69 protein-coding genes, 1 tRNA gene, 2 pseudogenes and 1 riboswitch are annotated in these 83,855 nt (G+C 39.5%); of the genes and pseudogenes, 57 read left to right on the forward strand and 15 right to left on the reverse strand.

Annotated elements, in window-relative coordinates; all coding sequences use genetic code 11:
• Positions 1-122 precede the first annotated feature (122 nt).
• Positions 123-196, forward strand: a tRNA-Pro gene (locus HMPREF2810_RS04025).
• 45 nt (positions 197-241) lie between these two features.
• Here the strand turns inward: HMPREF2810_RS04025 and HMPREF2810_RS04030 are convergent.
• Entirely contained in the window at positions 242-1,099 is an 858-nt protein-coding gene (locus HMPREF2810_RS04030) for a MurR/RpiR family transcriptional regulator (RefSeq protein ID WP_002354705.1), read from the reverse strand.
• Between the two features lie 145 nt (positions 1,100-1,244).
• Here HMPREF2810_RS04030 and HMPREF2810_RS04035 point away from each other — a divergent pair, with 145 nt between their 5' ends.
• The 22 genes from HMPREF2810_RS04035 to HMPREF2810_RS04145 all read left to right on the forward strand — a co-directional run bounded on the left by HMPREF2810_RS04035 (position 1,245) and on the right by HMPREF2810_RS04145 (position 27,823).
• The gene (locus HMPREF2810_RS04035) at positions 1,245-2,552 is read left to right on the forward strand and encodes a PTS sugar transporter subunit IIC (protein WP_010715490.1); all 1,308 of its coding nucleotides are present in this window, start codon (positions 1,245-1,247) and stop codon (positions 2,550-2,552) included.
• Positions 2,530-3,759, forward strand: a complete 1,230-nt coding sequence (locus tag HMPREF2810_RS04040; protein WP_002416015.1) for an aminotransferase class I/II-fold pyridoxal phosphate-dependent enzyme — start codon at positions 2,530-2,532, stop codon at positions 3,757-3,759. The genes HMPREF2810_RS04035 and HMPREF2810_RS04040 overlap by 23 nt, the downstream gene beginning before the upstream one ends.
• Positions 3,760-4,167: 408 nt before the next feature.
• Positions 4,168-4,635 carry a CtsR family transcriptional regulator gene (locus HMPREF2810_RS04045; RefSeq protein ID WP_002354715.1) on the forward strand — a complete coding sequence of 156 codons (468 nt, stop codon included), beginning with the start codon at positions 4,168-4,170 and terminating at the stop codon, positions 4,633-4,635.
• 2 nt (positions 4,636-4,637) lie between these two features.
• Entirely contained in the window at positions 4,638-7,133 is a 2,496-nt protein-coding gene (locus tag HMPREF2810_RS04050) for an ATP-dependent Clp protease ATP-binding subunit (RefSeq protein WP_048942207.1), read from the forward strand.
• A gap of 217 nt (positions 7,134-7,350) precedes the next feature.
• Complete coding sequence (locus HMPREF2810_RS04055) at positions 7,351-8,385, forward strand: FUSC family protein (RefSeq protein ID WP_002354721.1); 1,035 nt, start codon at positions 7,351-7,353, stop codon at positions 8,383-8,385.
• A 180-nt stretch (positions 8,386-8,565) separates the two neighbouring features.
• On the forward strand, positions 8,566-9,486 hold the full coding sequence (locus HMPREF2810_RS04060) for a peptidase U32 family protein (protein ID WP_002354722.1): 921 nt from the start codon (positions 8,566-8,568) through the stop codon (positions 9,484-9,486).
• Positions 9,487-9,513: 27 nt separating this feature from the next.
• Positions 9,514-10,761: a peptidase U32 family protein gene (locus tag HMPREF2810_RS04065; RefSeq protein ID WP_002368523.1), complete on the forward strand. Its 1,248-nt coding sequence runs from the start codon at positions 9,514-9,516 to the stop codon at positions 10,759-10,761.
• A gap of 23 nt (positions 10,762-10,784) precedes the next feature.
• Entirely contained in the window at positions 10,785-12,347 is a 1,563-nt protein-coding gene (locus tag HMPREF2810_RS04070; protein WP_002383145.1) for a PucR family transcriptional regulator, read from the forward strand.
• 287 nt (positions 12,348-12,634) lie between these two features.
• Positions 12,635-13,909, forward strand: coding sequence for a cytosine permease (locus tag HMPREF2810_RS04080; protein WP_002358943.1), 1,275 nt, complete (start codon positions 12,635-12,637; stop codon positions 13,907-13,909).
• A 19-nt stretch (positions 13,910-13,928) separates the two neighbouring features.
• Positions 13,929-15,023: a DUF917 domain-containing protein gene (locus HMPREF2810_RS04085; RefSeq protein WP_002354727.1), complete on the forward strand. Its 1,095-nt coding sequence runs from the start codon at positions 13,929-13,931 to the stop codon at positions 15,021-15,023.
• A complete protein-coding gene (locus tag HMPREF2810_RS04090) occupies positions 15,024-16,577 on the forward strand; it encodes a hydantoinase/oxoprolinase N-terminal domain-containing protein (RefSeq protein WP_002358944.1) in 1,554 nt (517 codons plus the stop codon).
• Positions 16,578-16,650: 73 nt separating this feature from the next.
• Positions 16,651-17,049 carry a hypothetical protein gene (locus HMPREF2810_RS04095; RefSeq protein ID WP_010715488.1) on the forward strand — a complete coding sequence of 133 codons (399 nt, stop codon included), beginning with the start codon at positions 16,651-16,653 and terminating at the stop codon, positions 17,047-17,049.
• Positions 17,050-17,135: 86 nt separating this feature from the next.
• Complete coding sequence (gene gor, locus HMPREF2810_RS04100) at positions 17,136-18,485, forward strand: glutathione-disulfide reductase (RefSeq protein WP_002354732.1); 1,350 nt, start codon at positions 17,136-17,138, stop codon at positions 18,483-18,485.
• A 198-nt stretch (positions 18,486-18,683) separates the two neighbouring features.
• Positions 18,684-19,046, forward strand: coding sequence for a dihydroneopterin aldolase (folB, locus tag HMPREF2810_RS04105; protein WP_002372599.1), 363 nt, complete (start codon positions 18,684-18,686; stop codon positions 19,044-19,046).
• Entirely contained in the window at positions 19,047-19,532 is a 486-nt protein-coding gene (gene folK, locus HMPREF2810_RS04110; RefSeq protein ID WP_002367511.1) for a 2-amino-4-hydroxy-6-hydroxymethyldihydropteridine diphosphokinase, read from the forward strand.
• Positions 19,526-20,095 (forward strand): GTP cyclohydrolase I FolE, encoded by a 570-nt coding sequence (folE, locus tag HMPREF2810_RS04115; RefSeq protein ID WP_002383148.1) that lies wholly within the window; start codon positions 19,526-19,528, stop codon positions 20,093-20,095. The genes folK and folE overlap by 7 nt, the downstream gene beginning before the upstream one ends.
• A 3-nt stretch (positions 20,096-20,098) precedes the next feature.
• Positions 20,099-20,692, forward strand: a complete 594-nt coding sequence (locus HMPREF2810_RS04120) for a non-canonical purine NTP pyrophosphatase (RefSeq protein ID WP_002383149.1) — start codon at positions 20,099-20,101, stop codon at positions 20,690-20,692.
• The gene (gene folP / locus HMPREF2810_RS04125) at positions 20,685-21,476 is read left to right on the forward strand and encodes a dihydropteroate synthase (RefSeq protein WP_002418388.1); all 792 of its coding nucleotides are present in this window, start codon (positions 20,685-20,687) and stop codon (positions 21,474-21,476) included. The genes HMPREF2810_RS04120 and folP overlap by 8 nt, the downstream gene beginning before the upstream one ends.
• A gap of 452 nt (positions 21,477-21,928) precedes the next feature.
• The gene (locus HMPREF2810_RS04130; protein WP_002383151.1) at positions 21,929-23,977 is read left to right on the forward strand and encodes a hypothetical protein; all 2,049 of its coding nucleotides are present in this window, start codon (positions 21,929-21,931) and stop codon (positions 23,975-23,977) included.
• A gap of 876 nt (positions 23,978-24,853) precedes the next feature.
• Positions 24,854-25,054, forward strand: a complete 201-nt coding sequence (locus tag HMPREF2810_RS04135; protein WP_002383152.1) for a hypothetical protein — start codon at positions 24,854-24,856, stop codon at positions 25,052-25,054.
• A gap of 531 nt (positions 25,055-25,585) precedes the next feature.
• On the forward strand, positions 25,586-27,391 hold the full coding sequence (locus HMPREF2810_RS04140; RefSeq protein WP_002419663.1) for a DUF5978 domain-containing protein: 1,806 nt from the start codon (positions 25,586-25,588) through the stop codon (positions 27,389-27,391).
• Positions 27,392-27,478: 87 nt separating this feature from the next.
• Complete coding sequence (locus tag HMPREF2810_RS04145) at positions 27,479-27,823, forward strand: hypothetical protein (RefSeq protein ID WP_002383155.1); 345 nt, start codon at positions 27,479-27,481, stop codon at positions 27,821-27,823.
• A gap of 61 nt (positions 27,824-27,884) precedes the next feature.
• On the opposite strand, the gene HMPREF2810_RS04150 is transcribed toward HMPREF2810_RS04145, so the two are convergent.
• From HMPREF2810_RS04150 to HMPREF2810_RS04165, 4 genes are all read right to left on the reverse strand, one after another.
• Positions 27,885-28,871: a polyprenyl synthetase family protein gene (locus HMPREF2810_RS04150; protein ID WP_002383156.1), complete on the reverse strand. Its 987-nt coding sequence runs from the start codon at positions 28,869-28,871 to the stop codon at positions 27,885-27,887.
• A gap of 37 nt (positions 28,872-28,908) precedes the next feature.
• The gene (locus HMPREF2810_RS04155; protein WP_002354743.1) at positions 28,909-29,466 is read right to left on the reverse strand and encodes a Gx transporter family protein; all 558 of its coding nucleotides are present in this window, start codon (positions 29,464-29,466) and stop codon (positions 28,909-28,911) included.
• Between the two features lie 11 nt (positions 29,467-29,477).
• Positions 29,478-29,900 (reverse strand): NusG domain II-containing protein, encoded by a 423-nt coding sequence (locus HMPREF2810_RS04160; protein ID WP_002354745.1) that lies wholly within the window; start codon positions 29,898-29,900, stop codon positions 29,478-29,480.
• Between the two features lie 215 nt (positions 29,901-30,115).
• The gene (locus tag HMPREF2810_RS04165) at positions 30,116-32,062 is read right to left on the reverse strand and encodes an NAD(P)/FAD-dependent oxidoreductase (protein ID WP_002354747.1); all 1,947 of its coding nucleotides are present in this window, start codon (positions 32,060-32,062) and stop codon (positions 30,116-30,118) included.
• A gap of 277 nt (positions 32,063-32,339) precedes the next feature.
• Here HMPREF2810_RS04165 and pplA point away from each other — a divergent pair, with 277 nt between their 5' ends.
• The 5 genes from pplA (at position 32,340) to HMPREF2810_RS04190 (ending at position 39,289) form a co-directional block, all read left to right on the forward strand.
• A complete protein-coding gene (pplA, locus tag HMPREF2810_RS04170; protein WP_002367507.1) occupies positions 32,340-33,269 on the forward strand; it encodes an extracellular electron transfer flavoprotein PplA in 930 nt (309 codons plus the stop codon).
• Positions 33,270-33,523: 254 nt separating this feature from the next.
• Entirely contained in the window at positions 33,524-34,591 is a 1,068-nt protein-coding gene (locus HMPREF2810_RS04175; RefSeq protein ID WP_002354751.1) for an FAD:protein FMN transferase, read from the forward strand.
• 13 nt (positions 34,592-34,604) lie between these two features.
• Positions 34,605-35,552, forward strand: a complete 948-nt coding sequence (gene menA / locus HMPREF2810_RS04180; RefSeq protein ID WP_002383158.1) for a 1,4-dihydroxy-2-naphthoate polyprenyltransferase — start codon at positions 34,605-34,607, stop codon at positions 35,550-35,552.
• Between the two features lie 385 nt (positions 35,553-35,937).
• Entirely contained in the window at positions 35,938-36,300 is a 363-nt protein-coding gene (locus HMPREF2810_RS04185; protein ID WP_002383160.1) for an LPXTG cell wall anchor domain-containing protein, read from the forward strand.
• The gene (locus tag HMPREF2810_RS04190) at positions 36,287-39,289 is read left to right on the forward strand and encodes a WxL domain-containing protein (protein WP_002383161.1); all 3,003 of its coding nucleotides are present in this window, start codon (positions 36,287-36,289) and stop codon (positions 39,287-39,289) included. The genes HMPREF2810_RS04185 and HMPREF2810_RS04190 overlap by 14 nt, the downstream gene beginning before the upstream one ends.
• A gap of 248 nt (positions 39,290-39,537) precedes the next feature.
• On the opposite strand, the gene HMPREF2810_RS04195 is transcribed toward HMPREF2810_RS04190, so the two are convergent.
• Positions 39,538-41,154, reverse strand: coding sequence for a phosphatase PAP2/LCP family protein (locus HMPREF2810_RS04195; RefSeq protein ID WP_010715485.1), 1,617 nt, complete (start codon positions 41,152-41,154; stop codon positions 39,538-39,540).
• Positions 41,155-41,245: 91 nt separating this feature from the next.
• Positions 41,246-41,412: riboswitch (M-box (ykoK) riboswitch) on the reverse strand.
• Positions 41,413-41,455: 43 nt separating this feature from the next.
• Here HMPREF2810_RS04195 and HMPREF2810_RS15990 point away from each other — a divergent pair.
• The 3 genes from HMPREF2810_RS15990 to HMPREF2810_RS04210 are packed head-to-tail and all read left to right on the forward strand — an operon-like array spanning position 41,456 to position 43,360.
• On the forward strand, positions 41,456-41,590 hold the full coding sequence (locus HMPREF2810_RS15990) for a hypothetical protein (protein WP_002383163.1): 135 nt from the start codon (positions 41,456-41,458) through the stop codon (positions 41,588-41,590).
• Positions 41,591-41,615: 25 nt separating this feature from the next.
• Positions 41,616-42,911: an AAA family ATPase gene (locus HMPREF2810_RS04205; protein WP_002383164.1), complete on the forward strand. Its 1,296-nt coding sequence runs from the start codon at positions 41,616-41,618 to the stop codon at positions 42,909-42,911.
• Positions 42,912-42,919: 8 nt separating this feature from the next.
• Positions 42,920-43,360 carry an RloB family protein gene (locus HMPREF2810_RS04210; RefSeq protein ID WP_002383165.1) on the forward strand — a complete coding sequence of 147 codons (441 nt, stop codon included), beginning with the start codon at positions 42,920-42,922 and terminating at the stop codon, positions 43,358-43,360.
• A 225-nt stretch (positions 43,361-43,585) separates the two neighbouring features.
• On the opposite strand, the gene HMPREF2810_RS04215 is transcribed toward HMPREF2810_RS04210, so the two are convergent.
• Positions 43,586-44,578: a biotin--[acetyl-CoA-carboxylase] ligase gene (locus HMPREF2810_RS04215; RefSeq protein WP_002383166.1), complete on the reverse strand. Its 993-nt coding sequence runs from the start codon at positions 44,576-44,578 to the stop codon at positions 43,586-43,588.
• A gap of 138 nt (positions 44,579-44,716) precedes the next feature.
• Between HMPREF2810_RS04215 and HMPREF2810_RS04220 the strand changes: the two genes are divergently transcribed.
• The 3 genes from HMPREF2810_RS04220 (at position 44,717) to rpoC (ending at position 52,786) form a co-directional block, all read left to right on the forward strand.
• Positions 44,717-44,932: a zinc ribbon domain-containing protein gene (locus HMPREF2810_RS04220; RefSeq protein ID WP_002354768.1), complete on the forward strand. Its 216-nt coding sequence runs from the start codon at positions 44,717-44,719 to the stop codon at positions 44,930-44,932.
• A gap of 419 nt (positions 44,933-45,351) precedes the next feature.
• A complete protein-coding gene (rpoB, locus tag HMPREF2810_RS04225; RefSeq protein WP_010712913.1) occupies positions 45,352-48,966 on the forward strand; it encodes a DNA-directed RNA polymerase subunit beta in 3,615 nt (1,204 codons plus the stop codon).
• Positions 48,967-49,132: 166 nt separating this feature from the next.
• Complete coding sequence (gene rpoC, locus HMPREF2810_RS04230; protein WP_002354777.1) at positions 49,133-52,786, forward strand: DNA-directed RNA polymerase subunit beta'; 3,654 nt, start codon at positions 49,133-49,135, stop codon at positions 52,784-52,786.
• Between the two features lie 48 nt (positions 52,787-52,834).
• Here the strand turns inward: rpoC and HMPREF2810_RS04235 are convergent, their stop codons facing one another.
• The gene (locus HMPREF2810_RS04235; RefSeq protein WP_002383169.1) at positions 52,835-53,527 is read right to left on the reverse strand and encodes a prepilin peptidase; all 693 of its coding nucleotides are present in this window, start codon (positions 53,525-53,527) and stop codon (positions 52,835-52,837) included.
• A gap of 108 nt (positions 53,528-53,635) precedes the next feature.
• Between HMPREF2810_RS04235 and HMPREF2810_RS04240 the strand changes: the two genes are divergently transcribed.
• From HMPREF2810_RS04240 to rpsI, 5 genes and pseudogenes are all read left to right on the forward strand, one after another.
• Positions 53,636-55,156, forward strand: coding sequence for a gluconokinase (locus HMPREF2810_RS04240; RefSeq protein WP_002383170.1), 1,521 nt, complete (start codon positions 53,636-53,638; stop codon positions 55,154-55,156).
• 83 nt (positions 55,157-55,239) lie between these two features.
• A pseudogene (locus HMPREF2810_RS04245) lies at positions 55,240-55,960 on the forward strand (DUF5105 domain-containing protein).
• Positions 55,961-56,087: 127 nt separating this feature from the next.
• Positions 56,088-56,555, forward strand: coding sequence for a Dps family protein (locus HMPREF2810_RS04250; RefSeq protein ID WP_002354782.1), 468 nt, complete (start codon positions 56,088-56,090; stop codon positions 56,553-56,555).
• Between the two features lie 236 nt (positions 56,556-56,791).
• Positions 56,792-57,220 (forward strand): 50S ribosomal protein L13, encoded by a 429-nt coding sequence (gene rplM, locus HMPREF2810_RS04255; RefSeq protein ID WP_048670019.1) that lies wholly within the window; start codon positions 56,792-56,794, stop codon positions 57,218-57,220.
• A gap of 13 nt (positions 57,221-57,233) precedes the next feature.
• Positions 57,234-57,626 (forward strand): 30S ribosomal protein S9, encoded by a 393-nt coding sequence (gene rpsI, locus HMPREF2810_RS04260; RefSeq protein ID WP_002354786.1) that lies wholly within the window; start codon positions 57,234-57,236, stop codon positions 57,624-57,626.
• Between the two features lie 56 nt (positions 57,627-57,682).
• Here rpsI and HMPREF2810_RS15995 read toward each other — a convergent pair.
• Positions 57,683-57,826 (reverse strand): annotated as a pseudogene (locus tag HMPREF2810_RS15995) (site-specific integrase); the annotation flags it as partial.
• 462 nt (positions 57,827-58,288) lie between these two features.
• Here HMPREF2810_RS15995 and HMPREF2810_RS04265 point away from each other — a divergent pair.
• The 8 genes from HMPREF2810_RS04265 (at position 58,289) to HMPREF2810_RS04300 (ending at position 67,529) form a co-directional block, all read left to right on the forward strand.
• Positions 58,289-58,777, forward strand: coding sequence for a hypothetical protein (locus HMPREF2810_RS04265; RefSeq protein WP_002383173.1), 489 nt, complete (start codon positions 58,289-58,291; stop codon positions 58,775-58,777).
• The gene (locus tag HMPREF2810_RS04270; RefSeq protein WP_002383174.1) at positions 58,767-59,393 is read left to right on the forward strand and encodes a hypothetical protein; all 627 of its coding nucleotides are present in this window, start codon (positions 58,767-58,769) and stop codon (positions 59,391-59,393) included. The genes HMPREF2810_RS04265 and HMPREF2810_RS04270 overlap by 11 nt, the downstream gene beginning before the upstream one ends.
• A 15-nt stretch (positions 59,394-59,408) precedes the next feature.
• Positions 59,409-60,326 carry a hypothetical protein gene (locus HMPREF2810_RS04275; RefSeq protein ID WP_002383175.1) on the forward strand — a complete coding sequence of 306 codons (918 nt, stop codon included), beginning with the start codon at positions 59,409-59,411 and terminating at the stop codon, positions 60,324-60,326.
• Positions 60,327-61,074: 748 nt separating this feature from the next.
• A complete protein-coding gene (locus HMPREF2810_RS04280; RefSeq protein ID WP_002381045.1) occupies positions 61,075-61,491 on the forward strand; it encodes a (deoxy)nucleoside triphosphate pyrophosphohydrolase in 417 nt (138 codons plus the stop codon).
• Positions 61,484-64,369: a DEAD/DEAH box helicase gene (locus HMPREF2810_RS04285; protein WP_002383177.1), complete on the forward strand. Its 2,886-nt coding sequence runs from the start codon at positions 61,484-61,486 to the stop codon at positions 64,367-64,369. The genes HMPREF2810_RS04280 and HMPREF2810_RS04285 overlap by 8 nt, the downstream gene beginning before the upstream one ends.
• A gap of 298 nt (positions 64,370-64,667) precedes the next feature.
• Positions 64,668-65,603: an ABC transporter ATP-binding protein gene (locus HMPREF2810_RS04290; protein ID WP_002383178.1), complete on the forward strand. Its 936-nt coding sequence runs from the start codon at positions 64,668-64,670 to the stop codon at positions 65,601-65,603.
• Positions 65,596-66,366 carry an ABC transporter permease gene (locus HMPREF2810_RS04295; protein ID WP_002354811.1) on the forward strand — a complete coding sequence of 257 codons (771 nt, stop codon included), beginning with the start codon at positions 65,596-65,598 and terminating at the stop codon, positions 66,364-66,366. Before HMPREF2810_RS04290 ends, HMPREF2810_RS04295 begins: the two co-directional genes overlap by 8 nt.
• A gap of 188 nt (positions 66,367-66,554) precedes the next feature.
• Positions 66,555-67,529: a tRNA dihydrouridine synthase gene (locus tag HMPREF2810_RS04300; protein WP_010715483.1), complete on the forward strand. Its 975-nt coding sequence runs from the start codon at positions 66,555-66,557 to the stop codon at positions 67,527-67,529.
• 199 nt (positions 67,530-67,728) lie between these two features.
• On the opposite strand, the gene HMPREF2810_RS04305 is transcribed toward HMPREF2810_RS04300, so the two are convergent.
• From HMPREF2810_RS04305 to rpsN, 5 genes are all read right to left on the reverse strand, one after another.
• Positions 67,729-69,264 carry a metal ABC transporter solute-binding protein, Zn/Mn family gene (locus HMPREF2810_RS04305; RefSeq protein ID WP_002383180.1) on the reverse strand — a complete coding sequence of 512 codons (1,536 nt, stop codon included), beginning with the start codon at positions 69,262-69,264 and terminating at the stop codon, positions 67,729-67,731.
• Between the two features lie 20 nt (positions 69,265-69,284).
• Positions 69,285-69,407 (reverse strand): putative metal homeostasis protein, encoded by a 123-nt coding sequence (locus tag HMPREF2810_RS04310; RefSeq protein WP_002383181.1) that lies wholly within the window; start codon positions 69,405-69,407, stop codon positions 69,285-69,287.
• Positions 69,408-69,441: 34 nt separating this feature from the next.
• Positions 69,442-70,416, reverse strand: coding sequence for a CobW family GTP-binding protein (locus HMPREF2810_RS04315; protein ID WP_002383182.1), 975 nt, complete (start codon positions 70,414-70,416; stop codon positions 69,442-69,444).
• 15 nt (positions 70,417-70,431) lie between these two features.
• Positions 70,432-70,581, reverse strand: coding sequence for a 50S ribosomal protein L33 (rpmG, locus tag HMPREF2810_RS04320; protein WP_002354818.1), 150 nt, complete (start codon positions 70,579-70,581; stop codon positions 70,432-70,434).
• 110 nt (positions 70,582-70,691) lie between these two features.
• The gene (rpsN, locus tag HMPREF2810_RS04325; RefSeq protein ID WP_002354822.1) at positions 70,692-70,961 is read right to left on the reverse strand and encodes a 30S ribosomal protein S14; all 270 of its coding nucleotides are present in this window, start codon (positions 70,959-70,961) and stop codon (positions 70,692-70,694) included.
• 200 nt (positions 70,962-71,161) lie between these two features.
• On the opposite strand from rpsN, the gene HMPREF2810_RS04330 reads away from it, so the two are divergent.
• The 8 genes from HMPREF2810_RS04330 to lrgB all read left to right on the forward strand — a co-directional run bounded on the left by HMPREF2810_RS04330 (position 71,162) and on the right by lrgB (position 77,965).
• On the forward strand, positions 71,162-71,560 hold the full coding sequence (locus tag HMPREF2810_RS04330; RefSeq protein ID WP_002383183.1) for an OsmC family protein: 399 nt from the start codon (positions 71,162-71,164) through the stop codon (positions 71,558-71,560).
• 362 nt (positions 71,561-71,922) lie between these two features.
• Complete coding sequence (locus tag HMPREF2810_RS04335; protein WP_002354824.1) at positions 71,923-72,645, forward strand: metal ABC transporter ATP-binding protein EmtA; 723 nt, start codon at positions 71,923-71,925, stop codon at positions 72,643-72,645.
• Positions 72,642-73,313, forward strand: coding sequence for a metal ABC transporter permease EmtB (locus HMPREF2810_RS04340; RefSeq protein ID WP_002368484.1), 672 nt, complete (start codon positions 72,642-72,644; stop codon positions 73,311-73,313). Before HMPREF2810_RS04335 ends, HMPREF2810_RS04340 begins: the two co-directional genes overlap by 4 nt.
• Positions 73,314-73,325: 12 nt before the next feature.
• Positions 73,326-74,144, forward strand: coding sequence for a metal family ABC transporter substrate-binding protein EmtC (locus HMPREF2810_RS04345; protein ID WP_002383186.1), 819 nt, complete (start codon positions 73,326-73,328; stop codon positions 74,142-74,144).
• Between the two features lie 91 nt (positions 74,145-74,235).
• Positions 74,236-76,005: a sensor histidine kinase gene (locus HMPREF2810_RS04350; RefSeq protein ID WP_010715482.1), complete on the forward strand. Its 1,770-nt coding sequence runs from the start codon at positions 74,236-74,238 to the stop codon at positions 76,003-76,005.
• Positions 75,986-76,714, forward strand: a complete 729-nt coding sequence (locus HMPREF2810_RS04355; protein WP_002383188.1) for a LytR/AlgR family response regulator transcription factor — start codon at positions 75,986-75,988, stop codon at positions 76,712-76,714. Before HMPREF2810_RS04350 ends, HMPREF2810_RS04355 begins: the two co-directional genes overlap by 20 nt.
• A 151-nt stretch (positions 76,715-76,865) precedes the next feature.
• Entirely contained in the window at positions 76,866-77,285 is a 420-nt protein-coding gene (gene lrgA / locus HMPREF2810_RS04360) for an antiholin-like murein hydrolase modulator LrgA (RefSeq protein ID WP_002354829.1), read from the forward strand.
• Positions 77,282-77,965, forward strand: a complete 684-nt coding sequence (gene lrgB, locus HMPREF2810_RS04365) for an antiholin-like protein LrgB (protein WP_002354830.1) — start codon at positions 77,282-77,284, stop codon at positions 77,963-77,965. Before lrgA ends, lrgB begins: the two co-directional genes overlap by 4 nt.
• Positions 77,966-78,176: 211 nt before the next feature.
• Here lrgB and HMPREF2810_RS04370 read toward each other — a convergent pair whose 3' ends face one another.
• The gene (locus tag HMPREF2810_RS04370) at positions 78,177-78,722 is read right to left on the reverse strand and encodes a cysteine hydrolase family protein (protein WP_002383189.1); all 546 of its coding nucleotides are present in this window, start codon (positions 78,720-78,722) and stop codon (positions 78,177-78,179) included.
• A gap of 165 nt (positions 78,723-78,887) precedes the next feature.
• Here HMPREF2810_RS04370 and HMPREF2810_RS04375 point away from each other — a divergent pair, with 165 nt between their 5' ends.
• Both HMPREF2810_RS04375 and HMPREF2810_RS04380 read left to right on the forward strand, forming a co-directional pair.
• Entirely contained in the window at positions 78,888-79,901 is a 1,014-nt protein-coding gene (locus HMPREF2810_RS04375) for an alpha/beta hydrolase (RefSeq protein WP_002383190.1), read from the forward strand.
• Between the two features lie 367 nt (positions 79,902-80,268).
• Positions 80,269-83,855: beta strand repeat-containing protein (locus tag HMPREF2810_RS04380; RefSeq protein WP_256278730.1), on the forward strand; the 3,587-nt coding region annotated here is incomplete at its 3' end.

Raw genomic sequence — 83,855 nt, forward strand, 5'->3', positions numbered from 1 at the left:
AAAAGGTTAGGGGTTCGACTCCCTTTGGGTGCATAGTTGAGTGATTGACTAAGTTTTAAAAAGGTGTACGTGAGTTTCTTTTTAATTCGATAGTCTTTTTTTATTACTTTAACTTCATAGCCCGGGAAGTAGCTCAGCTTGGTAGAGCACTTGGTTTGGGACCAAGGGGTCGCAGGTTCGAATCCTGTCTTCCCGATTGTGAAAAACAGTACTGATCATCAGTACTGTTTTTTTGTTTTGTTTAAAATTTAAGTATCGAAGTAGGTGTATTTTTTTGTGATGTGTAATTCTTATCGAAATTGCGACTAAAAATACAGGAATAAAGGACATTGAGAATATATTCGATGGCTAGTTGAGAGGAAAAAGTCGAGACTTTGAAATCTGCATGTTCAACGTTAGGAATGGGCAAAATCACTGTAGCGTATTTAGCTAATTGGCTGTTCAAGTCTGAAGTAATGGCAATAATCGGGGTGCCTCCTTCTGCAAAAATCCGTGCTTCATTAACGATTTCTGCAGTGTTACCACTGTAAGAGACGAGGATGGCTACGTCATTTTTGGTGGCATTGATGGCTAAATAAAATTGTTCAGCTTGATAAGGGATTAAATGGATAAATAGCTGAATGCGTAATAACTTTGTTTGAAAATCCGTTAAGCGAATGTAGGAGTTACTGACACCCACAGCTAAAATATTTTCAGCGGTTAAAAGTAAATCAATGCTTTTATTTAACATGGCCTCGGTTAATAACTGTTGAGTGGATTGAACAGTTTCGGTCGTTAACTGCGCAATTTTCTTGGCAATTAGTAAATCAGAATCTTGCGCTAAAAAAGGCATATTCGCATCAACATTCCGGATTGCTTGGTAGTGAATTTCTAAGTCGCGGGACAAGCGGATTTTAAATTCTTTGAAACCGCTAGTTTCTGTTTTTTTACACAAACGAACAATCGTGGAAGTTGAAGAGTTGGTGGCTTCTGCTAGTTCATAAATCGACATATGCAGGACTCGTTCAGTATGAGATAAAATAAAATCAATAATTAGCCCTTCGTTATATGTATAGCGTTCTTTTTGTTCTAAACATTCGATTAGATTCAATGGGTTCACCTCTCTGTGGTACTTTGTTTCGCTTTCAGTATACCTTAAGCGTATGAATTATGAAACATAGTTACAGAATCAGTTAGTCGTATTTACATCAGAAATCGGTTTCTTTATGATGAGGATATCACAAAGGATTAAGGAGAGAAGTGAAATGGATAAGTTAACAAACTGGGTGGAGCAAACCGTAGTGCCTAAAGTTTCAAGGATTACAAGTTTACGTTATTTTCAAGCCTTAAGAAATGGTTTTTTTGCAATTATGCCGTTAACAATTATTGGGTCGATTTTTATGTTGATTACAGATTTTCCAGTAGCAGGGTATGGCGATTTTATGGCTAGAATTTTCGGTGCAGGTTGGGCGGATATGATTTCACCAGCTTATCGAGCAACTTTCAATATGATGGGAATTATTTTTGCTGGGACGATGTCCTATAAATTGGCGGAAAGTTACGAAATGGACCGTTTAACTTCATTAATTTTAGGAATTGTTGCTTACGTAGTCGTTTTACCGAAAACGGTGACCACTGAATCAGGCGAAGTTGTGACGAAAGTTTTATCGTTTGATTGGTTAGGAACGCAAGGGGTGATTACGGCCATTATTATGTCAATTCTTTCGGTTGAGTTGACTCGTTTCTGTATTAAGAAAAAATTAGTCATCAAAATGCCTGACAGCGTGCCTTCTATGGTGAGCCAAGCTTTTAGTGCATTGATTCCTGGGATTTTTGTGGTAGCGGTGGCTTTATTGATTAATGGGATTGGGCTTTCGTTTGCGGATTCCTTCCCGCAATTAATTTATGCGGTGATTCAAGCGCCACTGCAAGGTTTAATCGGAACCCCTTTTGCAATTATTATTGTGGCTGGCTTAAATGGATTGTTCTGGTGGTTTGGGATTCATCCAACTGTCATCAATTCCATGCTATATCCTATTTTATATGCGAATGCAGACAAAAACCAAAGCTTAGCGGAATTAGGACAATTAACTGCTCAAAATGGAAACTTTGGCACGGTCCAAATGCTCGATCAATTTGCTACAATTGGAGGCGCTGGTTGTACGATTGGCTTGGCTATTGCAATGGCCATCGTCGGACATTCGTCTAGAATGAAAGCCATGTCGAAAATTTCGTTTGTTCCAGCATTTTTCAATATTAATGAACCCTTGATTTTTGGACTCCCAGTTATTTTTAACCCTTTATTATTGATTCCGATTGCGGTCGCGCCGATTGTATCTGTCTTGATTGCCTTTCTGTCAATGAAAATTGGGTTCATGTCAATGTTTACAAACATTCAAGCACCATGGGCTACGCCCTTTCTGTTTTCGGGTTTTTTAGTGGGAAAATGGCAAGGTGCAGTGACGCAAGTTTTAGCTGTTGCGGCTAGTGTCGTTATTTATTATCCATTTGTAAAAGCCTTAGATCGACAATATCAAAAAGAAGAAGCCCATGAAGTACCAGAAACATTGTAGAGAAAGAGGAGTGAAGGAAATGCATGTTGAGAATGATGAAAATATTTGCTGTGAAGTGGAAAAAGGAATGGAAAAAATGTATCATCCGATGGTGCCCGAGTTGGTTCAAACCTCTTCCTTTTATTTTCCAACTTACGAAGAATTTATGGCAGCGAGTATAGATGAAAAAAATAATTATGTTTACACACGTGGCACCAACCCCACAACAGAAATTTTAGAGAAAAAAATTGCTCGTTTGGAACGTGGAGAAAAATGTAAAGTTTTTGCCTCAGGAATGGGCGCTATTTCGGCAACGCTGTTTACGTTGCTCCAACAAGGCGATCATGTTTTAATGGTCAATACAATTTATGGAGAATCTGTTTCGTTTGTGCAATATTTAGAGAAATTTGGCGTATCCTTGACCAAAGTAGACGTTACAGAAACAGAAGAACTTTTTCAATTTGTTCAGGAAAACACCAAAGTCATTTACTTTGAAAGTCCGTCCTCACAAAAGTTTGAACTGCTAGATTTAGAAAAAATAACTGCGTTAGCACAAAAAATCGGCGCATACACTGTCATTGATAACACGTGGGCGTCACCGTTATTTCAGCATCCTTTATGCCATAATGTGGACCTGGTGATTCATTCTTGTTCCAAATATATTGGTGGTCATTCGGATATTGTAGCAGGGGCTGTCATTGGCAAAGCAGCGCTTGTAGATCAAATTTTTGAACATGGTCATCAAGCATTAGGCGCAGTCAATAGTCCCTTCAATTCTTGGTTAGCGTTACGTGGTATTCGTACCATGCCTGTTCGGTTGGCGCATCAGTCTCAAGCCATCCAAACGGTACTGTCGGCTTTGCAAAAAGATCCGCGAATCAGTCGCTTATATCATCCTTTTGTAGGAAATCAACAACAACAAGCGTTAGCAGAAAAATATTTAACAGGTTATGGCTCATTGTTTGCGATTGATTTAAAAGATACCGATTTTGAACGTTTGAAAACATTTGTGAATGCATTGACGTTGGTCACAATTGGGGTCAGTTGGGGTGGTTTTGAAAGTTTGGCCTTGCCTGTATTCAAAGGCAATAACTTGGCGGCTGTTCAGAAAAGAGGTTTGTCGCCAGCGCACATTCGCATGTACGTTGGTTTGGAAGAGCCAACATCTATTATCGAAGATATTCAACAAGCCTTGGATCAAGCCTACGGCGAAGAATCGTTTTTGTGAGACATTAAGATAATCAGCTGAACAAAAGCAACTCCTTCGGAAATAAGCCGAAATTCTCCAAAAATTATAGAACACCAGGTAGGTATCATGCAACATCAACTCGTACTTCGTTGTGTTTTATGACAATTTTCGGAAATTCCTTCTTATTGCTGAGAAACACTATTTGCAAAGCAAATAGATGTTGAACAGTACCTACTTGGTTCTTGGAGCTAAACACTTTTGTCTCAGCCTCTGTGATTCAATAACATATTTTCAATTTTAGGAGGGGAACTTAAGTCAGTTTGACTGAGGTTGCTCCTCCTGTTTTGCATTTTTTTATTAAAGTCAAAGCGTTCCTCTTTATTTAATAGGCAAAGTTCGATATAATAATGGTCAATATTAGTCAAGAGAGAAGAAGGATGGAAGACTATGAGTAATCAAAATACGTCAGATTTAATCGAGGCTTATTTAAAAAAGATTTTAGAAGAAAGTAATAAAATTGAAATCCGTCGGGCGGAAATGGCTAATTTATTTAATTGCGTTCCTTCACAAATTAACTATGTAATTAATACACGTTTTACCATCCAACGAGGCTACGCAGTTGAAAGTAAACGTGGTGGAGGCGGCTATATTCGCATTGTCAAAGTACAAATTTCAGATAACGATCAATTACTAAAACAAATGGATCAATTGATTGGCGCAACCTTAACAGAAAAAGATGCGCTAACATTTATTCAAACATTGTATGAAGAAGAAGTGATTACGAAAAAGGAAGGCAATTTAATGCTAGCTGCTTTAAGTAAAAGCACATTGAATGGCCTGGGGAATCACGAAGATTTTCTAAGAGCTCAAATAATGCGTTCATTTTTAGAGCGCTTGAGCTATGAGGAGGAATAACTATGGATGAACTATTTACAGAAAGTGCGAAAGCCGTACTGGCGATTGCCCAAGAAGAAGCGAAGTATTTTCGTCATCAATCCGTCGGTTCTGAGCATTTATTATTAGCACTCGTTTTAGAACCGAATGGGATTGCCGGAAAAACATTACGACAATTGAATACTGACACAGAAGACATCCGTGAAGAAATTGAGCATTTAAGTGGCTATGGCACCATGCAAAGTCCAATGGGGAATAACAACTTATACTTACCTTATTCACCAAGAGCCAAACAAATCTTTGCCTATGCGGGAGATGAAGCGAAGCGCTTAGGGGCTCAAAAGATTGGTACCGAGCATTTATTATTAGGCTTGTTAAGAGACGAAGAAATTTTAGCGTCTAGAATTTTAGTGAATTTAGGATTAAGTCTATCCAAAATGCGTCAATTATTATTGAAAAAAATGGGCGTTTCCGAACCCAATGGTGCACAACGTCGTCGGAATGGTCAAAATAAAAATGCGCCACAAGGGACGCCAACATTGGATTCTTTAGCGAGGGATTTAACCAAGTTAGCACGAGAACAAAGCTTGGATCCAGTAGTTGGTCGCGGGACCGAAGTTCGTCGTTTGATCCAAATTTTGAGTCGCCGTACCAAAAACAATCCTGTCCTAGTCGGTGAACCAGGTGTTGGGAAAACAGCGATAGCAGAAGGCTTAGCTCAGAAAATTGTCAACCGGGAAGTCCCTGAAGATATGCAAGGCAAACGTTTAATGATGCTAGACATGGGTGCCTTGGTTGCTGGAACCAAATATCGAGGTGAGTTCGAAGATCGCTTGAAAAAAGTTGTCGATGAAATCTATCAAGATGGACAAGTCATTTTATTTATCGACGAATTGCATACCTTGATCGGTGCTGGCGGTGCAGAAGGGGCGATCGATGCTTCAAATATTTTAAAACCTGCTTTAGCACGTGGTGAGTTGCAAACCATTGGTGCGACAACTCTGGATGAATACCAAAAATATATTGAAAAAGATGCCGCTTTGGAACGTCGTTTTGCCCGTATTCAAGTAGGAGAACCAACGCCAGAAGAAGCAGAAGAAATTCTAAAAGGCTTGCGTTCACGCTATGAAAAACATCATGGCGTAGAAATTACAGATGAAGCTCTACATGCGGCGGTTCAATTGTCGATTCGCTATTTAAATGACCGCCAATTACCAGATAAAGCAATTGATTTAATGGACGAATCTGCAGCAAAAGTTCGTTTAGATAAGGCAGATCAACCTTCAGAAATTAATGAATTGCGTACCGAAATTTCTCAATTAATTACGGAAAAAGAAGAGGCCATTCAAAATCAATCATTTGAAAGTGCTGCTCGGATTCGTCAAAAAGAAAAACAAGTGATGGAAAAACTAGAAGAATTGATTGCAGTGAAAGAAAAAAGTCTGTCTGGTTACAGTACACAAGTAACAGAAGAAGACGTGGCTGGAGTCGTTTCACAATGGACAGGCGTTCCTTTGCAGCAGCTAGAGAAGAAAGAAAGCGAACGATTGATGGAATTAGAAACCATTTTACATCAACGGGTCGTTGGCCAAAATGAAGCAGTTGAAGCTGTTTCACGCGCTATCCGTCGTGCGCGTAGTGGCTTGAAAGACCCAGCAAGACCGATTGGTTCCTTCATGTTCTTAGGACCAACAGGGGTTGGGAAAACAGAACTTGCCAAAGCCTTAGCCGAAGCGATGTTTGGCAGCGAAGAAGCGTTGATTCGCGTGGATATGTCTGAGTTTATGGAAAAATACAGTACTAGCCGTTTAATCGGTTCTCCTCCAGGTTATGTCGGCTACGAAGAAGGCGGCCAACTAACTGAAAAAATTCGTCAACGTCCTTATTCCGTTATTTTGCTAGATGAAGTAGAAAAAGCCCATCCAGATGTCTTTAATATTTTATTACAAGTCTTAGATGATGGCCATTTAACGGATGCCAAAGGACGAAAAGTCGATTTCCGTAACACGATTTTAATCATGACCTCCAACTTAGGGGCAACAGCGATTCGTGAAGAAAAACATGTCGGCTTCAATGTGAAAGACATTTCTAAAAATCATGAATTAATGCAAAAACGAATCATGGAAGAATTGAAAAAAGCTTTCCGTCCAGAGTTCTTAAACCGAATTGACGAAACGGTTGTCTTCCATTCCTTGAAACAAGAGGAAATTCATGAAATCGTGAAAATTATGAGTCAATCTGTCGTGAAACGGATGGCCGAACAAGAGGTTAAAGTGAAAATCACACCAGCTGCAATTGAAGTTATTGGTAAAGTTGGGTTTGATCCAGAATATGGCGCACGTCCAATTCGTCGGGCCTTGCAAAAAGAAGTGGAAGATCGTTTAAGTGAAGCCCTTCTTTCCGGTCAAATTCAGTTAGGGGATAAAGTAACCTTAGGTGCTAGCAAAGGCAAAATTACGTTAAATGTGCGGGCACCAAAAGCACCAAAGACAGAAGCGAAAGAATTACAAACTGTATAGATGAGATGCAAAGGAGGTCGGGACAGAAGTGTTTAACTCCGAGAAATAAGCCGAAGGGGTTGCTTCTGTTCTCGCCGTGTATCAGTTTTTGAGCGTGGAGCAAAAATCCAAAGTGATTTTTGCTCCACGCTCCTTTTTCTATTTTCCAGTGGCGATTTCTTTTTGAGAATTGCCAGATTGATTTTTCTGTGCTACGTTAATAAGGAGGGGTGATGGAATGGAACAATCTTTTTTTCGAGAATTACTACATTATCAACGTCCAAAGGATAATCCTTTTCGACTAGTGTTTGCTGGCTTGGTTATGTTCAGCATTCTTTTTTTGGGCTATATCAATCATCAATTATTGATTTCAAGCTTTGGCTCGTTAGGTATTTTTACTTTTTTATATTATCAGCCGCTACCATTAAAACAGTTAATGACTCGTTTATCTGTGGTCGGTAGTTACCTTTTTTTAGGAAATTTGTTAGGCATGTTATCGACCCATATTGCATGGCTCATTCCCATTGTTGTTGCACTGGTCGGTTTTGGTGGCCGCTTTTTCTTTGAAGTTTACGATATTTCAAAACCAGGAGCCTTCTTTGGTGTGATGGTGACAGCGATGGGTGCCAGTACGAGCATTCCGTTAGCAAAAATTCCGTTCATGAGTGGCTGTATGTTATTAGGCATTGGCTTTTCCATTTTGTTTGCACTAGTGTTGCATTTTACAGAGAAGGAAATCAGTGCCCCGCTAGCTAAGCGATCATTACGGGAACGAATTTATCGGCATCCAGAAGCGCCATTAGATAGCATATATTATAGCTTTGTCTTATTTTTTGCTGTATATATCAGCGAAAGTTTACATTTACAGAATCCGTATTGGTTAGTCGTTTCCTGTGCATCCATTTTACAAGGAGACAATTTACGTGCGATTAAGCAGCGAAATATTCAGCGAATTTTTGGCACAACGATTGGATTGGTTATTTCCGCTTTTCTGCTTAATTTAGCTTTGACAACTTTTGAATCGATTGTCGTGATTACAATCTTATTTGTGACCGTTGAGTATTTTATTCGTCGTAATTATGGATTGGCGCAATTTTTCACAACGCCTATGGCTCTGATGCTGTCATTGCTCGTTCGTCAGCAGTACGTGATAACGTTGATTCAATTCCGCTTTTTGGGGATTGTTTTAGGCAGCTTGTTAGGCTTAGCGGCAGCGTGGTTATTCACCGTTGTAGTAACGTTTTATGAACGAAAATACCACTTGAATGAGTGACCAAAGAACAGATGATCAGTAATTAAAAAAGAACATTTGGTAGGTAAGCGGATGGTGCTTCTCTACCAAAATTTTTTTCGGAAACATTGTGAAAAAATGTACGTTTAATACAGATAAGCTCTTTTAAAGTTTGTGAACGTATGATACTATTAAACGGTCATAAAGAAGGAGGCTATATTTATGATTGAACTGATTGCAACTGCAGAATCTGTTGAGCAGGCTGTAGAATTACTCGCAACAGGTGTGGATACATTATATATTGGAGAAGAAACATTCGGGTTGCGTTTGCCCGTATCTTTTACACGAGATGAACAACGCGAGATTGTGAAACGTGCACATGAAATGGGCAAACAAGTGCTAGTTGCAGTAAATGGCATTATGCACCCTGAAAAAATGAAATTAGTCCCAGAGTATCTGACATTTTTAAAAGAAATCAACGTCGATAAAATTACTTTGGGTGATCCAGGTATTGTGTTTATTATGCAACGAGATGGATTAGAAATTCCTTACGTTTATGATGGTGAAACCTTAGTAACGAGCTCACGTCAAATCAATTTTTGGAGTAAACGAGGAGCCATCGGAGCTGTTCTAGCTCGGGAAGTACCTTTTGAAGAAATGGTAGCAATGGAAGAAAACTTAGCAGTTCCAGCTGAAATTCTTGTCTATGGGGCGACGTGTATTCATCAATCGAAACGCCCATTAATTCAAAATTACTACAATTACACAAAGAACGACAAAGGGGTTACGAAAGACGAAGGGCTGTTTATTTCTGAACCCAAAAAACCAGAAACCCACTATTCCATTTATGAAGATAGTCATGGTACGCATATTTTTGCCAATAACGATGTGAACTTGATGAATGAGTTAACAAACTTGTATGACCATCACTATCGCACATGGAAGCTCGATGGCCTTTACACGCCAGGTGAAAATTTTGTCGCGATTGCTCGCTTATTTGCTGAAGCGAAAGCAGCACTTGAAGCGGGAACTTGGTCAGAAGATCAAGCAGCTCATGCAACAGCTGAAATTGAAAAATTACATCCAACAGGTCGTGGCTTAGACAATGGTTTCTTTGATTTAAGTGCCGACGCAATAAAATAAATTGATTCATTTAAGGGGAAGAAGAACATGAAAGTAATGACAGAACGAACATTGAAGCGTCCCGAGGTGTTGGCTCCAGCCGGGACGCTAGAAAAACTAAAAGTCGCAATTCGTTACGGTGCCGATGCCGTTTATATCGGAGGGAATGCCTACGGTCTGCGTAGCCGCGCAGGAAATTTCACGCCAGAAGAAATGGCGGAAGGCGTAGCCTTTGCCCGCGAACATAATGCGAAAGTTTATGTTGCTGCCAATATGGTCACTCATGAAGGAAACCAGGAAGGGGCAGGAGCGTTTTTCAGAGAATTGCGAGACATCGGAATTTCAGCTGTGATTGTTTCCGATCCAGCTTTAATCGAAATTTGTGCGACAGAAGCACCAGGTTTACCCATCCATTTATCGACACAAGCTTCAGCAACCAACTATGAAACATTAGAATTTTGGAAAAATGAAGGCTTAGAACGTGTGGTTTTAGCGCGCGAAGTTTCAATGGAGGAAGTTGCAGCGATTCGTGAAAATACGGACATTGAAATTGAAGCCTTTATTCATGGAGCAATGTGTATTTCTTATTCAGGTCGTTGTACTTTATCCAACCATATGTCGATGCGGGATGCCAATCGTGGCGGTTGCTCTCAATCTTGTCGTTGGAAATACGAGTTATTTGATATGCCTTTTGGGACAGAACGTCGGAGCAAAACCAGTGAAGGGGAAGTTGAAGAAGAGTTTTCAATGAGCGCCGTAGATATGTCTATGATTGAACATATTCCAGAGTTAATTGAAAATGGTGTCGATAGTTTTAAAATTGAAGGCCGTATGAAATCCATTCACTATGTTTCGACAGTCGCTAATGTGTATAAAAAAGCCGTCGATTCTTACATGGAAGATCCTGAAAACTATGTCTGCCAACAAGAGTGGATTGATGAATTATGGAAAGTAGCACAACGTGAGTTAGCAACTGGTTTTTATTACAATACACCAAGTGAAAATGAACAATTATTCGGCGAACGTCGTAAAATTCCACAATATAAATTTGTTGGCGAAGTGATTGCGTACAACGAAAAGACGCAAGTCGCGACAATTCGTCAACGGAACCTTTTCAGTGTCGGCGATGAAATTGAATTTTATGGTCCCGGGTTTACCCATTTCCACCAAACCGTCAAAGAGATGTATAATGAAGACGGTGAAGCGATCGATCGGGCACCTAATCCCATGATGTTATTAACAATGGAAGTGACGCAACCTGTTGCAGTCGGCGATATGATTCGTAAGAAAAAATAAACCAGCCAAAAGGAGGAGTAAATATGAGTGTCCGTGTGAATGATTTATTAAAATTACCGTCTTTGCGAGAAGCAACGGTACTTTCTGGTAAAAACCAATTGGACACATCTGTTGCTTCTCTTTCTTTTTTAGAAGTCTCTGATATGTCTTTGTTTTCGGAAAAACTTCACAAAACAAATGAATACCATGCTGGTGAAATTTTGATTGGTTCATTTTGTGCCATTCGTCATGATGTGGTGAAGCAATGCGAAACGATTCGGCATCTACATGAATTAGGCGAGGTAGGCCTAATCTTGTACTACGTCGGGATTATCGTACCGAAAGTTGCAGAGGAAGTGATTCAATTAGCGGATTCTTTAGGTTTTATTTTAATCCAAATGCCTAAAAACGATCCCACATTACGCTATAACGAAGTCATTTATGAAGTCATGAAATTGTTAGTCAATAAAAATAAAATGACTTCTTTTGCAACGGACCTCTTGGAAAAAGTTTCCCTTTTGCCTGAACAAAACCGCAGTGTGGAAATGACCTTGAAAATCCTATCCGATTTTTTAAAAGTCAACATTGCGTTAACCACCTATACCAATGAAATCATCAGCACCATCAATTGGCCGCGAAGCACGAAATTACCCTTAACCAAGTTACTTTATCAATCACAAGAGAAAGTAGCGTTGGGAGAAACGACCTACTTCATTACCTCGCAAAAACTTCCTCAGAAAGATGGACAAACATTGAAGCTTTACTTCATTCGAGAAGAAGAGCAGTTAACCTCTTTTGAGATGAATCAAGCGGTGGAAGTCGTTCAGATGGCTCTGAATTTATGGGGGAAAAACTATGACGAAGTCAGTGAGTATGCCTTAGTCCAAGCAATCATTAACGATGAAAGTGATAAGATGTACCAATTAGCCAAAAAATTAATGATTGATATTTCTTCTGTCGAAACGATGTGGCTTTTGCCTATTTGGCAACAAGGACAAGAAATCCACGCTATTCAGCAAGATTTGAAAGATTTCCTACGTTACTATTACCAAACAACGATTGTCCAGCAAACAGAAAATTACCTGATTGTTCTCTTAGGTAATTATTTACACAAACAGCCTGAAGCCACGATTAGTAAAGAATACTTGCAAGCCACAGACTATCAGGTCTATTTAGGTGAAATCATCCTTTGTCCGAAAGTTCGTAACACGACTGAAGTGCGTGTCAGCTACCAAACTGTTAATCAAGTCGCGCCGTTTTTAAAGCGTGTCTATCCACAAAGAAAAGTGTTATCAATCGCGGAAATTCGTACAGTTCAACAAATGATGACGTGTCTCCAAGCAGGAGAAGAAGCAATCCAACAACGCTTAGCAGTTATCCAACCTCTCTTAAAAGAATCAGAACAGTTAATGACATTAGGGACGTTTTTACTAGATGCAAGTAGTGATTTTAAAGAATGCGGAGAACGCCTATTTGTTCATAAAAATACGGTCAAATATCGTATCAGTAAAATTAATGAAGCGCTCGGCTATGATATGACCAACGCCGCCGAAGCCTATGAAGTCTATTTGGCGATGATCTTATATCGCTTGGTCACGAATGAATGAAAAAAGCAGACAGAGGTCGGGGCAGAAGTGTTTAACTCCGAGGAATAAGAAGGAATTTCCGAAAATTGTTCTTTAATTTTTGGAGAATTTCGGCTTATTTCCGAAGGAGTTGCTTCTGTTTCCGCCGTTTATCAATTTTTAAGCCTGGGACAAAAATCCAAAGTGATTTTTGTCCCAGGCTCTTGTCTGCTTTTTATTTTAAGCCAAAACTTCCTTGATATTTTTTTCAATTTGAAAAAGACCTATGACTGATTTTTCGTTATAATTGAAAAAATAATTAAGGAGGAATGAGAATGAAATTAAAAAACGAGCAACAACAATCGTGGCTTAGCTTAGCATTTGTTTGGGCGGGCGCAATGATTAGCGTGCCAGGATTAATTATTGGAGGAACGTTAGTTGCAGGTATGCCTTTATGGGAAGCTTTGTTAACAGGATTTATTGGTTACGGTATTATTGTTATTTTAATGATTTTACAAGGAATTCAAAGTTCCGACTTACAAGAACCTTCTGTCAAAGTCGCTTCTCAAGTGTTTGGCATTCAAGGTTCGCAAAAGATTATTTCCATTATTCTAGCGATTGCTTGCTTAGGTTGGTTTGGTTTGCAAGCCAATGTCAGCGGTGGCGCCTTCACAAACTTTTTAAAAATTTACGGCATTGATTTACCTGTGTCGCTTTCTTCCTTAATCTGGGGAGTTATCATGCTTATTTCGGCTCTTTATGGCATAAAAATATTGAAAATTCTGAATTATTTTGCGGTTCCTGTGTTAGTTCTGGTTTGTCTTTATGGCTTGGTGGCTTCGTTAAGAAACAACGGTTGGGAAGCTGTTAGTCAATATACCCCTCAAACAGCAGGAAGCTTTATGTCAGGTCTTTCAATGACTGTCGGTTCTTTTGCATTAGGTGCAGTAATTGCTGGAGATTACTCTCAATATGTTTCTTCTCGTAAAGATGTGGTTAAAGCGGCCACCTTAGGGATTTTACCGACAGGCTTGTTGATGATTGGCGTTGGTGCGGTCTTGACCATTGCTTCGAACACCGCAGATATCACGGAAGTTTTTATGAATCTCGGTTTTCCAGTTTTAGGAATTATTGCGCTAATTTTAGCAACTTGGACCACGAATGCCGTGAATGCTTTTTCTGGCGGACTGGCCTTGATTAATGTCTTTGATATTCCAAAAGAAAAAGAAAAAGTCGCTGTCGGTGCGGCCGGCGCCATTGGGACCTTATTAGCAGTTGTGGGGATTTTAAATTACTTTACGCCGATTATGTCCGTCCTTTCTGCGATGGTTCCACCAGTGGCTGGTGTAATGATTGCTGCCTATTGGTTGATTAACAAAGGCGATCGAACCAAATGGCAGCCAACGCCTGGCGTGAATAAATTAGGTGTTTTTTCATGGCTAATTGGTGCTGCAGTGGGGGGCATTCCGGTGATTATGAGTTTCTTTCCCAATGCCCCTCAATTGCCTAACCAACCGCTAATTGGCATTGTTTTATCGTTTGTTATTTATTATTTCGGTGCAAAACGTCAACAGACGAACACCGAATCATTAGAAATGGAATGAAGAAGAGGAGTGTCGGAGAATGCGTTATTTAGATGCAGAAGCAATTGAGAATATAGCCACAGGAGCAGCTTTTTTAGGGACAGGAGGTGGCGGTGATCCCTACATTGGTAAAATGATGGCTTTGTCCGCCATCGAAGAAAACGGACCTGTCAAACTGGTTTCTCCAGAAGAAATTGCCGCGGAGGATTTTTTCCTACCCGCCGCAATGATGGGTGCCCCATCTGTCGCAATTGAAAAATTTCCCAAAGGCGACGAATTTGTCCGTGTCTTTGAGAAGTTAGGAAAATATTTAGACCAAGAAACGATTGCGGGGACCTTTCCAATGGAAGCAGGGGGCGTCAATTCAATGATTCCAATTGTTGTTGCAGCGAAGCTAGGCATTCCCTTGGTGGATTGTGATGGTATGGGTCGGGCCTTTCCAGAATTGCCTATGGTAACGTTCCATTTGAATGGGATGTCAGCGACCCCTATGGCAATTACCGATGAAAAAGGAAATATTGGCATTATGGAAACGATTGATAATACTTGGACAGAACGTCTTGCTCGTGTTCAAACGGTTGAAATGGGCGCCAGTGCTTTAGTGAGCATTTATCCCGCGACAGGCAAACAATTACAAGACTATGGTATTCACAACATCGTGACATTATCAGAAGAAATTGGCAAAGTGATTCGAGGTACCTATGCAGATGAACAAGAAAAACGCCAAGCATTAGTAGAAGTTACGGATGGCTTTGAATTGTTCCAAGGAAAAATTCTAGATGTAGAACGAGAAGTAAAAGGTGGCTTCAATTTGGGACGTGTCAAATTGAGTGGCTTAAACAGTGATGCTGGTTCAGAAGCAGTTGTCCATTTTCAAAATGAAAATTTAATTGCCGAGAAAGATGGCCAGGTGATTGCGATGACGCCTGATTTGATTTGTATGGTAGATTTGGAAACTTTAACGCCTGTGACAACAGAAAGCTTGAAATACGGCAAACGTGTCCAAGTAATGGGCTTGAAAGCGAATGCCGCTTGGCGAACGAAAAAAGGTATCGAAACAGTGGGTCCTCGGTATTTCGGCTACGAAATGGATTATCAACCACTAGAAAACTTAGTAGCGAAGGAGGACAAATAAATGTATAAAATCGGTATCGATGTCGGCGGCACAAATACAGATGCTGTTATTTTAGATCATCAATTAAACTTGATTCATTCAGTGAAAGTTCCAACAACCGATGATATTCAAACAGGGATTGCCGGTGCCTTAAATAAAGTCTTGGCAGAATCAGCAGTGGACCCAACCAAAGTCACACATGCAATGTTGGGCACGACCCAATGTACGAATGCCATTGTTGAACGAAAAAAATTAGCAAAAGTTGGGGTCCTTCGTTTGGGCTATCCAGCAACCGCTTCGGTCTTGCCTTACACAGCTTGGCCCAAGGACTTAGTGGCTACTCTTTCAGAAACGTATGCTTTAGCACATGGTGGCTACGAATATGATGGACAACCATTGACTGCACTGGACGAAGAAGAATTACGTGGGATTTTGGCCTCTTGGCGAGGAGAAGTAGAGGCAATCGCAGTAATTGGCGTTTTTTCTTCTTTAAAAAATGACCAAGAATTGTTTGTTCAAGCGCTTGCGAAGGAAGTGTTAGGGGCAGATGTTCCTGTATCTTGCTCCTCAATGATTGGGTCTGTCGGTTTAATTGAACGGGAAAATGCGACAATTTTGAATGCTGCGTTGCACAAAGTAATTAAAGTGACCAGCGAAGGCTTTGAACAAGCCTTAGAACAAGAAAAAATTCATCACGCCCAAGTGTACTTATGTCAAAATGATGGTACGTTAATGTCGTTAACGTATGCCAAACAGTTTCCTATTTTAACCATTGCTTGTGGACCAACAAATAGTATTCGTGGCGCTTCTTACTTAGCTGGTTTGAAAGATGCGGTTGTTTTAGATGTTGGTGGCACAACGTCAGACATTGGCGTGTTAGTGGATGGCTTTCCAAGAGAATCTTCACTGGCCGTTGATGTTGGCGGAGTACGGACCAATTTTAGAATGCCAGATATCGTGTCAATCGGTGTCGGCGGCGGCAGTCTAGTGCGTGAACAACCAGATGGTTCTGTGACAGTTGGCCCCGACAGTGTCGGCTACCGTATTACACAAGAGGCCCTTGTTTTTGGCGGCACACAATTAACGACCACTGATATTGCGGTTCGCTTAGGCCATGCCCAAGTCGGTGATCCTAGCAAAGTGGCTCATTTAGACCAAACGTTTGCGGAAAAAGTGTACCAAAAAATTGGCGAATTGGTCAGTGAAGCGATTGATCGCATGAAAACCAGTTCTGCAGACGTGACGGTCGTTTTAGTTGGTGGTGGAAGTATTATCATCCCCGAAGAATTGACAGGTGTTAAAGCGCTAATTCGCAACGAAAACGGGGCAGTGGCGAATGCCATCGGTGCCTCTATCGCTCAGATTAGCGGACAATACGAACAAATTTATGTCTATTCAAAAATCCAACGAGACGCGGCGTTGGCCGATGCCCAAGAAAAAGCCGTCCAACAAGCTGAACTTGCGGGTGCAGTTCCTGGCACAATCGAGTTAGTCGAGGTGGAAGAAACACCACTCGCCTATCATCCAGAAAATGCAACACGCTTACGAGTAAAAGTGGTTGGGAACATGTACTAAAAGAAAGGAAATCCTCTGGCATATGAGGGTTTCCTTTTTGTGCTATAGTAAAAAAAAAGAAGGAGGAATAACTATGGCCAAATTATTCGCCTACCAAATTGGTCAAAACCCTCGTATTCAAACGGACCTTTTGGTAGATCCTCAGCTGTTTGAAGATGAGCATGGCTGTGCGGGGGGTGTGGGCTTCGGTTTAGCAGATTGTGTTCAAACCGGAATGTTTACAGATATTGAAGTGATAAAACGGTATCTTCACGAAGCAACCTACGTTTTTATTAATGGTGACTTTGACCGACTAAGTTATTTAGAAATTGGGATTGCACTTTCCTTAGGCAAAACACTTTACGTCATTACAATGAATCCAAACGTAACGAAAGAAGATTTAGGAATTCCCTTCGACAATGCTACGATTGAATTCCTTTCCCCCAGTTCTTTTACGGAACGAATCAATGAAACAGAAGCAGCAGAAAACTAAACAAAAGTAAGTAATTCGACTGTCTTTTTTTGCTATTTTTTGCGATAATAAGGGAGAAAGTTCAAATTGAAAGGGAGCCAGAATAAATGAAAACCTATGATTATATTGTTATTGGTGGCGGTAGTGGCGGGATTGCTTCTGCTAACCGCGCAGGAATGCACGGAGCCAACGTCCTTTTAATTGAGGGTAATGAAATTGGTGGGACCTGTGTCAACGTTGGTTGTGTGCCTAAAAAAGTCATGTGGCAAGCCAGCAGCATGATGGAAATGATGGAAAGAGACACAGCAGGCTATGGGTTTGATGTTGAAATCAAAAATTTTAGCTTTAAACAATTAGTTGAAAATCGTGAAAAATATATCGACTTCTTACATGGTGCGTATAATCGTGGTTTAGACAGTAACAACATTGAACGTATCCATGGTTACGCTACGTTTACTGGGGAGCAAACAATTGAAGTCAATGGGACAGAATATACGGCGCCGCACATTTTAATTGCGACAGGTGGTCGTCCGAAAAAACTAGGTATTCCAGGAGAAGAATATGCCTTAGATTCAAACGGCTTCTTTGCATTAGAAGAAATGCCAAAACGTGTGGTCTTTGTGGGTGCAGGGTACATCGCAGCCGAATTAGCAGGAACCTTACATGGCTTAGGCGCAGAAACACATTGGGCCTTCCGTCATGAACGACCATTACGAAGCTTTGATGACATGCTTTCTGAAAAAGTCGTAGAACGCTATCAAGAAATGGGCATGCAAATTCATCCGAATGCAACACCAGCTAAAATTGAAAAAACGGCGCAGAATGAGTATGTTATTACATTTGAAAATGGTGAATCAATTACGACAGATGCCGTGATTTTCGGGACAGGCCGTCAGCCGAACACGGATCAATTAGGCTTAGAAAATACGAAAGTAGCCCTTGATGAAAAAGGCTACGTCAAAGTAGATAAATTCCAAAATACCACGCAAAATGGTATCTACGCAGTCGGTGATGTCATTGGTAAAATCGACTTAACACCAGTCGCGATTGCCGCTGGTCGGCGCCTGTCCGAACGCTTATTTAACGGACAAACCGATTTATATCTGGATTATAACTTGGTACCAACGGTGGTCTTTACCCATCCACCAGTTGCGACAATTGGTTTGACGGAAAAAGCAGCGCTTGAAGAATATGGTGAAGACCAAGTGAAAATCTATCGCTCTAGCTTTACACCAATGTATTTTGCTTTAGGAGAATACCGTCAAAAATGCGACATGAAATTAATTTGTGTCGGCAAAGAAGAAAAAATTGTCGGTTTGCACGGCATCGGCATCGGTGTTGACGAAATGCTACAAGGCTTTGCAGTCGCTATTAAAATGGGCGCGACCAAAGCAGATTTTGATAATACTGTTGCGATTCATCCAACAGGCTCAGAAGAATTTGTAACAATGCGATAAAAGGCGAATAAACCCAAAAAAAGAGCGTTGCATCAGCAACGCTCTTTTTTTGAATACACGAGTTATACTATTTGATTGGTAAAAAGTAATTTTTTATATCATGCCAATAACCACTTTTCCATCTTTTAACTACTGACTTTTCCAAGAAATATGCTATGATTAAAAAAATCAGCAAAACAGAGGGTAGGGAGTTAGAAGATGGATAAAATTAGAATTAACAACTTGAAATTTTTCACAAAAAATGGTGTTTTGGCAGAAGAAAAACGTCTAGGACAGCAAGTAGAAATCGACCTTGAAATGCAGTTGTCGCTAGCCGAGGCAGGGCGAACAGATGATGTCACCCAAACTGTCAATTATGCCGAAGTGAATGAATTGATTGCCCAACGAGTAAACAATCACTCGTACGATTTAATTGAAGGTTTAGCGAGTGCTATTTTAGATGATATTTCCGCAGATTATCAAGAACAATTGGACAAAATTATCATTAAAATTAGAAAATATAGTGTGCCGATGCCCGGCCTTTTTGACAATATTGAAATTGAAATGGAGCGAGAAGTATAGATGATTGGCTATGTAGCATTAGGTAGTAACGTCGGCGATCCGTACACAAATTTAGTGAAAGCCCGCAATTATTTAAACGAAGACCCGCAGATTCAGGTCGTGGCTTCTTCAAAACTTTATGAAACGGATCCTTACGGCTATACAGACCAAGATGATTTTTTGAACGCCGTATTGAAAATTGATACTAGCTATACCGCTGAAGAATTACTGGCTGTTACCCAAGGGATTGAGCAAGCAATGAAACGTAAAAAATTAATTCACTGGGGTCCGCGGATTATTGATATTGATATTTTATTATTAGGGGAACAGTCAGTCACGTTGCCCCACTTACAAGTTCCTCATCAAGAATTAACAAAACGGTCATTTGTTTTGATTCCCTTAAGTGATGTTTACGCAGAGGAACAACTATTGGGCGCGCCAATAGCTACGTGGATTCAGCGCAGTGGCAATCAAGAAGAAGTGCGAGTAAGCGAAAAGGAATGGTAGAGATGGAGCAGGAAAAACAAGCGCAAATTGAGCAGGCAGTTACCACAATCTTAGAAGCAGTGGGGGAAGATACTCAACGGGCAGGACTCATTGATACACCCAAACGCGTAGCTAAAATGTATGCAGAAGTTTTTAGTGGATTAACCGAACCTGAATTTGACGATTATAAATTATTTGATAGCTTAAATGAAGGCGAAATGGTTCTAGTAAAAGATATTGCCTTTTATTCAATGTGTGAACACCATTTATTGCCATTTTATGGAAAAGTACATGTCGCTTATCTGCCAGAAGGTGGCAAAGTATTGGGACTAAGCAAGTTACCAAGATTAGTAGAACATTGTGCCAAACGTCCCACGGTTCAAGAAGATTTAACAGTGACAATTGCCCGCAAACTCCAAGAAAATATTCCCGTCAAAGGCATTGCAGTAGCCATTGAAGCGGAACATATGTGTATGACGATGCGCGGCGTGAAAACACCACAAAGTAGCACCAAAACATTTCAATTTACCGGACTATTTAAAGAACAAGAGTGGAAAAATCAATTTTTAATGGAGATACGTTAGAAAATGGAAATCATTGTCGGCACGAATAACCAAGGTAAGTTAAAAGAAATGCAATCAGGACTTAAGGACCCAGCTATTCAACTTGTCTCTTATCGAAAGTATACAACCAGTCAAGAGCAACCGGCAGAAACTGGCACTACGTATGCTGAAAATGCTTATCTAAAAGCACGCTTTTTCCAACAATTAATTGGACGCCCAGTGTTAGGTGATGATGGCGGCTTAACATTAACTGCTTTTCCTGATTTATTAGGTATTTATACAAGCCGCTTTTTCCATTCAGCTAATCCAGAAGAACAGAACCGCGAACTGTTGCACTTATTTGAAGGGCAACAGTCGACTCGCGAGTTAACCTTATCAGCCACGTTGGTCTATACACTCGATGACGACAAACTGTTGCAAACGGAAGCCGCTTTGACTGGTGAATTAGTTGAACCGCGCGGTACAGGCGGTTATGGCTTTGATCCGATTATTTATTTACCAGACCGAGGCAAAACCTTAGCGGAGTTGTCCATGAGTGAACGAATGAAGATAAGTCCTAGGATGCAGGCTTTACGAAAGATGATTCAGCAGATAAAGGAGCAATATGACAATGATTGATTTAAAAAAGAATTACCAAATTATGGGGATTGTCAACACGACCCCCGACTCTTTTTCTGATGGCGGTAGCTACACAACGGTCGACGTGGCCTATCAACATGCGCTTCATCTACTAGAAGCGGGGGCCGATATTTTAGACATTGGCGGCCAATCCACACGTCCTGGCTACGAAGAAGTTTCTCCACAAGTTGAGGCAGACCGAGTATTACCGTTAATTAAAAAAATACGTGAGACTTCTCTAGCGCCGATTTCTGTGGACACCTACTATCCCGAAGTAGCAGAAGCCGCGATCCAAGCTGGCGCCACAATGATTAATGACATTAAAGGATTAGACACTCCGGGGATGGCAGAAGTCCTCGCACAATATCCTGAAGTCCAAGTTGTGATTATGCATTCTAGAAAACGCCAATCGCTTTCTTTAAAAGAAGAGTTGCACCTATTTTATACAGAAAAAATTGAACAATGCCAAAAATATGGGCTTTCCTTAGAAAAAATTTGTTTCGATCCAGGGATTGGCTTTCATAAAACTGTCGCAGAAAACCTTCAACTGTTAAAAGATCCTAACGCCTTTCGCTACCAAGATTATCCGTTACTATACGGCGTTTCTCGCAAACGAACCATCGGCGCTTTAACGAACGAACCAGAACCAGCCAACCGTGATTTTGGTTCAGCCGCTGCTTCCTTGTATGCAGCACAACAAGGCGTAGAAATTTTACGTGTTCATAATGTCCAAGGCTTAAAACAAACATTTGATGTCTGGCGAGTATTGTCGGAGAAGGAGTAAAGGTAGACCAATAGACTAAACAGACCGACCATCTTTTTTGATGGTCGGTCTGTTTAGTCTATTGCTAAAATCAGTAATAAAAAATAAACCTGTCATAACTTTTACCGAAGGTTGATTATAATTAAAGATGACGTCTTAAACGTTCGCAACCTAATAAACGGCAGAAACAGAACCAACGCCTTCAGAACTAATTGGTTCTGTCCTGATCTCTTCATGTTTATCGTGTTTATTATGCTAAGTTGAAACGGGAAAGTCGATTGTTAAATAAGCTTTCGTTTTTTAGGTATTTTTAAGAAATATTTTAGAGTAGATACAGCATAGAAATTCTATTACAATTGTCTTTGGATCTTCAAATAATATCAATTGTTATTTAATATTTATTTTATTTTTTACAAGTAAAAGTAAGGAGGTTGTAATCTCAATTGAAAAAACATAACTATTTATTGATTTTATTGTGGATAGTTGGAGGGATCTTTTTAGGAGTTGAAAAAGTAGAGGCTGCTCCTAGACCATTAACAGAACTGGGCTATTTCCATTGGGCAAATCAATCGATTACACCAGCGGCAAACACATTTATTATGCATTACGGCGAAAATACATCCGTCGAACCAATTGAAGGCGAAGTGTATTCAAACTACATGGCAGTTAGTCGAACGACAAATAAAAGTAAAGCATTAGTAAAAAATGTGGGGTTCTATGAAGGAAAAGCAGTTAATTTATTAGTTACATTACAACGGAATAAAAGTAATTTGGATGGAGGATCAATTAGTTTTACTGAAAGCTATTTTTTAGGAATTACGATTAAAGGCGAAATGCTGGTTACCTATGATTTTGTTGATAATTATGGTCAGCCCTTAACGATAAAAACAGCGTTTAATTACTATGGGTTAAATTCAAACAAATATGTTGGCTATAAAAACCCTGGAACGATAATTGATGCCTTATATGCGGAAAATCCTACACATATTCTTTACGATACGTGGGATGGCGGAGACGATGATTATTGGTTATATCTAAAAAACGTTACTGCAGGGGTACCTTGGCGGGACCCTCGCCAGCGTTTTGAAATGACGACCAAAAGTATTTCTACTGTTACGTTTGTAGTCCACAACAATGACACAACGCCGTCATCCATTGTTTACTTTACAGATTTTTTGGCAAAACCAGAATTTCCACCAGCGTACGCAATGGATACTTATTTTGAAAATGCAGAGACGGCTGTTTGTTTAAATGTGCAACAGACCATTCCAAATATTGATCAGTGGACAAAACCTAGTCAAATGGCTATAAACGTTAACCTGAACCAAGTAAATCAAACAAAGCAATATCAATTTGACAAAGTCTTAGTTACAGACTTTAAAGGAGAAGATTTAACGGATTTATTTACTAGCCAAACAGATGGTGAAAATGTCCAAATTATGACAAAAAATCTGTCAGATAGTCGTCTCTACGATACCGTATTACAATATAAAGTTTACTTGAAATGGCAAGGGACTCAAAATCCAGTCGATACGGCGCTCATTTCAAGTGGAAAATTAGACTTGCCGTTTAGTGCAAGAACTCTTTTAGATGGAGAAAATTTAGAGGAAACGACTGCTACATCCAGTGTGAATTATGTGGGGAAAGCAACGACTGTGTTTTTAAATGAACAAGATAATGCTATTCATGAACCAGTCACAAAAGAAGGGATTTTAACCACGCCTTTTGACTTGTCTAATCAGTATCCCCAAATAGCTGGCTATGAACCAATTAAGACCCAACAAGATCAAGGAATGTTTCTTCCAGAGGAGCAAACAATTATTCATCGTTATCGTGAAAAGAAGTTATTACAATTCAAATTGATGGATGAAGAAAATCCGCTATTGGTCTCACGTTTTACAAATCAGCGAGAAGTTACTTTTTCATTTTGCCATGATCCATCAACCAATATAACTTTAATAGCGAAGTGTGGCACGGAAGAAAAAGAATTAAAAAAATATGTAGATGCGCCAGAATCGGTTGTTGATAAAGTTACGTATACTTTTCCTGAACATTGGTTGAATCGAGAGGTTTTCTTTTATATAAAAGATGAGAACAATCAAGAGTCAGAAAAAGACAGTCGGACTCTTCAAAAAGAAGCTGGGCCCAAGCTCATTTTACCTGATACAATCAATTTTGGTGTGAATGAAATTCCCGCAACAGAGACAATGATTTCTTCTATTACAAATAAAGAAATCCGCATTGAAGATACAAGCAAACTTGATAAAAGTCGGTGGACAATTAAAGTAAAAGAAGAACAACCGTTAAAGAACGAAAACGGTGAGTTACTCGACAAAAGAATAAGTTATGGTGAGAAGAATCAGCGTGTTCTAATTAATGCAGATAGCCAACCTATTTTGCAAGGAAGCGGCAACGCTACCGCTAATTTGACCAAACAACTTCAGTTGACGATTTTTCCTTCTGATCCAGTCGGAAGGTATAGTGGAGTATTGCGATGGTCTCTGGAAGATGCGCCAGAATAACCCCTTTGTTTAATAAGAAAAAAGTGTCCAAAGATCTATCAATAGATAATTGGACACTTTTTTATAGATCTCTCTGGGGCTCCTACTTTTTTAAAGAGAGCGCCTTCTAACAAAGTGCAAATGTGTTATACTACACAAGTAGGAAGTTTATGACGGTGGCAATTTCTCAAAAAAGGGGGACTGCCAATGTTTTTGCTTGTTTGCTCTTTCCCTAGAAAGGAATAGCAGTGACTGTCTTTGAAGCATTGATGCTTGCGATCGCTTTCGCAACGTTAATTGTCAAAATCAGTAATAAAAACGACAAAAAATAAACCCGTCATAATCTTTAGCAAGGATTGACGGGTTTATTAACCAATAAATTAAAGCTACCGTCTTAAACGGTCTACCCGAGAGCGTATGTCTAGTACGCTCTCTTCGTGTTTATTATAGCAAGTTGAAACGGAAAAGTCGAATAGTAAATAAAAAAAGTAAGCGTATTCCAGTAAGGGATAAATGTGTTATACTACACAAGTAGGAAGTTTATGACGGTGGCAATTTCTCAAAAAAGGGGGACTGCCAATGTTTTTGCTTGTTTGCTCTTTCCCTAGAAAGGAATAGCAGTGACTGTCTTTGAAGCATTGATGCTTGCGATCGCTTTCGCAACGTTAATTGTCAAAATCAGTAATAAAAACAACAAAAAATAAACCCGTCATAACCTTTAGCGAAGATTGACGGGTTTATTTCCGTATCAAAATCAAGCTACCGTCTTAAACGGTCTACCCGAGAGCGTATGTCTAGTACGCTCTCTTCGTGTTTATTATAGCAAGTTGAAACGGAAAAGTCGAATAGTAAATAAATTGAGATAAGACAGAGCGGGGAAAGTAGGGAGAGTTAAAAATGGCATTTGCACATATAAATATAGAAAATATGGTTGTTTTTGGAGGAATCTCATTAAGTATTTATATATTATACACTGTTCTGAATATTATAGAATTTAAGTATTATGACAAGGTATCTTTTGATGAAGAAGAACTTGACAGAATAGATACACAGGAATATGCAAGGTACTTTTCAGAACTATTAACGGAAAACCAATAATTTAAAGCCACCGTCGTAAATGGTCTACCCGAGAGCGTATGTCTAGTACGCTCTCTTCGTGTTTATTATAGCAAGTTGGAACGGAAAAATTCGAATAGTATCTAGATAAAAAAACAGTGTAGAAACGAAAGCTATGTTGAATGCTGCAGCAGATACTGCTTTTGTGATAATTAATTAAAGACTTCTGTCTCAACTTAAATCAACCAACAAAAGGGAACTTTTTATACAAAGTGTGTACACACTATTGAATAGACTTGAATCAGCGTGATTTTATTTGAATTTTTCAACAGTAGCTACAAAAAAAGTGTTAATTTATGCTTATAAAAGTAACAATTTTATTTTTGGACGACAATCAATAACTGGTTCAAACATTGGCTTTTATTTCATTTAATAATTTACATTATTTTATTATTTCTTTTTTTAGGAATAAATAAAATAAAATTTTAAATTTATTTCGTGTATGCTAAATGATATACAGGGGAATAATTTTATATATTCTTGGTTAATTTTTATTTAAAGGAAGGAATTTGTATGAAGAAAATTACTAAGGCTCTTATCATTAGCACGTTAGGAATTCAAGTGTGTCTACCCATCGTGAGTTATGCAACGTCTGAAGAGCAACCGAGCGAAGTCAGTCAGCAACTTAGCGCCAGTCTGAAGGTAGCTGGTGTACCAGAATCTGAAAATTATAAAACACAGTTTTCTGTGAAACCATCTGAAAACTTATACAAAGGTTCTATGACATTTAGGCCAGCGAATCAAAACGAGTTGTTAATTGATGGCTTTGTCAACAATAACAACATACAAATTGCGATTACTGTTGACCGTACCAAACCGCGAACACTCTATATTTATGAACTTAGTCCCAACAATTCCACTCGACAAAAATACACACTAACAGAGGGGAGTACGGTGAATTCAAAAGAGTTTCCAGGACATCGTTATGTCTACCCTGGAGGGAAATATGACAATATTATTTTGGAACGTTACAACACTAGAGCGGCAATTTGGAATTTAAAACGAACGCTTTTACAAAATGATACGAAAACAGTGAATAAAGTAATTGTCCCAATTATTGATCAATTAGAACAAGAAACACATTATATTATCGCTGGTACAACAAAAGAAGAACCTGAAAATCAGCTATTAGAGAGTGTTAAACAATCTGGTTTCAAAGGAGATGCTTATACAACTGGTGCGCCGGAAACGATTGTTAAAGATGGCGTGACCTATGCGTTAACTGACCCATTACCGACCAACGCAAATGGTTACTTATCTAAATATTATAATGGTTGGTCACACTTGTATAATTATGGAAATTACGATCTTCGTCGTACGCAAATTGATGATAGCGGCACACAATTGATTGAGTTACTAAGAAAAAACGGTACAGTTGAGCAGAGCGCCAAGGTAGCTGCGGGCCAAAGCCACACATTTCCTAATAAAGGCACTGCAGGTGGACCTGTGACAGCTGTTAATTTTTACAATGGGATTCCAGAAACGACGTATCATGTGGTTTATCAATATATTGCTGTTGAAACAGAATACCGTGGTCAAATCGTGGATCAAGATGGCAATAAAATTTCTAAAGAGGGGCTCGAACTGCCATCTTTTGAAGGAAAACGTGGTGAAACAATTCAGGTGAACCCAGAGGACCTACCAGAGATTCCTGGGTATATTAAACCGAGTGCACCATTAGAGCTAGTTATTCCAGAAACAGGTTCAGTCATTGAAATTCCTTATGAACGTTATATACCATACGATCCAGACAATGGCTATCAACCTATTGAAATCACAGAAGGCAAAAGTAATAATAAAGATTATAATTGGTATTTCGATCATCAAGATACAGGCGGCCAGCTATTAGTCAATGCGGCAGTGATGGCAGAACATTGGTATCATCCAGGTTCAACAAAAACGGTTGGAGAAGCAGAAAAAAGCCAGCCTGTCAAATGGGATTCCTCGGCATTAGCCTTTTATATGTTTAGAAATAAAGTTCCCTTCCATTATTACCGAGAACCAACACTGGAGTTTATGAAAAATGAAATTGATGAAGGCCGCATTTTTATTACTTACGTAGAAACAAGTGAGTTATTTTATAATCCTACACCTGACTCCACTTGGGGGCGCTTCTATGAAGAAACAGGTCGGAACAATATAATCGTGAAAGGCTACAAATATATTAATAATCGTTTGTATTTTGAAACCTATGATCCATTATCTGGAGGTCGTAAACACAAAAATGGTGAGCCTTTAGGAAAAGATCGCCTATATGATGCAGAAGAGTTTATGCGAGCAATGGAAAAAGGTGTGCCAATTATTCAAGTCATTGGTTAAGTAAACCTAGAAATAAGTTATAACATATTTGTTTTCAAATATATTATATAAATGCTTTAAAAATACTAAGTAGAGGAGTTTTTTAAGATGAAGAAAGCTATCAAAAAAGTTTCAATGTGTTTAGGGGTAACCGCATTTTTAGGGGCAGGAGCGTTGGCTACAACAACTTCAGCTTTTGCAACAGAACAACCAGAAGTGGCATCAGAAGCCATCTCAACCTATGCGGCGACTGGTTTTTATCGTGTTCTTTACGATACAACGTTGTTATTCAGTGATAACGCCGACATTATTCATATACCAGCAGGATTTATGATTTACCATACAGGAAATGAGATGGAGTGGGGGGGCATGAAATTTTATGAAATGAATGTCATGCAAGGAACAGAAGTATACCGTGGTTATGTTCAAGATACAGCGTTAGTTAAAGCGTAAAAAAAGACAGCTCTTCTGCGTTCAGAAGAGCTGTCTTTTTACTAAATAACCAAAAGTTTTTTTAATTCTCTCTTGTCAAAATCGTTTGTGTAATTTCATACAATTGTTCTTTCGCTTGGACCTTTGTTTCAGGAAGTTTGCTGATTTCTTTCAGCGCTTTTTCTGTGTAATGAGTGGCTAATTGTTGAGCCTTTTCTACGCCACCTAGTTCATGGACAAGACGATAAATTTCCTGTGTTTCTTCATCAGTCAAGGCTTCTTTTTTCATTAAAAGTGGCAACAAGACTTCACGATTGGCTTCAAGTGCATAAATCAAGGGCAAAGAATACACGCCTTGACGTACGTCTTCTAAGACGGGTTTGCCGATGGCATCGGCAGTTTGCGTATAGTCCAAAATATCATCAATAATTTGAAAAGCCAGTCCGATATTTTCGCCGATTTCACCACAACGTTTGGCAAAACGTTGGGAGGTGCCACTTTCATAGGCACCGACAAAACAACTTAGCGCAAACAGTTCCGCAGTTTTTCCGGAAATATTTTTTAAATATTGGTCAATCGTTACCTCGAAATTATAGCGATTGTCCATTTGACCAAGCTCACCAGTTAGGACTTTTTCCATACTGCGCGAATTTAATTGAATGCTTTTTAATGAAGAAGAATAATCAGATAAGAGCTTGAAACAGCAAACAAAAAGATAATCGCCTGTATACACGGCTGTGCTATTCCCAAAGCGCGAACGCAGTGTTGGCAAGCCACGACGCGTATCGGCTTCGTCGACAATATCGTCGTGAACTAACGTGGCGGTATGCAGTAATTCAATGGAAGCCGCTAACGCTGTCGCCTTTTTAGGGTCCCGCTGTTCACCAAAATAAGAGAACAACAGTTGGTAGGCTGGACGTAGCAATTTGCCGCCAGAATGAATCATGTCATGGACAGCAGCTTGAATCTCTTGATTATCGATTTGAACCGCTTGTTCCATCAAGCGAAGAGTAGTTGTTAATTCTTTTGATAACGTAGGATAGGTATTCCACATAGGATGTATATTCATAAGATGACTCCTTTAATTGTGGCGGACAGGTTTTCAATTAGAAAAATTGACTCCACTTATGTTTCGTTGTTTGTTCATAATTCAGTTGGAATTTTCGTAACGTCTGGACATGTTGTAGTAAATAATTAGCGGCAATCCCAATGGCAATCCCTGAAAGTAACCCAAACAGAGATAGAAATGGTAAGTACAGCATCGGCGCCCACGAATGAGCAAAGAAAGAGGTCGTTAGCAACTGACCAACGTTGTGTAAGAAACCACCAACGGCACTAATCCCTATAATGCTGACCCGTTTTGGCCCCAGCTGCTTGACAAGCAACATGCCGAAATAACTTAATAAGGCACCACTGGCACTATAGAAAAAGGTCGAAAGTGTACCGCCCAGTAATGTCGTTAAAATCAAACGTAAACAGACTAGGAAAAAACTATCACGCTTACGCATGGTGAAAATCGCAATAATAGTAATTAGATTTGCTAGACCGAGCTTTGCCCCAGGAGCAAATGCGAAAGGGTAAGGAATCATATTTTCGATTAAACCAATAATGACCCCTTGGGCAACGAGCATAGCAATATAAATATTCTTGTGTAATTTGCTCATAGTTGTCGTGCTTAATAAATTAAGCTACCGTCTTCACTCCCATCAGAAGCTTCCACGGTGATAAACAAATTGTGGGGTAGACAGGCAATCGGGGTTTCACCAGGTTTGGAAATCCAGCCTCGCCGAACATCCACTAAGTCAGCACAGTTGGCTTCCTTCACGCGGATACGATCACCATCTACTTCAATCAGGTTGTAATCACCGTCTTTTGCTTCGTATTTATATGTATAATGCGGGCCGTCCTTTTTTAAGTCAAAGACTTTGATTACTTTGTTGTCTACTTTCAAGACTGCTTGATACGTAGCCGCTTCTTGACCACGGTTTTGCATGGCAAAAACAACAAGGGGCAGAAAAGAACCAAGAACTAAAATAGCAATAATAATAACGTCCCATGTTTTCAAGCGACTTTTCTTAATGAATTCTTTGATCGTCATTTTCTTCTCTCTCCTTTGGTGTTTTTTTCTTGTCTATCATAACACAGTGAACGGAAAAGAAGTATTCTTTTCCAGTTGAGCCACCATATTATAAAAGAAAATATGTGGGACAAAAGTCATGCTTGACTGCTGTCCCACATACTAAATCCTATGATAGTCAGCTGGAGACATGTGTCTCAGCTTTTGCTCGTAGTTGTCAATCGATGATCGATTGCTTACTTACCGCCGTATCTAGCTTTCGGGGTACCATACCACGCTTTACCAAGTTTGCGTTGAATCCATGGAATTACCCAGCGGTCTAAACCGACAGCACGGCCTGAACCGTTCATCAAAGCAAAAGCGACAAAGATAAACCAGATATTTACCCAATAGAACATGCCAGATAAACAGAAGGCAATTGTTAAACCAATTGTAGCAGCACTTGATAACCAAGTGAATAAACCAGCAATCAATGCTAAAGCAATACATACTTCAACGATTGTCATGAATTTTTGCATGAACAAAGCAACTTCTTGGTTTGGCATCATAAATTTCATTACGCTTTCGAACCATTTAGGCATGTGATCAAACACTTGCATTGGTGTTTCGCCGTAAGCGTAGCTTAACCCAAAGTGCGCTGCTTGTGTTGCCGCATCGGCACCACCGCTTGCCGCCGCATCCGCCGCACCACTTGCAGCAGTTGTTGCTGTTTCAGTTGCTTGAGAAGCACCTGTTGTTACTTGTTCTTGTAACCAAGGGAATGGGAAAACGACTTTATCTGTGAACCAAGAACCGTCACCAAACCAAGTGCTTGGTTTCAAGTAATCGCCGTTGCCGACAATTTTCTTCATTGATTCGACTAACCAAACCATACCATAGAAGACACGTAGCGGAACACTCCACAAGACATTGCCGTAACGAGACGTATGTCCGCGAGCAACAGAACGATCATCTTTAATATGGAAGATTTCGTGCATAATGTATTGGAACATGTAGTAACCAGAACGAATATCAAAGAAGTATTTCAAGTTAACGATATGTTTCATAATGATGGCTAAGAAACCACTCAAATGAATTTTATCGAATAAGTTGGCAACGCCCCATTTCGCGCCGATGGAAACCATGAATCCTTGGTAGTTTCCTTTAAAGGCATGTTTTTCGCCGCCTTTAATATCTGCAACGATGTTGGCAGCTGCAGTATGACCTGTTTGTTCAGCTGCTTGAACGATTTGAGGAGTTGGTGTATTTGGTGTTTCTTCGTAATAAACCAAGTCACCAATGATATAAATGTTTTTGTCTTCGTAGCCTTTTGCTTGCATGTATTCATTCGCAACTAAACGACTACCACGTGCTGCTTCTAAACCAAAGTCAGCGGCATCAGAAGTTGCTTTCACACCAGCTGTCCAGATTAACGTATGCGTTGGTACTTCAGAACCATCTTTTAATTTAATGTGATCTGCTGCAACTTCAACGATTGGTGAGTTCAATAATAATTGAACATTTTTCTTTTCTAGATAACGTTCTGCTTTGGCAGCATCGTTACGAGATAACATGTTTAAGATGGTTGGCATTGCTTCAACAACCATTAATGTAATTTCGTCTGGATCAATTTTGGCATCTTTCGCTAAACGATCTTTCCAGTCGATTAATTCGCCGACCATTTCGATCCCAGTAAAACCAGAACCACAGACAACGAATGTTAACATTGCTTTGCGTACTTCAGCATCTGGTTCGATGGCTGCTTTAGCAACGGTTGCTTCAATGTGATGACGAATTTTCACTGCATCATCAAATGACCATAAGGTGAAACCATTTTCTTTCACGCCTGGTGTTCCAAAGTCATTTGGTTCGCCACCCATACCCAGAATTAACTGGTCAAATGGATAAGAACCTGCTAAAGTTTTCACAACTTTGTTTTCTTTGTCGATCCCAGTAACAGTATCTGTTACCAATTTTACGTTTTTCTTGCGTGAGAACAAACGTTGTAAGTCGTATTGAATTGCTTCTGGTTCAACACGTCCGCCTGCTACTTCATGCAATTCGGTCATCATAGTGTGGTAAGAATGGCGATCAATCAATGTGATTGTTACGTCCGTATCTTTTTTAAATTTCTTTGCTAGAAATTTAGTAGCTGAAACGCCAGCATACCCAGCACCTACAACGACAATATTTTGCTTTGTCATTGACAATCCGCTCCTTAATATTGTAAGTAGTAAAATAGTGATAATGATTAATAAGTACACAATCGACTAACATTATATAAGTATTTCACGAATTTGTCTAATATAAATTTTAATTGTCAACAAATTTACTCCAACGATGAGTTTTTGATGAAAAAAAGACCGAAATGTAAATATTTTTAGGGGATGGTCTTGACAACGTTTTTAAAACCATTATAATGTGTAATGTATCACAAACTTTTAATGTTTGTGAAAATCATGAAAGAAAAGGTGACTATCAATGAAAGTGAATAAATTTGTTAAAGGTTTTGCGGCAATTGCATTATTTAGTTTAGTATTAGCAGGCTGTGGCGCAGACAAGAAAGACAACACAACGAACTCTTCTAGCGCAGCATCTTCAGAAACGAAAAAATCAACTGAATCATCAGCACCAGCGAAAAAAGTTGCCGGTGGCGATTTAAAAGATGGTACGTATAAATTAGAAGAAAAAAATGAAAAAAATGGTTACCGTGCAGTCTTTGAAATGACTGTAAAAGACGGCAAAATCACTGAATCTAAATATGACAACATCAATGCTGACGGCAAATCTAAAACAGAAGACACTAAGTATGAAGAAAGCATGAAAGCAAAATCTGGTGTTGGACCAAAAGAATACATCAAACAATTAAACGATTCTTTTGTTAAAGCACAAAGCGCAAGCGGTGTGGAAGTAGTAACCGGTGCGACTCATTCATCTGAATCATTCCAAAACTACGCACAACAATTAATCCAAGCAGCACAAGCTGGTAACACAGACACAATCGAAATCGACAATGGGGCAACATTGAAAGATGGTACGTACTCATTGAAAGAAAAAAATGACTCAAACGGCTACCACACAACATTCTCAATGACTGTGAAAGATGGTAAAGTGACTGAATCTAACTACGATAACGTGAACGCTGACGGCAAATCTAAAAAAGATGACACTGAATACGAAAGCAAAATGAAAGACGTTACTGGCGTTGGACCAAAAGAATATATCGAAACATTAAACAAAGAATTTGTTAAAGCAATGGGCGAAGAAGACGGCTCACCTGCAGGTGTTGAAGTGGTAACTGGTGCAACACACAGCACACATTCATTCATCAACTACGCACAACAATTAGTGAACGCTGCTGAAAAAGGCGACACAACTGAAATCGTTGTTGACAACATCGTAACAAAATAATTAGAAATAAATGAATCGTGAAGTAGTTCCTGAAATGCTTTTCAGCAATTACTTAGCACCATTGAGGGGTTGGGAAAAGTCGGTTAGCTGACTTTCCCGCCCCTTTTTCTTCGCTAGTTCTGTCCATCATTTCACAAATTTTTTTCACAGAAATTTGTGAATTTCCAAGAGAAAGACTTTTCATTTTTTCCAAAAAAGGCTACTATGCAAGAGAACTTATTTTTTAATTAAAGAAGGAAAGAAGAGGGAATCCTATGAAAAAGAAACTTCTGCTCATGGTGAGTGTTCTAGCAGTGCTGTTTGTGGCAGCTGCTTGTTCCTCAAAACCAGAAGCGAAAATTAATACAGAACCATACTCTGACCGTCAAACAATGCTTGGTACCTACGTTCAAATTCGCATCTACGATGATGGCAAAGAAGACGTCTTACCGAAAGCTTTTGCCCGTGTCAAAGAACTAGGCGATAAAATCACCGTCAACCAACCAGGTTCAGAAATTGATGAAATCAACCAAGAAGCAGGCGTGAAACCAGTCAAAGTCTCAGATGACCTGTATCCTTTGTTGAAAAAAGCCTATGAATATAGCAAAGACTCCCGCGGCGGCTTCGACATGGCAATTGGCCCAATCACTTCTATGTGGCACATTGGCTTCGATGATGCCCGCAAACCAAGCCAAGCCGAAATTGATCAAGCCTTGAAACTTGTCGATTACACGAAAGTCAAATTCAACGACAAAGAGCAAACCGTTTACCTTGAAGAAAAAGGCATGCAATTGGATTTAGGCGCAATTGCCAAAGGCTTCATCACTGATGAAGTCGTGAAAGTTCTGAAAGACAACGGCGTTACCACCGCTATCGTCGATTTAGGCGGGAATGTTTACGTCTTAGGACACAGCCCACGTGGCAAAGACATGGACTGGACAGTTGGGATTCAAGATCCGAATAAAGCCCGCAACACTGTTTTAGGTCAAGTCAAAGAAAGCAACAAAACCTTAGTCACATCAGGAATTTATGAACGCTACTTAAAAGTCGATGGTAAAACGTACCACCATCTCTTCGATCGTGAAACTGGCTATCCGTTTGATAACGACATCGCGGGTGTCACCATTATCACCGACAAATCCATCGATGGTGATGGTCTCTCAACAGCCGTCTTCTCAATGGGCGTCAAAAAAGGACTAGAATATGTCGAAAGTCTGAAAGGAACCGATGCCATTTTCGTCACAAAAGACGACAAAGTCTACATCAGCAAAGATATCGAAGGCAACTTTGAAATCGGCAAAGACTCTGGCTATACGATGGGGAATCGGGCCGATTTGAAATAAGGAGCGACCAAAAATGTCTTTAAATGTGTTTTTAAAAGTAGTGGAAATTCAGACGAAGCTAGCCAGTCTCTTTCCCTTTATCATCGGGGTTTTGTTTTCAATGACCTATTTCGGGGAAGTTCAGTGGGGCAACACGCTGGTTTTCTTCATTGGCATGGTGGTCTTTGATATGGCCACCACCGCCATTAATAATTACATGGACTTCAAAAAAGCCAAATCGGACGTCTATAAATATGAAGAAAATATTATCGGACAATCAGGCGTTTCACCACAACTGGTCCGCAACATGATTTTCGCCATGATTGCCTTCACTGCCGTTGTGGGTGCGTACTTAACGGTTCAAACCGGTTGGCTCTTCCTTGTGTTAGGGGGGATTTGCTGCTTCATCGGTATTTTCTACACGTATGGACCGATTCCGTTATCCCGCATGCCCTTGGGAGAAATTTTCAGTGGCTTCACGATGGGCTTAGGTATCTTCGTCTTAACGGTTTACTTGAACGTGGTCACCCAGCCGCCGTTTTACTTAACGGTTGATTTCGCCAGTGGCGCCTTTCGCTTAGACGGCAATCTCTGGGCGGTGCTTGCGATTGTCGTGGCTTCCTTGCCCTTGGTCTGTTCGATTGCTAACATCATGCTCGCCAACAATTTACGGGACTTAGATACGGATATTGAGAACCACCGTTATACGTTAGTCTATTATATCGGGCGCCCAGCGGGGATTGTGCTGTTTCAAGTGTTAGCGTTAGCTGGGTATCTGGTGATTTTATTCGGCTTCATTAGTGGTATTTATCAATGGCCGGTGTTAATCACGTTTGCCACTCTGCCAGTCATTTGGAAAAATATTCAAACGTTTAAACAAGAATTGCCGCAGCCGAAAAGTTTCCGTCATTCCATTAAAAACTTACTGGTTTTCAATGGTACCTATGCCTTAGGGCTATTAATTAGCGCTTTGATTGGTTGAAACCTAAAAAAGTGCGAAGAATGCGAAAAAAATCTTGTTTTTTTTCAAGAAGTTTCTTCAAAATAGTTAAGAAAAGCTCAAAACGTTAGTGGTCAACACTAACATTTTGAGCTTTTCTCGTTAAAGAGAACAAAAAATTAAACTTTAAAGGCGTGATTTCAGGGAAAAACAGGTGGGAAACAACATTCCTATTGGTTGATAATTAAATAACATGTCTTTAAACGCTGTTCTATCGCTATAATTCAAAAAATTCACATGGAGTGCGTAAAAATCGTCAATTTCTAAAGGGGGGTTCTTTGTTATTATAGAGGTATGAAAAAAGGTTGTTTGAGCATTCGATAAACACAAGTTCAAATCTGTTGTTGATTTAAAAGGAGGTTTTAAAATGAAAAAAAAGCGTTATTTAATGATTGTGTGTCTACTATTTTCCCCTAGTTTTTTTATAAATGTTGAAGCGTCTGATGGTGGTTCTAGTTCGGTGGGGATTGAATTTTACCAAAATCCGACAACACCCGCTCCTAAAGATGCCCCGCCGAAAACAGATGCGCCAGCTACTGATCCCAAGGAACCAGCTGGTCCTCCGCAAGGAGATCAACGAAGTGGTGGTTCGACACAGACCACCACAACTGGCTCAACGCTCCCTCGTACAGGGAGCAAGAGTCAGGCAAATCTTAGCATTCTCGGCTTGGTCTTAATTGGCCTTGTCGGAATGGTACATAGAAAGAGGGGACGACATGAAGCGAAATAAATGGCAACGTCTTGCAGCTATTGGCTTATGTAGTTCTTTGCTAGTGAATGCCTTTTCGGGCGTGACGGCAGTTGCGGAAACCGTGACGATTGAAAGTAGTCCGACCGCTGAAAGTAGCGTCAAGGAAGAAACGCAAGCAAGTAGTGAAACGCAAGAAACAATGACTGAAACAAGTCGAGAAGAAGTAACACAGAAAACAGAGAAACAAGCAGAAGTGGAGGTAGAAAAGAAGGAAGACACGCCAGTGAAAGCGGAGCAAAAAGAAGTGGAAACTTTGCCAACCGTTCGTTTGGAACGAGCGGTTGGGGTAAAAGAAGCTGGCAAAGTATCAGAACTTTCTACATGGTTCGAATCGGAGTCAAATTCTTTTCCAACAAAAAATCAAAGCTATACAGTGCCAGAATATCGTTTTAGCATTAATATTGCTTCGGAAAATAAAACGTCTTTAAATATGGCAGATTTTCAATTAACTTCTGAGATGGGATTAGATACATGGGGGCAATCTACGAATTTGTCTAATTTGGCCTCTCGTGGAGATAAAATAATACCGGTGTCAAATGTACCGACAACTACAGGGCTGGATATATTAATACCTAGTCAAACTCTAAACGTTAATTATTTTCATTATTGGGGAGATATGGTCGTATATTATTTGAAGGATCCTGTTCTGACAGTGCCCAAATATATTGACACTATTGAAGTAGCAAATTCAGGAATATATAACCGATATTGGCCATATAGTATAGCAGGGTACCCATATAATATCAAATTAGTCAAAACAAATAATAGCTATACCCTTCAGCAACCGTTGTATCAGGTATGGAATAAATACTATTCAGCAAGCTTTGCAGCGGAATTAAGGGCAACTTATGAGTCAAAACAGGCTAGTTTAACGTATATTGCTGCGCAACAAGATATTGACTTAACAACTACTTATAAAAAAGTCACCGAAAACTTCGTCGATGCCACGGGCGCTAAAATCACACCGCCAAGTGGTTTCACTCAAGGGCAACAAACAAGTATTACGAGCAATGACTTCACGTATACCAGTGCCAAAGCCTTGCCGGATACGTACAAGGCAGGCGGCAAAACTTACAAGTTCAAAGGCTGGTACAAAGGCAAAACCAAACCAGCGACTTTAAAAACGACGAAGACACCAAGTTATGGGGTGACGTATGATGACAATGACGATTTGAATGTGGTCTATGAGGAAATAGAAGCATTTGATTTTCCAGCTATTACCTATCAATTCGGATTCGTAGACGAATCAGGTAAGCAAGTCGATGCTTCCAAAGTTGGCTTGACCTATGATAATTGGTATGGCGAAGTACTGGGCACTAATGTTGCTGACTGGAAAACAATCAATCTTGAAAAAGGTCAAGTTGCGCCGACCAAAAACAACTTGAAAGAAATTGTTTATCCGGCACAGTCTCTTGAGATAATGAGTGGACGAAGTTCACAATACAGTGCGGCTAATTTAACATTTGCACTGCCAAAATACTATGAAAAAATGAGCGTTTATAACAAGAGTGGTACTTTTGATGTGGCATACCCGTTTCCTAGTGTTCAAGATAATAATTCCACAATTCCAATTGTTGAAGGTACAGATAAATCTGTTTCTAAATGGTTTGAGTTAAAGAAAAGTGGAAGTCAATCGTTTGTTTTTAATCAAACAACACCGGCAGCCCCAGCAGATGTTCAAGTACCTGCTTATTTGCGAGAGGTTGTCTATAATCCGGCTACTGTAGCAACCAAAGGAACCTATTCTACATTAGATAAACCCGTCTACTACTATCTAACCAATCGCAAGGTCACCGAAAACTTCGTCGATACCACGGGCACCAAAATCACAGCGCCAACAGGGTTCACGCAAGGTAACCAGATTCCGATGACTAGCGACACCTTCAAGTATACAGCGGCGAAAGCCTTGCCAGCTAGTTATTCAGCTGGCGGCAAAACCTATACTTTCCAAGGTTGGTACAAAGGTAAAACCAAACCAAACACATTGACAACAAGTACGACGCCAACATATAACACAACCTTTGATGGCAATGACGATATGACGGCGGTGTATAAAGAGGAAGTGCCAAAAGCGAGTGTTACTTTAACACGCACTACAGCTGAAACAGTAACTAGCGGCGGCAACGTCACATGGCGCGCTACGATTACCAATACAAGCCAAGCCCCGTTAACCACGGCGACCATCAAGAAATCAACGGCTTGGACAACTGGCTTAGCAGCACCAACTGCCATGATCGTGACACCAGTTGGCGGCACGGCAAAAACCGTCCCAGTCACAGCGACTACTTGGACTAATGGCGTTAGCTTAGGGACTGACATCCCAGTAGGGAAATCTGCCACGGTTCAGTTCACTACCAAAGCGACGGGCATAGCGGGACAAGTCTTGCGTGCAGGGATTACCACCAGTGGGAATTACAGTGGCATTTCTGCTTCAGCAACTGTTCGTGTGAAAGACAATGATCAGGCGATTGTTACACCAACGACAGAGGGATTCATCAGTGTGCCAACTTTCAATTTTGGTCAGATAGGGATTGCGGGAAATACACAACAGCATGGCCTGAAGAAAGCCGCTGATTACTACGGCAACGGCACACGCAATCCCTATCTGCGAATTAAGAAAACCCAACCGAATTGGAGCTTAACGGCACAACTGTCTCAACCAAAATCAGCTACAGACAGCTTGCCAACAGCGACCCGCCTATTACTAGGTGCAGCTCCTGTTTCAAGTTTTTCCAATTACAATCAACCAACGGAGTTGAAAAACACGATTGGCACCACCAAGGTTATTAACTTAACGGCAAATAACACGGCTACGAACATCGTTGCCAACCAACAATTTACTGGCAGTAATGTCTATCAGCTAGATTTCGTATTTGATAATATCAAACTAGAAGTACCAGCTAGTCAAGGCATGACTGGTCAACAATACCAAGCCGCAGTCACATGGAATTTAGTGACTGGACCGTAAAAAAAAAAATGCTCGAGCTTCAGAAAAATAGGAGGCTCGGGTATTTTTTATTGATGGTCTTTTTAGGGTTGTTGTGCTATAACAGCAATGAAAAGAGAGATATGCGACAACATACCTCTCTGGTGTAGAGCCGTTTAAGACGGTAGCGATTTTTAGTGATTTATAAAAAATAACCGTACTCGCTAAAGCTTCTGCGATAGACAAAGTGAGCAGCGCCCCTTTCATTAAGGGGCGCTGCTTTTTAGTCGTTATTGCGATTGTTCAGTGTCTTTCGTAGAGAGGTTCATTTGTTCTTTGATGGCATTTTCGACACGTTGGCGTTCGCTTTCTTCAACCAGTTGATAAGAAATACCTTCAATTCCTGTCACGCCATCGCCAGTATAATCGTAGCCTTTCAATTGATCGGTTTCGATTGTTTTTAGTGCGGGGGTGTATTTTTTTAGCATTGCCATCATTTGGTCAAAGGACAAGTCGGTTTCACCATGTTCGCCGATTACGTCCAGAATTTCTTGATATTTTAGCAAGCTGTTAAAAGAAAGTAACTTGTTGGTTAATTCGATTAAAACTTCTCGCTGGCGGCGTTGACGACCATAGTCGCCTTCGGGGTCTTCGTAACGCATGCGCGCGTATTGTAAAGCTTCCCAGCCACCTAAATGTTGTTTGCCTTTCGGATAATGAATCCCTTCAGCGTCAAAAGCAAAGGCATTGTCGACAGTGACGCCGCCCACCGCATCGCCAAGGTCCTTCATAGCATCCATATCAATTGAAAAGTAATGATTGATTGGGATGTGCAAGACATTTTCAACCGTTTTAATTTGCATATCGGCACCACCGAAAACGTGGGCCGCATTGATTTTATTGTATTCGCCATTGGTGCCAGCCATTTCCACATAGTAGTCACGTGGGATGCTAGTGATGGTAGTTTTTTGTAATTGATTATTCACTGTAACCACCATTAAGGCGTTGGAGCGGTAATCGGTTTTGCGTTTTGAGTCATTCGCAATTCCCATAATTAAGAAACTAACCGGTTCCCCTTTGGCTAAATCGGGACTCTTCGTGGAAGATTTTCTTGGTTTATACATGGTGTTCGCTGTTTTTTGCAAATTGCGATACATGCTGACGCCGTAAGCGGAAACAGAAAGTGTGCCTAAAAATAAAAGGGTTAAACTAAAGACCACGAATAAACTTTTTCTTTTACGAGAATGGCGGCGCCGGCGTTGTGTCGGTACTTCTGCTTCCTCTGGTTCAGGTGCTGGCAAATAACGTTGAACAATTTGAAATGAAAAGTTGACCCAGCTATAACTTAGGAGCATCCCAGCGATGACATCACTAGGATAATGAACGCGTAAGATTAAGCGACCTAACACAATCAAAACTAAATAAGTGAGTAAGAAAATTTTGATGCCCTTGGTTTTTTCGACATGAAGATAGGCCAAAATGATCAAAATCGTACAGACCAGCGCCATTGCTAATAATGAATGTCCGCTGGGAAAGCTAGCAGAGCTTCGATCAGCTAAAGCGCCTAGGTTTGGTCGAGCCCGACCCACCACATGTTTAAACACGCTCCCTAAAAAGCCGACAGCTAATAGGTTACTGACAGCCCAAAAGGCTAGAATTTTTTCTTTTTTGCGTAAAAGGTAAACCATCAATAATAAGAAGAATAGCAGCATTGGTCCAATCGTGGCAGTTTTTGCTAACAGATTGACCGCTGTTAAAAGTGGGGCATTTAATTGCCATTTGATGTGATAAATAGCTTCGTCCATTTGTTGAAACCAATTTGGACTAGCCGCCACTAACAAAGTGAGGAAAGTAAAACCAAGCGTTGTTAGGGCATAAAGTGGAAATTTTTTATTCGATGTTTGCATGAGAATCCCTTTCTTTTTCCCTTGAAAGAGTAGACTAAGCCAGCATCGATCGTAAATAAGCGCTTGCGACTAAACAGGACACAGCAAGCCAATCGGTTCTCATCGTCTGAGCTTTAGCACTATCCAACGTAAAGATTTCTCTTAGCTATTTTTAGAAGAGCCTTAATTCGACCATTCCTGTTTTACACATTGGTGTCTTTCGACATTTCTGCGCAATAGCCTATGTTTGGATAGGAGCCTCACCTAACAAGGTTATTTTATCTAACGCTAGAAGTATAGAATTTATGCAGCGGTTCTCACAATGAAGTTTAAGAAAATTTATTGTTTTTTAAATAAATTTAAAGGTGTGGGAGAAAAGCGTTATTTTGGGAAATCGATTTTAAAAACGGAAAAACGTTTTACAGCATCTGCTTTTAACGATATAATAAAAGAATAGATGAAAAAACGAGGAGGTGAACAGTATGCTAGTTAATTTTACAGTCAAAAATCTTCTATCTTTTAAAGAGGAACAAACACTTTCCCTACAAACAGGCGCGTATTTACGAAAGTATGTCAATAATCGTTTCGAAGTGAAGCCTAAAAATTACCCAGAAAAACTAAGGTTACTGAAGAGTGCCATTGTTTTTGGGGGAAATGGTTCAGGAAAATCAAATTTAGTGAGTGGGTTAAATGCGTTAAAAACTTTGGTTTTAAGAGAACAAGCTTCGATTAATGATGCTTTATTATATGAACCTTTTGCGTTAGACCCTCTCACTAAACAAAGTCCATCTGTTATGACCATTGAATTTATTAATGACAGTGTCTTGTATCGCTATTCGTTAGCTAACACAGCGCGCGAAGTAGTTAAGGAATCTTTAGAAATTTATGACAAAACGCAGGATGATTTTGTTTATTATTTTAAAAGAGACGGTGCGGAATCTTCCGTTTTTCCAGAAAAATATCAAGAATACCAAACACAAATTAAGTCTAATTCGTTAGTTATCCATACGCTGGAATCAAAAAATGATCAGCACGCTACGAATGTCGTTCGTTGGTTTGCCAATCAGTTAGTTATTTTTGATGGATCTTTACGGAATATTGAACGGTTGAACAATGAAAAAGACAAAGAGAAAGTCTTGAACTTTTTGAAACTTGCGGATATGAACATGGTTGACCTAGTTCCTGTGAAAGACAAAGAGGAAGATTACTCGAAACAAGAAAAATTAGACGCTGTTTTAGAACGAATTATCCAAGAAAAAGACCCGACCATTGAAATTGGTCGAGTCAAGAAAAGTCTGTATTCGCTGTACTCTGTTTATAACCAATATGATGAAATGAATCAAGTGGTCGGACAAGAACGTATTCATTATGATTTGGAATCTTCTGGGACGAAAAAATTAATTGGCTTAGCGCTAAATATTTTATTTAATCCAGAAGAAAAAGTTTTTGTTTTTGATGAATTTGATGATGCGTTTCATCAAGAGTTGTCAGGAACATTGTTAGAAGCGTTCAATGCCATGGAGACGAATACACAATTTATCTTGACCTCCCATGAACTTCATTTGATGGATAATCAATTGAGAAAGGATCAAATTTACTTCACAGATAAGAATTATCGTGGTGCCAGCGAATTATACGCTTTGTATGACTTTGAAGCAGACCCAAAAAAAGGTCGCGGAGATATCACATATTATCGCCGTTATTTAAATGGTCTGTTTGGTGGTGTTCCTCATATTGATCGAAGTGAAATCGTTCAGGCAGTGAAGGTAAAGGAGTAGAAGTTGGTATGCCAAAAATAAAAAGGGTAAAAAAAGGAAAGAAATTAAAACCAAATGTCATGATTTTTTGCGAAGGAGAAACAGAAGAAGCTTACCTTAGATTGATTAAACGAAAATATTCTGCAGTCAATATTAAAAGTAAACTCAAAGTAAAAACATGTAGACGTCAAGGAGAGGCGTTGGTCGAATACGCCGTTTCCTGTATTCGGAGTATGGGAAAAGCGGAGCGAGACAATTATGATTTGTTTTATGTTATGAATGACAAGGGCGAACAAACCACAGAATCGATTGAAAACGCGGTAAGATGTGGACAACGACATCGTCCTGAAATCAAGACAATTTTTTCAAATGAATGCTTTGAACTCTGGTTATTACTTCACTTTGAGGAAGTCAATCGATACATGACTAGAGAAAGTTCTGCATTTAAAAGACAGTTATCGAAATTTTAAAGGCGCAGAAGTATGTAAGTATCTTGAAGAAAAAGTAGCTATTGCTTTTCAGAATACGAATAAAAACTGGTTTTCTCCTTTAGAAGAAATGAAAATCCCTATACGAATTTCCCCAAAGAATTGTGCGAAATGTTAGCACAAAAAGAAGTTGATTTTTAAAGAGCAAGAAAGCATCTGTTTAAATTTAGACAGGTGCTTTCTTGCTCTTTTTCTAAATTTCCCCACTTATCCTCGACGCCATTCACCAATCTGGTCCAAACTAATTTCCCCAGAAGACAACGTTTTGGACGTACCATCAGGCAACTGGACAATCAATTCCCCGTTTCCATTAATGGTTGTCGCAACGCCGCGGAAGTCTTGCCCGTTTTGGGTAAAAGCGACGTCTTTGCCAATCACAAAGGAGCGTTGTCGGTATTCTTCTAAAAAGTCTTTCGTTGAACGTTCGTCTAAAATTTGATAAAAATGATTCCAAATGTTGGCGACTAGTTCATTTCGCGACGCCGTCGGTTCACCATCTGGGAAAAGGGCAGTCACTTTCTGCCGAATGTCCTCAGGAAATTCGGTTTCTGTAATTGAAAAATTAATCCCCATGCCGATGATAACATTGGAAATTTGCCCTGTTTCCACATTGCTCATGGCTTCCGACAAAATCCCGCAAACTTTTTTGCCATTTAAATAAAGGTCGTTGACCCATTTAATTTCTGTGTGAACGCCTGCCAGAGCATCCATTGCTCGAGCGACCGCTACGGCCATAATCACAGTATATTGGGCGATTTCTTCAAAATTTTGGTTCGGTTGAAGCACCATGCTCATGTAAATCCCTTTACCTGGCGTAGCGAAAAACGGCCGGCCGAACCTGCCCCGCGGCATTTCTTGCATGTCAGCAACAATCAATGTATTGTCTGGCGTCTGGTCTAAAATCGCCCGCTTAGCATCGGTCATGGTAGATTCAGATGTTTCTAGGACGGTAATTGTTAAAGGCGGTGTTTGTGGCCATAATGCCAACTGAATGCCTTCTGCAGAAAGGACATCTGATTTTTCAAGGCGATACCCCTTGTTTTGCACGCTAGTAATTTGATAGCCATCTTTTTTCAATTCATTAATCGCTTTCCAAATAGCTGTGCGAGATAAGGATAGACGTTGTGCCATCTCTTCGCCCGAAAGGAATGCGGGCGTTTGTTTCATCAATAAAGTTAGGACTTGGCTTTTTGTCGACATATTTTTTCCTCCGATTCGTTATGCTTATTGTAGCGGAAAGGAAAAGGCTTGGTCAACTAGTGAAAAAATCCATCTTAGGATGGAGGAAAATGAAGCAGGCGTTTGCTATACTTGTTTTATTGAGAAGGAGTGAGGGGAATGGAAAAGCAACAATATGTTTGTGAGAAATGTGGCAACATGCACTATGTGTCGGACCAATTTCAAGCAACAGGTGGGAACTTTGCGAAAATTTTTGATGTTCAAAATAAAAAATTTATTACAATTAGCTGTACCCAATGCGGCTACACCGAACTTTACCGTAGCCAAACAAGCGGCGGCATGAATGTCCTAGACTTTTTATTAGGTGGCGGTTAGTCAAAAACGAATGCATCTTTGCATTCGTTTTTTTGTGTGCGAATAGGAAGATAGGGGAAAAGGCGTAATTATTTATTACGCCTTTTTTCATTTAAACCCTTTACAAAAAAACTCCTTTTTATGAAAAAGAAAACCTTAAAGAAACCCTTGACTTTTCTAGACAAAGGTAGTAGAATCTATAGAGCAAAAACTATCTGAAAGTGACGAAGCAGGAGCGAAATATTGTCCGTTCCGGTTTTTTATAGGAAAACAAAAGTAGAAACGCCAGAAAATTTTTCGGAAGCATGTTCTATTTTTGGTTTTTTTTTGCTTAAAAACTGCAAAAAATGCTTTTTGTTACATATATTTAATATATGTAACGTAAATGTAATTTTTCGGATCGGTGTTTTGATAGACTTATAACTAGAGGGGTGAAGAGCTTGGCTGGACACGTAGTAAAATACGGAAAGCATCGCGAACGTAGAAGTTTCGCACGTATCAGTGAAGTATTGGAATTACCAAATTTAATTGAAATCCAAACAGACTCTTATCAATGGTTTTTAGATGAGGGACTTCGTGAAATGTTTGAAGACATTTTACCAATTGATGATTTCCAAGGAAACTTATCCTTAGAATTTGTTGACTATGAATTAAAAGAACCAAAGTACACAGTAGAAGAAGCCCGCGCACATGATGCCAACTATTCTGCGCCATTACATGTAACATTACGTTTAACCAACCGTGAAACAGGTGAAATTAAATCCCAAGAAGTCTTCTTCGGCGATTTCCCATTAATGACAGAAATGGGTACCTTCATCATCAACGGGGCAGAACGTGTTATCGTTTCCCAATTAGTTCGTTCTCCAGGTGTTTATTTCCATGGAAAAGTGGACAAAAACGGCAAAGAAGGTTTTGGCTCAACAGTCATTCCTAACCGTGGTGCATGGTTAGAAATGGAAACAGATGCGAAAGACATTTCTTATGTTCGGATTGACCGCACACGTAAAATTCCTTTAACTGTGTTAGTTCGTGCTTTAGGTTTCGGTTCAGATGATACCATCTTCGAAATTTTCGGCGACAGCGAAAGCTTACGCAACACAATTGAAAAAGATTTACACAAAAACGCAAGTGATTCTCGTACAGAAGAAGGCTTGAAAGACATTTATGAACGTCTTCGCCCAGGCGAACCAAAAACAGCAGATAGCTCACGTAGCTTGTTAACTGCACGTTTCTTTGATCCAAAACGTTATGATTTGGCAAACGTTGGTCGCTACAAAGTTAACAAAAAATTAGACTTAAAAACACGTCTATTAAACTTAACCTTAGCTGAAACGCTAGTTGATCCAGAAACTGGTGAAATCATTGTCGAAAAAGGCACGGTTTTAACACACCAAATCATGGAAACATTAGGCGAATACATTGACAACGGCTTAAACAGTGTAACTTACTATCCAAGTGAAGATGCGGTAGTAACTGAACCAATGACGATTCAAGTGATTCAAGTTCTTTCACCAAAAGATCCTGAACGTATCGTAAATGTGATTGGTAACGGCTATCCAGACGACAGCGTCAAAACAGTTCGTCCAGCAGATATCGTTGCTTCAATGAGCTACTTCTTCAACTTAATGGAAGATATCGGCAATGTCGATGACATCGACCACTTAGGTAATCGTCGTATCCGTTCAGTAGGCGAATTATTACAAAACCAATTCCGTATTGGTTTAGCCCGTATGGAACGTGTGGTTCGTGAAAGAATGTCTATTCAAGACACAGAAACATTGACACCACAACAATTAATTAACATCCGTCCAGTGGTAGCAAGTATCAAAGAATTCTTTGGTTCTTCACAGTTATCACAGTTCATGGACCAAACAAACCCATTAGGTGAGTTAACCCATAAACGTCGTCTATCAGCCTTAGGGCCTGGTGGTTTGACTCGTGACCGTGCCGGTTATGAAGTTCGTGACGTTCACTACTCTCACTATGGTCGTATGTGTCCAATTGAAACGCCTGAGGGACCGAATATCGGGTTGATCAATAGTTTATCTAGTTACGCAAAAGTGAATAAATTTGGTTTCATCGAAACGCCTTATCGCCGTGTTGATCGTGCGACAGGCCGTGTTACTGATCAAGTAGATTACTTAACAGCAGACATCGAAGACCATTATATCGTAGCGCAAGCGAACTCAGTTTTAAATGAAGATGGCACATTTGCCAATGATGTTGTTATGGCGCGTCTACAAAGTGAAAACTTAGAAGTTGCTGTAGACAAAGTTGACTACATGGACGTTTCACCAAAACAAGTAGTCGCAGTCGCAACAGCATGTATTCCTTTCTTAGAAAACGATGACTCCAACCGTGCCTTGATGGGTGCCAACATGCAGCGTCAAGCGGTGCCGTTAATTCAACCACGCTCTCCGTGGGTAGGTACAGGTATGGAATATAAATCAGCCCATGACTCAGGTGCTGCTTTACTATGTAAACATGACGGTGTCGTAGAATTCGTCGATGCAAAAGAAATTCGCGTTCGTCGCGACAATGGCGCATTAGACAAATATATGGTTACGAAATTCCGTCGTTCTAACTCAGGAACAAGCTACAACCAACGCCCAATTGTTCACTTAGGTGAAAAAGTTGAAAAAGGCGATACTTTAGCGGATGGACCTTCTATGGAAGAAGGCGAAATGGCTTTAGGGCAAAACGTCTTAGTTGCCTTCATGACATGGGAAGGTTACAACTACGAGGATGCCATTATCATGAGCCGTCGTTTAGTTAAAGACGATGTCTACACTTCTGTGCATATTGAAGAATATGAATCAGAAGCACGTGATACAAAATTAGGACCTGAAGAAATTACCCGTGAAATTCCAAACGTTGGGGAAGACGCGTTGAAAGACTTAGACGAAATGGGGATTATCCGCATTGGTGCTGAAGTTCAAGATGGCGACTTACTAGTTGGGAAAGTCACACCTAAAGGGGTTACAGAATTATCTGCAGAAGAACGTTTATTACACGCAATCTTCGGGGAAAAAGCCCGCGAAGTTCGTGATACGTCTCTCCGTGTACCTCACGGTGGCGGCGGTATCGTTCATGATGTGAAAATCTTTACTCGTGAAGCTGGCGATGAATTATCACCAGGTGTCAACATGTTAGTTCGTGTCTATATCGTTCAAAAACGTAAAATTCACGAAGGAGATAAAATGGCGGGACGTCACGGAAATAAAGGGGTTGTTTCCCGTATTATGCCGGAAGAAGATATGCCATTCTTACCTGACGGAACACCTGTTGATATCATGTTGAACCCATTAGGGGTACCTTCTCGTATGAATATCGGACAAGTACTTGAATTACACTTAGGTATGGCTGCTCGCCAATTAGGTATTCACGTCGCAACACCTGTTTTCGATGGGGCAACCGATGAAGACGTTTGGGAAACTGTTCGTGAAGCTGGTATGGCTAGCGATGCTAAAACAGTTCTTTACGATGGACGTACAGGTGAACCATTTGATAACCGTATTTCCGTTGGTGTCATGTATATGATTAAATTAGCCCACATGGTTGATGACAAATTGCATGCTCGTTCAATCGGACCTTACTCTCTTGTTACGCAACAACCGTTGGGTGGTAAAGCTCAATTCGGTGGACAACGTTTCGGGGAAATGGAAGTTTGGGCACTGGAAGCTTACGGTGCTGCTTACACATTACAAGAAATCTTAACTTACAAATCTGATGACGTTGTCGGACGTGTGAAAACATACGAAGCCATCGTTAAAGGTGAACCAATTCCAAAACCAGGTGTGCCTGAATCATTCCGAGTATTAGTGAAAGAATTACAATCACTTGGTTTAGACATGCGTGTCTTGGACATTGAGGAAGCTGAGATTGAGTTACGCGATATGGACGATGACGATGATGATTTAATCACCGTTGACGCACTAACCAAATTTGCGGAACAACAATCAGCGAAACAGCTGGAAAAAGAAGCAGAATCAGTCGTGAAAGAAGAAGCACAAGACGTTGTTCAAGAAATTGAAACAGCCGAAGACAGAGACTAATTTGTCGCTACCACTCTGATGAGTTGATTCAACTGCGACTTTGTTGCAACTGCGCAAGCCATTACTTGTTCCAAGTGTCGTCAGACCTTCTTTCAAGTGATGCTTGCCATTTGCTAACAAGTTGCTGACTCAGCTTCTCTAAATAAGGAAATGGAGGGAATTCCTTTTGATCGATGTAAATAAATTCGAAAGTATGCAAATAGGGCTTGCTTCACCAGAAAAGATCAGAAGTTGGTCTTATGGGGAAGTTAAAAAACCCGAAACAATTAACTACCGTACATTAAAACCCGAACGTGAAGGGTTATTCTGTGAACGCATTTTTGGTCCAACCAAAGACTGGGAATGTGCTTGTGGTAAATATAAACGTATCCGTTATAAAGGTATTGTCTGTGACCGTTGTGGCGTTGAAGTCACTCGTTCAAAAGTACGTCGTGAACGTATGGGACATATTGAATTAGCCGCACCAGTTTCACATATCTGGTACTTTAAAGGAATTCCATCTCGGATGGGTCTTGTTTTAGACATGAGCCCTCGTGCATTGGAAGAAGTCATTTATTTTGCTTCATACGTTGTCATCGAACCAGGTGACACAACATTAGAGAAAAAACAATTGTTAACGGAACGTGAATATCGTGAAAAACGTGAACAATATGGCCAAGCCTTCAAAGCTGCTATGGGTGCCGAAGCCGTGAAACAATTATTAGATAACGTCGATTTAGATGGCGAAGTTGCGCAATTAAAAGAAGAATTGAAAACAGCTTCTGGTCAAAAACGGACACGTGCCATCCGTCGTTTAGACATCTTAGAAGCCTTCCGTGCCTCTGGTAACCAACCAAGCTGGATGGTAATGGATGTTATCCCAGTTATTCCACCAGATTTACGTCCGATGGTTCAATTGGAAGGTGGTCGTTTTGCAACAAGTGACTTAAACGACTTATACCGCCGTGTTATCAACCGTAACAACCGTCTAAAACGTTTATTAGACTTAAATGCGCCAAGCATCATTGTTCAAAACGAAAAACGGATGTTACAAGAAGCGGTGGATGCTTTAATCGATAATGGTCGTCGTGGCCGTCCAGTTACTGGACCAGGTAACCGTCCATTGAAATCTCTTTCTCACATGTTGAAAGGGAAACAAGGTCGTTTCCGTCAAAACTTACTAGGTAAACGTGTTGACTATTCTGGTCGTTCCGTAATCGTCGTTGGTCCGTTCTTAAAAATGTACCAATGTGGTTTACCAAAAGAAATGGCGATTGAATTATTCAAACCATTTGTAATGCGTGAATTAGTACAACGTGAAATTGCGACAAACATTAAAAATGCGAAACGTAAAATCGAACGTGGCGAAGATGAAGTTTGGGATATCTTAGAAGAAGTTATCCAAGAACACCCAGTTTTACTTAACCGGGCACCTACGTTGCATAGATTAGGGATCCAAGCTTTCGAACCTGTTCTTGTTGAAGGTCGTGCCATCCGTCTTCACCCATTAGTTTGTGAAGCCTACAATGCCGATTTCGATGGAGACCAAATGGCGGTTCACGTGCCTCTAAACGAAGAAGCACAAGCAGAAGCTCGTATGTTAATGCTTGCTGCCCAAAATATCTTGAACCCGAAAGATGGTAAACCAGTTGTTACACCATCTCAAGATATGGTCTTAGGTAACTACTACCTAACAATGGAAGAAGAAGGCCGTGAAGGGGAAGGTATGATCTTCCGCGACATGAACGAAGCTGTTTTAGCATGGCAAAATGGCTACGTGCATTTACACTCACGGATTGGGGTTCAAACAACACTTTTAGGTGACAAACCATTTACTGATTGGCAAAAAGAACGAATCTTAATCACCACAGTTGGTAAGATCATCTTTAACGAAATCATGCCTGTTGAGTTCCCTTACTTGAACGAACCAACAGACTATAACTTAACTGTTCAAACACCAGATAAATACTTCGTAGAAGCTGGTACAGACATTCCTGCACACATTAAAGAGCAAGAATTAGTTTTACCATTCAAGAAGAAAAATCTTGGAAATATCATTGCTGAAGTCTTCAAGAGATTCCACATTACGGAAACCTCTAAAATGCTTGACCGCATGAAAGACTTAGGTTACAAACACTCAACTTATGCTGGGATGACAGTAGGGATTGCCGATATCATGGTTCTTCATGAAAAACAAGCAATCATTGATGCTGCCCACAAACAAGTTGAAACAATTACTAAACAATTCCGTCGTGGTTTAATTACTGATGACGAACGTTATGAACGTGTAATCGGCGTTTGGAACGGTGCCAAAGACGAAATCCAACAAAAACTGATCGAAAGTATGGAAGCTCGTAACCCAATCTTCATGATGTCTGACTCTGGAGCCCGTGGTAACATCTCCAACTTTACACAGTTAGCTGGTATGCGTGGTTTGATGGCCGCTCCGAATGGACGAATCATGGAATTACCAATCATCTCAAACTTCCGTGAAGGACTTTCTGTCTTAGAAATGTTTATCTCAACTCACGGGGCTCGTAAAGGGATGACCGATACTGCCTTGAAGACAGCCGATTCAGGTTACTTAACACGTCGTTTAGTTGACGTTGCCCAAGACGTAATCATTCGTGAAGACGACTGTGGCACTGACCGTGGTCTTGAAATCGAAGCAATTCGTGAAGGTAATGAAATTATCGAACCATTAGACGAACGTCTATTAGGTCGTTATACACGTAAATCAGTTGTTCATCCAGAAACTGGTGCAATCATCATTGGTGCGGATCAACTAATCACTGAAGATCTTGCAAGAGAAATCGTGGACGCTGGTATTGAAAAAGTAACTATCCGTTCTGTCTTTACATGTAACACAAAACATGGTGTATGTAAGCACTGTTACGGACGTAACCTAGCAACTGGTTCTGACGTTGAAGTCGGAGAAGCAGTTGGTACAATCGCCGCTCAATCAATCGGGGAACCTGGTACACAGTTAACCATGCGTACGTTCCATACCGGTGGGGTTGCCGGTGACGATATCACTCAAGGTTTACCTCGTATCCAAGAAATCTTTGAAGCACGTAATCCGAAAGGGCAAGCAGTGATTACAGAAGTAACCGGTGAAGTTATCGATATTTCTGAAGATCCTGCCACACGTCAAAAAGAAGTAACCATCAAAGGAAAAACAGATACACGTACCTATACTGTCCCTTACACTGCACGTATGAAAGTTGCTGAAGGCGACATCATCCACCGTGGTGCACCGTTGACAGAAGGTTCAATTGATCCAAAACAATTATTACAAGTTCGTGATGTTTTATCTGTTGAAAACTACCTATTACGTGAAGTACAACGTGTTTACCGTATGCAAGGGGTAGAAATCGGCGACAAACATATCGAAGTAATGGTTCGTCAAATGTTACGTAAAATCCGCGTAATGGATCCAGGTGACACTGAAATCCTTCCAGGAACATTAATGGACATCGCAGAATTTAAAGACCGTAACTACGACACATTAGTTGCTGGTGGCGTCCCTGCTACTAGTCGTCCAGTTTTACTTGGTATTACCAAAGCGTCATTGGAAACAAACAGCTTCTTATCTGCTGCATCCTTCCAAGAAACAACACGCGTGTTAACAGATGCTGCTATCCGTGGCAAAAAAGATCCATTACTTGGATTGAAAGAAAATGTTATCATTGGTAAAATCATCCCAGCTGGTACTGGTATGGCTCGTTACCGTAACATGGAACCAAAAGAAGTTGGCGTAGCTAGCGAAAACGTTTATAGTATTTCAGACATCGAAGCACAAATGGCTGCTGAAGATGCGATGAAAAACATCAATAAATAAACCCTAAAAAGCCGTAAGGAGCATGCTCCTTGCGGCTTTTTTTATTTGCTATAACCAACTGATTGTGAGTAAGCCCAAACTTAAAAAGGGGACAAAGGGAAGTTTTTGTTCAACTGGATACCCTAAAAATTTACAACTGTAGCCACAGATTAGACCATAACTACTGGCAAAAAATAGTAGCATCAGCAACTGAGGTACCTGTAAAAAACAGCCCCACAAACCCAGTAACAAAAGATCCCCTCGCCCCATGGCTTCCGGAAAATAATGTAAGACGGCTCGGAAAAAACAAAAACAAAAAAGACCAGTCAGTAAGTAAAACGAATGCTGACCCGCCACTTTCAGCAAGTAAAGCACAAAAAAACTAGGATAAAGAATCTTCGGTTCAACCACTAAATACCAGTAATCAATCAAGGATAATGTGAAAGCACTCGTCAGCCACCACCAGAGAATCAAAGCATCAATCTTCAGGCCAGCTGAAAAACAGCTTGCGGTTAACCCGCCCATGACAAGTTCTGCTAAAAGATAACTCTTAGCTACTGGCTGTTGACACTTTCGACAACGAAAGCGCTGCAGCAAAATCGAAACAACTGGAATTAATTCATAGAGTTGTAGAGGCTGGTGGCAACCTTGACAGTGGGAAGGGGGCCACCACAAAGAACGCCCTACTGGTAAGCGCTCCGCCACTAAGCATAAAAAAGAACCGAAACAGGCACCAATCAAAAAGAGACTCAAGAAAAACATAGATTACCTCCTTAAAAATAAACTACGCTTTTTTTAAACTTTTTCATTTGACTAGACAAATCTTTTTTTGTTAGGAATAATAAAAGAAACAAGAAATGAGGGAATCAAATGGAAAAATTAGCGATTGGTGTCGACGTTGGCACCACGCAAGCCAAAGCAGTGGCTTTTCAAGCAAATGGCACAGTCGTAGCTTCTAGCTATGTGCGTTATCCATTAATTCAAGAGACTGAAGGAATGGCGGAGCAAGACCCAGAAACGCTGTTCCAAGCTGTGGTGAACTGTATTCGAACCGTCACACAGCAAGTGAAGAATCAACCAATTGGGCTCATTTCTTTTGCTTCAGCGATGCATGGCTTAATTGCCATGGATGCGCAAGGACGCCCATTGACCCAAGTGATTACTTGGGCTGACACACGAGCGGCTGATTATGCGGAAGCGTTAAAAGAAACGCCAGCGGCCCAATTGTTTTATCAATTGACAGGCATGCCAATTCATCCAATGGCGCCTTTATACAAGATTCGCTGGCTGCAGGAAAATCAGCCAGCCGTTGCGCAGAGCGCGGCCAAGTTTATTGGGATTAAGGACTACATTTTTTACCGTTTCTTTGGCGAATACTGGACAGATTATAGTAGTGCTTCAGGAATGGGTTTATTTAATATTCACACGCGGCAATGGGAATCATCGATTTTAGCGTATTTATCTATTGAGGAGGAACAGTTGCCAAAAGTTGCCCCGTCAACGTTCATTTTTCCAGCATTAGCGCCTTCTTGGCAAGAGATGCTTGGTGTTGAAGAAGAAACGGTTTTAGTTCTTGGTGGCGCGGATGGTCCATTGTCTAATTTAGGTTTGGGAGCGCTAGGAATGGGTGTAGCGACTTTGACCGTTGGTACGAGCGGCGCACTTCGGTATATTGTCGAAGAACCTTTTTTGCATCCGCAAGGTGAAACGTTTTGTTTTGCTCTAGATGAACAGCACTGGGTGATTGGTGGCGCAAGTAGTAATGGTGCAGTTGCGTTAGATTGGGCGAGCCAAACGATTTTTGCAGAAGAACGTCAGCAAGCTATCCAAAACGGGACTAATTTCTATGACCCAATTATGGCCAAAATTGCAACCGTGCCAGCCGGGGCAAATGGCTTACTGTTTCATCCTTATTTGCTTGGTGAACGAGCACCGTTGTGGAATGCAGAGGCGAGCGCAAGTTTTCTTGGCTTGCGCAAAAATCACCATGCCGGACATTTAGCTCGAGCGGTGGTAGAAGGAATCTGTTTCAATTTAAAAACTATTTTAGAGGATTTGAAACAACTCGGTGGACCCGTTCAGGAGATTCGAGCGACAGGCGGCTTTGCTGATTCCCCTGTGTTCCGTCAAATCATGGCTGATGTGCTGGGAGAAACGTTATCGTTCACTGATAGCACCGAAGCTTCGGCATTAGGCGCTGTTTTGCTAGGTTGGCAAGGCTTAGGGCAGTTACCAAATTTACAAGCAGCGGCGCAACAGGTGCTGATTCATGAAACGGTCACGCCACGAGCGGATCAATTGCTAGTTTATCAAGAACTGTATCCTGTTTTTCAAGAAACCCAACAAGTTTTAGCACAAAGTTATCAAAAATTAGCAGAATTCCGCAAATAATTGATAGTAAATAGCTTTGACAAATGACTGAGAAATTGCTTAACTAGAAGAGAGACGAAGACTTGAGGAAATGAGGATGAGGAATGAAGAAACAGCTACTACCACTATTTCTGTTATTCATTGGGGCGTTAGCAAGTTGCAGTGCACCGTCTCGTTCCGGCGAAAAAGCAGCGCAACAGTTGGTAGATTACTTTATTTATCAAGAAAAGACAGCGACATTCTCTCAAACTTTTCGTGAACCGAAAGTCTTAGCGGAGCATTTGCAGACGAGCCGTCAACAGTTCCAGAAGCAATTTTTCAATAGCTTAAAAGAAATGAACGCTGAAGTCACCGAGACTGAAGCCCAGAAGCTTAGCGCAGAATTACTGGCTCAAGTGAAGAAAAAAGCGTCATATCAACTAGTAGCCACAAAAGAATTGAATGGGCAAGCGACAATCACTTTTCAGATTAAGGGCTTAGATTTTGTGACGGCGATTGAAGATACAACCACTGCTCTTCTTCAGCAAACGCAACAGGCAACACAAGCGCTAGACATGCAGCACACGTTAGCCGTTTTAAAAAAAGAAATCCAACAAATCAATGTCAGCCATGAGCCAGTTGAACTGCCATTAACGGTTAAGCAAGTAGAAGGGCAATGGTATTTACCGGCAGCGGAGCAACTGAGACTGAATCAGTTTTTTTTTAGCTTTCGTCACAGGAAAAGAAGATACTGACCAGTTGACAGAGGCACTCGACACGATCCTCACTCAAGCGGAGCAAAAAGTCGTCACTGCGGATGAAAAAACAGCGATTTCAGGAAATTAATTAGATTCTTAATTGTAATTATTATAATTTGATAATAATTTTAAAAAAGAAAGGTTTTCAGTGTACTTTTTTCACAATTCATATTACACTAAGAGTGTAGAAATAATATTTAGGAGGATGACAAAGAATGAAATTTGAAAAAACAAAAGAAATTTTGAACCAACTCGTTGCAGATTTAAGCCAATTTTCCGTGGTAATTCATCAAACACATTGGTATATGCGTGGACCTGAATTTTTAACACTTCACCCACAAATGGATGAATACATGGATCAAATCAATGAGCAATTAGATGTTGTTTCAGAACGTTTAATCACATTGGACGGCTCTCCATTCTCAACATTGCGTGAATTCGCAGAAAATACAAAAATTGAAGATGAAATTGGTAACTGGGACCGCACCATTCCAGAGCGTATGGAAAAATTAGTAGCAGGCTACCGTTACTTAGCAGACCTTTACGCAAAAGGAATCGAAGTTTCTGGTGAAGAAGGCGACGATTGCACACAAGACATTTTCATCGCAAACAAAACAGACATCGAAAAAAATATTTGGATGTTACAAGCCAAACTTGGCAAAGCGCCTGGTATTGACGCATAATTTAAAACAACTCCCAAAGCCGCTGACGTTGACGTTGGCGGTTTTTTTCTGTTTAAAAGGCACAAAAAAATAAGTGAAAATCTATTTTCTGAAAGCGCAGAAAAACATTGACTTTATCAGTGATTGAAGGTAAAATATTAAATGGTATTGTTTGCCCCACAATGAGCCCCGGAAACTCAAGTGTATGTCAAACATCGAAAACAAAATTGGAGGAAAGAAACGTGCGTACAACATATATGGCCAAAGCTGGCGAAGTAGAACGTAAATGGTACGTAGTAGATGCAACAGATGTTCCTTTAGGACGTCTATCAGCAGTTGTTGCTTCTGTACTACGTGGTAAAAATAAACCAACATTCACACCACATGTGGATACTGGAGATTTCGTAATCGTAATTAACGCTGATAAAGTAAAATTAACAGGTAAAAAAGCTACAGACAAAATTTACTACCGTCACTCAATGTATCCTGGAGGATTAAAATCAGTGACAGCTGGTGAATTACGCGACAAAAACTCTCGCCGTCTTATCGAAACTTCTGTAAAAGGTATGCTACCTAAAAACACTTTAGGACGTAAACAATTTACTAAATTGAACGTATACGGTGGAGCTGAGCATCCACATGCTGCACAACAACCAGAAGTATTAGATATCACGAACTTAATTTAAGGAGGGAAATTCATTGGCACAAGTACAATATAGCGGCACAGGCCGTCGTAAAAATGCAGTTGCCCGCGTACGCTTAGTACCAGGTACTGGTAAAATTACTGTAAACAAAAAAGACGTAGAAGAATATATTCCACATGCTGACTTGCGTGAAGTTATCAACCAACCATTTGGCGTAACTGAAACAAAAGGCGCTTACGATGTAATCGTAAACGTAAACGGTGGTGGCTATGCTGGACAATCAGGAGCTATCCGTCACGGAATCGCTCGTGCATTGTTACAAGTAGATCCTGACTTCCGTTCTGCTTTAAAACGCGCTGGGTTACTTACTCGTGACGCACGTATGGTTGAACGTAAAAAACCAGGTCTTAAGAAAGCCCGTAAAGCTTCACAGTTCTCAAAACGTTAATCAACTCCTTGTTGTATCAACGTTTACAAGAGATTTTTGGTTCAAGTTGGTTCAAATCAACTGGACAAAGAATTTAACAAGTTTAAAGCATCAGCATTTTGCTGGTGCTTTTTTTTTTGCATTAATTCAAGATAGTAGTTTTGTGTTGTTTGGACATTAATATGACTTAAGCGTTTTGATACAAAGGTATTATCATAATCTACTTGCTTGTCATCTATAGACGATAGAAATTATTTATCATTAGTTGTGCTAATCATCCTAAATTTGAGTAAAGATCGCCATCATATTTAGCAACTTTTTAAATGCATAAATTTCGCTAACAGATGTATCTTTCCTGAAATCTTGAATAACCTCATTTACATAAAATCAAATTTGGGAATTTTTATTAGATTTTAAAAATTCACTTAATATGAATTGTTTCTTAGTTGTTGATGTGTATTATTTTTACATTTCTCCGTTGATGTTTTGAGTACAATTAATTAACAATGTAAGTGCAATAACTATAATTAAACTAAACCTTTTTCATGTTTACCTCTCTTTATTTTTTAGTTACAACGATGTTTTTTCTAAGTAATTTCACTATTTCTTGTGTTAGTATATAAATGTATAATTTTTGTGTTATAATTACTGTGCATTAGGTATAAACTGATGAGAGGAGCTTGATGATGAAATATGGGAAAATATTTAAGAAATTGTATGAACAAAACTATAATTTTAAGTTAGTTCCTTATGATTGTGCTCCCTCTAATTATTCAGAATTGATAAAAAAGCAAAAGCAGGAAGGGTTTAGACAAGTCCTGTTTAATGTAGAGTTAATGCTAGACTTAGTTAAAGCCGTTTATATTTATCCAGATTTGTATTTGCAAAAAATCAAAATGTGTTCAGATGCAGAAGAAAATGTTCAGTCTGAAATTGATGATTTAGTAATAGAATCCCGTTCAAATAGAGAATTAATATTTAGAATAATTGATGAACTCGAATGGTATTCTGATAGAGAATCTATTGATATTTTTGAAATACATTTCTATGATAAAGAAACATCAAGCAAAACAGTTTTAAAGTCCAATGGTATTGTTTATGGCGATGAAATTGATTCGTTATTCAAACAGTTTATATATCCGCAGTTAATGAGGTATTTTGATGAAGGATAATATAAAGAAACAATTAATACAATTGGTTGTTGTTATTAGTTCGGGAATATGTGCGTATTTTTTTCCTATAGCATCTAAGTTTCTAAATATTCAGTCAGATAAGATATTAATAGGATTTGATATTGCTATTTTTAATACCTGTATAAGTATATTACTGGCAGTCATTCAAGACTTTTTTATGAAAAAGAAGATGAATGTAACAGTCTCTGTGAAATCGGGTAGCCAAGAATCGAATAAATTATATATTTCTAATGATGATGTAGATGAAGAAAAAACGATTGATGTTGTAGTAAATATAGATGTAAGTGGGAAAAAGCGGTTTTGTAAAAAGAACATAATGATAAAATGTCCAACATCATATATTCTACAGTTAGAAAAAAGGAAAAATGTTTCTTTTATAAAAGAAATTACGACATCAGAAGAGTATGAGATAGACTTAAATGAAATGTTATCTAAAAGTCCCGAATTTGATATTTCTTTTTCAAGAGAAATTCATTTTTCTCTTTTACTAGAAGAGCATAATCGAGGGAATAAAGATGAACTAAGGTTTGAAAGGGAAAAAAATTGGGGTTTGATCAGCATTAATAGTAATGGGCTTAAATTAATTCAAAAATAGGGTGGTTGAAGCATAATGGCATATTCAAAGTGGGTGGATAATACAGATAATTCTTTAGAAAGTTTGATAGATAAGTTTTTAATAAATAGAGAGGGGACATTGGACCCATTTAGTAATGAAACTCTATTACACAAAGTAGATTTGGCATTTGATGATAACCAAACATTTAAAATTGACGAAAAGGTAGTTACATATAACTATTTAGTTTATCAATATGAGTATATAAGAAAGAATGAGATAACTAACCCAATAAGAGAAAAAAGAGTAGGATTGTATGTTGCAGATATAATAATTTTTAACTATAATTTTAAAAATTACTACATTGTAGATAAAGGATACACTACCCCCACTCTTGGGAATTTAAGAACTTTAGCCGGATATTCGGGTAAGATGGAGATATCGGAGCAACGAATTATTGGTATTAAAACTGATTTGTTTATATGGATGATTCACCATTTACTTGATAATCCCAATTCGTTCCTTAATGATCAAAATAACACAAAAGTAGAGAGTGTTATTGGGTTTAAAGGCTCTACAGCAGATAAATTAGCAGAAATTTCTGGTTCAGGAGAAAAGATAATGAAGATGTTAACGACGCTTTTATTTCTTTTTGAGAATCAAAAAATTTCCAAAGTGGAAACAACTGTTTTTAGAAAAGATGAACGCTTCAAGTTGACGTTAGGTGAAAAGAGCCTGGTAGAGATTGATTTCAATTCTTTTGAAGGTGAGGACTTTTTTGTAGGGAAAGAAGAACTTAAATCAAAAGTCGCAATAAAAGTTTTTGTGGATGTAATACCCAACCTTATTTCAATTTTTTCCGATGAAATAGATTCAAAAAAATGGTCAATGAGAAAAGAAGAGAAGTTTTTTAAAGATATTGGAAGAGACTTGTCGAGAAAAATAAATGAAAAATTACGAACTAAAAACAAATGATTTTTAATAGTATATTTGAGTGATTATTCACAGATATTGTATTCAACTAACATCTATTTTGGTTCAAATTGGTTCAAGTACCATCAATAAACATCCAAATCTGTCCATCTCAATCCATATTCTAAACTAGTAAGTTATTTATATAAAAGGATTCTAATGGATTGGAATTCCTAAATGATAGCAAGTTCTGTTCTCAAAACGTTAATTATTTGGAGTCGTTGCGAACGTGTTCGCTTACGAATCAATTACAATGTTTCAAGACACTTTCCATTTTTTGGAAGGTGTCTTTTTTTATGGTAGCGACAGTGTGTGTTCTGTCATAAACCAGTATATAAAAATTCACATACTGACAATATGTTTATCTTTCTTACCAAGAGAATAATTGATTCCGATTTCAGCAAGTATACTCATTACGAATAACGCACTTACGCAGATGATACATTTCTTTTTAGTTGATTTCCTCATTTTGATCGCCGCTATTTCTTTTTTCTTTGAATTCATCATACGTTTTTGGGAGATATTTCTTTATTAACTTTTTCTCTCTTGCGTTTTGGAGGGAGTAAGTTGCGGTTTTTTGAGAGATTAGTATGTTTAAACTGAAGAGTTATTAAATAATTAAAGTATAGTAAATCAAAAAACAAATATAATAAATGAAATTTACGCCACTAATATTGCAACCATAGCTTATTTATGCGATCCTAAATATAATAAAACTAACAAAATCAATTAGATTAGAGGGTTAAAATATATGAAAAAAGAAATTCACGTAGTAGGAGCAATCATAGTGGAGAACGGGAAAGTTTTGTGTTGTCAAAGAGGACCTGAACGTGCATTAGCAAATCTTTGGGAATTTCCTGGTGGAAAAATCGAGAATGGTGAGACGAAAGTTCAAGCGCTTGAACGTGAATTGCAAGAAGAATTAAAAATAGAAGTAACGATCGTCAAGGAAGAGTATGCTTTTTGTCGATATGAGTATGATTTTGGTTTCGTTAATCTAACTACATTTATCTGTTATTTAGAATCAGGTGAACCTCAGTTGACAGAACATCTACAAATTAAATGGCTAACGCCAAATGAATTAAACCAACTTGAGTGGGCGCCTGCTGATATTCCTACTGTGGAAAAATTAGTAGAAAAAGGTGTGGGAACTGAACAAAATGGATAATTTAGAATTGGCGTTACAAAAGGCATTTATTAATAAAGAAGCTCTAGGTGACGATCTTACACCTAAATTTATTGTGAACAATCCCAAAAAACATGATTATTTATTGAATACATTGAGTAAAGATTTGAAAAGCTGTAAGACTTTTTTTATAGCCGTTGCATTTATAACACCTAGTGGTTTAAATGCAATAAAAACACAACTGGCTGATCTGGCTTTGCGTGGAATCTCTGGAAAAATCTTAACATCAACATACTTAAATTTTAATGATCCACACGTATTTCGAGCATTGTTGAATATTCCAAATGTAGAAGTACGAGTTTCTAAAAAAGAAGGTTTTCATTCAAAAGGATATTTGTTTGAGATGGAGGATTATCAAAGCTTTGTTATTGGTAGTTCGAACCTAACAATGTCTGCTTTGAAACTTAACTATGAGTGGAATGTTAGATTAACTTCAAGAGAGAATGGCGAGATGGTTTCTTCTATTCAAAAGCATCTCATTCAAGAATGGCATGAGGCACAGTCGCTAACCCTAGAATGGGTCGATGCATTTGAAAAAAATTATCATCCTATTGTTAATAGAAAGATGTTAGTGCAAGATGTTTCTGAAAACGAGTGTTTAGATACGCAATATATTTTGCCGAACTCTATGCAGAAAGAAGCGCTTAGAAGTTTAAAAGCGCTTAGAGAAACGGGCGCAACTAAGGGAATGATTGTTTCGGCGACTGGTACAGGGAAAACGTATCTAGCAGCATTTGATGTGCAGCAATTCCATCCTAAACGTGTATTATTTATTGTTCATAGTGAGCTAATTTTAATGAAAGCATTAGAATCATTCAAATTGATTTTAGGTGGAAAAGATGATGATTATGGTGTTTTATCAGGGAATTCTAAGAATTTTGATGCAAAATATCTATTTGGAACAATTCAAACAGTATCTAAAAGTGAATATCAAGAGCGTTTAGGAAAAGAAGCGTTTGACTATATTTTGATTGATGAAGTCCATAAAGCTGGAGCGAAATCTTATATTAAAGCCATTGAATTTTTCAATCCCAAGTTTTTATTGGGAATGACGGCTACACCTGAAAGAACAGATAATTTTAATATCTTTGAGCTATTTGATTATAATGTAGCGTATGAAATACGTTTGCAAGCCGCTTTAGAATTAGAACTGCTTTGTCCATTTTATTATTTTGGCGTAACTGATTATGAAAAAGATGGTGAAATCATTGATGAAACAACCGATTTAAAACGTTTGCTACAGGAAGAACGAGTTGATTTTTTAATAAAAAAAATTAACTATTATGGTTATTCGGGAGATAGTCCTCGAGGCTTGGTGTTTTGTAGTCGTAAAGACGAAGCAAGGCAGTTAGCAGAGATGTTTAACGATCGTGGAATTCCGAGTGCTTATTTATCAGGTGACCATAATTTTGATAAAAGAGAAAAGGAAATTAAGCGTTTAGATACTGGAGAGATTCATTATATCTTCACGGTTGATATTTTTAATGAAGGTATTGATATCCCTAAAGTAAATCAAGTAATTATGCTGCGAAATACGCAATCTAGTATTATTTTTATTCAGCAATTAGGTCGGGGGCTAAGAAAAGACCCATCAAAAGAATTTGTTACGGTAATTGATTTTATTGGTAATTATAAAAATAACTATATGATTCCTATGGCTTTATCTGGAGATAGTTCTCAAACTAAGAATAGTTTACGTCGCGATACAATTGATGTGACGTATATCAGTGGTTTATCTTCAATTAATTTTGAAAAAGTTGCTCGTGAGCGTATCTTTAAATCAATTGATCAAGCTAAATTAGATGCGATGTCAGAACTAAAAGCTAGTTATTTTAAGTTGAAAAATCGGTTGAATAGGGTTCCTTACCTGAATGATTTTCAAGTGTTAGATGGCGTGGATCCATTGTTGATTATAGGTAAAGAAAAAACATACTATAATTTCTTGGAGAGGATTGGGGAAGCAGAAGCTAAATTAAGTGAAGAAGAAAACAGTGCACTAAAATTTGTTTCTGTAGAATTGCTATCAGGAATTCGCCCGCATGAACTTTATGTTATTGAAGAATTTTTAATGACAGATAAAGAACAGTTATCTTTAGAGGAAATCACAGCGCTGTTTGATACGTTTAACCTGACGTATACGACAGATACTCTAGCATCTGTTGTTAAAGTCTTAGATTTATCTTTTTACGAATCAACAATTAGAAAACGTTATTTGTTATCACAAATGTTTAAGATGAAAGAAAATTGTTTACAAATAACAGAAAAATTCAGAGAGTTTAAAAAGAATTCTTATTTCATCAATTTGATGTTAGATGTAATCCATACAGGGATTAACAAATCTATGGAGTATGATTTATCCCAACCGTTAAATTTATACAAAAAATATCGTCGTAAAGATGTTTTACGATTATTAAATATGAACTTTAATCAAAATGAACAAAGTATTGGTGGCTATACAAACAGTAATAATCATTTTGCTATTTTTGTAACTTTGGATAAAGGCAAAGATTTTAAAGCTGCACGTATTGCTTATGAGGATGAATTTATTGATGAACGAACATTCCATTGGTATACAAAAGCGCCTAGAAATCTACGCTCGCCAGAAGTTCAACTTTTGCGGAATCCTGGGGAATATAAATTTCATTTATTTGTGAAACGGAAATATAATCAAAAAGAGAACGAAACAGATTTCTATTATCTAGGCGAAGTAGCCCCTCTTCAAGAAACTATCCAACAAGTCGAAAAACAAGACAAAGAGGGTAAGAAAAAAAGCGTCGTTAAATTAGACTTTACCTTAGAAACACCTGTAGAACCTAATATGTATGAATTTTTAACGCAATCTATTCGTACAAATGAATAAGATTTAGAAAAAGATGGAGCTTGGGACATAAGTCGAAATGACTTATCTTCTTAGACCTAAATCTTAAGATAAACGGTGGGACAGGAGCAGCTTCTTCGGAAATAAGCCAAAATTCCTCGAAAGCCGAAAAGCATCTTTCGGAAATTTTTTCTTATTTCTTGAAGCTAAACACTCCTGTCCCGACCTCAGAAAGTATAGAGCCTCTTTTTCTTTCAAACCAATTAACCTACCTTTTTCAAATAGCAATTAAGTGTTACAATAATACTCATGAATATTTATACATTAAGGAGAGTTACGAATGACTGATGCTCTTGTGATACAAGATTTACGCAAAGTGTACGCTTCAGGTGTTGAAGCGTTGCGGGGGATTGATTTAACAGTCGAAGAAGGCGATTTTTATGCTCTTTTGGGACCGAATGGCGCAGGAAAATCAACGACGATTGGGATTGTGACCTCGTTAGTTAATAAGACTTCGGGGAAAGTCAAAATTTTTGGGTATGATTTAGATACGGAAATAGTGCGGGCGAAGCAACAGATTGGGTTAGTGCCGCAGGAGTTTAACTTCAATCCGTTTGAAACGGTCCAGCAGATTGTGGTCAATCAAGCGGGCTATTATGGGGTGTCTCGTAAAGAAGCCATGAAACGGAGTGAAAAGTATTTAAAACAATCCAATTTATGGGAAAAACGGAACGAGCGGGCTCGAATGCTTTCTGGCGGAATGAAACGTCGCTTGATGATTGCTCGCGCGCTGATGCATGAGCCGAAGTTATTGATTTTAGATGAACCGACTGCAGGTGTCGATATTGAATTGCGCCGTGAAATGTGGGCCTTTTTACAAGAGTTAAATGCGCAGGGAACCACGATTATTTTGACGACCCATTACTTAGAAGAAGCTGAGATGTTGTGTCGCAACATTGGGATTATTCAGTCTGGTGAATTGATTGAAAACACCAGCATGAAGCACTTGTTAGCAAAATTACAATTTGAAACGTTTATTTTTGATTTAGCACCTTATACGCAGGCGCCAGTTATTGAAGGCTATCAAAGCGTATTTGAGGACGAGTTAACGTTAGCGGTGGAAGTGGAACGAAACCAAGGAGTCAATCACTTGTTTGAACAGCTAAGTCAACAAGGAATCAAAGTATTGTCAATGCGGAATAAGTCCAACCGTTTGGAAGAGCTCTTCTTGAAGATTACTGAGGATACGTACCAAAGGGAGGATCAACATGTTTAGTCTGTATTTTACTGCTTTAAAAAGTTTAGCTGTGAAGGAAACCAACCGTTATTTACGGATTTGGGTCCAAACACTGGTACCGCCAGTGATTACGACGTCCTTATATTTTGTGATTTTTGGGAAAATGATTGGCGGGCGAATTGGCGACATGGGCGGTTTTTCTTATATGGAATTTATCGTGCCAGGTTTAATTATGATGTCAGCCATTACAAGCTCGTACGCCAATGTTTCATCTTCCTTTTTCTCACAAAAATTCCAGAAAAATATCGAAGAAATTCTCGTGGCGCCAGTTCCAACTCATGTGATTATTTGGGGATTTGTGATTGGTGGCGTTGGTCGTAGTATTTTGGTCGGTGCGTTAGTCACCATCATTTCTCTATTTTTTGTCCCGTTGCACGTTGTTTCTTGGCTGATGGTCATCATGACTTTATTGATGACAGCGATTCTTTTTTCTTTAGCTGGTTTGTTAAATGGTATTTTTGCGCAATCCTATGATGATGTATCGATTGTGCCGACCTTTGTGTTACAGCCTTTAACCTATTTGGGTGGGGTTTTCTATGCCATTTCCATGTTGCCGCCATTTTGGCAAGCTGTCTCAAAAGTTAATCCGATTGTTTACATGATTTCTGGGTTCCGCTACGGTTTCCTAGGGGTTCAAGATGTGCCAATTGGTATTTCTATGACCATTTTAATCTTATTTATTGTCGTTTTATATGGCATTTGTTGGTACCTTGTAGAAACAGGGCGTGGCTTACGTAGTTAAGCCGTAAAAAGATTAAACTGTCTGAATCACTCATTCTAGCGAGCAGATTCAGACAGTTTTCTTGTTTCTAAGTATGCCTTTTTTGATTCTTCGTGCATTTCCCTGTATAATAGCAATGTTTCGCACCAGAATATGTCGACAAGTTGTCGTTGAAAATAAAGAAAAAATCAGAAACGGAGTATATGAAGATGAGCAAGAATTTTTGGGCAACATTGCCAAAGCCCTTTTTTGTTTTAGCACCGATGGAAGATGTTACTGATGTGGTCTTTCGTCATGTCGTGAAAGAAGCTGGAGCACCAGATGTGTTTTTTACAGAGTTTACTAATTCAGATAGTTATTGTCATCCTGCAGGAAAAGACAGTGTGCGCGGGCGCCTCGTTTTTACAGAAGATGAACAGCCGATGGTGGCACATATTTGGGGGGATAAACCGGAATTTTTCCGTGAAATGAGTATCGGCGTAGCGGAGATGGGCTTTCAAGGATTAGACATAAATATGGGCTGTCCTGTGCCCAACGTGGCTGAGCGTGGAAAAGGCAGCGGGCTAATTTTGCGCCCAGAAGTCGCGGCTGAATTGATTGACGCCGCCAAAGCAGGTGGCTTACCTGTTAGTGTCAAAACACGCATTGGGTTTACTGAAATGGCGGAAATGGAGGCGTGGATCACGCATTTATTAGAGCAAGACATTGCGAATCTATCCATTCATTTGCGAACACGAAAAGAGATGAGCAAAGTGGATGCCCATTGGGAGGTCATTCCGCAAATTATGGCTATTCGGGACCGTGTCGCACCGCAAACGACAATTACGATTAATGGGGATATTCCCGATCGTCAAAAGGGCCTAGAATTAGCAGAACAATATGGTGTAGATGGCATCATGATTGGTCGGGGGATTTTTAAAAATCCTTATGCCTTTGAAAAAGAACCCAAAACACATACGCCACAAGAATTACTGGGCTTGTTACGTTTACAATTGGATTTGCAAGACAAGTATGCAGAATTGGTGCCTCGCTCCATCGTTGGGCTGCATCGCTTCTTCAAAATTTATGTCAAAGGCTTTCCAGGTGCCAGTGATTTAAGAGCACAATTAATGAATACAAAATCAACGGATGAAGTGCGCCAGTTGTTAGCGACGTTTGAAGCAGAACATGGTGTGCTTGACTAAATAAAAAAAGAGAGGAGCGTGGGACAAAAATCACTTTGGATTTTTGCTCCACGCTCAAAAACTGATAAACGGCGGGAACAGAAGCAACTCCTTCGGAAATAAGCCGAAATTCTCCAAAAATTATAGAACAATTTTCGGAAATTCCTTCTTATTTCTCGGAGTTAAACACTTCTGTCCCGACCTTCTCTCTTTTGAATGCTTAATGCGCAATCATTTCTTGGGCAATTTCTTGTTTGCTTAAGTCGCTTGGATAATACGTTGGCCAGTTGTCTATTTCATTGAACAGACTTTCTTGGCTATCGCCGCCGAAGAAGATGTGGAAATGAGCGGCTTTCGTTGGTGCGATGTTGTGGTCACTAAATTGGACGTATTTAAACCGCCCAGCATTGGCATCGTCTGTTTCAAAAAGGAAACGGACGCCACGGTTGCCTTTTGCATAGTTTAAAATTTTATAACCGGCTGCTTTATAGGTGAATTTTTGTGGTTTGCCATCGACCAGAAACTCGATGGTGGAATCAGTGATGTTGATGTGGTCGACATCGGTTTGATAGCCGGCATCATAGTAGGTTTTGTATTCGGCTGGTGTTTTATCTTTTTTCAGTTTCGCTTTGTAATCGAAGACTTGGTCTAATGTGCCATCTTTTAATAAAGGATAGACGGATTGCCAATTTCCAGCGTAATCTGCCAGTGTTCTCTCAGCCACCTCACTGTCTTTGAAATAGCCGTTAGCCACGGTTTTTTCTGTTTTTTCAGAGGTTTCTGGCTGAACCTCTTTCCCGGCTGTATCTGTTGTTTTTTTCAAAGCAGTTAAGTTTTCTTTCATTACAGAAAGATAATCTTCGCCATTGTCCATTTGTTTTTGTGTCAAACTTTCTAGCGGGTTTAGGACTTCCAATTGAACATTCGCTTCGTCAGCTAACGTTTTAGCAATTTTATCGTTGGCATTTTTTTCAAAATAAATATAGCGAATTTGGTTGTCTGTGACATATTTTTTCAACTCTGCCAAGCGCCCTGCTGTTGGCTCTTGTTCAGGTGTTAAACCAGCTATTGGCACTTGTTTTAAGCCGTAATCTAAGGCAAGATAACCAAATGCAGCATGTTGGGTAACAAAACTTTTTTGCTTAGCGTCTTTCAAAGCTGTTTGGAACTCTTTGTCTAAGGCTGTTAATTTTGTTAAGTATTTTTCTGCGTTTGTTTCAAATGTTTTGGCTTTTTTAGGGTAAAGTTTGACTAATTGTTCTTTGATGTTTGTAACTTCTTGGATGGCACGATGGGGCGAAACCCAAGTATGCGGATCTAATTCATGGTGGTGGCCTTCTTCGCCATGTTCGTGGTCATGGTCGTGTCCGTCTTCGTCACTGCCAGGAAGTAAGACCATGTTTTCGGTACCTTTAATGACGTTCGGGGCTCCTTTTTTCCAGCCTTTAGCAGCTTTTGGTACCCAAGATTCCATATTTTCATTGTGGTAAACGAAAACATCCGCATCATGGATGGTAGCCATATCTTTGGCGGATGGTTCATAATCGTGGGGTTCAGAACCAGCAGGGATTAACAATTTGACGTCTCCTTCATCGCCTACAATATTTTTAGTGAAATCGTACATAGGATAAAAAGTCGTGACAATGGATAGTTTTTCTTTACCGTCAGCTGTTTTATCAGAAGTGTTTGTTCTGCCGCAAGCGCCGAAAAGAATTAGCGATAAGGCGGCTAACAGGGGAAGAGTAAATTTTTTCATAGGTGTGCTCCTTTAGTGAATTACGCAATTTTCTTTTGTTTATTGCGCTTATGTTCTTTAATGATTTTAAGTGCGCGTTTTCGTGTTTTGATGTTGGGACTTTTCAGTCGACGATAAGCACTAGATAAGTCAGTTTTTTCCATTATATATAGGACCTCCATTTCGTAAAAAAATAATTTACGGAGTAGCTATTTTGTTGAGGGTTTGAAAGGTTTCTTGAATTTTTTTTGTCTCTAATTCTTTGCCAATCAGAACAATTGTCGTTTCTTGAGGGGGTTGATTCGTCATTTGAAAGGCCACTTGCTGGTTGACGCCTTGCATGGCAATGGCCAAGTCATGCTCCTGTAAGGCGAGAATCCCTTTGAAACGGTATAACTTTTCTTGATGCGTATACATTAACCAATCAAGCCAACGAGTGAAAAGAGGTTCGTTGAGGGCTGAGGACGCCGTTAGCGTGAGGGAGTGAAAGGTATGGTGATGATGCTCGTGGGCGTGCTCATGCGGGGAATGAGTCATTTCGTGTTCTGTAAGTGTTGCCGTAAACTTATTTAATTGAAAAAAGTCACTAGCCAAAAGGGGCTCGTTGGCTTGAAAGGATAAAATATCAGCAAAAGGATTAATGGTACGAAGGGTTTCTTGGAACGTTGGTAGCTGAGTGATGTCTGCTGGTTCCTTGACAGAAAAAAAGAGGCGATCTGCTAAGGCCAGTTGTTTGATGGCTTCGGTTTCTTGAAGTTGCTGTTGCCAATGATGCCCATCAACGACCGTTAAGAGACTGTCTATATAGAAATGATTTTTGATGTGCGGGGTCGTTAAAATTGTTTGAATGATTGGTTGCGGATCAGCAATGCCCGTTGTTTCTAAAATGACTTGGGCAACGGTTTGTTGTTCTTCTTGGTACACTTCTAAGATTGCTGATAAAGAGGCAAGAAGATCTCCTCGTAAGCTGCAACACATGCAACCATTATTTAATTGAATAATTCGTTCCGTGGTTTGTAAAAGTAATGCGTGGTCAACGCCTGTTTGACCAAATTCATTTTCAATAATAATAATTTCTTCTTTAGGAAACGGTGACTGCGCAAGCGCATGGTTAATTAAGGTTGTTTTTCCTGCGCCTAAAAAGCCAGAAACAATGGTGATTGGAATGCCCATCAAGTTTTCCTCCTGTTATTTGACTTCAGTGAAAAGTGCGCGGCGCCGTAGTTTTGGTGAATATTTTTTCAGCTGTAATTTTTCTGGTGTATTTCGTTTGTTTTTACTTGTTAAGTAAAGGCGCTCGCCAGTTTCAGCGCAAGCTAACGTAATGGTTTGGCGCATAGTACCGTCCTCCAATTTGATTTTTTTAATTGCGTATAAAAGATAAAGGGGGCTGCGAGGTCAGCCCAAAGGCGACTGTCCTCGCTAGTTGTCTTTATCGAAATAATGAGTTACCAGCTTGCTTTTTTGACGCCAGGAATCAAGCCTTGGTGAGCCAATTCACGGAAACGAATCCGAGACATGCCAAATTTACGCATGTAGCCACGTGGGCGCCCATCTGTTTGATCGCGGAGTTTTAAGCGACTTGGATGAGCATCTTTTGGCAATTTGCTAAGACCTTCATAATCGCCAGCTTCTTTTAAGGCTTGGCGAATAGGCGCATATTTTGCAATCATTGCTTGTTGTTTTTTTGCTTTAGCAATTTTTGATTTTTTAGCCATAAGGCACTTCCTTTCTTTTTGGATTTATAAAATCTAAATCGTAATGGTTACGATTTGAACGGAAGTATACTATCAGGTGTTGCGTTGTTTGTCAAGTGAGAATTTCGTTTTTTTTAGGACTTGCTAAGTTGAGAAGTTAGAAATGTTTGTTTTAGCGCTGTTTTGTAGTATCTTTTAAGAAAGAGTAAAAAGGAGTGAAGATGGCAATGGTAGAACGTTTGACGATTATTCGTGGTGTGGAAAAATTTGAATTACAAACGAAAACAGCGCACTGGGTGTTAGCAAAAGAAGAGGGATATTCGCCAGTTCAAATGCTCGTTTCGGCAATTGGCGCTTGTGGGGGGTACGTGTATCAATCCGTTTTGGAAAATTCGCACATTCCCTTTGAGTTTGAAAAAATAGAAGTCACGTATTCAAGAGAAGTAGAGAGACGCGCACAACCATTAAAACAGGTGACGATTCTCTTTTATGTGACTGTTCCAGAAGCCTTTCAAGAACGGGCGACACGGTGTTTGAAGCTTGTCTCCCCAAATTGTCCAGTGATTCAATCATTGGCTGAAAGAATTACTGTCGAAGAAACAGTTGTCTTTAAAAAGTAAACTATTAGAGACATTATCGTTACGAGCGCTTTTCCCTTTTTGGATGCCTCGTTTCTGAGAATGTCTTTTTTTAGTAGGAGTGTGGGGAAATAGCTGTAGAAACAGGAAATTTTTAATTCATTTGTACAAAATAATACAGACAAAAAACAGATAGTGTTTTTTTCACAAATAAAAAGGTTGCTTTTTTTTCTGTTTTAGTAGATGATGTAAGTAGTTACATCTCTGATATAACGCTGTTTTTCGAAACGTGTGTTATTTTTTGATTCGTAATAGTTTTTTTAAATCGTTTCACAGAATTACTTTAATTGTTATACAGTTTTTTTAGTTGTTATAGTTTGTTTGTCGGCCTTTAGGAGGTAATCATGATTGAGTTAGTGAATGTGTCGAAAGTCTATCAAGAGACACACGCGTTAAAAAATATTCACTTTTCTGTCCAACCAGGAGAAATCGTTGGGATTGTTGGGAAAAGTGGCTCTGGCAAGTCCACGTTGTTACGTTTGTTGAATTTAATGGAACAACCGAGTGAAGGGGAGATTCGTATTGATGGCAGAAATGTTCAAACCTTCTCTAAAAAAGAAGTTCGCCAGCAGCAACAACAAATGGGGATGGTGTTTCAGCATTACAATTTGTTAGAAAATTTGAAAATTTATGATAATGTTGCGTTGCCTTTGAAACTTTTAAAAGAGAAACAGCCTGAAAAAATTGAGCGTTTATTAACGTTTGTTGATATGGCCCATAAGGCAGAAGCGTATCCTGCTCAGCTTTCTGGTGGGGAAAAACAGCGTGTCTCTATTGCTCGAGCGTTGAGCCGTAATCCAAAATGGTTATTATGTGACGAGGCAACGAGTTCATTAGATGAAGAAAATACAGAAAGTGTCGTTCGACTATTACATAAGACGCATCAGGAATTCCGACCGACTATTTTCTTTGTCAGTCACGAATTAGAAACCGTGAAGCGCTTATGTAATCGTATCTTAGTGATGGAAAAAGGTCAGTTAATTGGCGAATTTCTGAATAATCCTCAGCAATATGAGGAAGAACCGCTTTCCTATTTAGAAAAAGTGGAAAGGAGTTTGCGTCCATGACTTTTTCAGAAACCTTTGCCGAATATTGGCCATCTATGCTGGTGGGTTTAAAAGAAACAGGGATTATGATGTCGATTTCGATGGCTATCTGTTTGCTTGTCGGCTTGCCTTTAGGCTTAGGACTATTTTTGGCTAATCCGAAAGTCAAAGGGCATCAACCTTGGCTGTACTGGGTTTTAAATTTCATTGTAACTGTTATTCGCTCGTTTCCTTATTTATTATTTGTGATTGCGTTGATTCCAGTCACTCGTTCTGTTTTAGGAAAGGCGTTTGGCCCAATTCCTTCCTCTGTGCCATTGAGTATTGTTGCGATCGCGATTTTTGCTCGCTTGGTTGAACAAGTGCTGTTGGATGTTCCAGAAGAAATTTATTTTTTAGCTAATTCGTTAGGTACCTCGAAAGTCCAATACATTTGGCACTTTTTATTGGTGGAAGCACGTAGCGGATTAGTCCTTGCTTACACAACCACGACAGTGAGTATGGTTTCATATTCCACGGTGATGGGTGTTGTTGGTGGCGGCGGGATTGGCGATTTTGCAGTTCGTGTCGGGTATCAACGGTATGAATACGGTATTATGTATGTTGCCATTGTGATTATGATTGCACTGGTCTTCATTTTACAAATGCTTGGGAACTTCATTGCCCAAAAACTAGACAAAAGAAAGTAGGAGGACAAAAGAATGAAGAAGTTTTATTTAGCAACATTCGCTGTTATTGCAACAGTCATTTTAGCTGCCTGTGGGGGAAATAAACAAGCAGATCAGAAAAAAGACAAGGAGATTACCGTTGCCGTGCAATTGGAATCTTCAAAAGATATCTTGGAAATTGCCAAGAAAGAAGCTGAGAAAAAAGGGTACAAAATTAACATTATGGAAGTGAGCGACAATGTTGCCTACAACGATGCCGTGCAACATGACGAAGCGGATGCCAATTTTGCCCAACATGAACCATTTATGGAAATGTTTAACAAAGAGAAAAAAGCTGATTTAGTGGCTGTGCAACCGATTTATTATTTTGCTGGTGGTTTCTATTCAAAAGAATACCAAGATGCGAAAGATTTACCTGAAAATGCCAAAGTGGGGATTCCTAGCGATCCAACCAATGAAGGCCGTGCTTTAGCAATTTTAAATGCAAACGGCGTGATTAAATTAAAAGAAGGTGTCGGCTTTAACGGCACGGTGGCAGATGTCGTGGAAAATCCTAAAAACATTACTTTTGAAAGCATTGATTTACTGAATTTAGCTAAAGCCTATGATGAAAAAGACATTGCTATGGTGTTCTGCTACCCAGCCTACTTAGAACCTGCTGGTTTAACAACGAAAGATGCGATCTTGTTAGAAGATGAAGAAGCAAGTAAACATTACGCATTACAAGTTGTGACACGTAAAGGCGAAAAAGATAGCGAAAAGATCAAGGTTTTAAAAGAAGCGATGACAACAAAAGAAGTTGCTGAATACATCAAGAAAAATTCTAAAGGTGCCAATATTCCTGCGTTTTAATGAATAGAAAAAATGAAGCCTCTTTTTTGAGAAGCTTCATTTTTTTCTTTTCCTTGATTTATAGTATAGTTAATAGGAAGGAGGTGCCGGTGTGGTCGAATTATTTATTTTAATGATGGAACGGGTGGGCTTAATTATTTTACTGGCCTTTCTTTTAGTGAATGTGCCTTATTTTAAGCGTGTTTTATTAAGTCGTGAAAAAATGTCTTCAAAAGTTCAGTTGATTTTGATTTTTGGTTTATTTGCTATTATTTCTAATTTTACAGGTATCGAAATCGCTAAGAATCAGATTGTTCCCAATAATTTACTAACCTATTTAAGCAGCAATGCTTCCATTGCGAATACGCGTACGTTAGTAATTGGCGTTTCTGGATTAGTAGGTGGTCCGATTGTCGGCAGTACGGTTGGTTTAATTGCTGGCTTTCATCGGGTTATTCAAGGCGGGGGGCATAGTTTCTTTTATGTGCCTGCTTCTTTAATTGTTGGCTTAATTGCCGGTTTTTTAGGGAGCCGCATGGCAAAGCAAACCGTTTTTCCGTCTGCCGGCTTTTCTGCCATTGTCGGAGCGTGTATGGAAATGATTCAAATGATTTTTATTTTCTTTTTCAGCGGTGATCTAGCGGATGGGGCCACGTTGGTTCGTTTTATTGCGCTGCCGATGATTTTGTTAAATAGCGTAGGAACGTTTATTTTTATGTCGATTCTAACAACGACATTGAAACAAGAAGAGCAGGCCAAAGCGGTTCAGACGCACGATGTTTTGGAATTAGCAGCGGAAACACTGCCATATTTTCGAGAAGGCCTCAATAAAAATTCCAGCAAAAAAGTTGCGGAGATTATTAAGCATTATACAAAAGTCAGTGCGATTAGCATGACAAACAGTCATCAAATTTTAGCTCATGTTGGCGCAGGAAGCGATCATCATATTCCAGAGCTAGAAGTCATCACGGAGCTTTCTCGGGAAGTGTTACGGACGGGCCAAATGACCATCGCGCATGCCAAAGAAGAAGTTGGTTGTTCGGACCCTAATTGTCCGTTGCAAGCGGCGATTGTGATTCCATTATTTTCCCATCAGCAAATTGTTGGCACCTTAAAAATGTACTTTACGGATCCAGCGCAATTAACACATGTCGAGGAACAGTTAGCAGAAGGTCTTGGGACAATTTTTTCTTCACAAATTGAATTAGGGGAAGCGGAAGTACAATCAAAATTACTTAAAGAAGCTGAAATTAAATCCTTGCAAGCGCAAGTGAACCCGCATTTCTTCTTTAATGCCATCAATACTATTTCCGCATTAATGCGGAAAGACAGTGAAAAAGCGCGGAAACTATTGCTCCAATTAAGCAAATACTTTCGAGGCAACTTGCAGGGAGCCGTGCAAACTACGATCCCAGTTTCACAAGAACTAGAACAAGTAAAAGCCTATTTGTCATTAGAACAAGCACGGTTTCCGAATCGTTATCAAGTAACATTTGACGTGGAAGAAGCGGTTGCTTCAGAAAAAGTACCGCCGTATGCGATTCAGGTGTTAGTGGAAAATACCATCAAGCATGCATTTGGCAGCCGGAAGGAGAACAATCAAGTCCGGGTAGTGGTCAAAGCAAAACAACACAAATTACATGTGGATGTGTATGACAATGGGCAAGGGATTCCCGAAGAACGCCGCTTGTTATTAGGAAAGACGACAGTGGCTTCGGAAAAAGGCACCGGCACGGCACTGGAAAACTTGTCCCGCAGAATGGCGAACCTTTATGGATCAGAAGGTTGTTTTTTAATTGAAAATTTAGAGACAGGCGGGAGCCATGTTCATTTAGAAATCCCGATGGAACAGGAGGAATTAGATGCACGTATTAATCGTTGATGATGAGCCCTTAGCACGAGAAGAATTGAGTTATCTTGTTTCCCAACATCCGCAAGTGACGAGCGTTGCAGAAGCGGATTCTGTGGTGGAGGCAATGGAAGAGATGATGGATCAAAAGCCAGATTTGTTATTTTTAGATATTCATTTGACTGATGAAAGCGGGTTTGATTTAGCGGAAAAATTAACCCATCTTAAAAAAGCGCCCTACTTGGTCTTTGCAACCGCCTATGATCAATATGCGTTAAAGGCCTTTCAAGTGAATGCAAAAGATTATATTTTGAAACCTTTTGAAGAAGAAAAGATAACACAAGTCATTGAAAAAGCATCGAAAGAAATGGCTCAAGCTGTCCCAGAAAACACTGCTGAAAAAGAACCGAAATCTGAAGCAATACCTATTCAAGGGGAAGACCGCATTTATCTTGTGGCGCCAGAAGATATTTACCTCGTTTCTGTCGAAGAACGGCAACTGAGCATTTTTGTAGATCAACAGGTCTACAAGATGACAGGGACCCTCAACAGTATTGAACAAAAATTACCTGCCGCGCTCTTTATTAAAACGCACCGAAGTTTCATCTTGAATCGAACAAAAATTCAAGAAATCCAGCCGTGGTTTAATAACACGTTGCAAGTAATTTTAACCAACGGCTCAAAAGTACCTGTTAGCCGTTCATACGTCAAAGAATTTAAAGAAAAACTTGGCTTAAGTTAAAAAATCACCACTTGAAATGTCGAATGCATTTCAAGTGGTGATTTTTGCATTTGGTGAAGAAATTCTGGCATTTCATGAAAAAAAGCCCTTAAAAAAACGTTTTCTTTATATACTTAACCCATAGAAAACAGACAAAAGGGAGCGAAGAAGCATGGAAAAGAAAGTATATTCATTTTTACAACAAGCAGCAGTTTTTGCCATTATTATGTTAATCGCCAACGGCTTGGCGTTCATTTCTCCAATACCAATGCCTGCTTCAGTAATTGGCATGGTGTTATTGTTCATTGGTTTATGTACAAAAGTTGTTAAATTGGAGCAAGTGGAAGGGCTAGGTAATAGCTTATCAACGGTTATTACATTTTTATTTGTTCCTTCAGGGATTTCCTTAGTTAATTCTTTAGGGATTATGCAACAATTTGGCGTTCAAATTGTTTTTGTTATTTTAGTAGCGACACTAGCGTTACTAGCAACGACTGGTTGGACGGGCGCCTTTTTATTGCATATGAAAGATGCTCGAAAAGAAAAAGAACCCGCAGCAACGAAGAAAGCGAAAGGAGAGGTTCGCGCATGAATCCGTATGTTGGCATTATTATTTCATTAGCTGTATTTGGCATAGGTACTTGGTTGTTTAAAAAAAGTAAAGGTTTCTTCTTATTTACGCCATTATTCGTTGCGATGATTTTAGGCGTTGTCGTTTTAAAAGTAACAGGAATTAGTTACGAGCAATACAATGAAGGTGGCAAATATATCAGCTTCTTTCTAGAGCCTGCGACAGTAGCGTTTGCGATTCCTTTATATAAAAAGAGAGACGTGTTGAAAAAATATTGGTTAGAAATTTTAACGGCGTTAACAATTGGTTCTTTTGGTTCGCTAGTGGCTGTTTATTTTGCAGGAAAAGTGATTGGCATGGATAATCATTTAGTGGCCTCAATCTTACCACAAGCAGCTACAACAGCGATTGCCGTACCTATTTCTCAAACTGTTGGCGGCATTGCTTCTATTACGGCGTTTACCGTAATCTTCAATGGTGTACTAACCTATGCCTTGGGTCGAATTGCATTGAAATGGTTTAAGATTAACAATCCAATCGCCAAAGGTTTAGCTTTAGGTGCGGCCGGACATGCCCTAGGTGTGGCAGTTGGCATGGAAATGGGTGAAACAGAGGCTGCTATGGCTAGTATTTCTGTCGTAGTGGTTGGTGTAGTTACTGTTTTAGTGGTTCCTTTCTTTGCAACGGTCATTGGTCTATAAAAAGTGGGCTTCCCCACTTTTTATGAGTAGCTAATTTCTATCAACTAACAGTCTCTGCTTATTCTGTGAATGCTAGTTATCACTAATCCGCAGGCTCGGAGTTAAAATGAGTGTAAAAAAGCCAACCTTATCCATAGTAAGGTTGGCTTTTGTGTTGTTTACAGGATTTTTTGAATATAGATAGGGCGCACGGAAGGATTGACTAGTCTTTTTATAGAATGGTTGCTCCTAAAGTTTGTTTAAAGTGGCGTAACGCCCATTCGTGTCCTTGTTCATCAAAACTAGCAACGGCGCGTTCAGGAATCATTAATTGATAGCCTAAATTATAGGCATCGACAGCCGTATGCAACACGCAAATATCTGTACAAACACCAGTTAAACAAAGCTCTGTAATTCCTCGTTCTCGTAACCGAATGTCCAAATCCGTGCCACTAAAAGCAGAATAGTGCCGTTTGTCCATCCAATAAACGGTTGCCTCATTTTTGTGAGCTTGATAAAAATCAGCTAGCGAGCCAAACAGATTACGCCCGTCAGTTCCTAAGACATTGTGGGGCGGGAAAAGTTTGTTTTCAGGATGATAGTGATCTAGGGGATCATGCCCATCAATGGCAAAAACCACAAAATCGCCATTGTCAAAATAGTGCTTTGTTTGTTGAACAAGGGCCGTTTCAATGGCTTGTCCAGCGGCACCAGTGGTTAGTTTTCCGTCTGTGGCGACAAAATCATTCGTATAATCAATGGAAATCAGAGCTTTCATTTGGCAACCTCCTAAAGGTTAAAGTCATTTTGTTCATTTTACAGCTTTTAAGAGGGCATTTCAAATGATAAAAGTACATCAAATTCTAAAAAAGCTGTTTCAAAATAAACGCTTTGGCTAAAAAACATGCTATAATTTTGCTACAAATTAAAGCAGGTGAATAGAGTGAAAAGAAAAATCGTACGTTTTATCCTTTGGTTGTTAGGAATCCTTGTGGTTATTTGCTTAGGTGTGTTTCTCGCCTTTCAATTATCCCCTAAGCCAGGCGCTTGGGTCATCAACCAGTTATTCGCAGGCGAAGTTGAAATAAAAGATTCAGCTTCCTATGATAAAGCATTGCCCAATGTCCAATTGCAAGAAAATCAAACATACCCTTCTTCAAGAAAAAAGAATACCTTTGATTTGTATTATCCCCAAGCGTCAAAACAAGCGGTACCAGTCGTTTTATGGGTCCATGGTGGTGGCTATGTGGGAGGAGATAAGTCTGGGATGAAAGAGTTTGCGACACGTTTAGTGGCTGATTCCTCAGTTGCCTTTATTTCAATGAATTATGAATTAGCACCAGACGCACCTTATCCAAGCCAGCTCCAGCAGGTCGATGAACTTGTTCAATTTTTATTAGAAAAGAAACAAGCGTATCCCATGTTAGATTTATCTAAGCTTTTTATTGGCGGGGACAGTGCGGGTGCCCAGATTGCTCTACAATATGCAACAGTTCAAACCAATACCAACTATGCCAAAGAATTAGGTATGACTGCAGCGTTGCCAGCTAACCATTTAAAAGGTACACTCTCGTATTGTGGTCCGGTGGATTTGAAACAAATGGCCAACCAACAAAGTGATAATCGTTTTATGAAATTTTTCGTTAAAACAGTGGCTTGGTCCTTGCTCGGCACTAAAGACTGGCAGACGAGTGCAGAACTGCAAGAAGTGAGTTTAGTGGATAAAGTCACCAAAGAATTTCCCCCGACGTATCTAACAGATGGCAATAGTTTTTCATTCCAAGAGCAAGGACTAGCCTTGGTTCAGCGGTTAAAAACTTTAAATGTTCCAGTTTCAGCTCTCTTTTTCAAAGATAAGAAAGCAACGATCACCCACGAATATCAATTCGACTATCAAACAAAAGAAGCTAAACAATGTTACCAAGAAACAGTCCAGTTTGTGAATACGTATAAATAAACAGAGGCCTTAGAAATATTTCTAAGGCCTCTGTTTATTTATTTTTGTCATTTTTTTAGCTGGGAAATATGTATAAATTAAACAAAAATGTTTATTTAATGATGTTTACATGAGAAAAAATCCGTGCTATACTACGAACTCGTTTGTTAATTTTAATGTTAAAAAACAACGTTTTTGTTATTTTTGTGAACAAATTAACATTTTATCTTACAGAAAATAGCAAAAAATTCGTTTAGTTAACAAAAAGAAAATTAAAAAATAAATTTTTTTTTTGAAATTAAGAAAATATCTTTAAAAAAATCAGAAGAAAACTTCGTATACTTGAGCCATAGGTTGGTTGTGGAAAGTTTACTTCGAGGGAGGAGTGATGAAGTTAATGAAAAAGAAAATCGCTGTTTTATTGGCAACTTGTTTACTTGTACAACCGTTTTTATCTGTTTCAGCGTGGGCGATTGAAGAGGAGCAACAAACGGAACGTACGCAGACACAGCCAAAAACAGCAGAAACCAGTACAAGTGAAGCAACAAAAGAAAGCAGCGCACATTCTGCAGAACAGTCATCAATGACGGAATCTAGTGCTATCACAGAAAAAGTAACCACCTCTTCCACAGAAACAAAACCAAGCGAAGAGCAGAAGCAAATCACCTTGACCTTTGAAACAACGGATCAAGCTTTGTTTCTAAATGATGCCAAAAGTTATCAAGTGGTAAAAGAAAAAAATCAGCCACTTCGGACAGAAGAATTACCAAAATGGGCGAATAATGAGGAAAATGCGACTTTCGTTGGCTGGTCTTATCAAGGAAAAACATATACAAATGAAGAACTTCTTCAATTAGAGTTTTCAGAAGATACACAACTTACGGCTGTCTTTAAACAGAAACTGACACGCATGGCCAGAGCTATCTCAGTTGATCAGTCCATTGCGGACACAATTGCTCCTGCAGATAAAACAAAAGTGATTGTTGTGCCAAGTCCAGCAGGAGATGGAGCAGCGTACAAAGAATATGCATCGACAGAGGCTGGCTTGAAAGAAGCCTTGTTTGATTTGTATCAACAGGGAAACAATGGCGATTTCACTCTTTATATAGGAAACAATATTACGACGAGTGCGGCGACCACCGCTAAAGTGATTCCTGACACCGTTACGGCAAGTAATATGACTTTTTACGCCTTGCAAGGCAAGGTCAATCATTTAGTGATTACTGGAAACAGCGCAGATCCGATTAGTATGGATCAAACGGCGCCAACGGGTTCTAAGACGTTAGGATTTAATCAAAATATCTTTTTTGGCTCAAACATCACTTTGAGAAATCTAAACTATACAGGTACGAATATGTATTTAAATGGTTACAGTTTGAACTTGAATGGCGGCTCTAGTGGAAACGGTCTGACCGTATACGGTGGAACGGATACAGGAGATGTTTCAGGAAACCCAACTTTAACAGTAAATAGTACAGGTACAGGGACATGGAATTTCTATGGCGGAAACCAAAATGGTGGTAATTTAGCTGGAAATCCTACGATTGTTATTAACAATACACGGAGCGGACTAAATACATTAAGTGGGGGCGCCAATATTGGGACAGTGACTGGGAATACTTCATTGGTTGTCAATGATTCTGGTGGCAGAATTGCTTCAATTTATGGGGGAGGTTATGGAACCAACGCAACCAACACAGCGAATGTTACTGGTAACGTCTCAACAAAGGTTGCAATTACGAATGCTGCTACAGGTTTCCAACTAAGTACGTATTATGGCGGTGTTCAATACGGAAATATTGGTGGAAAAGTAACAAACGATATTTCTGGATATGGCCGTTGGTATACAGCGGGACAACGTTTTATTGGTGGCTCTTCCCGCGGCGATATAGGAACGAATCGTGCGACTGATGGAATTACTACAAATTTAAATACACAGTTGTATAGTGCGGGTCGTGCAGATTTTGAAGGAGGCAACCAATATTCTGGAACGATCATCGGAAATATTACGAATGTGGTTACAGCAGGAACGAATACCGCTGGTGGTATTAATGATTTTAACGGCGGTGCTGGTAACAATGTTTCGAAATTTAACAAGAGTCAAATTGGGGCCTCAAATGAAGCAACGTATGATGCTTATACACCACAGCAAAGAGCAGAATTAGCCAAATCGGCAGCAGCTTTTAAAGTTTTCGGAAATATTTCTTCTAAATTAGTCAGCGGTTCGTTTAATAATGGTGCAATTTATTCAACTGCAGCTGGCCGCGGCGGCTATATTGAAGGAAATACAACAATTGAAGTGGGAACAGCGAATGGTGATGGGTCTTTAGGTGGCGATGGTATGGCTTATTCAGGCGCAAAACCGACAAGCTTAGATTATTCAACGACCAATAAAAGTCGTGGGTATAATTCAGGTTGGGATATTGTTGGTGGCGGCGGCTATCCTGCTAGTAATGATACTTGGGATATCTATATAAAAGGAGATACTAAGACTGTTTTAAATAATACCATTGCTCGCTGGACATATGGTGGCTCTTTTTCAGGTGTTGTTGAAGGCAATACTTCTAACACATTGAATGGCGGGATTGCTGACACATTAGAAGGAACAGGCTATCAAGCAGCTCGAGTTTATGGAAACGGTCAAACAATTGTTAATAATGGCCAAGTCGATTGGTTTCTTTCAGGCGGTGGCTGGAATGATGCCAAAAATGTTGGGAATGTCGGCGTAACGGTTTATGAAGGAGTAATTAATGCTTCGATGGGCGCTTCTTATGGAGCAAGCGGTGGCCATACAATTACTGGTAATTCAGACAATCGCATCTACGGAGGAAATTTCTCAGGAACTCCTCGGACAGGCGCGAACGGTTTTTCAGGTGGTATTACCAATGCGGGCTCACTTCTTGGAAATGCCAAACTCTTAATTGATTTAAGAAACTACAACGGAGAGTTTAAGTTGCCTGGTAATACCTACATTACTGGTGGTCGGCCCTATGGTCAAAATACGACACTAGGAACGGATGAATCAAACACAATTACTTTAAATATTTTCACTAAAACAGGTGTGGAATCTCTAAATGGGGCCAGCATTTACGGTGATGGTGGAACCAATGCTGCGTATACCAAGAACGGCAAGATTACAATGAATATTCAAGCAGCGGGTTCTAGTATTGGAAATTTATATGCAACACAGTATTCCAATATCAGTGGCGGAAAAATTTTACGTGATGTTACCGCAAATGTTCAAGGTGCAGTTAGTATTAACGGTTTATCCGGTGGTTCATCAACAGATAATTTTACTAATGCAATTGTGAATGCTAGTTCAAATAAAGTGGCCTTTAACTTTGGGACTAACGTTGACGGCACCAATAACTATCAAACAGAACCACTAAATGCGACAGGCTTAGGCGTTGTCAACTTTACGGAATTGAATGTCACCAATGGCATTAAATTAATGGCTAATGGTGGGAACATCAAAAATGGCGTTTCTGCTACTGCCGCGAACCACAGTACGACTTACAATGAATTCGGATCAATTCATCTATCTAAAAACGCTGGAATTGGGATCACCAACACAGCCAATTTAATTTCAGCTAGCAAACTAACGGTTCAGGATCATGCAACATTAGAAACAATTCCTGGTACAGGTAAGGTAAACATTGCGGATTTTGAAGCCGTCGATCCAACAAAAGATGAACTTTTATGGATTAAACCAACGACAGATACAACTGCTTTGGTGGATAGCACAGGGACTTGGTTTGGAAATGTCAAAGCCTATCAGGTCTTAACGATTAATCCAACGGTCAATAATGCTACAAAACTTACGCCAACAACGTTTCATGGGATTGAAAAAGCGACTGGAAAAACATTTATTGGCGATAACGATGTGACCAAGGGTGCCAATGGCTATGGGATAGCAATTCCTGGCTCTATCATCGATTATGAAGTGGAAAACCCTGGAATTGTGGCAGGTGCAGG

This window comes from Enterococcus sp. HMSC078F03, from assembly GCF_001811595.1.
GTDB lineage: Bacteria > Bacillota > Bacilli > Lactobacillales > Enterococcaceae > Enterococcus > Enterococcus faecalis.

Coding starts and splice junctions, on each gene's coding strand:
- HMPREF2810_RS04035 (WP_010715490.1), top strand. CDS start 1,245: ATGGATAAGTTAACAAACTGGGTGGAGCAAACCGTAGTGCCTAAAGTT.
- HMPREF2810_RS04040 (WP_002416015.1), top strand. CDS start 2,530: ATGAAGTACCAGAAACATTGTAGAGAAAGAGGAGTGAAGGAAATGCAT.
- HMPREF2810_RS04045 (WP_002354715.1), top strand. CDS start 4,168: ATGAGTAATCAAAATACGTCAGATTTAATCGAGGCTTATTTAAAAAAG.
- HMPREF2810_RS04050 (WP_048942207.1), top strand. CDS start 4,638: ATGGATGAACTATTTACAGAAAGTGCGAAAGCCGTACTGGCGATTGCC.
- HMPREF2810_RS04055 (WP_002354721.1), top strand. CDS start 7,351: ATGGAACAATCTTTTTTTCGAGAATTACTACATTATCAACGTCCAAAG.
- HMPREF2810_RS04060 (WP_002354722.1), top strand. CDS start 8,566: ATGATTGAACTGATTGCAACTGCAGAATCTGTTGAGCAGGCTGTAGAA.
- HMPREF2810_RS04065 (WP_002368523.1), top strand. CDS start 9,514: ATGAAAGTAATGACAGAACGAACATTGAAGCGTCCCGAGGTGTTGGCT.
- HMPREF2810_RS04070 (WP_002383145.1), top strand. CDS start 10,785: ATGAGTGTCCGTGTGAATGATTTATTAAAATTACCGTCTTTGCGAGAA.
- HMPREF2810_RS04080 (WP_002358943.1), top strand. CDS start 12,635: ATGAGAATGAAATTAAAAAACGAGCAACAACAATCGTGGCTTAGCTTA.
- HMPREF2810_RS04085 (WP_002354727.1), top strand. CDS start 13,929: ATGCGTTATTTAGATGCAGAAGCAATTGAGAATATAGCCACAGGAGCA.
- HMPREF2810_RS04090 (WP_002358944.1), top strand. CDS start 15,024: ATGTATAAAATCGGTATCGATGTCGGCGGCACAAATACAGATGCTGTT.
- HMPREF2810_RS04095 (WP_010715488.1), top strand. CDS start 16,651: ATGGCCAAATTATTCGCCTACCAAATTGGTCAAAACCCTCGTATTCAA.
- gor (WP_002354732.1), top strand. CDS start 17,136: ATGAAAACCTATGATTATATTGTTATTGGTGGCGGTAGTGGCGGGATT.
- folB (WP_002372599.1), top strand. CDS start 18,684: ATGGATAAAATTAGAATTAACAACTTGAAATTTTTCACAAAAAATGGT.
- folK (WP_002367511.1), top strand. CDS start 19,047: ATGATTGGCTATGTAGCATTAGGTAGTAACGTCGGCGATCCGTACACA.
- folE (WP_002383148.1), top strand. CDS start 19,526: ATGGTAGAGATGGAGCAGGAAAAACAAGCGCAAATTGAGCAGGCAGTT.
- HMPREF2810_RS04120 (WP_002383149.1), top strand. CDS start 20,099: ATGGAAATCATTGTCGGCACGAATAACCAAGGTAAGTTAAAAGAAATG.
- folP (WP_002418388.1), top strand. CDS start 20,685: ATGATTGATTTAAAAAAGAATTACCAAATTATGGGGATTGTCAACACG.
- HMPREF2810_RS04135 (WP_002383152.1), top strand. CDS start 24,854: ATGGCATTTGCACATATAAATATAGAAAATATGGTTGTTTTTGGAGGA.
- HMPREF2810_RS04140 (WP_002419663.1), top strand. CDS start 25,586: ATGAAGAAAATTACTAAGGCTCTTATCATTAGCACGTTAGGAATTCAA.
- HMPREF2810_RS04145 (WP_002383155.1), top strand. CDS start 27,479: ATGAAGAAAGCTATCAAAAAAGTTTCAATGTGTTTAGGGGTAACCGCA.
- HMPREF2810_RS04150 (WP_002383156.1), bottom strand. CDS start 28,871: ATGAATATACATCCTATGTGGAATACCTATCCTACGTTATCAAAAGAA.
- HMPREF2810_RS04155 (WP_002354743.1), bottom strand. CDS start 29,466: ATGAGCAAATTACACAAGAATATTTATATTGCTATGCTCGTTGCCCAA.
- HMPREF2810_RS04160 (WP_002354745.1), bottom strand. CDS start 29,900: ATGACGATCAAAGAATTCATTAAGAAAAGTCGCTTGAAAACATGGGAC.
- HMPREF2810_RS04165 (WP_002354747.1), bottom strand. CDS start 32,062: ATGACAAAGCAAAATATTGTCGTTGTAGGTGCTGGGTATGCTGGCGTT.
- pplA (WP_002367507.1), top strand. CDS start 32,340: ATGAAAGTGAATAAATTTGTTAAAGGTTTTGCGGCAATTGCATTATTT.
- HMPREF2810_RS04175 (WP_002354751.1), top strand. CDS start 33,524: ATGAAAAAGAAACTTCTGCTCATGGTGAGTGTTCTAGCAGTGCTGTTT.
- menA (WP_002383158.1), top strand. CDS start 34,605: ATGTCTTTAAATGTGTTTTTAAAAGTAGTGGAAATTCAGACGAAGCTA.
- HMPREF2810_RS04185 (WP_002383160.1), top strand. CDS start 35,938: ATGAAAAAAAAGCGTTATTTAATGATTGTGTGTCTACTATTTTCCCCT.
- HMPREF2810_RS04190 (WP_002383161.1), top strand. CDS start 36,287: ATGAAGCGAAATAAATGGCAACGTCTTGCAGCTATTGGCTTATGTAGT.
- HMPREF2810_RS04195 (WP_010715485.1), bottom strand. CDS start 41,154: ATGCAAACATCGAATAAAAAATTTCCACTTTATGCCCTAACAACGCTT.
- HMPREF2810_RS15990 (WP_002383163.1), top strand. CDS start 41,456: ATGAAGTTTAAGAAAATTTATTGTTTTTTAAATAAATTTAAAGGTGTG.
- HMPREF2810_RS04205 (WP_002383164.1), top strand. CDS start 41,616: ATGCTAGTTAATTTTACAGTCAAAAATCTTCTATCTTTTAAAGAGGAA.
- HMPREF2810_RS04210 (WP_002383165.1), top strand. CDS start 42,920: ATGCCAAAAATAAAAAGGGTAAAAAAAGGAAAGAAATTAAAACCAAAT.
- HMPREF2810_RS04215 (WP_002383166.1), bottom strand. CDS start 44,578: ATGTCGACAAAAAGCCAAGTCCTAACTTTATTGATGAAACAAACGCCC.
- HMPREF2810_RS04220 (WP_002354768.1), top strand. CDS start 44,717: ATGGAAAAGCAACAATATGTTTGTGAGAAATGTGGCAACATGCACTAT.
- HMPREF2810_RS04235 (WP_002383169.1), bottom strand. CDS start 53,527: ATGTTTTTCTTGAGTCTCTTTTTGATTGGTGCCTGTTTCGGTTCTTTT.
- HMPREF2810_RS04240 (WP_002383170.1), top strand. CDS start 53,636: ATGGAAAAATTAGCGATTGGTGTCGACGTTGGCACCACGCAAGCCAAA.
- HMPREF2810_RS04250 (WP_002354782.1), top strand. CDS start 56,088: ATGAAATTTGAAAAAACAAAAGAAATTTTGAACCAACTCGTTGCAGAT.
- rplM (WP_048670019.1), top strand. CDS start 56,792: ATGGCCAAAGCTGGCGAAGTAGAACGTAAATGGTACGTAGTAGATGCA.
- HMPREF2810_RS04265 (WP_002383173.1), top strand. CDS start 58,289: ATGATGAAATATGGGAAAATATTTAAGAAATTGTATGAACAAAACTAT.
- HMPREF2810_RS04270 (WP_002383174.1), top strand. CDS start 58,767: ATGAAGGATAATATAAAGAAACAATTAATACAATTGGTTGTTGTTATT.
- HMPREF2810_RS04275 (WP_002383175.1), top strand. CDS start 59,409: ATGGCATATTCAAAGTGGGTGGATAATACAGATAATTCTTTAGAAAGT.
- HMPREF2810_RS04280 (WP_002381045.1), top strand. CDS start 61,075: ATGAAAAAAGAAATTCACGTAGTAGGAGCAATCATAGTGGAGAACGGG.
- HMPREF2810_RS04285 (WP_002383177.1), top strand. CDS start 61,484: ATGGATAATTTAGAATTGGCGTTACAAAAGGCATTTATTAATAAAGAA.
- HMPREF2810_RS04290 (WP_002383178.1), top strand. CDS start 64,668: ATGACTGATGCTCTTGTGATACAAGATTTACGCAAAGTGTACGCTTCA.
- HMPREF2810_RS04295 (WP_002354811.1), top strand. CDS start 65,596: ATGTTTAGTCTGTATTTTACTGCTTTAAAAAGTTTAGCTGTGAAGGAA.
- HMPREF2810_RS04300 (WP_010715483.1), top strand. CDS start 66,555: ATGAGCAAGAATTTTTGGGCAACATTGCCAAAGCCCTTTTTTGTTTTA.
- HMPREF2810_RS04305 (WP_002383180.1), bottom strand. CDS start 69,264: ATGAAAAAATTTACTCTTCCCCTGTTAGCCGCCTTATCGCTAATTCTT.
- HMPREF2810_RS04310 (WP_002383181.1), bottom strand. CDS start 69,407: ATGGAAAAAACTGACTTATCTAGTGCTTATCGTCGACTGAAAAGTCCC.
- HMPREF2810_RS04315 (WP_002383182.1), bottom strand. CDS start 70,416: ATGGGCATTCCAATCACCATTGTTTCTGGCTTTTTAGGCGCAGGAAAA.
- rpmG (WP_002354818.1), bottom strand. CDS start 70,581: ATGCGCCAAACCATTACGTTAGCTTGCGCTGAAACTGGCGAGCGCCTT.
- rpsN (WP_002354822.1), bottom strand. CDS start 70,961: ATGGCTAAAAAATCAAAAATTGCTAAAGCAAAAAAACAACAAGCAATG.
- HMPREF2810_RS04330 (WP_002383183.1), top strand. CDS start 71,162: ATGGCAATGGTAGAACGTTTGACGATTATTCGTGGTGTGGAAAAATTT.
- HMPREF2810_RS04335 (WP_002354824.1), top strand. CDS start 71,923: ATGATTGAGTTAGTGAATGTGTCGAAAGTCTATCAAGAGACACACGCG.
- HMPREF2810_RS04340 (WP_002368484.1), top strand. CDS start 72,642: ATGACTTTTTCAGAAACCTTTGCCGAATATTGGCCATCTATGCTGGTG.
- HMPREF2810_RS04345 (WP_002383186.1), top strand. CDS start 73,326: ATGAAGAAGTTTTATTTAGCAACATTCGCTGTTATTGCAACAGTCATT.
- HMPREF2810_RS04355 (WP_002383188.1), top strand. CDS start 75,986: ATGCACGTATTAATCGTTGATGATGAGCCCTTAGCACGAGAAGAATTG.
- lrgA (WP_002354829.1), top strand. CDS start 76,866: ATGGAAAAGAAAGTATATTCATTTTTACAACAAGCAGCAGTTTTTGCC.
- lrgB (WP_002354830.1), top strand. CDS start 77,282: ATGAATCCGTATGTTGGCATTATTATTTCATTAGCTGTATTTGGCATA.
- HMPREF2810_RS04370 (WP_002383189.1), bottom strand. CDS start 78,722: ATGAAAGCTCTGATTTCCATTGATTATACGAATGATTTTGTCGCCACA.